This window comes from Enterococcus sp. AAFC-DPL-5182 (assembly GCF_058216605.1).
The window spans coordinates 1,787,814-1,903,156 of the sequence record NZ_CM177101.1 but is presented as its reverse complement, the minus strand read 5'-3'; the positions used below and the strand labels follow the sequence as shown (position 1 = coordinate 1,903,156).

At 35.9% G+C, this 115,343-nt stretch carries 98 protein-coding genes and 2 other annotated features (1 of these 100 only partly in view); of the genes, 20 read left to right on the top strand and 78 right to left on the bottom strand.

Features of this window, described 5'->3' with window-relative positions; translation table 11 throughout:
- Window positions 1-108: 108 nt before the first annotated feature.
- Window positions 109-1,098 carry a DUF4003 family protein gene (locus tag AC4BB7_RS08760; RefSeq protein ID WP_490485101.1) on the bottom strand — a complete coding sequence of 330 codons (990 nt, stop codon included), beginning with the start codon at window positions 1,096-1,098 and terminating at the stop codon, window positions 109-111.
- A 227-nt stretch (window positions 1,099-1,325) separates the two neighbouring features.
- Here AC4BB7_RS08760 and gap point away from each other — a divergent pair, with 227 nt between their 5' ends.
- Window positions 1,326-2,336, top strand: coding sequence for a type I glyceraldehyde-3-phosphate dehydrogenase (gene gap, locus AC4BB7_RS08755; RefSeq protein WP_086313028.1), 1,011 nt, complete (start codon window positions 1,326-1,328; stop codon window positions 2,334-2,336).
- A gap of 93 nt (window positions 2,337-2,429) precedes the next feature.
- Here the strand turns inward: gap and AC4BB7_RS08750 are convergent, their stop codons facing one another.
- From AC4BB7_RS08750 to AC4BB7_RS08695, 12 genes are all read right to left on the bottom strand, one after another.
- A complete protein-coding gene (locus AC4BB7_RS08750; RefSeq protein WP_490485100.1) occupies window positions 2,430-3,458 on the bottom strand; it encodes a 3-deoxy-7-phosphoheptulonate synthase in 1,029 nt (342 codons plus the stop codon).
- 67 nt (window positions 3,459-3,525) lie between these two features.
- Window positions 3,526-3,768, bottom strand: a binding site (T-box leader).
- 122 nt (window positions 3,769-3,890) lie between these two features.
- Window positions 3,891-4,370 carry a ferric iron uptake transcriptional regulator gene (gene fur, locus AC4BB7_RS08745; RefSeq protein WP_490485099.1) on the bottom strand — a complete coding sequence of 160 codons (480 nt, stop codon included), beginning with the start codon at window positions 4,368-4,370 and terminating at the stop codon, window positions 3,891-3,893.
- A 124-nt stretch (window positions 4,371-4,494) separates the two neighbouring features.
- Window positions 4,495-5,364 carry a CvfB family protein gene (locus AC4BB7_RS08740; RefSeq protein ID WP_086313025.1) on the bottom strand — a complete coding sequence of 290 codons (870 nt, stop codon included), beginning with the start codon at window positions 5,362-5,364 and terminating at the stop codon, window positions 4,495-4,497.
- 19 nt (window positions 5,365-5,383) lie between these two features.
- Complete coding sequence (locus tag AC4BB7_RS08735; protein ID WP_086313024.1) at window positions 5,384-5,710, bottom strand: AzlD domain-containing protein; 327 nt, start codon at window positions 5,708-5,710, stop codon at window positions 5,384-5,386.
- Window positions 5,703-6,407, bottom strand: coding sequence for an AzlC family ABC transporter permease (locus AC4BB7_RS08730; RefSeq protein WP_490485098.1), 705 nt, complete (start codon window positions 6,405-6,407; stop codon window positions 5,703-5,705). The genes AC4BB7_RS08735 and AC4BB7_RS08730 overlap by 8 nt, the downstream gene beginning before the upstream one ends.
- Window positions 6,408-6,616: 209 nt before the next feature.
- A complete protein-coding gene (locus tag AC4BB7_RS08725; RefSeq protein ID WP_490485097.1) occupies window positions 6,617-8,578 on the bottom strand; it encodes a cell division site-positioning protein MapZ family protein in 1,962 nt (653 codons plus the stop codon).
- Window positions 8,579-8,736: 158 nt separating this feature from the next.
- Window positions 8,737-9,843, bottom strand: coding sequence for an RNA polymerase sigma factor RpoD (gene rpoD, locus AC4BB7_RS08720; protein WP_025868903.1), 1,107 nt, complete (start codon window positions 9,841-9,843; stop codon window positions 8,737-8,739).
- Between the two features lie 75 nt (window positions 9,844-9,918).
- Window positions 9,919-11,829, bottom strand: a complete 1,911-nt coding sequence (dnaG, locus tag AC4BB7_RS08715) for a DNA primase (protein ID WP_490485096.1) — start codon at window positions 11,827-11,829, stop codon at window positions 9,919-9,921.
- A 262-nt stretch (window positions 11,830-12,091) separates the two neighbouring features.
- Window positions 12,092-13,006: an SPFH domain-containing protein gene (locus tag AC4BB7_RS08710; RefSeq protein ID WP_422392081.1), complete on the bottom strand. Its 915-nt coding sequence runs from the start codon at window positions 13,004-13,006 to the stop codon at window positions 12,092-12,094.
- Between the two features lie 52 nt (window positions 13,007-13,058).
- Complete coding sequence (locus AC4BB7_RS08705; protein WP_084013189.1) at window positions 13,059-13,292, bottom strand: hypothetical protein; 234 nt, start codon at window positions 13,290-13,292, stop codon at window positions 13,059-13,061.
- 38 nt (window positions 13,293-13,330) lie between these two features.
- A complete protein-coding gene (locus AC4BB7_RS08700) occupies window positions 13,331-15,667 on the bottom strand; it encodes a cation-translocating P-type ATPase (RefSeq protein ID WP_490485095.1) in 2,337 nt (778 codons plus the stop codon).
- A 143-nt stretch (window positions 15,668-15,810) separates the two neighbouring features.
- The gene (locus AC4BB7_RS08695; protein WP_490485094.1) at window positions 15,811-16,428 is read right to left on the bottom strand and encodes a lysozyme family protein; all 618 of its coding nucleotides are present in this window, start codon (window positions 16,426-16,428) and stop codon (window positions 15,811-15,813) included.
- A 174-nt stretch (window positions 16,429-16,602) separates the two neighbouring features.
- Between AC4BB7_RS08695 and AC4BB7_RS08690 the strand changes: the two genes are divergently transcribed.
- Window positions 16,603-17,322 (top strand): alpha/beta fold hydrolase, encoded by a 720-nt coding sequence (locus AC4BB7_RS08690; RefSeq protein ID WP_490485093.1) that lies wholly within the window; start codon window positions 16,603-16,605, stop codon window positions 17,320-17,322.
- A 9-nt stretch (window positions 17,323-17,331) separates the two neighbouring features.
- A complete protein-coding gene (gene mprF, locus AC4BB7_RS08685) occupies window positions 17,332-19,920 on the top strand; it encodes a bifunctional lysylphosphatidylglycerol flippase/synthetase MprF (protein WP_490485092.1) in 2,589 nt (862 codons plus the stop codon).
- Between the two features lie 102 nt (window positions 19,921-20,022).
- On the opposite strand, the gene AC4BB7_RS08680 is transcribed toward mprF, so the two are convergent.
- The 11 genes from AC4BB7_RS08680 to AC4BB7_RS08630 all read right to left on the bottom strand — a co-directional run bounded on the left by AC4BB7_RS08680 (window position 20,023) and on the right by AC4BB7_RS08630 (window position 30,747).
- Window positions 20,023-20,892, bottom strand: coding sequence for a PhzF family phenazine biosynthesis isomerase (locus tag AC4BB7_RS08680; protein ID WP_490485091.1), 870 nt, complete (start codon window positions 20,890-20,892; stop codon window positions 20,023-20,025).
- Window positions 20,893-21,147: 255 nt separating this feature from the next.
- Window positions 21,148-22,335: an elongation factor Tu gene (gene tuf, locus AC4BB7_RS08675; RefSeq protein ID WP_490485090.1), complete on the bottom strand. Its 1,188-nt coding sequence runs from the start codon at window positions 22,333-22,335 to the stop codon at window positions 21,148-21,150.
- A 203-nt stretch (window positions 22,336-22,538) separates the two neighbouring features.
- Window positions 22,539-22,700 carry a hypothetical protein gene (locus AC4BB7_RS08670; RefSeq protein WP_490485089.1) on the bottom strand — a complete coding sequence of 54 codons (162 nt, stop codon included), beginning with the start codon at window positions 22,698-22,700 and terminating at the stop codon, window positions 22,539-22,541.
- A 14-nt stretch (window positions 22,701-22,714) separates the two neighbouring features.
- Window positions 22,715-23,071, bottom strand: coding sequence for a hypothetical protein (locus AC4BB7_RS08665; RefSeq protein WP_490485088.1), 357 nt, complete (start codon window positions 23,069-23,071; stop codon window positions 22,715-22,717).
- 331 nt (window positions 23,072-23,402) lie between these two features.
- Window positions 23,403-25,385 (bottom strand): N-acetylglucosamine-specific PTS transporter subunit IIBC, encoded by a 1,983-nt coding sequence (nagE, locus tag AC4BB7_RS08660; protein WP_490485087.1) that lies wholly within the window; start codon window positions 25,383-25,385, stop codon window positions 23,403-23,405.
- A 21-nt stretch (window positions 25,386-25,406) separates the two neighbouring features.
- Window positions 25,407-26,240: a PRD domain-containing protein gene (locus tag AC4BB7_RS08655; RefSeq protein WP_490485086.1), complete on the bottom strand. Its 834-nt coding sequence runs from the start codon at window positions 26,238-26,240 to the stop codon at window positions 25,407-25,409.
- A 307-nt stretch (window positions 26,241-26,547) separates the two neighbouring features.
- Window positions 26,548-27,180, bottom strand: a complete 633-nt coding sequence (gene rpoE, locus AC4BB7_RS08650; protein ID WP_490485085.1) for a DNA-directed RNA polymerase subunit delta — start codon at window positions 27,178-27,180, stop codon at window positions 26,548-26,550.
- 75 nt (window positions 27,181-27,255) lie between these two features.
- Entirely contained in the window at window positions 27,256-27,690 is a 435-nt protein-coding gene (locus tag AC4BB7_RS08645; RefSeq protein WP_086313009.1) for a YwiB family protein, read from the bottom strand.
- Window positions 27,691-27,818: 128 nt separating this feature from the next.
- A complete protein-coding gene (locus AC4BB7_RS08640; protein WP_490485084.1) occupies window positions 27,819-28,760 on the bottom strand; it encodes a sugar-binding transcriptional regulator in 942 nt (313 codons plus the stop codon).
- A gap of 2 nt (window positions 28,761-28,762) precedes the next feature.
- On the bottom strand, window positions 28,763-29,752 hold the full coding sequence (locus tag AC4BB7_RS08635; RefSeq protein WP_490485083.1) for an alpha-ketoacid dehydrogenase subunit beta: 990 nt from the start codon (window positions 29,750-29,752) through the stop codon (window positions 28,763-28,765).
- Complete coding sequence (locus AC4BB7_RS08630; protein ID WP_490485082.1) at window positions 29,749-30,747, bottom strand: thiamine pyrophosphate-dependent dehydrogenase E1 component subunit alpha; 999 nt, start codon at window positions 30,745-30,747, stop codon at window positions 29,749-29,751. Before AC4BB7_RS08630 ends, AC4BB7_RS08635 begins: the two co-directional genes overlap by 4 nt.
- 196 nt (window positions 30,748-30,943) lie before the next feature.
- Here AC4BB7_RS08630 and AC4BB7_RS08625 point away from each other — a divergent pair, with 196 nt between their 5' ends.
- The 4 genes from AC4BB7_RS08625 to yidA all read left to right on the top strand — a co-directional run bounded on the left by AC4BB7_RS08625 (window position 30,944) and on the right by yidA (window position 34,439).
- Complete coding sequence (locus AC4BB7_RS08625) at window positions 30,944-31,303, top strand: hypothetical protein (protein ID WP_490485081.1); 360 nt, start codon at window positions 30,944-30,946, stop codon at window positions 31,301-31,303.
- Entirely contained in the window at window positions 31,296-32,144 is an 849-nt protein-coding gene (locus tag AC4BB7_RS08620) for a lipoate--protein ligase family protein (RefSeq protein ID WP_490485080.1), read from the top strand. Before AC4BB7_RS08625 ends, AC4BB7_RS08620 begins: the two co-directional genes overlap by 8 nt.
- A 94-nt stretch (window positions 32,145-32,238) precedes the next feature.
- On the top strand, window positions 32,239-33,609 hold the full coding sequence (locus AC4BB7_RS08615) for an HD domain-containing protein (protein WP_490485079.1): 1,371 nt from the start codon (window positions 32,239-32,241) through the stop codon (window positions 33,607-33,609).
- A 23-nt stretch (window positions 33,610-33,632) separates the two neighbouring features.
- On the top strand, window positions 33,633-34,439 hold the full coding sequence (gene yidA, locus AC4BB7_RS08610; protein WP_490485078.1) for a sugar-phosphatase: 807 nt from the start codon (window positions 33,633-33,635) through the stop codon (window positions 34,437-34,439).
- Window positions 34,440-34,525: 86 nt separating this feature from the next.
- On the opposite strand, the gene AC4BB7_RS08605 is transcribed toward yidA, so the two are convergent.
- The 8 genes from AC4BB7_RS08605 to AC4BB7_RS08570 form a co-directional block, all read right to left on the bottom strand.
- A complete protein-coding gene (locus AC4BB7_RS08605; RefSeq protein WP_490485077.1) occupies window positions 34,526-36,577 on the bottom strand; it encodes a BglG family transcription antiterminator in 2,052 nt (683 codons plus the stop codon).
- Window positions 36,578-36,635: 58 nt separating this feature from the next.
- Window positions 36,636-37,274, bottom strand: coding sequence for a beta/alpha barrel domain-containing protein (locus tag AC4BB7_RS08600; RefSeq protein WP_490485076.1), 639 nt, complete (start codon window positions 37,272-37,274; stop codon window positions 36,636-36,638).
- The gene (dapA, locus tag AC4BB7_RS08595) at window positions 37,243-38,175 is read right to left on the bottom strand and encodes a 4-hydroxy-tetrahydrodipicolinate synthase (protein WP_490485075.1); all 933 of its coding nucleotides are present in this window, start codon (window positions 38,173-38,175) and stop codon (window positions 37,243-37,245) included. Before dapA ends, AC4BB7_RS08600 begins: the two co-directional genes overlap by 32 nt.
- Before the next feature lie 22 nt (window positions 38,176-38,197).
- Window positions 38,198-38,806, bottom strand: coding sequence for a KpsF/GutQ family sugar-phosphate isomerase (locus AC4BB7_RS08590; RefSeq protein WP_490485074.1), 609 nt, complete (start codon window positions 38,804-38,806; stop codon window positions 38,198-38,200).
- Between the two features lie 36 nt (window positions 38,807-38,842).
- The gene (gene ulaA / locus AC4BB7_RS08585; RefSeq protein WP_086312997.1) at window positions 38,843-40,102 is read right to left on the bottom strand and encodes a PTS ascorbate transporter subunit IIC; all 1,260 of its coding nucleotides are present in this window, start codon (window positions 40,100-40,102) and stop codon (window positions 38,843-38,845) included.
- A 31-nt stretch (window positions 40,103-40,133) separates the two neighbouring features.
- Window positions 40,134-40,412 carry a PTS sugar transporter subunit IIB gene (locus AC4BB7_RS08580; protein ID WP_490485073.1) on the bottom strand — a complete coding sequence of 93 codons (279 nt, stop codon included), beginning with the start codon at window positions 40,410-40,412 and terminating at the stop codon, window positions 40,134-40,136.
- A 12-nt stretch (window positions 40,413-40,424) separates the two neighbouring features.
- A complete protein-coding gene (locus AC4BB7_RS08575; RefSeq protein WP_086312995.1) occupies window positions 40,425-40,871 on the bottom strand; it encodes a PTS sugar transporter subunit IIA in 447 nt (148 codons plus the stop codon).
- A gap of 418 nt (window positions 40,872-41,289) precedes the next feature.
- Window positions 41,290-41,733 (bottom strand): NUDIX hydrolase, encoded by a 444-nt coding sequence (locus AC4BB7_RS08570; RefSeq protein WP_490485072.1) that lies wholly within the window; start codon window positions 41,731-41,733, stop codon window positions 41,290-41,292.
- Window positions 41,734-41,906: 173 nt separating this feature from the next.
- On the opposite strand from AC4BB7_RS08570, the gene gloA reads away from it, so the two are divergent.
- Complete coding sequence (gene gloA / locus AC4BB7_RS08565) at window positions 41,907-42,281, top strand: lactoylglutathione lyase (protein WP_490485071.1); 375 nt, start codon at window positions 41,907-41,909, stop codon at window positions 42,279-42,281.
- A 161-nt stretch (window positions 42,282-42,442) separates the two neighbouring features.
- Window positions 42,443-43,162: a gamma-glutamyl-gamma-aminobutyrate hydrolase family protein gene (locus tag AC4BB7_RS08560; protein ID WP_490485070.1), complete on the top strand. Its 720-nt coding sequence runs from the start codon at window positions 42,443-42,445 to the stop codon at window positions 43,160-43,162.
- Window positions 43,163-43,214: 52 nt separating this feature from the next.
- On the opposite strand, the gene AC4BB7_RS08555 is transcribed toward AC4BB7_RS08560, so the two are convergent.
- The 3 genes from AC4BB7_RS08555 to AC4BB7_RS08545 all read right to left on the bottom strand — a co-directional run bounded on the left by AC4BB7_RS08555 (window position 43,215) and on the right by AC4BB7_RS08545 (window position 46,348).
- Window positions 43,215-44,039 carry an aldo/keto reductase gene (locus tag AC4BB7_RS08555; RefSeq protein WP_490485069.1) on the bottom strand — a complete coding sequence of 275 codons (825 nt, stop codon included), beginning with the start codon at window positions 44,037-44,039 and terminating at the stop codon, window positions 43,215-43,217.
- Window positions 44,040-44,123: 84 nt separating this feature from the next.
- Complete coding sequence (locus AC4BB7_RS08550; RefSeq protein ID WP_490485068.1) at window positions 44,124-45,152, bottom strand: glucosaminidase domain-containing protein; 1,029 nt, start codon at window positions 45,150-45,152, stop codon at window positions 44,124-44,126.
- 179 nt (window positions 45,153-45,331) lie between these two features.
- Window positions 45,332-46,348 (bottom strand): branched-chain amino acid aminotransferase, encoded by a 1,017-nt coding sequence (locus AC4BB7_RS08545; protein ID WP_490485067.1) that lies wholly within the window; start codon window positions 46,346-46,348, stop codon window positions 45,332-45,334.
- Window positions 46,349-46,487: 139 nt separating this feature from the next.
- Here AC4BB7_RS08545 and AC4BB7_RS08540 point away from each other — a divergent pair, with 139 nt between their 5' ends.
- Window positions 46,488-47,420 (top strand): mechanosensitive ion channel family protein, encoded by a 933-nt coding sequence (locus AC4BB7_RS08540; RefSeq protein ID WP_490485066.1) that lies wholly within the window; start codon window positions 46,488-46,490, stop codon window positions 47,418-47,420.
- Between the two features lie 266 nt (window positions 47,421-47,686).
- Here the strand turns inward: AC4BB7_RS08540 and AC4BB7_RS08535 are convergent, their stop codons facing one another.
- From AC4BB7_RS08535 to racE, 9 genes are all read right to left on the bottom strand, one after another.
- Window positions 47,687-48,814 (bottom strand): N-acetyldiaminopimelate deacetylase, encoded by a 1,128-nt coding sequence (locus tag AC4BB7_RS08535; protein ID WP_490485065.1) that lies wholly within the window; start codon window positions 48,812-48,814, stop codon window positions 47,687-47,689.
- Window positions 48,815-49,125: 311 nt separating this feature from the next.
- Window positions 49,126-50,331, bottom strand: coding sequence for an ABC transporter permease (locus tag AC4BB7_RS08530; protein WP_086312987.1), 1,206 nt, complete (start codon window positions 50,329-50,331; stop codon window positions 49,126-49,128).
- On the bottom strand, window positions 50,328-51,008 hold the full coding sequence (locus AC4BB7_RS08525) for an ABC transporter ATP-binding protein (RefSeq protein WP_086312986.1): 681 nt from the start codon (window positions 51,006-51,008) through the stop codon (window positions 50,328-50,330). Before AC4BB7_RS08525 ends, AC4BB7_RS08530 begins: the two co-directional genes overlap by 4 nt.
- A complete protein-coding gene (locus tag AC4BB7_RS08520) occupies window positions 51,001-52,152 on the bottom strand; it encodes an efflux RND transporter periplasmic adaptor subunit (RefSeq protein ID WP_490485064.1) in 1,152 nt (383 codons plus the stop codon). Before AC4BB7_RS08520 ends, AC4BB7_RS08525 begins: the two co-directional genes overlap by 8 nt.
- Before the next feature lie 181 nt (window positions 52,153-52,333).
- The gene (gene dapD / locus AC4BB7_RS08515; protein ID WP_490485063.1) at window positions 52,334-53,035 is read right to left on the bottom strand and encodes a 2,3,4,5-tetrahydropyridine-2,6-dicarboxylate N-acetyltransferase; all 702 of its coding nucleotides are present in this window, start codon (window positions 53,033-53,035) and stop codon (window positions 52,334-52,336) included.
- 112 nt (window positions 53,036-53,147) lie between these two features.
- Entirely contained in the window at window positions 53,148-53,645 is a 498-nt protein-coding gene (cbpB, locus tag AC4BB7_RS08510) for a cyclic-di-AMP-binding protein CbpB (protein WP_086312983.1), read from the bottom strand.
- Window positions 53,646-53,805: 160 nt separating this feature from the next.
- Window positions 53,806-54,321: a metallophosphoesterase gene (locus tag AC4BB7_RS08505; protein ID WP_490485062.1), complete on the bottom strand. Its 516-nt coding sequence runs from the start codon at window positions 54,319-54,321 to the stop codon at window positions 53,806-53,808.
- Window positions 54,322-54,331: 10 nt separating this feature from the next.
- Window positions 54,332-55,678, bottom strand: a complete 1,347-nt coding sequence (gene rph / locus AC4BB7_RS08500) for a ribonuclease PH (protein WP_490485061.1) — start codon at window positions 55,676-55,678, stop codon at window positions 54,332-54,334.
- 59 nt (window positions 55,679-55,737) lie between these two features.
- Complete coding sequence (racE, locus tag AC4BB7_RS08495) at window positions 55,738-56,556, bottom strand: glutamate racemase (RefSeq protein WP_490485133.1); 819 nt, start codon at window positions 56,554-56,556, stop codon at window positions 55,738-55,740.
- 441 nt (window positions 56,557-56,997) lie between these two features.
- Here racE and AC4BB7_RS08490 point away from each other — a divergent pair, with 441 nt between their 5' ends.
- Genes AC4BB7_RS08490 through AC4BB7_RS08475 form a run of 4 tightly spaced genes read left to right on the top strand, consistent with a single transcriptional unit; the run spans window position 56,998 to window position 59,993 of the window.
- On the top strand, window positions 56,998-57,726 hold the full coding sequence (locus AC4BB7_RS08490) for an amino acid ABC transporter ATP-binding protein (RefSeq protein ID WP_490485060.1): 729 nt from the start codon (window positions 56,998-57,000) through the stop codon (window positions 57,724-57,726).
- A 32-nt stretch (window positions 57,727-57,758) separates the two neighbouring features.
- Complete coding sequence (locus AC4BB7_RS08485) at window positions 57,759-58,577, top strand: transporter substrate-binding domain-containing protein (protein WP_086312979.1); 819 nt, start codon at window positions 57,759-57,761, stop codon at window positions 58,575-58,577.
- 47 nt (window positions 58,578-58,624) lie between these two features.
- Entirely contained in the window at window positions 58,625-59,323 is a 699-nt protein-coding gene (locus tag AC4BB7_RS08480) for an amino acid ABC transporter permease (RefSeq protein ID WP_490485059.1), read from the top strand.
- Between the two features lie 13 nt (window positions 59,324-59,336).
- A complete protein-coding gene (locus AC4BB7_RS08475) occupies window positions 59,337-59,993 on the top strand; it encodes an amino acid ABC transporter permease (RefSeq protein ID WP_086312977.1) in 657 nt (218 codons plus the stop codon).
- 55 nt (window positions 59,994-60,048) lie between these two features.
- On the opposite strand, the gene pheT is transcribed toward AC4BB7_RS08475, so the two are convergent.
- From pheT to AC4BB7_RS08425, 10 genes are all read right to left on the bottom strand, one after another.
- Window positions 60,049-62,472 carry a phenylalanine--tRNA ligase subunit beta gene (gene pheT / locus AC4BB7_RS08470; protein WP_490485058.1) on the bottom strand — a complete coding sequence of 808 codons (2,424 nt, stop codon included), beginning with the start codon at window positions 62,470-62,472 and terminating at the stop codon, window positions 60,049-60,051.
- A gap of 6 nt (window positions 62,473-62,478) precedes the next feature.
- Window positions 62,479-63,525, bottom strand: a complete 1,047-nt coding sequence (gene pheS / locus AC4BB7_RS08465) for a phenylalanine--tRNA ligase subunit alpha (RefSeq protein ID WP_490485057.1) — start codon at window positions 63,523-63,525, stop codon at window positions 62,479-62,481.
- 114 nt (window positions 63,526-63,639) lie between these two features.
- Window positions 63,640-63,850 (bottom strand) — a binding site (T-box leader).
- A 41-nt stretch (window positions 63,851-63,891) separates the two neighbouring features.
- The gene (locus tag AC4BB7_RS08460; RefSeq protein ID WP_010761262.1) at window positions 63,892-64,236 is read right to left on the bottom strand and encodes a winged helix-turn-helix transcriptional regulator; all 345 of its coding nucleotides are present in this window, start codon (window positions 64,234-64,236) and stop codon (window positions 63,892-63,894) included.
- Between the two features lie 67 nt (window positions 64,237-64,303).
- Window positions 64,304-68,104: a helicase-exonuclease AddAB subunit AddA gene (gene addA, locus AC4BB7_RS08455; protein ID WP_490485056.1), complete on the bottom strand. Its 3,801-nt coding sequence runs from the start codon at window positions 68,102-68,104 to the stop codon at window positions 64,304-64,306.
- Window positions 68,097-71,675 carry a PD-(D/E)XK nuclease family protein gene (locus tag AC4BB7_RS08450; protein WP_490485055.1) on the bottom strand — a complete coding sequence of 1,193 codons (3,579 nt, stop codon included), beginning with the start codon at window positions 71,673-71,675 and terminating at the stop codon, window positions 68,097-68,099. Before AC4BB7_RS08450 ends, addA begins: the two co-directional genes overlap by 8 nt.
- Window positions 71,676-71,812: 137 nt before the next feature.
- Window positions 71,813-72,358: a signal peptidase I gene (gene lepB / locus AC4BB7_RS08445; RefSeq protein ID WP_086312972.1), complete on the bottom strand. Its 546-nt coding sequence runs from the start codon at window positions 72,356-72,358 to the stop codon at window positions 71,813-71,815.
- Window positions 72,359-72,481: 123 nt separating this feature from the next.
- Window positions 72,482-73,213 carry a LutC/YkgG family protein gene (locus AC4BB7_RS08440; RefSeq protein WP_490485054.1) on the bottom strand — a complete coding sequence of 244 codons (732 nt, stop codon included), beginning with the start codon at window positions 73,211-73,213 and terminating at the stop codon, window positions 72,482-72,484.
- Window positions 73,206-74,678, bottom strand: coding sequence for a LutB/LldF family L-lactate oxidation iron-sulfur protein (locus AC4BB7_RS08435; RefSeq protein ID WP_490485053.1), 1,473 nt, complete (start codon window positions 74,676-74,678; stop codon window positions 73,206-73,208). Before AC4BB7_RS08435 ends, AC4BB7_RS08440 begins: the two co-directional genes overlap by 8 nt.
- Window positions 74,679-74,689: 11 nt before the next feature.
- Window positions 74,690-75,451, bottom strand: a complete 762-nt coding sequence (locus AC4BB7_RS08430; RefSeq protein WP_490485052.1) for a (Fe-S)-binding protein — start codon at window positions 75,449-75,451, stop codon at window positions 74,690-74,692.
- A gap of 239 nt (window positions 75,452-75,690) precedes the next feature.
- Complete coding sequence (locus AC4BB7_RS08425) at window positions 75,691-76,428, bottom strand: cyclase family protein (RefSeq protein WP_490485051.1); 738 nt, start codon at window positions 76,426-76,428, stop codon at window positions 75,691-75,693.
- Window positions 76,429-76,575: 147 nt separating this feature from the next.
- Here AC4BB7_RS08425 and AC4BB7_RS08420 point away from each other — a divergent pair, with 147 nt between their 5' ends.
- On the top strand, window positions 76,576-76,917 hold the full coding sequence (locus AC4BB7_RS08420) for a hypothetical protein (protein WP_086312967.1): 342 nt from the start codon (window positions 76,576-76,578) through the stop codon (window positions 76,915-76,917).
- Between the two features lie 249 nt (window positions 76,918-77,166).
- Window positions 77,167-78,627, top strand: coding sequence for a helix-turn-helix domain-containing protein (locus AC4BB7_RS08415; RefSeq protein ID WP_490485050.1), 1,461 nt, complete (start codon window positions 77,167-77,169; stop codon window positions 78,625-78,627).
- 84 nt (window positions 78,628-78,711) lie between these two features.
- On the opposite strand, the gene AC4BB7_RS08410 is transcribed toward AC4BB7_RS08415, so the two are convergent.
- Window positions 78,712-80,061 carry a glucose-6-phosphate isomerase gene (locus AC4BB7_RS08410; protein ID WP_490485049.1) on the bottom strand — a complete coding sequence of 450 codons (1,350 nt, stop codon included), beginning with the start codon at window positions 80,059-80,061 and terminating at the stop codon, window positions 78,712-78,714.
- Window positions 80,062-80,290: 229 nt separating this feature from the next.
- Window positions 80,291-81,637: an NADP-specific glutamate dehydrogenase gene (gene gdhA / locus AC4BB7_RS08405; RefSeq protein ID WP_086312964.1), complete on the bottom strand. Its 1,347-nt coding sequence runs from the start codon at window positions 81,635-81,637 to the stop codon at window positions 80,291-80,293.
- Window positions 81,638-81,775: 138 nt separating this feature from the next.
- On the opposite strand from gdhA, the gene AC4BB7_RS08400 reads away from it, so the two are divergent.
- Both AC4BB7_RS08400 and AC4BB7_RS08395 read left to right on the top strand, forming a co-directional pair.
- Window positions 81,776-83,065, top strand: a complete 1,290-nt coding sequence (locus AC4BB7_RS08400) for a BaiN/RdsA family NAD(P)/FAD-dependent oxidoreductase (RefSeq protein ID WP_490485048.1) — start codon at window positions 81,776-81,778, stop codon at window positions 83,063-83,065.
- A 183-nt stretch (window positions 83,066-83,248) separates the two neighbouring features.
- Complete coding sequence (locus AC4BB7_RS08395) at window positions 83,249-83,677, top strand: hypothetical protein (protein ID WP_490485047.1); 429 nt, start codon at window positions 83,249-83,251, stop codon at window positions 83,675-83,677.
- 80 nt (window positions 83,678-83,757) lie between these two features.
- On the opposite strand, the gene AC4BB7_RS08390 is transcribed toward AC4BB7_RS08395, so the two are convergent.
- From AC4BB7_RS08390 to AC4BB7_RS08360, 7 genes are all read right to left on the bottom strand, one after another.
- A complete protein-coding gene (locus tag AC4BB7_RS08390) occupies window positions 83,758-84,453 on the bottom strand; it encodes a winged helix-turn-helix domain-containing protein (protein WP_490485046.1) in 696 nt (231 codons plus the stop codon).
- Window positions 84,454-84,508: 55 nt separating this feature from the next.
- A complete protein-coding gene (locus AC4BB7_RS08385; protein ID WP_490485045.1) occupies window positions 84,509-85,621 on the bottom strand; it encodes a WxLIP family cell surface protein in 1,113 nt (370 codons plus the stop codon).
- A 122-nt stretch (window positions 85,622-85,743) separates the two neighbouring features.
- Complete coding sequence (locus AC4BB7_RS08380) at window positions 85,744-86,550, bottom strand: WxL domain-containing protein (RefSeq protein WP_490485044.1); 807 nt, start codon at window positions 86,548-86,550, stop codon at window positions 85,744-85,746.
- Window positions 86,551-86,591: 41 nt separating this feature from the next.
- Complete coding sequence (locus tag AC4BB7_RS08375) at window positions 86,592-87,404, bottom strand: WxL domain-containing protein (protein WP_490485043.1); 813 nt, start codon at window positions 87,402-87,404, stop codon at window positions 86,592-86,594.
- Between the two features lie 19 nt (window positions 87,405-87,423).
- Window positions 87,424-88,158 carry a WxL domain-containing protein gene (locus tag AC4BB7_RS08370; protein ID WP_490485042.1) on the bottom strand — a complete coding sequence of 245 codons (735 nt, stop codon included), beginning with the start codon at window positions 88,156-88,158 and terminating at the stop codon, window positions 87,424-87,426.
- Between the two features lie 15 nt (window positions 88,159-88,173).
- Window positions 88,174-90,540 (bottom strand): Ig-like domain-containing protein, encoded by a 2,367-nt coding sequence (locus AC4BB7_RS08365; RefSeq protein ID WP_490485041.1) that lies wholly within the window; start codon window positions 90,538-90,540, stop codon window positions 88,174-88,176.
- A 139-nt stretch (window positions 90,541-90,679) separates the two neighbouring features.
- Complete coding sequence (locus AC4BB7_RS08360; protein ID WP_490485040.1) at window positions 90,680-91,099, bottom strand: EF2685/EF0750 family sortase-dependent surface protein; 420 nt, start codon at window positions 91,097-91,099, stop codon at window positions 90,680-90,682.
- Window positions 91,100-91,451: 352 nt separating this feature from the next.
- Between AC4BB7_RS08360 and AC4BB7_RS08355 the strand changes: the two genes are divergently transcribed.
- On the top strand, window positions 91,452-92,924 hold the full coding sequence (locus tag AC4BB7_RS08355) for a helix-turn-helix domain-containing protein (RefSeq protein ID WP_339098946.1): 1,473 nt from the start codon (window positions 91,452-91,454) through the stop codon (window positions 92,922-92,924).
- Window positions 92,925-92,973: 49 nt separating this feature from the next.
- Here AC4BB7_RS08355 and AC4BB7_RS08350 read toward each other — a convergent pair whose 3' ends face one another.
- Window positions 92,974-94,368, bottom strand: coding sequence for a 6-phospho-beta-glucosidase (locus AC4BB7_RS08350; protein WP_490485039.1), 1,395 nt, complete (start codon window positions 94,366-94,368; stop codon window positions 92,974-92,976).
- A 158-nt stretch (window positions 94,369-94,526) separates the two neighbouring features.
- Here AC4BB7_RS08350 and AC4BB7_RS08345 point away from each other — a divergent pair, with 158 nt between their 5' ends.
- A complete protein-coding gene (locus tag AC4BB7_RS08345; RefSeq protein WP_086312953.1) occupies window positions 94,527-95,522 on the top strand; it encodes a LacI family DNA-binding transcriptional regulator in 996 nt (331 codons plus the stop codon).
- Between the two features lie 28 nt (window positions 95,523-95,550).
- On the opposite strand, the gene AC4BB7_RS08340 is transcribed toward AC4BB7_RS08345, so the two are convergent.
- The 14 genes from AC4BB7_RS08340 to AC4BB7_RS08275 form a co-directional block, all read right to left on the bottom strand.
- Window positions 95,551-96,819 (bottom strand): ABC transporter permease, encoded by a 1,269-nt coding sequence (locus AC4BB7_RS08340; RefSeq protein ID WP_490485038.1) that lies wholly within the window; start codon window positions 96,817-96,819, stop codon window positions 95,551-95,553.
- Window positions 96,812-97,711, bottom strand: coding sequence for an ABC transporter ATP-binding protein (locus AC4BB7_RS08335; protein WP_086312951.1), 900 nt, complete (start codon window positions 97,709-97,711; stop codon window positions 96,812-96,814). Before AC4BB7_RS08335 ends, AC4BB7_RS08340 begins: the two co-directional genes overlap by 8 nt.
- 443 nt (window positions 97,712-98,154) lie before the next feature.
- Window positions 98,155-99,954, bottom strand: a complete 1,800-nt coding sequence (gene uvrC, locus AC4BB7_RS08330) for an excinuclease ABC subunit UvrC (protein WP_490485037.1) — start codon at window positions 99,952-99,954, stop codon at window positions 98,155-98,157.
- 101 nt (window positions 99,955-100,055) lie between these two features.
- Window positions 100,056-100,370 carry a thioredoxin gene (trxA, locus tag AC4BB7_RS08325; protein ID WP_086312949.1) on the bottom strand — a complete coding sequence of 105 codons (315 nt, stop codon included), beginning with the start codon at window positions 100,368-100,370 and terminating at the stop codon, window positions 100,056-100,058.
- An 89-nt stretch (window positions 100,371-100,459) separates the two neighbouring features.
- Window positions 100,460-102,826: an endonuclease MutS2 gene (locus AC4BB7_RS08320; RefSeq protein WP_490485036.1), complete on the bottom strand. Its 2,367-nt coding sequence runs from the start codon at window positions 102,824-102,826 to the stop codon at window positions 100,460-100,462.
- Window positions 102,827-102,901: 75 nt separating this feature from the next.
- Window positions 102,902-103,450 carry a CvpA family protein gene (locus tag AC4BB7_RS08315; RefSeq protein ID WP_086312947.1) on the bottom strand — a complete coding sequence of 183 codons (549 nt, stop codon included), beginning with the start codon at window positions 103,448-103,450 and terminating at the stop codon, window positions 102,902-102,904.
- Between the two features lie 17 nt (window positions 103,451-103,467).
- A complete protein-coding gene (zapA, locus tag AC4BB7_RS08310) occupies window positions 103,468-103,911 on the bottom strand; it encodes a cell division protein ZapA (protein WP_170922941.1) in 444 nt (147 codons plus the stop codon).
- 231 nt (window positions 103,912-104,142) lie between these two features.
- Window positions 104,143-108,495: a PolC-type DNA polymerase III gene (locus AC4BB7_RS08305; protein WP_490485035.1), complete on the bottom strand. Its 4,353-nt coding sequence runs from the start codon at window positions 108,493-108,495 to the stop codon at window positions 104,143-104,145.
- A gap of 387 nt (window positions 108,496-108,882) precedes the next feature.
- Window positions 108,883-110,595 carry a proline--tRNA ligase gene (locus AC4BB7_RS08300; protein WP_490485034.1) on the bottom strand — a complete coding sequence of 571 codons (1,713 nt, stop codon included), beginning with the start codon at window positions 110,593-110,595 and terminating at the stop codon, window positions 108,883-108,885.
- Between the two features lie 71 nt (window positions 110,596-110,666).
- Window positions 110,667-111,935, bottom strand: a complete 1,269-nt coding sequence (rseP, locus tag AC4BB7_RS08295; RefSeq protein ID WP_086312943.1) for an RIP metalloprotease RseP — start codon at window positions 111,933-111,935, stop codon at window positions 110,667-110,669.
- Window positions 111,932-113,116, bottom strand: a complete 1,185-nt coding sequence (locus AC4BB7_RS08290) for a 1-deoxy-D-xylulose-5-phosphate reductoisomerase (protein WP_490485033.1) — start codon at window positions 113,114-113,116, stop codon at window positions 111,932-111,934. The genes rseP and AC4BB7_RS08290 overlap by 4 nt, the downstream gene beginning before the upstream one ends.
- 34 nt (window positions 113,117-113,150) lie before the next feature.
- Complete coding sequence (locus tag AC4BB7_RS08285; protein WP_086312941.1) at window positions 113,151-113,951, bottom strand: phosphatidate cytidylyltransferase; 801 nt, start codon at window positions 113,949-113,951, stop codon at window positions 113,151-113,153.
- A 2-nt stretch (window positions 113,952-113,953) separates the two neighbouring features.
- The gene (uppS, locus tag AC4BB7_RS08280; protein ID WP_490485032.1) at window positions 113,954-114,751 is read right to left on the bottom strand and encodes an undecaprenyl pyrophosphate synthase; all 798 of its coding nucleotides are present in this window, start codon (window positions 114,749-114,751) and stop codon (window positions 113,954-113,956) included.
- Window positions 114,752-115,094: 343 nt separating this feature from the next.
- On the bottom strand, window positions 115,095-115,343 hold the 3' end of the coding sequence (locus tag AC4BB7_RS08275; protein WP_490485031.1) for a PASTA domain-containing protein. 1,347 nt of this gene lie beyond the right edge of the window; only the last 249 of its 1,596 coding nucleotides appear in the window; its start codon lies beyond the right edge, outside the window; the stop codon is at window positions 115,095-115,097.

Genomic DNA, 115,343 nt, shown 5'->3' with positions numbered 1-115,343 from the left:
AGCAGCTACTTTTGTCTCACCATTTATTCTATGCTTAACGAAAATGTTGTTTAAAAGCCTTTCTTATTGTAAAGGTTAAACGCAGATTTGTCTAGCCAAATTCGTTTTTTAAGAACTTGAATTTGCTGCTGATACTGATGCTGCAATAGCTGCCGTGACTGCAGCTTGTTCTTGAGCCATCATCATGGTGATAGTTAGAGCTGATACAGTTAAGTTATCAGAAGGTAAAAAATGCATCTCTTCATTGATCAACAAGCCTAGAGCCATTGATTGTCGAAAATCTTTATAAAAAAGTAGATTCGTTTTTTCTTCAAGAAGATCTAAATAATCTCCTAATGCTAGAAAGTCTACGCCTTTTAATGAATCTAAAAAGGCTAAAGTAACAATGCTATTATAAAATTCTGGTTTCGATCGAATACCTAGTCTTTTTAATGAATCGATCAAGTAATCTATCCGATCAAGTAGATCATGTGAGAAAGAGCCCGTTAACATTGCTGCTGTAGCAGCCGCAAACTGTAAATGATTCGACTTTCGGAAACCATAGTTATTTAAAGCTTGATAATAAGACTCTACCAAATCACCAACTTGTTTGGCAGACAAATGTTCAAGTTCAGTTTGTTGAGATAAAGAAATAGCAATAGCGCCATCTTCTGCTCCTGTAAGAAAATAGTGATGCTTTTTTAATTCCTCAAAAATTTCCCGTCCTCTTCGTACAACGAATTCTTTTTCAGCCGTTTCTACAAATTGCAGTAAATAAGCTGAGAAATAAGAATACGATGAAAGATAAAAACCAGCATCGCGTAAACGGTGATAATCGGCAATCAGAATATGAATATCCAACTCTTTCGTTTTACCATTTGCTAATAACATGCCTACTAACATCCCTCTCATAGGTTGTCCTAAGACATTAAAAAATGTTAATTCGCTTTGAAGCGTTTCTTCCATAGAGCGATAATCTGTATCTGAGAATCGTCGATCCTTAGATACAAATGAGCGTGCTATCATATAAGCAACACGTTTATCAAACCATTTCCCTTTTCCCTCTTTAATTGCTTGGTAATTTACCTGAAGCAATTCAACAACCTGAGTTCTATTCATTTTTCCCAACCCCTTTTTCATTAAAAGACAAGATTTTTGACAAAATCTTTTAAAGCGTCCATGCTTATAGTATAGCGTATGTGACCGTTTTTTTAAATATGCGATTGGATACGCTATTTGTATAATTGTTGCGGAGCCGTATAGATTTGTATGCTAGTTATTGTCGTTAAATCAACTAGAGACAAATTTATTGACTTGCTTAAAATGATCAAAGGAGGAAATTTAGCATGACAGTAAAAGTAGGTATTAATGGATTTGGACGGATTGGTCGACTTGCATTTCGCCGCATTAAAGAAGTTTCTGATGATATTGAAGTTGTTGCAATCAACGATTTGACGAGCCCGACAATGTTAGCACAATTATTGCAATTTGATTCCACCCATGGCACTTACCCAGGGAACGTGACTGCAACTGAGGATTCAATTGTAGTAGATGGTGAAAAAACAAAAGTTTATGCAGAAGCGGATGCTAGCAAGTTGAAATGGGTAGAAGAAAATGGTGTCGATATCGTTTTGGAATGCACTGGATTTTATACTTCAGAAGAAAAAGCGCAAGCCCATTTAAATGCCGGGGCAAAACGCGTCGTGATCTCTGCTCCAGCTGGCGATATGAAAACAATCGTTTATAATGTTAATGACGACACTTTGACACCGGAAGACAGAATTATCTCTGCTGGTTCTTGTACAACAAACTGTTTAGCTCCTATGGCCTATTTCTTGAATAATGAATTTGGTATTGAAGTGGGTACTATGACAACGGTTCATGCTTATACATCCACTCAAATGCTGTTAGATGGTCCAGTAAAAGGCGGAAACTTACGAGCTGCTCGATCTGCTGCTGACAACACGATTCCTCATTCAACTGGTGCAGCTAAAGCAATTGGCTTGGTTATTCCAGAATTGAATGGAAAACTACAAGGACATGCACAACGTGTACCAGTTGTTGATGGTTCATTGACTGAGTTAGTATCCATTTTAAAGACAACAGTTACTGCTGACCAAGTAAATGAAGCAATGAAAAAACATACAGTCGATAATCCATCTTTTGGTTATGATGATCGTGAAATTGTTTCTAGTGATGTAATTGGGACAACTGAGGGTTCTATTTTTGACCCAACCCAAACTGAAGTAACAACATCTGGTCAGTTTCAACTAGTTAAAACTGTCGCTTGGTATGATAATGAATATGGGTTTACATGCCAAATGATTCGTTTACTAGAAAAATTTGCAAATTTGTAAATCCACTCTCTTTTTAAATCGAATACGTAAAACCTCCTTTGAATGATTCATAGGAGGTTTTACTTTATTCATTTCTAACTTTCATTAATACAATCAAGCATGTTCAGCAATATAGTTTACTAATTGCTCAGTCTCATCCCAGCCTAAGCACGGGTCGGTAATGGATTGGCCGAACACTTTTCCATCTGCTTCTTGACGGCCGCTTTCGAGGAAGCTTTCAATCATGAAACCACGAACCCAGTTTTTCATCTCACTATTCCATGAACGATTGATCAACGTTTCTTTGACGATCCTGATTTGTTCTTTGTATTGTTTTCCTGAATTATCATGATTTGTATCAATCACGATAAAAGGATTTTTGTAATTTCCAGCTTTGTAAAGTTCAACGACTTTCAATAGGTCTTCATAGTGATAATTAGGAATATTTTCTCCATACTCATTCAAACCACCTCTTAATACAACGTGGGCCAACGGGTTAGAGCTAGATTCCACTTCAAGGCCATTAAAAATAAACTCTTGTTTTTGCTGCGCTGCATATAACGAGTTAAATAGGACCTTTAAATTACCGCTAGTTGGATTTTTCATTCCTGTTGGTTGATCGATTCCACTGGCAACAAAACGATGTTGTTGATCTTCTACGGAACGAGCACCGACCGCAATATAGCTAACTAAATCTTGAACAAATTCTAGATTCTCGGGATAAAGCATTTCGTCTGCTGTTGTTAAACCAGTTTCGCTAATAACGCGATTGTGCAAACTACGAACAGCGGCAATACCTTTGATCAAATTACTTTCACCTTCAGGATTTTGCTGATGAAGTAGGCCTTTATAGCCATCACCGTTCGTTCTAGGTTTGTTTGTATAGACTCGCGGAACCATGAAAATTTTGTCTTGAACTTTTTCTTGTAGTTTAGCCAAACGAGTAACATACTCCATCACAGCATCTTCATTATGAGCTGAGCAAGGACCGATTACTAATAGTATCTTGTCACTTTTCCCTTCGATGATTTCTTTTAATTCTTGATCTCGAGCGGCTTTTAACTGCCCTTGTTCAGGTGTTAATTTAGATAATGATTTGACTTGCTCAAAATTGATCGGTTGGCTTAATGTTTTAAAACTCATACGATAACTTCCCTTCATTTTTTATGATCAAACAATAAAATAAAAAAGGCCCGTCCTTTTCATTTCTGAAAAGGACGAGACCGAATGATCCGTGTTACCACCTTTGTTTACAATCAGCTTACACTCATTGACTTGTTAGGTACAAAATTATACCTTGGCACAATAACGGGTGCGCTTGACCGTCACAGCCTACTCGATTCGGTGTGAAGTTCAAAGAGGAATTCAGATATCTTAGGTTTGTGCGCCTCTCAACAACCGGCTACTTTCTGTACACCTGCATTATCTTACTAGTTCTTATCAAAACTTTTATTGTTTATTGAAGTTATTGTAAGAGATTCTTTCAGAATTGTCAATCTTTTTTAAGAATAAAAATAATAGAGAGCATTTCTGCTCTCTAAATTTAAATAAGGCAATTTGAATTTACTCCAACTATTAAGACCGAACCTCTTCTGTAGGTTGATTTTTCTTCTTTTGTTGGCAATCTTGACAAATGCCATGAAATGTTAAGCGATGATCTTTCACTAAAAAATGATAATGCTGCTCGATCACTTGCTCTACTTCACCTAATAAATCATCTTCCACTTCTTCGATATTCCCACATTCTAGACAAAGAAGATGATGATGGAAATGTTTAGCGCCTTCTTTGCGTAAGTCATAACGTGCTAATCCATCATTGAAACTTACCTTATCTACGACTTTCAAGTCAGTTAAAATTTCTAATGTACGATAAACTGTTGCTAAACCAATCTCTGGACTTTTTTGTTTCACTAAAAAGTAAATTTCTTCAGCCGATAAATGATCTTTTTCATTTTCCAGCAATACTAAAACTGTTGCTTCTCGTTGAGGCGTCAGTTTAAAACCAGATTCATGCAATTGTTGTTTCGTTTTCTTTAAAGCAGCAGTAGAATCCATAAATGCAGCCCCTTAATTATAATTATTTCAATCTAGAACGATATATTACTGTAACAAATTATAATAAGTATAAAATAAGTCTGATATATTTGCAAGTGATTCTCAATTAGAACGAAAAAAACAATTATTTTTCTTGTTGTTCTTCTTTCAAAATAGTAAATCCAGCCTCTTGTATAATTTTTCCTTGCTTTAATAGATTCCCAATAGCTCGCTTAAACTGCGCTTTACTGATACCGAAAGTTTGTTTGATTTCTTCTGGGTTCGATTTATCAGTAAATGGGATTTTATGATCCGCCGATCTTTCTAAAAAGGTCAAAATCATTGCTGCATCATCACTGATTACTTCGTAGCCACGGGGTTTTAATGAGATATTTAATGTTCCGTCGGGTCTTACACCAATCACACGACCGTTTACTCTTTCGCCTAAACGGGGCTCTTGGTAGCGTTCTGAAGGATGGATAAATGCAATGTAGAAATCATCGGTCAAAACAAATGAGCCGATCATTTTCAAACGATACACAATTCCGCTTATATTCTCATTTTTTAATTCTTCGGTTCCAGGTTTCGCCATCGCTTTAAAAATTTTCTCATCCGCTAATTCTCCCCAAATACGCTCCTTGTTATCGACCTTCAGGGAAACCATCAGTTGATCGTCTTTTTTCGGCCATAATTCACGCATTACAGGTAGTTCGTCTAATGAAACAACAACATCCTTATCTTTTAACCCGATGTCTACAAAAGCCCCTAAATCGCGTCTTGTGCCGGTTACCGTTCCAAAAGCATATTGTCCTATTCGAGCTGTAGGGATCTTAGTCGTCATCTCTGGTTCTTGCTTTTGGTTCATATACCCAAAGCCTTCTACTGCTTCACCAATTTCATGCTGACCTTCTTCTTTAGCCAATCGCAATGTAATCCCGTTTTTTTGTAAAAAGTAGTAATTCTCATTTTCATCGATAACTAATGCAGTAAATACTTGTGCTAATAGTTCATTCATAATTTTCTCCTTCTGGCGCTTAGCCTAAAAAAATGCGTAATAATGCAATGGTCACAATTCCTACTACAACTGTTTTCATTAAATCTTTTGTACGAATCGCAACAAATAAAGTAGGAATACAACTTAACGCTTCTAGTGTCTTTACTTTAGGAAAGCCCGTTGCCTGAACTTCTAAAATACTCTGAAATAAGAGTGCCGTCAAGATACAAATCGGAATATAGGATAAAAACCGAAGAAACCATTTCGGAAAGTCAACTCGTTTTGAAATCAAAAAGGGGAAAATCCGCGGAATCCAAGTAACTATCGAACATCCTAAAATTGTCAATAATACATAATTGCTACTCACGATGATTCACCAACCCAACTGTACAGCCTAATAGTGTAGAAAATAAAACGGAAATCTCCGGTGAAAAAAAGCCCATAAAGAAATACAGTGACAAACAAACTGTAGCTAAAACAATCAAGGTTTCTTTGGTATTTCTTTTGATAGGTATCTCTACTTGCAAGATAAATAATCCGGCAAACATTGCTACTAAGGCAAAATCCAATCCTAATAAGTATGGATCCGGAATAAAAGTTCCTAGCAAACCGCCTAAAATAGTTGAAAAAATCCATGCTAGATAAGCAGTTATGTTCAATCCGTGAGTCCAAGCAGAACTAACTCGATGCTCATTATTTAAAGCTGTCATAAGCACACCATACGATTCATCTGTTAGAAGAGTTCCGATCCCAATGCTTGTAATCAGAGGTTCTTTTTTAAAATAAGAAGCCACAGACATGCTCATTAAAAAATGTCGTAAATTTACTAAAAATGTGGTAAAGATAATTGCTGAAATTGGTGAATGAATCGCTAACATACCACAAATAATAAATTGAGCTCCGCCAGCGTAGATCAACACAGACATCAGGGCAATTTCAACAATCGTCAACCCGACATTTTTGCCAACAACTCCTGCCGCGATCCCGATGCCCAAGTAACCCAAAATTGTTGGAATACATGCATTTATCCCCTCTCTAAATGTTAGATATTCTTTTTTCTCCATACAGTTCTCCTTGTACTAATATCAATCGTCATTGATAATATTTTGCGTTATTTGAAAAAAAAAACAACCTTGGAACAGAAGTCTTTAACTCCGAGATATAAGAAGTGTTTGCTTCTATCCCTACCTTTTATTCGGATTTTAAAAGGCTGGGATGTAACTCGAAGAGTTATGTCCCTGCCCCAGTTTTTCCTTCATTTTTTTAAAACAAATTATCTTCCGGCATTCCTTGAAGCATTTCCTTTGAACCAGCCAGTTTTTGCATTGATTGTTACTAGATACTGATTATCTGATCCGTATAAATTATAATAACCCTCGCCATTAATGATTCTGGCTGGTTGTAAAGAATAACCACTCGCAGTGATATAGCCACGCTCAATACAGGTTGCGATCACTTTTTCTTGAATCCCAGGTGCCCAACTCCAAGCAGGATTGCTCATATCACTAACATCATTGGCATCTACTGAGTATACAGGATCTGTATAAATTCCGTCAGCATTCGCTGCCGAAAAAGTACTTGCGTCTGGTTGTACACCATTAGTTGCCTGTGCTGTGTTATTTTGATAGTTAGTTGCCGCTTCAGATGTTTGACTTTGCGATTGACTCGCAATTGTTTGTTGTTGCGCAATAGCAGCTTCTGAATCTGTTAATGATTTATCAGCTTTAGCTAATGCTTCTGTTAATGGTTTACGAAGTGGCTCACTTTTTACTTTATCAACTTCAGATTTGGCTGCTGTATAATTATCTCTGGTTAACGCTTCAGTCAATTCATTATTTTGATAAAAAATAGCAACTGCCGCTTTAGCTTTTTGTAATTGATCGTACTGGCCGATTGCTTGATCAGTCGCTTGGTTAAGCAATTTATCAAAGTCATCTTTTTCTTCACGTCTAGCAAGATCAATCTTTTTATCCGCCTTGAGCGCTACATCTTTTAATTTACTTCCATCAACAATTGGCTGAGCAAATAATTCATTTACTTTAGTGATTGCTGCCTGTTTATCTGTTACATTTTTATAAAGAGCGTTTAACTCTTTATACTTAGGGTCATCTTTAAGTGCTTCTAAATTTTCTTTGATAGTCTTTGGACTAACGCTAACCATTTCTGGTTTCAGAAATAGATGTTTAGCATCTGCAAAATAACTGTTTAACTCTTTTTCTGTCTGCGTTGCTAATTTATCTTGCTTTTGTGTAACTTGATCATCGGTTGCTGATTTTTTTTGTGTCTGACTATAGGCAAACCATGATCCGCCTGCAAGTACGATCACTGCAGCTAAAATGATCGACATTTTTTTATAGTTTTTCCCCGTTGAGTTACTCATTGTCTCATTTTTAATTTCTTTTGGACGAGTCTGCTCAATCGACGGTTTTTCAAATTGATTTTTGGCTGTCGTAGACTCTTCCCCATCTTTAAAGAAAATAGGTGCATCATCCATTTCGATCTCTTCAGGCTTTTTACTTTTTGAAGGAATTTCAGAAGCCTTATTAGGCAAGGCTTTAGGACCGATTGGTCTGGCTTGCGTTGACTCGTCTTTTGGTTTAGTGAATTTTGTGATTTCTTCTTTTGGTCCATTTTCTTTTGCTTGTAGTTGTTCTTTATCCGTTGATTCTGGTGACTTATGGTCTGATTCGTTTGTTTTCACTTCATCTAGTCCTTTATCATTAGATTCTGACTGTTCACTAGAAACTTCATGTTGCTGCTCGGTTTCTAGTTTTTTTTCAGTCGTTTCTGGTTTAGCTGTTTCTTCAACGATAGGTTTGTCATTTTTGTGTTCATTGATGTACTGATTCAAAGCAGCAGTATTAACAAGTTCATCTGTCTCTTTACTTAATTCTTTTTCAGATACTATTTCATTATTTTCTGTTGGTTGTGCTTCTGACACCGGCTCTTTTTCTACATCTTCTTCGTGTTCTTTTGCTTTTTCTTCCGGTTGTTGTTCATTAAACATCGTCATAACATGCCCAATGCTCATATCCTTTAATTCAGACCACTCGATATTTTCATTTTGTTCTTTATTTAAAAAATTAGAAGTATCTTCAGTTTCTTCATTATGTTCTTTTTTGGTTTCTATAGTATCCTCTTTTTCTTTATTTTCTTTAAAAGAATAACCACAATTAGGACATATATTTTCTTGTTTGTCTATTTCAGTTCCGCAATTCGGACATTGTTTTGTCATGCACTCCGCCTCACATTCTACACATTCGTAAATCTAATCTACCATAAAATCGTGTTTCTTCCAATATGTACCATCTAACTTTTTTGTTACGATTGTTTAAAAACAGCTCTTTCCGAAAGAAATCGAAAAGAGCTGTTCAAATTTTTAAGAAAAACTTCTTATTCTAGAAAATCTTTTAGTTGTTTTGATCGTGAAGGATGGCGTAGTTTACGTAATGCTTTCGCTTCAATTTGACGAATCCGTTCACGTGTTACACCAAATACTTTCCCTACTTCTTCCAATGTTCGTGTACGTCCATCATCTAACCCAAAGCGTAAACGTAAAACATTTTCTTCGCGGTCAGTTAATGTATCTAAGACATCTTCTAATTGTTCTTTTAACAATTCATACGCTGCATGTTCAGCAGGGCTTGTTGCGTCTTGGTCTTCAATAAAATCGCCAAGATGAGAGTCATCTTCTTCACCAATCGGTGTTTCCAAAGAAACAGGCTCTTGAGCAATCTTCAAGATTTCACGTACTTTTTCAGTTGGCAAGTCCATTTCTGCACCGATTTCTTCTGGCGTTGGTTCTCTGCCTAAATCTTGCAGTAATTGACGTTGAATACGAATCAATTTATTGATCGTTTCAACCATGTGTACAGGAATCCGAATGGTTCTAGCTTGGTCAGCGATCGCACGAGTGATTGCTTGACGAATCCACCACGTTGCATATGTTGAAAACTTAAAACCTTTACGATAGTCAAATTTCTCAACAGCTTTCATCAACCCCATATTACCTTCTTGAATCAAATCAAGGAATTGCATACCACGTCCTACATAACGTTTTGCAATTGACACTACTAAACGTAAATTAGCTTCTGCTAAACGTTGTTTTGCTTCTTGGTCGCCTTCTTCAATTTTAAGGGCTAATTCTACTTCTTCTGCTGCAGTTAATAATTGAACACGTCCAATTTCTTTTAAGTACATGCGAACAGGATCATTGATTTTAACACCAGTCGGGGCAGATAAATCTTCCATTTGGGCTTTTTCAGCAACTTTTGCGTCCTTTTTAAGACTATGTTCACTTGGATCACCATTTTCATCAACGACGCTGATTCCAGCATCTTCGACTTTTTGAATCAATTTTTCCATTTCATCGGCGTTCAACGTAAATGGCGTTGCTAATTTGTTTGTTAAATCATCATAAAGAACATTACCTTTCGGTTTGCTCTCTTTGATAAAGGCTGCCAATGCAGCTGCATATTTTTTTTCTGTTTCTTTTTCCATGAAAGAAGGCCCCCTTCATTTTTCCATTCGGCTAAATATATAAATAATAGTCAAGTACACTGTCTAATCTTTCTATTAAGACGCTGTACGACTTTTTTGCAATTGTTTTACTAAACTAACGAGTTCAATCGCTAATTCATCGACTAACTGTTTGTTACCGAGACGTTCAGCTTCTTTTTTTTGCAGTTGCTTTTCCCTGATTTGTTCATCCAAGCTAGAGTTTTCGATTACTTTAATAACATCCGCAATTTCCCGTTCAGAACTTTCTTCTGAAATGGTCTGTAGAGAAATATCGATTGCTAATTTCTTGATTGTTTCTTCTTTTAGATAATCGATAAAATCAGCAAGTAAAAATTCTGAATGAATACTCATATAGCTATCTAACAATAGGTACAATTCCTGATAGTGATCGTGAGCAAAACTAAAATCTGGTAGCTGCATCAATTGGTTTCTAACACTTTGTTCGTTCATCAAACGATACAATAACGTACGCTCCGCTTTTTCCACTTGAGTCAAAGGAAGTTTGTTTTGAACAGAAGGTACAGGCACGGATTGTTCTTCAAACATCTCGGGAGGTTCCAACATGTCATCGATGTCATAAGTCTGAGGCGCGGGTATTGCTTGTTGCCGCTCTCTTCTTTTGGTAGAACGCTGTTGTGTTTCAAGCTGCTTTAACTGTTCTTCTAGAGAATGAAAAGATAATTGAAACTCTTGTGCCAATTGATTCAAATAGCGATCACGTTCTAACGGTGACTGTACTAAAATCAATTCTTGCAGTAGGTCATTCACATAATCTAATTGCTCTTTCTCGTTGTTCATGTTTCTAGATAAACGATGATACTGCATTTTAAAACTAAAAACCGTTTCACGACCATGAAGTGCTAATTCACGAAATGACTCATTACCATATTTTCTCAAATACTCATCTGGATCTAGTTTTTCCGGAATGCTGACAATACTTAATTGGAACCGACTATGTTCACTTAACAAAGAAATAGCGCGATTTGTTGCTTCTACTCCAGCTGTGTCTCCATCGTAACAAACCACAAGTTCTTTTGCTACTCGTTCAAGTTTACGAATCTGTTCGTTCGTCAAACTTGTGCCCATGGAGGCAACACCACTAGTGATTCCTGCTTGCCAAGCTGCAATAACATCCATAAATCCTTCAAATAGAAATACCGTATTTTCTTTGCGTATCTCTTTACGAGCTTTGTCAAAGTTAAATAATGTTTCTCTTTTGTTAAACAAGACTGTTTCCGGGCTATTCAAATATTTTGGCATATCGTCGCCTGGAAAATCTTCTGTTTTGAGTAATCTTCCTGAAAAAGCAATCACATTTCCTCGATCATCATTGATAGGAAACATTACACGTTGGTAAAAACGGTCTAAAAACTCTCCATTGTCTCTTTGTATAAACAACCCAGATTCTTTAGATAAATGCTCTGAGACCTCTTCGTTTTGGAATACTTGACTTAAAAAATCACGTTTTTGAGGTGCGAATCCGATTTTAAATGTTTCGATAAGCTCTTTTGTCAAACCTCGGTCTAATAAATAGTTCAATGCTGGTTCACCAATTTGGGTATTCATCAAAACATGGTGATATAAGTCCGCTGCTTTTTTATGCAGTTCGATCAGCTTGCGATTTTGCAGGTTTTCAGTTGTATCCGAATCAAAGGTATTGACCCAATCAATATTAACTGGAATCTGCTCTAGTTCAGCAACTCTGCGCACAGATTCGGGAAAATTGATTCCTTCGATTTCTTGCAGAAAATTAAAAACAGTTCCGCCTTTTCCGCAGCCAAAACAATGAAAAATTTGTTTGTCTTCTGCTACTGAAAATGAAGGGGAACGTTCTTCATGAAACGGACATAGACCCATAAAATTCTTGCCGGATTTTTTCAATTGAACATATTGTCCAACAACATCCACAATGTTCGTACGTTGTCTTACTTCCTCGATGACTTCTTGAGGAATTCTTTGTGCCACTGTTCTCACCTCCAAAAAATAGCCAAAAGCTAATTCATGTGATCAGTCAGTAAAAAAGCACTGAAACCTTCAGCGCGATTTTTAAAAGACACAATTACACATGTTTCATTGTATCACACTAAACATAATTTTCAAGTAAATTGCACCTTTATTTTCATGAAATATAGTAATCACTAAATTAGTTTACATAATACATTTATAGTAACCTCTTTCGTGTGATAAAAAAAACAGATAATTATTATCTGTTTTTTTATCAAGCAAATTACTCTGCACCGTATTCATGATTAGTTTGTTTTTTCGTATCTTGTGCTGACCATAACTCTTTTGCTACTGGAATATTTCCGAGTTCAGTCATATTACTTGGCAAGATAACGGTATTTGTTTCACTTCTCACCACTTGTTTAAATGCTTCTATTCCTAGATACGCTAACGCTTGTTCATTTAAGTCACTTTCTTTGATTGCTTGATTCAACGCTAAAATACGTTGTCTCTCTGCTTCCGTTGTTATACGAATCCGTTCTGCTTCGGCATCGGCATCTATTTTTGTGCGTTCTGCTCGGGCTTCAGCATCTATTTTCGTTTGTTTCGCTCTAGCTTCCGCGTCGATTTGCATTTGTGAGGCATTCGCTTCTGAATCTAAAATAATCGATTGTTTTCTACCTTCTGAGATCGTGATGGTTGACTCTTTATCACGACTTGCAGTAATCAGTTTATTCATTGAGTTCACAATTTCGTCTGAAACAGAAATTTCACCAATATTGATTCGGTCAATAGATAAACCATAACCAGCTGTGATGTCTTTTACACTTTCAAATAAACTTACGTTGATTTCCTCTGTACCGTTAAGAACTTCATTCAGATCCATTTTTCCGATAATTCCACGTAAATTTGACTGACAGTCCTGAATCATCGATGTAACTGAGTCTTCATTATCATAAACAAAAGCTCGGACATCAGTTACATGATATTTGATAGCCTCATCAACTTCTACAATTACATTATCTCGAGTGATAACACTTTGAGATTCAATTTCTAAAGGCGTCTGTTTTAAAGAAACACGCCCTCTAACTTTGTACAGTACAGGGATCAAAAAATGAAGGCCTGGATCGATTGTTTTGACATATTTCCCAAAGCTTTCAACGATTTTGACTTCACCTTGTTGAACAATGATGACCATTTTTGAAATAAGTACCAAAATTAATACAAGAACAATAATAAAGATTAGAATATTAAGGATTATCAATATAATTCACATCACTTTCGAATAAATAGTTGTTTACCGTTACAAATAATTCAGTACTTGAAAAATCCACGACCTCCAACATCGCCCCCTTTTCAGGGATACCGTTTATGACACGATACATGTATGGACTGCCATAGATTCGGATGACGCCATTAAAATTATCTGTTTGGGACCGAAAACATTTACCGATAGTCTTGCGCATTTGATATTCTCCACTCATAAATATCCCTCCTTATTTTCACACTTTTTTACCCCACTTTATAGATCTTTGATTGTTTTACCTGCTCGTTTCATTTGGAAAAGACCAATCATGATTCGAACAACAATATTTATAAGCATCATAACTGCAAAAATCGGTAGTGTTTGTTGGTTTAAGAACCCTACTTCTAAAATACTATGGAACAACATTGCAGCAACATAGATTCCCACGACTGTTGTGACAGCTAGGAAAATGCGTAATGGATTAAACGGTAAACACGCACGAACAACTGCCATACAACTAATACCGATTAATAAGTAATACATCAACGTCGTTGTATCCATTTGAGTAAAGCCTTGGTTTTGACCCATTAAGTATACTGCGACAATGTTTAGTACTACCAACACAGCATTCACGGAAGCATTCCTTAAAGCTGTCGGCAGGAATTTACCTTGTACTTTTCGCTTATCACTTTCAAATGATAAGAAGAACGCTGGGTACCCTTCTATTGCCAAATCGATCAACGTGATTTGGATTGGGATAAAAGGAAATGCAATTGTAGTAAACACACAAATCATTGATAAAATAAATGAATAAATCGTTTTTATAAAGAACACACTCGCAACTTTCGTTACATTATTAACAACGCGTCGACCTTCAAACAACACATCTGGTAATGTTGTAAAATCTGAATCCAACAACACTAGATTAGAAATCTGTCTTGTTGCGCCATCGCCTTCCGCCATAGCAATACTACAGTCGGCTTCTCTTAAAGCTAACACATCATTGACACCGTCACCCGTCATCGCAACAACGTGATCGTTATCTTTTAATTCACGAACGATCGTGCGTTTTTGCTGTGGCGACACACGACCAAATACAGTATACTCGTGTACTGCTTTACGGACTTCTTCTTCTGTTTCCATGGTAGAAAGGTCAACATAAGATTCATAGCCAAATAATCCAGCACGACGAGCAATATTAGAAACCGTTACAGGATTATCTCCTGAAATTACTTTAAGATCGATTCCTTCTTCACGCAAATATGCCAATGTTTCATTGGCATTCTGACGAATCGGATCATCGATTTCTAAAATAGCCAAAGGTTCTAAATAAGGCATATTTTCTTCATCTAACGGCGTATTTTCTGCAATACCAAGCATCAATACGCGATAACCATTTTCTTGAGCCTCGATCACTTCTCTAGGTAAACGATTCTCTACGAATAATCGTTCAGGTGCCCCAAGATAAACAGTTCCTAATTCGTTAAATTCGATAGCCCCCCATTTTCTCTCAGAAGAAAATGGTAATGCCTTCACAGCACCATAACGGTTGGAAAGTTCAAAATAATCTCTAATTGCTTGCATCGTGATATTATTATCTGTACTTTCAGCTAAGTAGCTGCCGATAATTTGCGGGAAGTTCTCATGATAATCTGCATGTAAAACTTCTACTTTTTGAACTTTCATTTTTCCTTCAGTGATCGTTCCAGTCTTATCTAAGCAAAGTGTATCCACATGAGCTAATGTTTCAATGGAGTACATATCTTGAACAAGAATCCGCTTTTTAGCTAGTTTTACCACACCTGTTGTTAAAGTGATACTGATTAAAAGAACTAATCCTTTTGGTAACATCCCTAACAAAGCTGCTGCAGATGCAACTACAGATGCTTCTATACCAGAGTTACGGATCATAAAGCCTTCTACAAACAAAATAATCCCCAAAGGTATAATGACTAAACTCGTAAATTTTGATACTTTACGAATAGAGTTTACTAATTCAGACTGAATTGGTTTGTGAACTTTCGCTTCAGCAGTGATTTTGACCGCATAATTATCAGCTCCAACATGAATCACTTTACCATATACTTGACCACTCGCTAGAAAACTACCAGATAATAAAATAGTTCCTTCTGTTTTCTCGATCAAATCTGATTCACCTGTCAGCAATGCTTCATTGGCTTCTGCTTTTCCATCTAAAACTTCCAAATCAGATGGCACTTGTTCACCAGCAGAAATCACAACAATATCATCCATCACCAATTCTTTTGTATCGATCTCAACCTGCTTACCATCGCGAATCACATGAACGCTTTCTTTGGCTACGATGGACAGTTTTTGTACAAGGTTTCGCGCATGAATTTCTTGATAAATGCCCATTCCCATATTCACTAATATAATTGCCAAAAATGCTAAGTTAGAATAAGCTCCAACAAAAAGTAGACAAAGTGCAATTCCAAAGTTTAAAAAGTTAAACAATGTCATTACGTTATCATAAATAATATCCTTTGTAGATTTAGCCACATTTTCTTCGTAATCGTTTTGTACCCCTTGTTTTTTTCGTTCCTCAACCTCTGATTGAGTCAATCCTTGTTTTAGGTCAAACTTATTTGTCATGGACTTGGTTCCCTACTTTCTCCTTGTTAAAAATACATCCTCTTTAGTTTACTTGTTAATAGAAAGAACTTCAAGAAAATCCTTAAGAATTCGAATTTTTTGATAGACGATATTCTTAAGGATCCGTATTGTTGATATTAAAATTATTTTAACCACTTAATAAACTGTTCGTTCATTTTTACGATATCGGCATAGAACATGTTTCCACCATTACTATACAAAAATCCGCCGTTGTAGACTAATGCTTGTGGTCGATAATAACGATAGGTTTTCTGATCATTATTTCCTAATAGTGGTGACAAAATCTCCTTGGAATATTCTTCTGCTAAACGAATCGAATTTTTCCCACCGCGTTCTTTCACGAATTGAATATAATCTAATCCGAAATTATATGCTTGAACAGCGGTCCAAATATCACACCCTGCTTCATTAGCTTGAGTGATTGATTGTGCTAAAAAAGCCACTCCTGTATCGATACTTTCTTTAGTCGTCCCGATCATTTGTCGTTTTCCATAGGCACTTTCACTACTTTGCATCAAATCTTCTGTTTGACCCTTTGATTCAGTATAAATAATTGCTAAAACTAAATTTTTGTATTCTGGAATATTATTTACTTTGACTGCTTGTTCTACTTCATCTTCATAAGTCATCACTTGCTGAACATTTTGGCGAATCTGGTAGCCCAGATAACCTAAACCAATAATCAATAGTAGAAAAAACAAGAACAGTAATTTTTTTACGATTTTCATCAATTTGCCCATCTTATCATCCAAACTTTTTGTGAGTAGATTTCATCATACTTTATTATTCAAAAAAAATCTAAAAAAAGGCTGATTCTTTATTATTCTTTAATAAAAATTTGGAATTCTATTTTCTCATTTCAGTTTGAAATCTAAGTAAAAACCGATATACTAAGAAAGACAGGTGGTATCAATATGGATAAACAAAAAAAAGTACTGAAAACAGCAGATAATAGTTCAATTTATTATGAAGTCTCCGGTAAAGGATTTCCTTTGTTTTTACTTCATGGTAATGGCGGAAGCGGAACCTATTTTGAAAAGCAAGTGCCGGAATTTAGTCGCTATTTTACTGTATTTACAGTTGACAGCCGTGGTCATGCACGCTCGACAAATCATAGCAACTCATTAACATTTGAACAGATGGCAGATGATTTATACTGGATCATGAAGCAAGAACATGTTAGACAAGCAAACATCCTAGGTTTTAGTGATGGCGCGAATCTTGCGATGGTATTCGAAAAAAAATATCCCCAAATGGTTCGTAGATTAGTTTTAAACGCCGGAAATACTGTAGTTCAAGGTGTTAGATTCCCTATAAGAATGCTTACAGCGATAGAGGCTGTTTTGTTGCAACTTTTTGCATTGTTCATTAAGAAAGCAAAGAAACAATTACTCACTGTGCATCTAATGACACACGATATCGGTGTGTCTAAAACAGATTTACAACGTTTCTCTGCTAAAACTCTAGTGATTGTTGGTAAATATGATATCATCAAGCAATCACATTCAATTTATCTAGCAAAAGAAATCCCTCATGCATCATTTATTTTAGTTCCAAAACAAGGGCATTCTTTTGCAAAAAAAGATCCTGAAACGTTCAATCGAGAAATTTTAACATTCTTACAAGAAAAGTAGGTGCTAGTAATGAAGAAAATGCTTCAATGGATCAAAGATCATGTTAGTTATTTTAAAAGTATATTTATTTTTTCAGTTGTAATCATTGTTTTCCGTGAATTACTTTCAATCAGCAAAACCATTTCATTTGAACAACTCGGAAATATTTTCCAAGATCTTGCCCTTTGGAAAATCGTCTTGATGTTTCTGATTGGGCTAGTTGCAGTATTTCCGATGATTGGCTATGATGTCATTCTTAATAAAATTTTGAAACAAAAACCTAAAAAAATGTTTCTTATAGAAAGTAGTTGGATGATCAATACGATCAATAATATTGCGGGATTTGGCGGTTTGGTCAGTATCGGATTACGTTCAGAATTTTATGGAAAAGAAAAAGATGGTAAAAAAGTCGTTCAGGCTCTTTCAAAAATTCTGATTTTCTTAATGTCTGGTCTCTCTATTTATAGCTTGATTGCCTTTTTCCTTGTTATGTTTGGTCATACTAATGATTATCTGCAGCAATATTGGATTTGGCTGATTGGCGGCGGTTTATACTTCCCTGTCATTCTAATTGCAAGTTTGATTAGAAAAGATGAGTATATTGGGGACATCGATAATCAAACACGTGCAGGCCTTATTTTGACTTCATTTTTAGAATGGACAGGCGTTTTAGGTAGTTTTATTTTAATTGGTCTGTTGATGGGCGTTAAACTAAATCCGCTTCAAATCATTCCGCTTTTCATCGCAGCTTCAGTAATTGGAATTGTTTCAATGATTCCTGGTGAATTAGGTAGTTTCGATATCATGATGATTGTTGGTTTATCCGCTTTAGGCATCAACCGAGAAGTTGTGATTGCTTGGATCTTACTGTATCGATTATTTTATTACATTGTCCCTTTTATTATTGGGATCATTTTCTTTATAAAAAATCTGAGTCATAGTTTAAATTCGCGTTATTCAGGGATACCACGAGAATTATCAACCGAATTAGCACACAAATTTGTTGTATTTCTAATGTATTTTTCAGGGATTATGATTGTCCTTTCCGCCACGATTCCAGAAGCATTTAGTCAACTTAATTGGTTAAAAAAACTCAATCCCCTTTCATTTCATATAATTACGCAGCTTCCTGCTATTTTATTAGGTTTCTTGCTACTAATCATGGGACGTGGGATAGCTGCTAGGGTTAAACGTGCTTATTTACCAACAATTGGCCTTATTTTAATTACACTCGTTTATACATTTATCAAAGATTTCAGCTGGGGTGTCATTATTTTTCTTAGTCTTCTACTCGTCATCATTGTTTTTTCAAAGAGAGAACTATTCAGAGAGCAGCTGGTATATTCGTGGGAAATGATCACGGTCGACGGTATTATTTTTCTAGCATTAACCCTTTTATATATCGTGATTGGTGTATACAATTTACCAACGTTTCCCCATCACAAAAACCGTTTTATCTCATTCTTTTTCTTTCCGTCAGAAAAAATTTGGTTTTCAGGGTTTATCGGTATTTTGCTAGTAACGTTATTTAGCTATTTATTTATCCGTTATCTTGAGGGCAAACGGGTTAAAATGGGCTCCCTATTAGATGAAGATCGTGTTCTTTCACTATTAACTAAATTTGGTGGAAATACAGATAGTCAGCTCATTTTTCTTGGAGACAAAGAGATGTACATCTATACCGATCAAAATAATGAAGAAACTGTCCTATTACAATTTAAAACGTTAAACGACAAATGTATTGTAATGGGCGATCCTTCCGGTAAAAAAGAAGATTTCCCAGCAGCTGTTGAACAGTTCATTAACGAAGCAGATAAATGGGGATATCTCCCTGTCTTTTACGAAACTTCAGAAGACGTTGTGATGTTCCTACATGAATTTGGCTATGACTTCATCAAAATGGGCGAAGAGGCTCATGTGGACTTGCCAAACTTCACGCTATCAGGTAAAAAAATGAAAAGCGAACGAGCTGTTATGAATCGTTTTACAAAGGAAAATTACTGTTTTGAGGTACTAACCCCTCCTTTTTCAAAAGAATTGATGCAAGAATTAAAACAAGTTTCTGACGAATGGCTAGGAAGTCGTAAAGAAAAAGGCTTCTCATTAGGATTTTTTTCTGAGAATTGCTTACAGCGGGGAAAGATAGCGGTCGTTAAAAACCAAGAGGATCAAATTGTAGCTTTCGCAAACATCATGCCAACGTATACTAAAGAAGAAGGCACGATCGACTTGATGAGATATAATAAACAAGCGCCATCCGGTGTAATGGATTACCTCTTTATCTCCCTATTCAACTATATGAACGATGAAGGTTTTACTTACTTTAACTTAGGGATGGCACCTTTATCCAACGTAGGAACCTCTAAAAAAAGTTTTATTCAAGAACGAATCGCTTATCTAGTTTACGAATTTGGCTCACGATTTTACTCATTCCAAGGGTTACGCGATTATAAAGAAAAATATGCGGCTGATTGGGTATCTAGATATACGTTATACTCACGAAAGAGTTTCATTGCTTATGTGATGATTGCTTTACTTATCATAGATAACGCTCCAATCGAAAAGCAAAAGAAGATGCATGGCGTTCGTCGAATTCTTCGAAATAGATACCAACGTTAACGTATCAGAGCGACTGGACATAAGCACTTAGTTTCCCCTGATACCATTCAATTCAAAAAGAGACTGATGTATAACGCTTTAGTTATACGTCTGTCTCTTTTTTTATATGCTTACCTCGAATTCTTCGTTAAGGCACGCTGTTCCAGAGATTTTAACTTTGTGTACTCCGCTACTATTTTTTATAACATTGACTAAAACGGAGCCTTCCATCTCAACATGCTTTCCTTGAGAAATATCGATTTCTTTGCTTTTTTCGTCAATATAAATTTGGTTTAATGCATATGCTCCCATTACACCAGATGCTGTTCCAGTCACTGAATCTTCCGTTGTTCCGGAAAACGGTGAAGAAAAATGTCTCGCTGAAAAAGAACCCGTTCGTTCATTAACGATTGCAAAAGGATGAATCGATGATCTCGGTATTTCCTTTAAAATATCTGGAAAAGCTTCCTGTGTTGCTGTCATTTTATCTAAAACCGTTGTATTGATCACGGGTACGAGCAGTGTCCATGATCCCGTATTTCCATATTGAATAGGATAATCTTTATGAAGATCTTCTAGTTCAATTCCTAAGCTTTGGCCAAGAGCTAGTCGATCCCCGTCAAAATCAATGAACTTAGGCTCCGCCTGCTCCATAGTAACCCTTTGATGCTTATCATCATACGCAATTTGTAGTATTCCTGCCCCCGTTTCAATCTGCAGCTGTTGATTTCCTTTTCCATTATACAGTGCATAAATCGCTCCGATCGTGGCATGTCCACAAAGTGGTGTTTCGTGCCCTGGGGTAAAATACCTTAATTTAATTGTAGCTCTATCACTTGAACAAACGAAAACGGTTTCGTTGAAGCCAACTTGCTTTGCAATAGTTTGCATTTCATCTGTAGTATACTGATCTCCACCTAGAACAACGCCTGCTGGATTCCCTTGTCCAACAACTGTAGTAAAGGCATCTACTCTTAAAACGGTACATTTCATTTTTTCTAACTCCCCTTCTTTTTAACAAATAGTATAACATAAACTGAATTTCGATTTTTGAAAATAAAAAATGAGTGAGACATAACTCTTCGAGTCATATCTCACTCACGTGGAATCCATATAAACGGTGGGAGCAGAAGCAATCTTATCTGAAATAAGCTGAAATTGCTGTAAAACACAACGAGGAATGAGTTGATGTTGCGCAGTACCTACTTGGTTCTCGAGATTAAACACTTCTGCTCCAACCTATTTTTGTTATTTTTCTATTTCAGTCACAATGCCTGATCCGACAGTCCGTCCGCCTTCACGAATTGAAAATGTCGTTCCTTGTTCCACCGCAATTGGGTGAATCAATTCAACATCGATCGTAACATTGTCTCCTGGCATAACCATTTCAACGCCATCAGGTAACGCAACAACTCCAGTTACATCAGTCGTCCGGAAATAAAATTGTGGTCGGTAGTTCGTAAAGAATGGTGTATGTCTTCCACCTTCTTCTTTTGTTAAAACATAAACTTCAGCAATAAATTTAGTATGAGGTGTAATTGAACCTGGTTTGGCGATTACTTGCCCACGTTCAATTTCATCACGAGTAATTCCTCTTAGTAATACTCCTACATTATCTCCTGCTTCACCGTAGTCTAGTGTTTTGCGGAACATTTCAATACCTGTCACTACAGCTTTTTGTGTATCAGGTTTGATTCCGACAATTTCGATTTCATCCCCAACACTTACTTTTCCTCGATCGATACGCCCCGACGCTACTGTTCCACGCCCTGTAATTGAAAAGACATCTTCCACTGGTAGTAATAATGGTTTATCTGTATCTCTTTCAGGTGTAGGAATATAGGCATCTACAGTATCCATCAATTCCATAATTGTAGCTTCCGCAGTTGGATCTCCTTGCAATGCTTTTAGTGCTGATCCTTTGATGATAGGTGTATCATCTCCTGGGAAATTGTATTCATTCAGTAACTCACGAACTTCCATTTCAACTAAATCAATCAATTCTTCATCGTCGACTAAGTCAATTTTATTAAGGAAAACAATCAAATATTTTACGCCCACTTGACGAGATAGTAAGATATGTTCCCGTGTTTGCGGCATTGGTCCGTCTGTTGCTGATACGACTAAAATCGCACCATCCATTTGGGCTGCACCTGTAATCATATTTTTAACATAATCTGCGTGTCCTGGCGCATCGATATGAGCATAGTGACGAGCTTCTGTTTCATATTCTACATGTGATGTGTTGATTGTAATACCACGTTCACGTTCTTCTGGTGCTGCATCAATACTAGCATAGTCTTGCGGGTTTGCTAGGCCTTTTTTCCCTAATACTGTTGTGATTGCAGCGGTCAAAGTTGTCTTACCGTGATCGACATGTCCGATCGTGCCGATATTTACATGTGGTTTACTTCTGTCATAATGTTGTTTTGCCATTTTACAAACCTCCTATTTTGTTTAAAGATTCAGTAGAAAATCAACTTCCGATTGACCTTCCCTGACCTTTATAGTGTTATTATATACCTTTAAAATAGATATACAACTTATTTGCTTACTATTTATAAGTAACGAGATTTTACTATAAAAAAAGAAAGACAGAAATAATTCTATCTTTCTTATGCTACCATTCAGTTAATTACTTATTTTTTATAAAACTGATCCATTTTCTGTTCAACAGCTTCGCCGCAGACATTTGCAAATTCTGCAGATAAACGTCGAAGTTCTATTGCATCATCCAATGAAAGATCTTCAGTTTGGAACTTTTTGATCAGTCCCAACAATTGTTCCATCTTTTCGTTCATACCATTTACCACCTTTATTCTCCATCAACCACTTGCTCATATACCTTTTCATCATAAACAGTTAAGATGAACTTTTCTTTATAAGACTTTGTTGTTTCCTTTATTGACTCTATCAAATGAGATTCACAATCAAGATATAAAATGATTGCTTCAAATCGATCTTTTGTGTCTTTTAAAAAGCGTGTTAAATCGTCAAGTGTATTGTGCTTTGTCATTGTTTCATAGGTAGGCATTTGCTTTGCGCGAATAAAATTATGTGGAATCTCTCCAGGATAGCCAACGATTGCAACTTTTTTCCCTGTGTGTTCTTTTTTTACTAATTCCCAAATTTTGTCGATTTTTCTCGGATTATTTCCTTTAATAATAATCATGTGATTCTGCTCCTTCATCTTTATCATATTTACCCAATATGACACAAAGAAACCGTATGATCATCAACTGGCACTTCTTTGTGTCCAGCGTTATTCATGCAAGATAATCTCCTCCTAATTTATAAGCTGAAAGAGCTTGTTGAACCTCGACAGAAAATAAAAAAAGTTAACGTACTTTTTACTTCATTTATTTTTATCTCTTTACTTCTAGGTTAGCTCTTGAAGCTAAATAACATAAAACAATTACACTTTAACCATATCATAGAATAAAAATAAAGCAAGAAAAGAAATAAAAGCTACCTAAGAATAGTCTCAGGTAGCTTTTATCAGCTTATTTTACAGTTACTTTACCAATTGAATCATTAGCGGCAACTGTTTGATTTGCTTTTGTTAAATCGTAACTTTCAACAACATCTTGATTTGTAAATACAACGATCAAATCAGATTTTTTACCAGCAGTTTCTAAAGCTGCTAGATCGATTGTTGCGATTTTATCACCTTGTTTTAGTACTTGACCTTCTTCAACATGTAACGTAAATGGTGCACCTTTTAACTCAACTGTGTCTAAGCCCATGTGTAACAATACTTCAATACCAGAATCTGTTTGAATTCCTAAAGCATGTTTTGTTGGGAAAATACTTGTGATTTTACCTGCAACAGGAGTTGATACTTCACCATCAGTTGGGATAACTGCAAAACCGTCACCCATCATTTTTGCTGAGAAAACATCGTCTTGTACTTCTGAAATTGGGATAACTTTTCCGTTTGCAACAGCATATAATTCAGTTTCCTTTGCTGTTACTTTTGGTGCTTCTGTTTTCACTTCAGGCTTTTTTACAGGTTCACCTGTAACAGGAGCTGCGCCATTGCGAATTTTATTCATTTCATCCGCTACGAATTGCACTTCTGTACCGACGATTACTTGAATATTTGTATCATCAATCACTTTCACACCAGGAACGCCTGTTGCTTTGATTTTTGCTTGATCGACTTTGCCTGTGTCACTAACAGTTAGACGCAAACGAGTTGTACAATTATCGATTGAAGTAACGTTAGCATCCCCACCAAGACCTTGGTAGATTTTGCTAGCTAAAACTGCAAATTTGTTGTCACCAGTTGTATCGATGTCTGGTGTTTCTTCGCCTTCGCCCTCTTCACGACCAGGAGTCATTAAGTTGAATTTTTTGATTGCGAAGTCAAATACAACAAAGTAAAGAACTGCCATAACTAATCCTTGAACAATCAACATATACGGTTGGTTGGCAATTGGATTGCGTAAACTTAAAACAAAATCGACTAAACCAGCACTGAAAGCAAATCCTGCTGTCCAGTGGAAAATTGCAGAAATAAATAATGAAATACCTGTCAAAATAGCATGTAAAACATATAATGGCCATGCAACGAACATAAATGAGAATTCTAGTGGTTCAGTAATACCAGTAAAGAATGAAGCAAACGCTGCTGCGATCATTAATGAAGCTGTTGCTTTTTTCTTTTCAGGACGTGCATTACGGTAAATTGCATAAGCACCTGCTGGTAATCCAAACATCATCATTGGGAAGAATCCAGCTTGATACATCCCAGTGATTCCTTTTTCTCCAGTACCAGATAAGAAGTTACCGATATCATTGATTCCAGCAACGTCAAACCAAAACACTGAGTTTAATGCATGATGTAACCCAGTTGGGATTAGTAAACGGTTAAAGAATCCATATAAACCAGCACCGACAGCACCTAATTTAGAAATAGACTCACCAAATGCAACTAGTCCAGAGAATACTACTGGCCATAAGAAGAATAATACACCTGAAGCTACTAGCATTGCTAATGCAGTCATGATTGGAACTAATCGCTTACCACTAAAGAAAGATAAAGCCATTGGTAATTTCACCTGACTAAATCGATTGTACATTGCTGCGGCAATCAATCCAGATAAAATTCCGATAAACGCATTACTAATTTTAGCAAATGCAGGATCAACTTGTTCTACTGGAATACCTTTCATGGCACCCACTGCTGCAGTTGAAAGTAACGTTGTTACTACTAAGAAAGCGACCAAACCACTAAGGGCTGCTGCACCATCTTTATCTTTAGACATACCTAATGCTAAACCTACCGCAAATAATACAGGTAGATTATCAATAATTGCGCCACCTGCTTTAACTAAAAAAACAGATAGAAAGTTGGGATCTCCTAAACCCGTCATAACGTTTGGATCGATCCAGTATCCAATACCCATTAAAATCGCTGCAGCTGGTAATACCGCTACAGGAAGCATCAACGAGCGTCCCATTCTTTGCATATATGCTTTCATTTTTGTCTCTCCCCTTGTCTTTTATTTGATCATCTTCAGCCGTTCGATATGAATAGCAAGATAACCTAATTCTTCGTTTGGTACTTGATAGTGAAAATTTCTCATTAACAAAACTTGAACTTTTTTTGATATCTCGTAACTTTCTGCGTATTTTTTACGCACGACATCCAAAATTTCATCATCTAACACTGCGTACTGACTTTGTTGAAAGCGGTGAATAAACAAGCGTAAATGATTGACCAATCGTGAATAGCTGAGACTCATCTTTTCATCATGAATATTGATTCCTAATTCTTGCTCGATCAAATGAATAATTTCTGAAACAATTGTGACTTCACGAATACTTTTACTGTTATCCGTTCGCCCACTACGAGCACTATGAATATGGATTGCAATGTAACCTGCCTCATCATAACTAAAAGGGATTCCTAACGTTTGTGTCAAATAATCAACTGCCCATTGCGCAATCGAAAACTCCTCAGTATAAAGAATTTCGATTTCATTCAAAAGTTTATTTCGCACAATGATATTATTTTGAATATTTTCTGCGGCAAACGCAATATGATCACTTAACCCAATATTGATATGTTCATTTAACTTTTCACCAAGCACAGTTTCAGCATGAGCGATGATTTCTTCTGTGACAAAAAAGTATCTCTCATCAATTTGTGATAATAAAACTTGCAGCTTTTTCAAGCCCTCAGGTTCCATCACAAACATCCGTTCCACTTGTTGTGGGAATAACAAATCATTTCTCTTTTTGTTGAATCCCACGCCTTTACCAACGGCCACTTTTTCTTGTCCATCATCCACGACGAGTACTGCATTTTGATTGAGCACCTTTTTGATTTTCATAAACATTCCTCTTCTGCAGAAGTAGATTGTCCGTTCTCTTGTTATAAGACAACAAAAAAAGCATAGAACAATCCCGTCAAAATATGAGTATATCATATTTTAATGAAATTCTTCCATGCCTAGTATTATCTAGTCACATGAAAACGCTATTCTTGTTTTGTTAACAATGATAGTTTACAAAGATATAGACCATTTGTCAATCATTTTGATTCTTTTTTTCTTATCAAATTATAAATTCAATCATTGGTAACTTTATTAAGAAAGAAAAAGAGCATTCCCAAAGTGAGAATCCTCTTCTTTTTACTCTTTATACTTCTTCTTCTGGATCTGCATATTCATCTTCGTCATCGAAGTCATCATCTACATCATCTTCATCAATGATTGTAAGATCTTCTTCGATTCCAGGTAACTCTTCTTCTTCATCGTCAGAATCTGCACCGATTTCTTGAAGATCAGAATTATATGCTTTGATTTCTTCATCTTCTTCATCGTCATCATCATCGTAAAGAATATCATCGTCATCATCATCCGTTAATTCAGCATCTTCCGGATCATCATCGTTGTAGTCGATCACATCTTCATCATTAACATCAATAATGAACGCATTGACTTTCTTACGTTTTCTACGGCGTGGTTTATCTTCTTCGTCCTCATCTAAACCATGTGTTACTTCTTCGTCGATAGAATCGATTGGATACCATGAGCGCAAGCCCCAACGGTTATCTCCTAAAGAGATAAAACTGCCATCAATATTTAAGTCAGTATAAAATTGTGCTAAAGAGTCACGAATTTCGCTGTCAGATTTTCCAAGATAATTTTGAATTTGGTTTACTAAATCAGAGAAGTCCATCACATCTTCACGTTGTTCTAAAATTGCGTGCGCAACTTCGATCATGGATAGTTCATCTTTGTTCAACCCGTCAAATACATTAATTTCCAAACGGTACACGTCCTTTCACAGTCTACTCCTTATCATACAAAAACATGAAGAAAAAATCAATTGATTATTACATAATTACGCAGTAAATTCTAGTTCTAAATGATATTCACCGATTTTTTCGGCTTGAGAGTATAAATCATAGTCAACTAAAATGCTGCCTGCAACAGGCTGATCCTTGAGACTGAAGCGCAAATTACGAGTAAATGTCGTGATTTGAAATAAACCATATGGTGTTTTATAACTAGTCTCTAATCGTTCTTGGTAAGCAAATTTCAATCGCATTCTAAGACCACCTGCACGAATAAGTTGAATTTTACCATCAGGTTCAACTTTGATCGTCACTGGTACAGGCTCGCCTTCTTCTTGTTCTTCTTTATAGCGAATATATAATGTATCACCGATCTTCACGATTTGACCTTCTAAATCAAAATAAAAATTTTTCTTTTCACCAGCTTGATCTACTATTGTTTTTAATTGAATAGATACTGGTGTTCCTTGTGATAAATCCATTAAAAGCACTCTCCTTAAATTAAAAGCTGAATACGTTCATTCAACCTTGATAGAAAAATAGGAAAACAGGACTAAGGCACCCTTTCCTTCTTTCATATTTTATCTTTCCACGAACATACTCGTCAAGTTTACACCAGAGCTTCCGCAACTATTTCATCGACAACTAAAATAGTACAACATCTTCCTAGCAATAATGGTTTGATACTTTCAGCTTTTTCTTCACCGCACCCAATAACCATTACATCTGGTATATTAACTAAATCCTCAACCTTAATGCCTAACATTCGTTTACTTATTTCATTGTTAACTGTTTGACCATTTTTGTCAAATAAGGATGCTACAGCGTCGCCTTTGACCCCAGTTTTTTTGATCATATCTAACTCTTTCGTTTCGATATAGCCAAGGCGTTTCCAAGTAGAACTTTCATTCGGATTACCTACACCAATAATTGCAAAGTCAACATTTCTTGCTTGATCCATCGCTTTTTGGACTAATTGAGACTCATTCAAAACCTCTGCCAGTACATTACTTTCGGCTAAGGCGGGGGCGTAAAAATATTGACAGCGACTGTTGAGTTTTTCAGCTAATCTAAAGACTAAGTGATTTGTATCAAAATAAAGATGCTCGCTAGAAACACCACCGACTAAAGGACAAACTTTGATTGTTGGAAATGAACAATAAGGCATCTCGTCAATCATATCAGCTAAAGTCGTTCCCCAAGATAAGCCAACACTCATCTCTGTTTTTAAATGGTCTAACAGATAAAATGCGGCTGCTTGGCTGACTTCTTTTTTTAACGTCTCAACTTGTTTTTGCTCATTTGTTGGGATTACGATCACATCTTTTAACTGGTATTTTTTTTCTAAACGTAAGCCAAGTTCTACTGCATAAGCAGATTCGTCTTTGATAGAAATCGAAACAGTGCCTGATTCTTTCGCCTGTTGTAAAATTTTAGAAATCACAGGTCGTGATATATTCATTTTTTTTGCAATGGCTGCTTGTGTCAACCCTTGCTCGTAATACATCGTAACAATTTTTAGTATTTTTCTACGGTCTTCACTGATTTTCATAGCTAAACCTCGATTTCTGCCATGACCTGAGTTACTGCGTCAAGAAGTGACTCAACTTGAGGAGTTGCGTGAGCTTCTAACATTTTTTGTGCCGGCATTGGTACAAATGCCCCGCCTAAACGTACAATCGGTGCTTTTAACTTCATAGAAATTTTAGATTCAGCAATAATCGATGTGATTTCTGCGCTAAACCCGCTATTTTTTACAGCTTCTGTTACGACGATGACGCGTTTTGTTTTTTCGATAGACGTTAAAATAGTCTTGGTATCAAGAGGCACTAAAGTCCTCGGATCAACAACTTCGATAGAAATGCCCTTTTCCTGAGCAATTTCTGCAGCTTCCAGAGCTTTGTTGACCATGATCCCTGTCGCAACGATTGTCAGATCTTTCCCTGTTCGTTTAACGTCCGCTAGACCGATTGGTATTGTATAAGGTTTATCTGGAACCTCTCCCAACGTTTTATATAATATTTTATGCTCGTAAAACATGACGGGATTGTCCTCTTTAATAGCTGCATGAAGTAATCCTTTTGCATCGTAAGCATTACTTGGTTGAATTACTTTTAAACCTGGTATATGGGCCATCCAATTTTCTAAACTTTGCGAATGTTGTGCTGCAGCCCCTGTTCCTGAACCTGCTGCTGTTCTCATGACCAAAGGAACTTTTGCTTTCCCGCTGTACATATAATGAATTTTCGCTGCTTGATTCACTAATTGATCCATCGCAACTGTTATAAAATCCGAAAATTGCAACTCCATCACAGGACGCATGCCCGTCATCGCAGCTCCGACGGATACACCTGCAATTGCACTTTCGGATATTGGTGTATCTCTCACTCGCTGTCTTCCATATTTTTCTTGAAGCCCATGCGTTGCGCCGAATCCCCCACCATAAACACCAATATCTTCTCCTAACAAAAAAACACGTTCATCTTGAGCTAAAGCCTCATCCAGTGCTTCATTAATTGCTTGTAAATATGTGATCATTCTCATGCTTCACCCTCCGCATAGACATGTGTCAAAAGATCTTCTATTTCAGGTTCGCTGTCTGATTTCACAGAGGCGACCAGATCAGTAAACTCTTTGCGGATTGCGAACTCCATTTGTCGAATATCCGCTTCTTGTTGAACACCATTTTTGATCAGTTCGCTTTCTAAGCGAATGATTGGATCGTTATTTTCTTGCCATTGACGGCATTCTTCTTCTGAACGATACATTAATTTGTCTGACTTAGAATGACCTTTGTGTCGATAAGTCAATGCTTCTATCAATGTAGGTCCCCCGCCATTTCTTGCTTTTTCTACAGCCTGCGAAACAGTTTTAGAGACTGCAACTAAGTCATTGCCGTCAATTGTTATCCCTTCAATACCATAACTTTTTGCTCTATCGGAAAGTTTGTCTATATTAACCATCTGCTCAATGGAGCTGCTCATACCATATTGATTATTTTCAATAAAATAAACCACTGGCAATTGCCAAATAGAAGCTAAATTCAGCGCTTCATGAAAACTACCCTCATTAGTAGCGCCATCTCCAGCGTAGCACAGCACAACTTGATCAGTTCCTTGCATCTGGGCACTTAGAGCCGCTCCAGCCGCAATTGGGAACCCAGCTCCAACTATTCCATTTGAACCTAAATTCCCCACATTCAAATCAGCAATATGCATACTGCCTCCTTTGCCTTCGTTGGTTCCTGTCTTCTTACCTAGCATTTCGGCAAACATACTTCTGATATCGGTTCCTTTTGCGATACAATGTCCATGATTTCTATGTGTTGAAACAATCCAGTCACTCTTTTTTAAAATGCCTGCACCTCCAACTGCGGTAGCCTCTTGGCCGATACATAAATGCATTGTCCCGTACAATTCTCCTGCATCGAAAAGCTCTTGGATCATTTCCTCAAAAATTCTAATTTCCCACATTTTTCTTAGTGCTTGGCGCTCATCTATCACTTTCGTTTGTTGAGTCTCGCCTATTTTTTTATTCATCTCCACACCTCCATTTTACATTTGTTCTCTAATGGATCATATGTAAATATTCTATATTTTTCTTTAACTGATAGCAAGGTATTCTCTTGATTTTTTGGATTTCCTTAAAAATTATCACTTTTCTTTCTTATTTCTACGTAGATAAGCATGATTTTTCCCTTAAATCGTATATAATAGAAATTGGAGGTGGAAACAAATGTTATTTCACGATGAAAAAGCAATGTTATTTTGCATGCATTGCCAAAAAGAAACACTCCATGATATTCAATATATGAATGAAATCATTTCGAGCATTGAATGCGCAGAGTGTCATAATCAAATGAGTATTGACATTGATGCAATGAATCAATTTTATCATTATTTATATGAACGTCTAGTCTCTAAACCAGGTCGTTTAACTGAAGAAGCCAGACAGGATTTCAGTAAATTTTTAGCCACCATGCCGATGAGAATTATCAGTAAGCCTATGCGCTTTACAAATGAATATAACCAAATGAATAAAGAAGTGAAGGACTATGTTTCCCGCATAAGACAGGATGAAGAACAAGATGACTAATTTAAATCAACTATTCACAACAGATAACGTCTTTTTATATGATCAACAATGTTTGACTGCAAAAGATTATTTTCTTCCTTTTGCATTGACTGATACTTTCACTACATTTTCTGGAATCAACCAACAGCCAATCATCCATTTTTGGCAACTTGATCAAGCCATGATTCTCGGCATGAAAGATACCCGTGTCCCTGATCTAAGCAGTGGTTTAGCTTCTTTGGCGCGAGATGGATACAACGTTGTCCTACGAAATGCTGGTGGATTAGGCGTAATTGCGGATGCCGGCATTTTAAATCTTTCGTTGATTCTTCCAAATACAGAAAATAAAAAAATGAGCATAGATGAAGCTTATACTTATATGTGGAACTGGATCAAGCTTGCTTTTGAAGATTCCATACATTCTATTGAAGCTTTTGAAATCACAACATCTTATTGTCCAGGTACATTTGATTTAAGCATCAATGGTAAAAAATTTGCTGGAATCGCTCAACGTCGGATCAAAAATGGTACTGCTATCATGATTTATTTAAGTGTCAATGGTAATCAACAAAAACGTGGAGAAAGTGTCCGCCGTTTTTATGAGGCAAGTCTGCACGAGGATTTTGGCAAAAATGGTTATCCTGCAGTTGATCCGAAAGTCATGGCAAATTTGGAAGACTTACTTCAAAAAAAAATAACGGTTGATGAAGTGAAAAAACGATTAATTGACGTATTATTAGATAGAGCACCCGTTACGATCGATAGTGAACTATTGCCTGGATTATTAACTTCTGATTGGTTTACTACCGAAATCGACAAACAAATGAAAAAAATGGAGCAACGAAACCAATTGTTAAAATAGCAATACTCCGATGACGGACGTAGATTGTTCGTTAACATTTTCAACATCAGTTCATAAAATATTTCCTGTGAAACACAGTAAAAGGAGTGAAACAATGTCAACCCCTTATAAGTATCAAATTTTACCGATTGAGAAAGTTTTTAGAGATCCTGTACACAACTATATTCATGTCCAACATCAAGTCATTTTAGATTTAATCAATTCAGCTGAGGTACAGCGATTACGGCGTATCAAACAATTAGGTACTTCTTCTTTCACCTTTCATGGTGCAGAGCATAGTCGTTTTGCTCATTCTTTAGGTGTATATGAAATAACTCGCCGCATTTGTGATATTTTTCAACGTAATTATTCAGCTGAGCGTCTAGGCGAAGATGGTTGGGATGATAGTGAACGCTTAGTCGCACTTTGTGCTGCGTTGCTCCATGATGTCGGTCATGGACCATACTCTCATACGTTTGAACATATTTTTAATACAGATCATGAAGCAATCACTGTTGAAATCATCACCTCTCCAGAAACAGAAGTCTTTCAGATATTGAACCGAGTTTCAGCGGATTTTCCTAATAAAGTAGCAAGCGTCATTACTAAACAATATCCTAATCCACAAGTTGTTCAAATGATTTCCAGTCAAATTGATGCTGACCGCATGGATTATTTATTACGTGATGCTTATTTTACGGGAACTGAGTATGGTACTTTTGATTTAACTAGGATATTACGTGTCATCCGTCCTTACAAAGATGGTTTGGCATTTGCCATGAATGGTATGCACGCGGTTGAAGATTATATTGTTAGCCGTTATCAAATGTATGTACAAGTCTATTTCCACCCAGTTTCTCGTGGTATGGAAGTCATTTTGGATCATCTTTTACATCGAGCAAAAGAATTGTATGAACAACAACCCGAAGATTATCAACTACATTCTCAGCTTTTGGTTCCTTTTTTTAAAGGTAACTTTTCGTTGCAGGAATATTTAAAACTGGATGATGGCGTGTTGAACACATACTTCACCCAGTGGACTTCCTTACCTGATCCGATCCTTAATGATCTAGCGAACCGCTTTTTAATACGTAAACCGTTAAAATCAGCAACGTTTTCCGGCAATCGCGATTCAGTTACGATCCGCCATTTGAAAGCCTTGATTGAAAAAGTTGGCTATAATCCCAAATATTACACTGCCATCAATTCAAGTTATGATTTGCCATATGATTTTTATCGTCCAGAAAAAAATAGTCATCGAACCCAAATTGAAATCATGCAAAAAGATGGTACCTTAATTGAACTATCTAAAATCAGTCACTTAGTGGCTGCACTTGCTGGTCAAACTCAAATTGATGAACGTTTTTATTTTCCAAAAGAAATGGTTGACCCAAAAAGACAGCAGCATTATGATTTATTTGATGACACCTATCGTGAATTTACAGCATATATTCACAATGGTGCATTAGTTGAAGGAAAAAATTAAAGAGTACACCTTAGGAGGAACTTATGTCAGTCAAATTAGTTGCAATCGATATTGATGGAACATTATTGGATTCAAACAGAAAAATCACGCCCAAAGTGAAAGAAACACTTCAAAAAGCCAATCAAAGTGGTATGTATATCGTATTATGTACAGGACGTCCTTTGCCAGGGGTAAAAGAACAACTTACTGAATTGGATTTATATGGCGATAACGATTATGTAATCACGTATAATGGTTCTTTAGTACAGGCAACAAAGTCCAACGAGATCATCTCTCAATACACTTTGAGTTATGACGACTTTTTAGAAATAGAATTAATGTCTCGAAAAGTTGGGACACATTTGCATACAATCGATGATAAAACAATTTACACAGCAAATCGGGATATCGGGAAATACACGGTGCATGAAGCTTCTCTTGTTGACATGCCTTTAAAATATCGAACAGTTGATGAGATGACTCCAGATATGTCAATTATCAAAATGATGATGATCGATGAACCAGAAATTTTAGACAGAGCAATCAATCAACTACCAGAAGAATTTGTTCGTAAATACACTACTGTGAAAAGTACGGATTTTTACTATGAAATTTTGAATAAAGAAGCTAGTAAAGGTAATGCCCTTGCGAAGCTTGCAGAGCATTTAGGTATTTCTCAGTCAGAAACAATGGCGATTGGTGATAACGAAAACGATCTGTCTATGATCGAGTATGCTGGGATCGGTGTCGCAATGGGTAATGCAACAGAAAGCGTCAAACTTGCTGCAGACATTCAAACAACAAGCAATGATGAAGACGGCGTTGCTGAAGTTTTATTAAAATATATATAATACTTTCATTGAAAAGCAGTTTGCAAAACTCTTGCAAACTGCTTTTTCCAATAAAAGCGATCCAATCTCACCATCTGATTCCCTTTTTACGATAAATACTGATAAATTTCATTGGGGTCTTTACTGGTATCAAGTAAGTGATAAAAGAGAGAATCATCTAATAACTTTACTAGTTCCGCCATCGCATTTAAGTGACGATTATTTTCGGTAGCGGCAAGGCAAAATATATACTTGACCGGATCGTTCTCTGTGCTTCCGAATACAATCGGCTCTTTTAATACACTAATACTCATCCCTAATTTTTCTACCCCATCGATTGGTCTTGCATGAGGTAGCGCTACATGTTTTGAAATAACCATGTAGGGACCTTGTGTTTTAGCAGTTTCAATAATGGTGTCGATATAATTTCTTGTAATTCTGCCATCATTTAAGAGCGGTGCTGCCGAACGACGGATCGCCTCTTCCCAATTTTTAGCATGCAGGTTTAGCTGTATTAATTCAGGAGCTGTAATTTCCATCAAACTAGGGCCATCCCCGTCATTTTCAATAGGTTCTTCTTGATTAATTAAATATTCATAAAGCTCTTTTTCTAAAGAAGATCCTACACTAACAGTGGTATGTCGTTGAACAATTTCCATAATTTTCCCCACACTTGGTAGTTTGAAATTGAAATTGCCTATTTGCATATACACATCACTGATCAAGCGATACTTTTCTCGAGTATTCATGATTGGGCTCACAATATAAACAGGTTTTCTTGTATAAAATAACCGAATATTCGGGACTGTAGAAAAAATCAAATCGTATGAATCCGATAATCGCTCGATCTCATTCGTTTCAACAGGTCCTATGAATGACAATTCTGGAAAAAGGACTTTTAGCTCTGTATAAACAATAGAAGAACTTCCAATTCCATTAGGACAAACAATCAGTGCAACCTTTTGCGATGTTTTATACTCATCAAAATTGGAGCATAACGAAGCAAAATGCATCGTCAAAAATGCAATTTCATCTTCAGGGATTCGATGCTCAAACAAAGAAGCGATTGGCTTTAATGTCTCTTCGACAATATTAAACAACTCACTATACTCATCCTTTATTTTACTATGGAGTGGATTTACAATTGGCAGTTTGAAATACAAACGATAGTATGTCGGTCTAAGATGAGTATACAATTGCCGAATGACTAATTCTTGATTGTTAAAACGAATCCCTGATATGGCCTCAAAACGAAAAATAATTCGTTTGACTAGTTCTATAATTGTTTCATAATCTTTTGCGGCGTCATTGGGACGACCAACAGATAGACCTAATATCCAGGCACAAAGATACATATAAGCTGACTCATCTTGAATACTAAAATGAGCTAAAATACTTTTGGAAAATTGGTATTCTTTCATTGCGATCAATGCAGGCAGCTGATACATATCATTGGATATGGCTGGCAAATGAAGCAATCTTTTTTTCAAGAAAATAAACGTATATAGAAACTCTGTCAAACGATTTTCTACAAATGAAATCCCATATTGTACTGTATATTTTTCGATCAATTGTCTAGTTGACTCAATAGATTCAGTTTGATGTTTTTCTAAAAACCGATCATAGATAAATGCAGTATTATTTTCAGTTAAATCCCAAATTATCATTTTCATTAAATGATAGCGAATATGCTCTTCGTTGCCTAGTAACTGATACCCACTTTTTCTAGTATAAACAAGCTGAATATTTTCTGAATCTAACTCAATCGTCAAATTTTTCAGATCATTGATAATAGTTGTTTTCCCAACGCCAAGCTCTTCCACAAAATGATTGATCGAAAGAAAGTCATCTGCATAATAAAATAGTAGTAAGTACAAATACTTTGATCGTTCTAAAGCATTCATTAAGTATCCTTTAGCATATGTTTTATCTGAAAGAATCGCTATAAATTGTTCTCGGAGTTGGTTTGTTAAAATGATATGGTTGTTTTCAATCACTAATTTTGATTCATTGTCAATTGCAACATCCCCATTGATTTTTTCTAACGAGTACTCCAGCTGCCTTTTTGTCAAACCCGTTTGAGTAGCTAATTCATTTATTTCATGGATTGAACGTTCAATCAGCCGTTCCATCAATTTTCTAGAACGCTCATCAGTCATTTCATCCCCTCCTCCAAAAACAATCCTTTTTTGAAACGCTAAAGCGTTTAGCACTTTCTTACTTTTTTTTCATCTTATATTTAATCACTGCCTGTTTCAATTGTTTGGCATTTGCTGTAATTTCTTCCTTCGTTCCCTTGGTCAACAGACTACCAACCCCTATACAATCTACTCCACTTTCTAACCACTCGTCAATATTCTCTTTGTTAGCTCCCCCAGATGACATGATCGGAAGATAAGGAGTTGGTGTTTTCAATGTTGTAATCAGTGTCGGTCCATAATACGTTGAAATTGGAAAAGCTTTGACCATTGCAGCTCCTGCTTCGATTGCTGTGATCATTTCTGTAACACTGCTGCAACCAGGCATATAGGGGATTTGATAACGATTACATAATTTACACACTGATTCATTATAATTTGGAGCAATGATAAATTTTGCGCCAGCTAGGATTGCTAACCTAGCTGTTTCACTATCTAACACTGTTCCAGCCCCGATTAATAATTGTTCTTGATAATGTGTATTTAACTGTTCTATGATTTCGCTCGCATTGGGTAAAGTATAACTGATTTCTAAGCAGTCCACACCACCTTCTAAGCATCCACCTGCAATTTCAATTGCACGCTCAATTGTTTCCACTCTAACTATTGCCATAATAGCTGTTTCTTCAATTCGGTTCAGTATAGTTGTTCGGAACATTGTTATCCTCCTCTGTGGAAAAATTTTTTTTATAGTATTCTATTGTTTTAGCTACATCTAAAAGCGATTCACTATCTAACGGCTGAACTGGTAACCTTGGTTGACCAACATCGATCCCTTGATAAGTGATAGCGGCTTTTAATGCTGAAGGAATGGTTCCTAATTTTAAAATACGACGAAATTCTTCAATACTGTCTTGCATCATACGCGCTTTTTCTATTTTCCCTTCTAACCAATATTGGTAAATTGCTACATCTATTTCAGTCAATACATTTGATGTAGCCGCAATTGCTCCAGTAGCACCAGCTTGTAATGCATCAAGTATCAAAGAATCTGATCCTGCTAAAACACAGAAATCTTTATTTTTTGATGCGTCAATATAGCCTTTTATATTTTCTATTTTGCCACTACTATCCTTGATCCCGATGATATTTTGATGCTCAGCTAACTTTTCAACTGTGTTACGACTAATATCAGTTCCTGTATTTTTAGGTATGTTGTATAACAAAATAGGAGCAATTTTTGCGTCGGCAATCGTTTGATAATGCGTAATCAATTCACTTTCAGTAGGAGCAACAAAGAACGGTGTGATAACAGATAGTGCATCCGCACCTAGTGAAGTCATTTCTTTTGATAACTTGATTACTTGGTTTGTACTATTTCCGCCAGTCCCTACATATACTGGTACACGGCCGTTGGTTTCAGTAATGACGATTTCAGCGAATCTTAATTTTTCAACTTCACTTAAAACATGAAATTCCCCATTCGTTCCAAGAATAAACAGTCCATTAACCTTTTTGTCGATTAAATGATTCACTAGTTTTTTTGTAGCCACTATATTGAGTTTATTTGTTTTATCTATTGGTGTGACCATTGCTGTAATGATTCCTACGGGTGTCATTTTGGCTCTTCCTTCCCTACTTCTACTTTGAACTACTTTGCCCTAAAGTTCCTCCAGGATGCCATTTTATATAGTCTTTGTTTGTGATCCCTTTTTCTTCTTGTAGCAATACGCTCAAAGATTGGAGAATCAGTACTTCCGCTAAAATTGAAGCTCGTGGTGGCTTATTTAAAGAATCCCCTTCCTTTGTTACACCTGCAAAAAGGAAACAATCACTATTTTTTGACAGCCACGAACTTTTTTTGCCAGTAACAGAAATAATTTTGGCGCCGTTTTTCTTTAATGTTTGAACCGTTTGTTTTAATTCTGCGGTTTCACCACTATTCGAAATAGAAAGGACAACGTCTTCTGCTCTAACCTGACCAGCTGAACCGTGAATCGCCTCGGTACCATCTAAAAAATAGGCTGGTGTTCCTGTTGAAGATAATAACGAAGCAATATATTCTGCAACATGACCAGGTTTTCCAATTCCAGTCACATGAACTCGTCCGCCTTTTTTTTCCGAAGTTAGAATCAATTCCTTTGCAGCTAATAATGGCTCTATTGATATTTCTTGAATAAACTTATTTAGTTCCTCAGATGTATTTTGAAAAAAATTCAATAATATTTGATCTGTTTGTTGCTTCATCATTCCATTACCTCCAGTTTACTAAATTAGGCACCTTGCTTAACTAAATAAATTTAATAGTTTCTCGAGGAAAATTCCGATTACATTGTAATCTATATTCGGAAACGTTGACCCTTCCAGTCCCATACTTCCGTAAACGGGGTAAAGTATCGTTGGTAAAAACGCTAATAGCAGACCAATAATAAACGATCCAGCTACCGCTCCACGCCATCCTCCAGTTGAATTACCAAAGACTCCTGCTGTTCCACCAGAGAAAAAGCAAATATGCGCAGCTGGAATAATAACGATTGGAAATTTGAAAATCACCATGATTGCCACACCAACTAGCCCTGCTGCGTAGGCCGATAAAAAACCAACAATGACAGCCGTTGGAGCATATGGGAAAACAGTTGGAACATCTAATGCAGGTCGAGAATTTGGAATAAATTTTTCTGAAATAGAAACAAAAGCTGCCGTAATTTCAGCTAAGAACATGCGAACCCCTGTCATTAAAATAGACATCCCTGCAGTAAAAGTAAATGCTTGAATCATTGGGAAAACTAGCCAATGAGTTGTTCCCGCCAACTCTTGTGTGACTGATCGGCCAGCTTTTAAAGCGGATACATAAAAGAGAATCAGCATAATAACCGCAACACCCATTAAAAAATCTCTAAAAAATGACAACCATTTGGGAAAGTTAATGTGCTCAGTACTTTTATCTTCATGTTTACTAAAAAGCTTTCCAATATAGCCTGATAAAGAGTAACCAATCATATTAAAATGCCCGATTGCAACATCGTCGCTTCCAGTAATTTTCCGCATAAAAGGTTGACATAGTTGAGGCAGCGCAGCAGAACAAAAGCCTAAAATCGTTCCTCCCAAAATAATTGCTGCAATATCTGAAATACCATGTGACTTGATGATCAGTGACAATACACATGCGAAGAACAAACTGTGACCTGTTGTAAAGAAGATGTTCTTCATCGGTGTGATACGAGCAAAAACTAAGTTCATTAGAAATCCTAAAATCAACGTACAAGAAGTTACTAAAGCATATTGTTCTTGAGCCATAGCCGTTGCTGCTTCTGGTGAAGCAACAACCCCTACTATATTAAAACCTGTTTGAAATAGCTTATTGAAATTTTGCAATGCGCCAGTCATCAATGCTCCACCAGCACTAAAAACCATGAAACCAATAATCGTTTTAAAGGTGCCTGTTAGTATTTCTGTCCCTGTCTTCTTTTGAGCAACAAGTCCCACGAATGCAACGATACCTAGCAAAACTGCTGGCGTGCTTAAAAAACTAATAATAAAATCCACTTTTTTTCATCTCCTTGTGTTTGCAATTGTATCAGCCATTCAGAAATTGGCTTAGTTTACTTTCAATTTCAATTTTATCGACAATATTGTTGATCCCGATGATTGTTTGCTTTAATCCTTGTGTTTCCAACTCTTTTGCAACATCCGCCAAAGTTATCAATAAGTCACCATCAAATCCTGGTACCGCATCCAAAGAAGAATGTTCAACTTGTATTGGAAAACCATTTTCCTTTATTACTTGCTCCGTTTTAATTTTTAACATTAGACTTGACCCTACTCCAGCTCTACAAGCTACAAGTGCTTTATGCATAGTATTCATCTCCTATTCTGTTTCAATAATATAATTTAAAATGTCCATGGGTTTTTCTGCTGTATCTAAAACTTGATAAAACTTTTGATCACTTAATAAGTTGACGAGTTCAGCCATAGATTCTAAGTGAGTTTCACTATCTTTAGCGCTCATACAAAAAAGATATTTGACTGGATCATTCGCTTTATTTCCTGAGGCGATTGGTGTTTTTAATGTTGTGATACCCATTGCTAAATCCAGCGCACCAAATTGTGTTGGTGCGTGGGGCAGTGCAACATGTTTTGTAACCACAATATAAGGCCCTGAGGTTTGCGCTGTTTCAATAATCTTATCAATATACTCTGCTGTGATTTTTCCACCATTGAGCAGAGGGCTAGCCGATTTTCGGATTGCATCTTCCCAATCGGAAGCGTCAATTCGTAGTTGAATAAATTCTTCTTTTATCATTTCACTTAACAATATGCAACACCCCTTTTGAGTTTAACCAAGCGTACGACTTATTGGTTCTATTTCAATATAATCTGTTTATGAAAGGGTTTCAATCTCTTTTGAAGCCTTATTTTGTACTTAGTTTAAACAAAAAGTGGTCTAACAAAACCTTGCACGTTCAGCAAAAACCGCTATCTGCTATAAAGGATTTAGAAAATGTCATGTATCTTGTTCAATCACTCATGTAAATGGCTTCTCTCTTACAGCAAATGCATCATTCAAAAACAAACACTGAACTAAACATTCTTATTTCAGCGATAAAAATAAAATTTCTCATGATTTTTCCATTTTGTTTTTCATTTTCTTTAAAAAAACTAGGAGAACCATACATAAGGCGATTATCCTCATGCATGGTTCTCCGAATCTTCTTATTGGTACCCATTAGCTCTTATTGATTGTCTTTCCATTTATGTACTGCCCATTTGTGACTACCGCGTTTTAGTAACTGAATTCCTTCCTCAACCGTAACCCAACAAATGGTATTCGTCTTCTCTAAAGGTTCACATACTTGTGTCCAACCGTCTGCAACAAAGAAGTAACCTGGATTATAATAGTCTGTACTTCGGTGTCTTGAATGAAAGTACTCGTCTGATTGTCCTAGATACTCACCAATGATCACTTCAAATCCAAGCTCCTCGATCATTTCTCGATGAATTGCAACTTCTTTAGTCTCTCCTGGTTCAATTTCTCCGCCCGGTAAAAAATATGCTCCATTAGGTGCCTGAACCAAGACTATTTCTGTTGCATTACTTCTTGACACGATAATATAAGCACCTAGCCTTTTTTTATAGACCAGTGTATCCGATTTTTCACCGAATGACGGTGTTTTCATAAAAACAACTCCCTTTTCTTTTAATCTAATTTTACATGAGAATTTTCTCATGAACAAGTAATATCTTATCATTTCGCTCACAATTTTATTCCAGTCTATGCTACTATAAAAATATCAGTAGATTATTTCGATGGTTTACGATAATATCCACTTTTGAAAGGAAGATGACTCATATGAAAATGGCTCACACTTGTGTTCGTGTTAAAGATTTAGAAGCGTCGTTAGAATTTTATCAAAAGGCATTCAATTTTGAGGAAAGCCGCCGTCGTGATTTTCCAGAACATAAATTTACTTTAGTTTATCTAACATTGCCAGGTGATGGTTACGAACTAGAATTAACGTATAATTACGATCATGAAGCTTACGAACTAGGCGATGGTTATGGTCATATAGCTATTAGTACAGACGAAATCGAAAAATTGCATGAGGAACAAAAAAGTGCCGGTTTCACAGTTACAGATATGAAAGGTTTACCTGGAACTCCACCATCTTATTATTTTATTACAGATCCAGATGGCTATAAAATCGAAGTCATTCGTACTCGTTAAGAGTAAAAAAACAGTTAATCTCTTTTTAGGTCATTCCTACTTTGAGCTTAACTGTTTTTTATTGTATTTAGATTCAACTATGTTTTAAAGCCATTTAGCCCCCTATTTTATAAAAAAAGTGATACACTGTTATCCTACATATTAATTGAGGAAGTGATTTAATGACAACGATTATCGGCATAGCTGGAAATCAAATTATTCAATCCGTTGATGTATTTAACGGCAACCATGTAAGTTATACACCACAAGGATTTGTGACCGCTGTTCAAAAAGCTGGCGGATTACCGATCATATTGCCAATTGGAGAGAAACAAGCCGCTGCGGACTATATTTCTAAAATAGACAAATTATTATTAGCTGGCGGACAAGATATTTCTCCAGATTTATTTGGTGAAGATCCTCATCCAAAACTAGAAGAAACAAATCGTAGTCGTGATCTGTTTGAACTAGCTTTGATCAAAGAAGCCATTAAACAAAATAAACCTATTTTTGCGGTCTGTCGCGGCATGCAACTTTTAAATGTTGCTTTGGGTGGAACTTTATACCAAGACCTCTCATTATATTCTGACTGGAAGGTTAAACATGGACAGCAGCCTACTCAGCCGCAATTTGCAACACATGATATCCAAATAGAAAAAAACAGTATTTTATATCCATTACTTGGCGAAAGATATCGGGTTAACTCTTATCATCACCAAGCTCTTAACACTGTAGCTTCTTCTTTAAAAATTACTGCAAGATCATCTGATGGTATTGCAGAAGCAATTGAGTCGGAAAACCCTAAGCAAAGAATATTAGGTGTTCAATGGCATCCTGAACTTCGCTTTGATGTAGAGGCAAAAGAATTTAAGTTATTTGATTATTTTGTAAATCAATTATAAAAAGCGATGGGAATTTGGTTTTAATCAAATTCCTATCGCTTTTTTCATGGCATTAAAAATCAAAATTATCTGGATCAGGACCTAAACGTTCATTTTTATTTAGGTCACCAATACGTTTGATATCTTCTAAAGTCAATTCGAAATCAAATACATCAAAATTTTGTTCGATCCGCTCTTGATGGACTGATTTTGGAATCACAATGATATCGTTTTGTAGATGCCAACGAATAATCACTTGTGCAGCAGTCTTATTATATTTTTTACCGATGTCAACTAATGTAGGATTTTCCAAAATTTTCCCTTGTCCCAACGGCGACCAAGCTTCAACTGCAATTTTATTATCTGCTAAAAATTTACGTAAGGGCACTTGTGTTAATGTAGGATGGATCTCTATTTGATCAACCACGGGTACAACTTTAGCCTCTTTTAACAAATCTTCAATATGGTGTTTATGAAAGTTAGAAACCCCAATTGCTTTGGCACGTCCGCTTTGATAAATCTCTTCCATTGCCCGCCAAGAATCCTTATATTTCCCTTCTACCGGCCAATGAATCAAATATAAATCAATATAATCTAAACCAAGCTTATTCAAGCTCTCATCAAAGGCTCTCAAAGTTGACTCATATCCTTGATCAGCATTCCATAATTTAGTTGTTACAAAAATTTCATCTCGAGGAACACCAGAGGCACGGATTCCTTCACCAACACTAACTTCATTTTTATAGGCTGCAGCGGTATCAATCAAACGATAACCAGTTTCTAAGGCCCATTTCACAGAATCAACTGCTTCATCTCCATCTTTCACTTGCCAGACCCCTAATCCTAAACGTGGGATAATCGAACCATTCATCAATTCTTTTGTTTTTCTAAAAGACATGCTTTTTTCATTCCTTTCTTTAAAAAATGAATACAAATTTAGTATACTCCTTAAAAGACAAGATGAACACTAACAAGATTACAATCAAGAAAAGAGATTGTTCAGTTGTCTTACCCATTCCGAACATTTAATGTAGTGATCCTTTATTAAAATGAAATATTTCGTACTCTCCTCTTTATGTTTTTTTGATTTGATTTCCTGAAGTTTATTGTTCATTAAAGCACGGATATTTTTAATTTTTATAAATTTCACATTAAATTCCACTGTTGCATATGAATTTTCTGGTTCAATTATTTTTTCACTTTGAAAGTCGTCATAATTGATCAATCCATACATTTCAATCAACTGATTCAACTTCTCTGCATAGTGTATGTCAGTTGCATATTTTCCAGTTAGAAATGCTGTTGCTTCCTGGTAATTTTTTGTTTCGCTTTTAAAAGCACCTTTATAAAAGTCAGAATTTCCAATTAGTCCGCCATTTAACAGTCTTGCATAATCTTCTAGAGATTCTTTATACGTAGGATATCGGCGAAATGTTGACTCAATAGAAAATAGATTGCCTTTTCCGTCATCTTCTTGCGTTTTCATCACCACAGACCTTCCTTCATAGGCTCCTTTGATTCCAAACAAATTAAAATAAGGATCACAAGCTAAGCTACTCGTACCAGCACCTGATTCTAAGATTGCTTGGGCAATCATTATTGAGGCATATAAATGATAGTCATGTGCGATTTTTTCAGCATGCTTGCCAATTACTTGAATGAAATCTTTAGTTGCTTGATTCTCAGTAATCACTATATCTGAATTAGTCAGTTGTGTTGGAAGTATTTCTTCCTGCTCCGGTTTTAAGCTATCAATATCATTATTTACAGGTTCAGATGAAATCTGTATGTCCTCTTTTTTTATTTGTATATCCGCGGTCGACTCCCTCACTGTATCATGATGAATACTTGTCTCTGTACTTGATGTTGAGCAATCGACACTTTCGATTGAATCTGTTATTTGTTCAATATCATTTTTGTTTTTTACAAGCGGTACTGCAATTGCAAAAATTGGCGATAGAGTCGAACTAAAAACTGTGATCATTGCTAAAAATAATACTTTCTTTTTCATTTGTATTCCTCATTTCTAATCTTTCTTCCTAAAATAGTAATACGCATTTATTTTAGTTTTTGATCAAAAATGAACGAAACGAATGTTTTTCCTTTAGCAAAAAAAAGAAAACAACGAGAGCTTTTCGTCATTTTCTTTATTAGAAAGTTGCTTGTCCTTTGACAACACCTTTATCTTTTCTATATCTGTATTTTTCTGATCCAACCATCGGGTGCAGCGATATCACCAAACTGAATCCCCGTCAGTTCATCATAAAGCTTTTGAGTGATCGGTCCTACTTGAGTTTCGCTGTAAAACACGTGGAAATCGTCATACGTTTGAATACCACCAATTGGTGAAATTACAGCGGCTGTTCCACAAGCTCCAGCTTCTTTAAATTGATCTAAAGAATCAATGTACACATCTTCTTCTACTGCTTCCATGCCAAGGTTATGTTCGGCCAAATAAAGTAGTGAATACTTAGTTATACTTGGTAAAATTGACGGCGATAATGGTGTGATGAAACGATCATCTTTTGTGATTCCAAAGAAATTAGCTGAGCCAACCTCTTCGATTTTCGTATGTGTTGCAGGATCAAGATAGATACAATCTGAAAAGTGTTTTTTTCGTGCCTCTTCCCCTGGCAGCAAGCTAGCTGCATAGTTCCCACCAACTTTAATTGCACCCGTTCCTTGAGGTGCAGCACGATCATAATCAGAAAATATAAAGTTTGTCGGAGTTAAACCTCCTTTGAAATAGGCACCTACAGGCATACAGAATACCGTAAAAAGATATTCTGGCGCTGGATGAACACCAATCCCTTCACCGACACCGATCAAAAGCGGACGAATATATAACGTTCCGCCGCTGCCATATGGAGGAACAAATGCTTCATTAGCCTTTACAACGTCCTCAACTGCACGGATAAATTTATCTTCTGGAACCTCTGCCATCATTAAACGTTTCGCACTACGATTCATCCGTTTAGAGTTTTCATCTACTCGAAAAAGATTGATTGAACCATCTTTACAACGATATGCCTTTAGTCCCTCAAAACATTGTTGTCCATAGTGAAGTGCGGCTGACCCTTCATGGATATGTAGCGTATTATCTTCTGTTAGTTTTCCTTCATCCCATTGCCCATCCTTCCAAGTCGAAATGTAGCGAAATGGTGTTTTTATATAATCAAAACCTAATGTATCCCAATCTATTGTCATACAATCACTCCTTATTTTCAGAATATTGTAACACATTTCCCATATTTTTGTTAAGCTTTTTCATAAATAATGACATCTTTTTTCAAATTCAAGTATAATGATAAAGTAATCATCGATAAAAAAGAAAGTTGGGATATCCTTGTTTATTCTTGGACAATCAATATCCAGTAAAACCGTTGAACGTACAATGGATTCGACACTTGATATAAAAGCTGTCACTGAAAAAAAAGTAAACGCTCTTCAGCGTTTTTGGAATGGGATCAATTGGGACCAGATTCTCGCTACTTTGATTGAAAAAGCGATTTATCTACTCTTTTTAATTCTTCTTTTTGTGATTTTGAATAGAATAGGTAAGATGCTTATTGATAAAACATACGGTAACTATAGTAAGAAACAAGCATTTAGTGAAAGCCGATTGAAAACATTACACACTTTGATCAACAATGCTTTCCAATATACACTTTTCTTCTTTTTCATTTATTCCTTGCTAACGGTAATCGGGGTACCTGTGGGCTCGCTTCTAGCTGGAGCTGGTATTGCTGGTGTAGCTATCGGTTTAGGTGCTCAAGGGTTTATGAATGATATTATTACCGGTTTTTTTATCATTTTAGAACAGCAAATGGATGTGGGAGATTATATTCGTTTGACTGCACTTGGAATTGAAGGAACAGTTACAGCGGTAGGCCTTAGGACAACGCAAATGAAAGCCTTAGATGGCACTGTTCACTTTATTCCAAACCGCAATATAACAACCATAAGTAATCTTTCCAGATCAAATATGCAAGTTTTGATCGACGTTCGAATTATGCCTGATGAAGGATATGATCAAATCACAACAATCATTGATCAAGTCAATCAAGAGTTAAAAGAAAAGTACGCCGAAAGCATTCAAACTGGACCGACGATTTTTGGTATGGTAGATCTTGGTAATGGGAATTTCGCTGTTCGTACAACGATGTATGTGCTAAATGGAAAACAAGCACCTATTAGGGAAGAATTTTTGGCACAATATGTAAAAAAACTGTCTGAAGCTAATTTCACGATTCCAAACACACCAATCACACTAAAATGAACTATTATGAACGAGTAAATAAAAAGTAGAAGGTAAGATCATCTCTAAATGAGTCTTACCTTCTACTTTTTTACTCTTCCTTAAAACTGCGCATTATCTGTCCCGTTTCTTTTTCTTGCACATCACTAGCTCCATCTATTACAAATCGAAACTCTCAAAGTCTTCCTTGTTCTCACCAATAACAATATAATATGTCGTATTGTTCCTGTTACTCAGAGCAACAATTCTTCTTTTTTTCATGATTTTAACACTCCCATAATTTCCCTTTATTTATCCAAAGATAGCAAGAATTTGCTAATATGTTTTACGGCAAAAGGAATCGCTTCTTCTTTAGGATCAAATTTAGCAGAATGAAGACCATATGGACTATCTACACCTAACCAAAACATCATTCCCGGCACTTTGGATAACAAATAACCAAAATCTTCCCCCGTCATAGCCACTTGTGCCTCTTCAAAGAAAACATCTGGATCGGATTCCATGAACGATATAAAATTTTCAGTAATTTTTTTATTGTTAATAACTGGAACATACCCCTTCTGATCTAGCATTACGTGTACCTCACAGTTAAAAGATTTTGCAATTCCTTCTCCAATCTCTCTGATTCTAGATTGCGTCAATTGATTCATTTCCTCTGTCAATGTCCGAATTGTACCAGAAATCGTTGCTTCACCAGCAATCACATTTGTGGCGGTCCCTGCATTAAATGTCCCAAAGGTTACAACTGCTCCCTCAACTGGATTAACATTTCTACTCACAATCGTTTGAGCCTGCTGAACAAGACTCATCCCTGCTATAATCATATCGTTTGAGTCATGCGGGAATGCAGCGTGTCCACCTTTACCTGTTAGAGTGATTTGGACTTCACAAGTGGCAGCAAAAAGTGTACCGACTTTTGTTGTGATCATCCCCAATGGTAATTCAGGGTTGACATGAAGACCATAAAATTCATCTGGCAACCAAGAGCCAAATGCATCCTCTTCATACATCAACATACCACCAGCTTCATTTTCTTCTGCTGGTTGAAAAAGAAACAAATAATTGTTCTCAGGTTGTTGTAATGTCATTTGTTCTAACAATCCTAAGCCTATAGTCATATGAAAATCATGACCACAGGCATGCATATACCCTTTATGGGTGGACTGAAAATCAGAAATGACCTCTTCAGTGATTGGTAAACCATCGATATCAGCACGCCAACCAATCGTTTTTTTAGGATTTTTCCCATGAATAAATACTAAAATGCCTGTTCGCCAAGTTCTATATTCTACAAATTCTTTCTCTATTGACTGGATAATTTCTAATAAAAGATTTTGTGTTTTTTTCTCTTCTAACCCTATTTCTGGTATTCGGTGCAGCTGTCTACGAATCTCAATTAATTGTTCTTGAATCACTGTTCATCTGCCTCTTTTCTTTTTCACTATATCTTATTGTTGAATAAAAAGGTGTTTATGTCAATCTTTCATTGAGAGAAATTTTATTTCATTTAAGTATGCAAACATAATCAAGTCTTCGTAAACACTCTAAATAATTTTGAGTAAATACGTTAAAATTCACCAAAAATGTCCCTAATGGTTTTGTCCACCTTGCCATTAACAATAATATGAGTAACATCTCCTAATGGAAATAAGTGACTAGGACATAAACTCCTTAAGTCATGTCCCAATCACTTAGAATTGGTGTAAATAATGGAAGCAGATTCCGATTATTTCATAATATCAATCAAATCTTTTTTAGAAGCAGCCGATGCTGGCATATAGCTAAAAACAACACCGATCAAAACTGAAATACCGACCGCTAAGGCGATTGTAAATAAGTCTGGTCGAACTGCAAAAGGTAAAAATAATGATGAAATAAATCCTAACATCATCCCTAATAGATAACCAATCATGCCTCCCAACAAAGTCAAAGTTAATCCTTCTGCTAAAAATTGCTTTCTGATATCTTTTTCAGTTGCACCTAAAGCACGCCGGATGCCTATTTCTTTTGTCCGCTCAGAAACTGAGATATACATCATATTCATGACACCTACTCCAGCAATAAATAGTGAAATACCTGCCACGGCAGAAATAAACAGTGTAAGATTATCCAAGATGCTTCCCATCTGATCAATATCAGATTTTGGATTGTACAGTTCGTACTCCCCGATATTTCTGGTACTACCATTAAAATTTAATTGTTTTAAAACGTCTCTGATCACTTTCTCTTTATCTTGACCAACTTCTGATTCCACATTCAGAATAGATTGGGTCTCTGTTTTATTAAAATAGTGATCATAGCTCTTAATTGGAAAGTAAGCAAGAGGTTCCTGATTTTCCATTGAGAGTGTACCACTTGTGCTAACTTTGACCCCAACAACTGTAAATAATTCATTTGCGACTTCAAATCCCTGTCCAATTGCTTTCTCAGCATCTCCATAAAGTTTTTGAGCTAGAACTTCATCGATTACAACCACTTTATTCAATGTTTCGCTATCTTTTGGTTCGATTTGTCGCCCTGTCAATAAATTTATAGTCGTTTTTTTAACTCGTTCTACTTTTTTTGTTAGTTTTTTGCCTTTAATATACAATTCTACTTGGCGTTCTGTTAATTTTTGTTTTGTCTTATAAAAGTCCACTTTTTTTACGCCTTTTATACTTTTAATTAAATCAAAGTCACTTTTTTTAAAGACTTCACTCTCGCTAAAAGCGTTAGATACATCATAATAATTAAAGGTGATGTTGCTAATGTTTTCGTTTGTGTTGGTCATTGACATTTTATCAATCATATCACGCTTAAATCCATTACCGATAGAGACTATTGTGATTACGGAGGCAATACCAATAATGATCCCAAACATTGTTAAAAAACTGCGTTTTTTATTTTTCAAAATTGATTTCAACGCCGTCTTCCATATAACGAAATTTTTCATTTAATCAGCTCCTCTTCAACGATGGCACCATCTTTCACTCGAATCAAACGTCCGCAATAAGAGATCATCTCAGGGTTGTGAGTTACCAAAATAATTGTTACGCCTTCTTCTTTATTCAAGTCTTGGAACAATTGCATAATATCTTCAGAAGTTTTTGAGTCTAATGCACCTGTTGGCTCATCTGCAATGATAAACCTTGGGGAATTAACAATTGCCCTTGCGATTGCTACACGTTGTTGCTGACCACCTGAGAGTTGCTTTGGATATTTATTCCCTTTATCAGCTAAGCCCACTTTCTCTAATACTTCATAGACTCTCTCTTTAGTATTGGTGTATGCCGAGCCGTTATATAATAAAGGTAATTCAATATTTTCAAACACAGTATTATTTTCAATCAAGCTGAAGTTTTGAAAAACAAAACCAACTGATTTATTTCTGATAGCAGAAAGTTGCTTATCAGAAAAATCGGTAATTTCTGTTCCTTCAAATAAGTATTTCCCTTCAAACTTCTTATCGATAAAACCAATCAGATTGATCAATGTTGATTTTCCTGAACCAGACGGACCCATAACGGCCACAAATTCTTTTTCTTTGATTTCAAAATTAATATCCTTCAAAACATGAAGTTGTTCTTCTTCCAAAGAGTAAAATTTATTGATTTGTTCAAGTTTAATCATTTTCGACCACCTGCACTTCTGCATTATCTTTTAAGGCTTCATTTGGGTTTCCGATGATTTTGTTCCCTTTTGAAACGCCTGACTCCACAATTTTAGAACCATTTATATCAGCTATTTTTACATCAGTTTTAACGGCTCGTCCATTTTTATAAACGAAAACAAACGTTTTATTTTCTTTCGTGACGATAGATTTCTCAGGTAAAACCAATTGCGGTTGTGGTAATGAGACTTGTACAGATGAGCCATATGCCCATGGGAAATCTCCATCTACAATAAACTCATAAGTTGGAATCTCTGAATCACTGCCATTTTTTGATCTAGGTAATTGGTTGATGCTGCTGATTTTCCCTTGTGCAGTCTGGTTGGAGCCGATGGATGTCACACTGACTTCTTGTCCAATCTTTAGTTTGTTTAAATCATACTCTGTAACCGTTCCTTTGGTTTGCTTCTCCTTACTCAACACTTGTATCAAAGGCTGATCCAATGATTTTTTTCCAGCTTCATTGACCATCGCTACACCATCGATTGTTGCGTTTATGGTTGATGTTACTTTCCCTTTTTCTGATTCTAATGCTGCTGATTCATCGTTAACTTCTGTATAAGCAAGATCTAATGCTTGTTGTGCCTGAATCGCATCATTATTAAAACCCGTTACTTCTGTTTGTTGCTGTTCGATTTTTCCTTTTAGTTCTTCTTTTTTATCAGGATCAACTTCTCGGTCAAAATCAGCTTTACTTTGATTCAAACTTGCCTGTGCTTCATTATAACGGGCTTGTGCTCTGCTTAAATTTTGAGCTGCTTGCTGAGCCGATAAGCTGCTTTTATTTACAGTGCGCTGTTGTTGATCTGCTCTAGTCTGAGCCTCACCATTTAAGTAATTAAGAAGAACCTCTCCATTTTTAACTTCTTGTTCATGTTTAACTGGAATATCCGTAATGGTTCCCAAGGTCTGATCATAAAAGATATCTTCGGTTTGGGTTGCTTTAACTTCTCCTTTCAATAGGAGTGGATCTAATTCATTTAAAGTAAAAGCACTATAACTAGGTTCAACTTTTTTTGAGGAGGAAAAAAAGAGAAAATAGCTTCCCACGCTTACTCCAATCAAAATACCACCAATAATTAATTTCATCTTTTTGTTTTTCATATTACTTGTTCCTCCTACTTAATCTTATAAAACTAATTATAATCAGTTTTAAACTTATGGAGAATTGAATAGGCGAACATTTAGCTTACACATTTGAAAGTTTAATATAACAAAAAAATGGCTTAAAACTCAACATGAGCTTTAAGCCATTTTTTATATTTAATTGTGTTGACCTTAACTATTATAGTTTACGTAGTTCTTCCATCATGTTTGTTTTGCTTTTTGTTTTTGCATCAATATCTTTTATCTTTTTAGCTGGTACACCCGCAACTACAGTAAAAGGTGCTACATCATCAACAACGATTGCTCCAGCTGCAACAACAGCACCTTCACCTACTCTAATCCCTTCTAGAACAACAGCATTCGCACCAATCAACACATTATCTTCGATAACAACTGGCTCCGCGCTTGGCGGTTCAATAACACCTGCCAAAACAGTTCCTGCACCGATATGACAATTTTTACCAACAGTAGCTCGTCCGCCTAAAATTGCACCCATATCGATCATTGACCCTTCACCGATCACAGCGCCGATATTGATCACGGCTCCCATCATGATTACAGCATTATCACCGATCTCAACTTGATCTCTGATTATAGATCCTGGTTCAATACGAGCGTTGATTTCTTTTACATCCAGCATCGGAATTGCAGAGTTTCTCGAATCATTTTCAATAACATAATCGATAATGTTCTCTTTATTTTTTTCAAGAAACTCTTTGATGACCTTCCATTCACCGAATAAGGTTCCAGTCTTACAATTAGTAAAAGCTTGAATGTCCTCAGGAAAGATCACTTCTTTGAGTTTACCTTTCAAGGTAACTTTCACTGGTGTTTTTTTTTCAGCATTCCCGATATAATGAATAATTTCATATGCGTCCATCAAAATAACTCCCTTCAAATTAAAAAAAAGATTGATTTGTAAAAAAAACTAGTTGTCTTTGTGTAATTTGTTTATCAAAAATAGAAAAAAGTGATTCCTTCGTTTAAAATGATCAAATCACTTTCATCTCCATCGTTTCTCCATCAGATTTCGGTAAAATAATATTCTTTCGCTCTAATTCATGAGCCATGTGATTAATTGCCTTTAACAATTCTTTGCGCGTGATGATCCCTTTAAAACATTGATTATCATCTACTACTGGTAAAAATGCCGCGTCTACCAATAAATGAAGAACGTCTTCTAATTCCCATTTTTCGCCTATTACAGGAACATTGACTTCCATCACATCTGCTACAGTAAAGTCTTTTAATTTATCAAAATCAACAGATGTAATATCGAACATTTTATCGACAACATCAGATAGACTAATCAACCCGACAAAACGATCGCCTTTATCTAAAACAGGGATTTTTGAATATTTCACTTGTGATAAGACTAGTAGAGCATGACTTAGCGGATTTAAACACATTACATTTGCCACATTTTCCGCTGGTATCAAAAACGTTTCTTGTTTTTCTAATAATAATTCTTTTACAGCAGTTCCAATCATTGGAGTGCCTCCATTTCATTTTCTTTGCCACAACTATCATTGTACAGAAAACGGATGCAAATGTCTTTAAATTCAAACTTTTTTCATAACTCTTAAAAAAAATTAAGATTTGTCCTTATTTTCTTCACTTTTGTTTCTTGAACAAATTTCGTTTGAAAAATTAGTTTTTATTAAAAACAAAGTGCAATTCTTTATATGGTTGGTGTTTTCGCCCATAATATTGAACAATTAGTTGCTCAGGCGTACTTTCAATTATTGCATAAGATTTTAGTTGAATCGGTCCTCTTGGTTGACTGATACTGCCTGGGTTCAGGTAAAGAACATTTGCCCTGACTTCACACCCAATCTCATGTGTATGACCAAATAATACGATATTTGCATTGACTTCAGCAGCTTGTAAAGCAAGAGAAGTCAGGCCTGTTCGTACATTAGATAAATGTCCATGTGTCATAAAAATAATATCTGTTCCACTTTTTTCTACTATAACGTTTGGGAAATCAGGATCATAATCGCAGTTTCCTTTAACGACAATAAAATCATTCCACAAGCTATCAGTCGGTTCTAATTCTGAATCACCACAATGGAACATTTTATCTACTTTGCCTCGATATGTTTCTGTCAAATCGACTAATATATCACGATCACCATGATTATCACTTACCACTAGATACTTCATCTGATTCCTCCTAATTTTTCAACCAATTTTCCCACTGATCTTTTAATTTCGCAACAGCTTTTCCTCTATGACTGATTTCATTTTTCCGACTATCTGAAAGTTCAGCCGCCGTTTTTTGTTCTTCTGGTATGAAAAATAAAGGGTCGTAACCAAATCCGTGATCGCCGCGAGGAATAGTCCCGATTTCACCTGCCCAATCGCCTTCTACCACTAAACTATTTTTATCTGGAGCAGCAAAAACAAGTGTACAATGAAATGTCGCTGATCTTTTTTCTTGTGGTACTCCTGTTAATTCGTGAAGTAGTTTTGCATTGTTAGCAGCATTATTTGTGGGTTCCCCAGCAAATCGCGCTGAGAAAATCCCAGGCATCCCATCTAATGCATCAACGATCAACCCTGAATCATCCGCTAAAACAGGTTGTTTCAAAATACCCGCTATTGTCTCTGCTTTTAAGCGAGCATTTTGTTCAAACGTTTTCCCCGTCTCTTCAACATCTGGTAGTTCAGGATAATCTAACAACGTTTTTACAGAATAGCCTTTTTCAGCAAATATTCTCTTAAACTCTTTGGCTTTTCCTGGATTTCTAGTTGCGATAACGATTGTTTTCGTTTCTGATGGAAACGTCTTTTCTGTTACTTGGTGCATCAAAGCTTCTTTTTGGTAAGCGATCAGGTGCTCAATCCCTGTTTTTCCATAGAACAATAACGAATTTAGTTCATCTCCTGAAAACGTTGCTTCTTCACCAGTACCTTGAAGTTCAACAAAATTACCAGATTCCGTCATCACTAAATTCATATCCACAGCAGCAGCAGAATCTTCCGTATAATCTAAATCAAGAACACACTCGCCATCACTTAAAATGCCAGCACTAACTGCTGCTAGGTATTCTTTAATTGGGTCCTCTTGTAAAACGCCTGCTTTTAGCATTTTTTCAACTGCGATTTTCATTGCTACAAAAGCACCAGTAATGCTTGCAGTACGAGTACCGCCATCGGCTTGGATAACATCACAATCAACGATAATACTTCGTTCACCTAATTTTTTCAAATCGATAACGGCTCTTAAGGAACGCCCAATCAATCGTTGGATTTCCATTGTTCTACCAGTCAATTTTCCTTTGGCACTTTCACGAATATTTCTTGTATTAGTAGCTCTTGGAAGCATGCTATATTCGGCGGTTACCCATCCCGTCCCTTCACCTCTTAAAAACGGTGGTACCTTTTCTTCCACGGTTGCAGAACAAATCACTTTCGTATCACCAAAAGAAATTACAACAGATCCCTCTGGATGTTTGTAAACATTGGTTTCAATAGTAATTTTCCTTAATTCCTTGGCTTGCCTTCCATCATGTCTCATCTATTTCTTCCTCCCTTTAGTTAGCAATTAAGTTTTTCATGCAATTTTACAGGTGAAACTCATCGTTTAAATTGTGATAATCGTACTTGCTGAACCGTCAGTTTTTCTAAATTTAGCCAATCATCTGCAATTGTCTTAAACATATTGGCAGATCCTGTTGTATAAAATTCATTTGGTTCATTTTTAGACTGCGGGCTATTTGCGATATCAAAATAATCCAACAGCATACTTACTTCACTAACTGTTTCAGCTCCTGAATCAATCAACGTCACCTGATTCCCCATTATATTTTGAATCAAAGGCCTTAATAACGGATAATGAGTGCAACCCAAAATCAGTGTATCTAGCTTCTTCAATTGTAGTGGATTTAAGGTTTCTGATACAATTTTTTTCGCTACAGAAGAATGAAATTCATTACTTTCAACAATTGGTACAAATTTGGGACAGGCCAAACTAGAAACAAATGTACTAGGAGCCTTACTTTTTAACGCCTCCTCATAAGCACTACTTTTAATTGTGCCAGCAGTACCAATAACACCAATACGATTATTTTTCGTAGCTTTCAATGCAGCCCTGGTGCCAGGTAAAATCACCCCAACAACTGGTATATTTAATTGTGCTTTAATTTCCTCTAGTGCAACGGCTGTCGCAGTATTGCAAGCAATCACTAACATTTTAATTTTTTTCTCTAAAAGAAAATTTGTCATTTCCCATGTAAATTGAATTACTTGTTCAGCCGGTCTGGGTCCATAAGGACACCGTGCTGTATCTCCAAGATAGATCAAGCGTTCATTAGGTAGTTGCCTTAGCGCTTCTTTAACCACCGTGAGCCCACCGACCCCAGAATCTATAAATCCTATTGCTTCATGTTTATTCAAGTCAATCAAACCTTTACAGTATTTTTTCAACACTCTTATTCTCTACTTTTTAGTACTTTTTTTCAAGTTTTATTATCACTAACTCCTATTATATCATTCTTTATAAAGTAAGTTTTCAATTGTTCTTCTTGGTGGCTTTAAAAAAAACTGGTAATCTCTTTTTTCGTATGTTATAATTTCTAACATTAACGAATGAATAGATTTATGATGATATGATTAAATTGAAAAGAAAATTATTTTTATAAACTCACAACACCCTAAGCTCCTTTCCGCTTAAAAAGCTTATAAAGTAGAAATAAAAGTCCATAGTATATAACTTTCCATTTTCTCAGTTTTGATTTTTTATTCGTTTCTTCATTTCTTATCTATCTATCTTATTCACTAATCAATCAACTATCATTAAATATGATGTGATAATTTTATACATAAAGGAGAATGACCATGATTTCGTTGGAACATGTCAATAAGTATTTTGGAGATCATCATGTATTGAAAGATGTTTCTTTAAGTGTCAACGAAGGAGAGAAGATTGTTATCATAGGGCCATCTGGTTCTGGTAAAAGTACTTTGATTCGTTGCATAAATCGTTTAGAAAAAGTCACTGATGGTCACATATTTGTCGACGGTATCGATATTACGAAACCTAAGGCACCCGTTCAACAGGTACGTCAAAAAGTAGCGATGGTTTTTCAAAGTTTTAACTTATATGCTCACAAAACGATTATACAAAACCTGACTTTAGCACCCATCAAAGTCAAAGGTGTTAGTAAAGAAGAAGCAACAAAAACCGGCATGGAGTACTTAGAACGGGTTGGATTAGCCGACAAAGCGAATGCTTACCCTGCTCAACTTTCTGGCGGTCAGCAACAACGTGTGGCGATTGCGCGAGCGTTGAATATGCATCCAGAAATTATTTTGTTTGACGAGCCGACTTCGGCTCTTGATCCAGAAATGATTCAAGAAGTGTTAGACGTGATGGTTGATTTATCTAAACAAAATATTACGATGATTTGTGTCACACATGAAATGGGATTTGCGCGTCAAGTAGCTGACAAAGTCATTTTTATGGATGACGGTCAAATCATTGAGACAGGTACGCCTGAGCATTTCTTTACTAGCACTCAAAATGAACGCGCAAAAGAGTTTTTAAGTAAAATCATTCATAATTAATAGAATAAAACAATTACAAGGAGGAATTTTAAATGAAAAAAACAAAAAAATTATTAAGTGCATTATCTCTTACTTTATTACTTGGTTTAGTTGTAGGGTGCGGCAGTGGCGGAGATTCTACAGCTGATTCTAACAATAAAGGAACAACGGACATTCAAAAAATTAAAGATGCCGGCGTTATCAAAGTAGGCGTTAAAGAAGATGTCCCAAATTTTGGTTATATGAATCCCGACACAAATAAAAACGAAGGTATGGAACCTGACATTGCCCGCTTGATTGCTAAAGAATTGACTGGTAGCGAGGACAATGTAGAATTTGTTGGCGTAACAGCTAAAACGCGCGGACCGTTATTAGACAATGGGGAGTTAGATATGGTCATCGCTACATTCACTATCACTGATGAACGTAAAGAAACGTATAACTTTACAACACCGTACTATAAAGATGAAGTTGGCTTTTTAGTTAGAAAATCAGATAAATTTACTGATACCGCAAGTTTGGATGGAAAAACAATTGGTGTTGTTCAATCTGCTACAACCAAAGAAGCAATTGAAAAACAAGCAAAAAAACTGGGTGTCTCATTTAAATATCAAGAACTTGGTTCCTATCCAGAACTAAAAACTGCCCTAACGTCAAAAAGAATTGATGCCTTTTCCGTTGATAAATCTATCTTAACTGGCTACGTCGATGATAGTACAGAAATCCTTAAGGATGGTTTCTCGCCACAAGAATATGGGGTTGCTACTAAGAAATCAAATACTGAGTTAAATGACTTCTTAAATAAATCGATTGAAAAGTGGGAAAAAGATGGGACTTTAGAAAAAATTTACAAAAACTGGAATCTGGACTAATACTTTCCGATTCTATACTATTCTGTTAGAGTTTGGGAGGAATTTAGATGTTTGTTATAGCAACTGCTGGACCATTTGCGCTCTTTAGATGGGAAGCATTACTTAAAGACTGGAAACTTTTTGCTGATGCTTTTCTCTATACAATTCTATTAGCTGTAGGTTCACTAATTGTTGCGATGCTACTAGGAATTTTTTTCGGTAGTCTTTCTGCAATGCGAAATAAAGTACTGAATCTAGTCAGTCGAATTTACGTTGAGTTTTTCCAAAATACACCATTATTGATTCAATTTATTGTCGTTTATTATGGTTTTCCGTTGATTAGCCCTCTCTTGACCTTTTCGACAACCACTATTGCTATCATTTGCGTCGGTCTTTATCATGGTGCCTACATTTCAGAGGTCGTCCGTTCTGGAATCGGAGCAGTTCCTAAAGGGCAATTTGAAGCAGCGTATTCACAAGGTTTTTCTTATGGTAAAACGATGCGTTATGTCGTCTTACCACAAGCTTGGCGTATTATGTTACCACCATTAACAAACCAAATCGTCAACCTGATTAAAAATACGTCAACTGTGGCAATCATTTCAGGCGCTGATGTCATGTTTACCGCCAATAGTTGGTCATCGATCAATTTAAATTATATACCCGCTTTTGCTGTAGCAGGATTTCTTTATTTTATCCTTTGCTTCCCATTAGCTAAACTAGCTCGTAAACTAGAAGAAAACAATAAGAAAGCTTATACCAGATAGGAGGTTCGCAAACATGTCTTTTTCAGAACAAATGAGTCAACTTCTGACCGGCAATAATTTGCGCTTTTTATTTGATGGTTTGAAGCTTACTCTGTATATTTCTTTTGTATCAATTATTTTAAGCACTATTTTTGGCACTATTTTAGCTGTTTTACGGAATCGAAAATCTGGTCCCTTGAAGTTTTTGGCTAGTCTATATATTGAAATCGTGCGGAATATCCCTAATCTACTGTGGATTTATGTCATTTTCTTGATTTTTAAAATCAAATCGACACCGGCTGGTATCGTTAGTTTTACAGTTTTCACAACAGCCGCTCTAGCCGAAATTATTCGCGGAGGATTAAACGGTGTTGATAAAGGACAAAAGGAAGCTGCTCGATCACAAGGATTTAGCAAATTCCAAATTCTTTTGTATATCGTCTTACCTCAAGCAATCCGTAATGTGTTGCCAGCAATCGTTTCTCAGTTTGTAACGGTCATTAAAGATACTAGTTTTTTATATTCTGTTATTGCTTTACAGGAGCTGTTCGGAAAATCCTATATTTTAATGGGACGTTACGCACAAACAGGACAAGTTTTTGCTATTTACGGACTTGTAGCTTTGATGTATTTCGTGATTAACTTTTCCATCTCTCAGTTTTCTAGATGGTTATCTAGAAACTGGGCATAAAAATAAGAGTACAGCATAAACTATATAATAGTATGGGCTGTACTCTTATTTCTTTTTAACGAATCGTTACATTAAATTGTTCAACTAAGGCTTTTTCTACTTTTTCCATTGATTGATTGATTTCTTCATCAACCAATGTTGCTTCTGGATTTACAAATGTTAAGCTATATGCCATTGATTTTTTATCCTCAGCAATGTTATCTCCCTGATAAACATCAAACAAATGAACAGACTGCAAGAATTTTCCAGCATGTTTAGAAATTGTTTCAACCAATTCTTGACTCATTACTGTTTCATCAACTAGTAAAGCAATATCTCTCGAAACTGCTGGGAATTTTGAAATTTGTTGATAAACTAACGCATCATTTTCTTCTTCAATAATAGCTTGAAGGTTCAACTCAGCGACATAGGTTTCAGGAATCTCATACTCTTTTGCGATTGTCGGATGAACTTGACCAATAAACCCAATGACCGCGTCATTTAATTTCACTAAAGCAGTTCTCCCTGGATGCAGCTCTTGGTTATCTTTTGTCGCTTCATAAGTTATTTTATCTTTAATTCCTACAGAATCAAATAACACTTCCAGCATCCCTTTGATTGTATAAAAATCGACGGGCACTTCTTTTGTCTGCCAATCTTTTACAACTTTATTCCCTGATAATACGATTCCTAAATGATTTTCTTCATGAGGCAATTCTTTTTTAGGATCGTTATCTTGATAGAATACTCGTCCAATTTCATAAAGAGCAACATTGTTATTTTTACGTGCAACATTATACGCTACATCATCTAGTAACCCTGAAATCAAGTTCATTCTTAAGACAGAACGTTCTTCACTCATTGGCCATTGTAGACGAGTTATTTGACTGTCTCTCATCATAAATTGAAGGGATTTTTCTTCTGTTGTCAAGGCATAACTGATGGCTTCACTTGCACCACAGCCTTCTAATAAGCCTTTTATTTTACGAACTAATTCTTGACCACTTGTTAAACTCCCTGCTACAGTTTCCCCTTTTGGTAAAGTAGATGGTAGGTTATCATAACCGTAAATTCGCGCAACTTCCTCGATCAAATCCGCTTCAATCTTGATATCCCAGCGTCTAGGAGGAACCGTTACATTGAATTTATCCTGATTAAGTTCATAAGTAAATCCTAGTGTATCGAAAATTTCGCTAACAATTTCTTGATTCATCTCAGTTCCTAAATATTCATTGATTCGCGAAACCGTCACACTGACCACGACCTCTTCAATGGTTAGATCAGATCCAATTGCTTTCCCTGAAACAACTGTTCCATTAGCTAACTTAGCGATCATAGCTGCAGCTATATCCCCTGCTTCACCAATCGTTGCATGATTGATGCCTTTTTCAAATCGACTGGAAGATTCACTACGTAGATTAAATTCTTTGGAGGTTCTGCGAACTGAAAGTGAATCGAACAAAGCAGATTCCAAAGCAACCGTTGTTGTTCCATCCGTAATTTCTGAATCGGCTCCCCCCATTACACCAGCTAATGCTACAGGCTTCTCCCCATTAGTAATGACGATGTTTTCAGTCGAAAGTTTTCGCGTTTCACCGTCTAAAGTAACGATTTCTTCTTCTGGTTTCCCACGTCTTACTAAAATATTTTTACTTTGTAATTTGTCATAATCAAATGCATGCAGTGGTTGTCCAAATAATAAAAGAATATAGTTTGTTATATCCACTACGTTATTAATCGGACGAATTCCTTCATTCATCAAACGTGTTTGTAGCCACATTGGGCTTTCTGCAATTTTAACATCTTTGATAATTCTGATTTGATAAGCAGGAACATCTTTTTTATCTTCAACTTCTACGGATATATATTCAGCAGCATTTTCGCTAGTGTCTTCTTCTAAAACTTCATCGTTAAATTTAGGTGTTTGACGGTAAATAGCCCCTACTTCATAGGCAACGCCGCGCATACTTAGCGCATCCGCACGATTTGGTGTAATTGACAATTCGATAATATGATCATCCATATCTAAATAGGAAAAGACATCATCACCATTAACAGCATCTTGCGGCATATAATAAATTCCTTCAGAATAAGCTTTAGGAATAACACTATCGGAATAACCTAATTCTTGTAAAGAACAAATCATACCATTTGAAACTTCGCCACGCATTTTACCTTTTTTAATTTTTTGGTTACCAGTAATGCGAGATCCTGGTAAAGCTACGATCACTTTGATACCAGCTTTAACATTTGGTGCACCACAAACAATTTGCGACAATTCTTCTTCACCGATATCCACTTGGCAAATCGACAGATGATCTGAATTAGGATGAGGAACACATTCTTTGACCTCACCGACAACTATTTTTTTTAATCCTTCTTCTGGTACTTCAATTCCTTCAACTTCGATTCCTGTTAAAGACATTTGATCCGATAACTCTTTAGCAGAAATTTCTGATAGATCCAAATATTCACTTAACCATTTATAAGATACTAACATCGTCGATTACTCCTTTACCTTGAACTGATTTAAGAAACGTAAATCATTTTGATAAAAATTACGAATATCATTCACACCGTAACGTAACATCGCTACTCGGTCTGGCCCTAAACCAAATGCAAAACCACTATACTCATTTGGATCAATTCCTGACATAGATAAGACATCCGGATGAACCATACCCGCTCCTAAAATTTCAATCCAGCCTGTTTGTTTGCAAACATTACAACCTGAACCGCCACATTTGAAACAACTTACGTCAACTTCAACTGAAGGCTCTGTAAACGGGAAATAGCTTGGACGTAAACGAATCTTACGATCTTCACCAAACATTTTCTTCATGACTACTTCCAAGGTTCCTTTAAGATCCCCCATCGTAATATTTTTATCGATGACCAAACCTTCGATTTGGTGGAATTGATGACTGTGAGTAGCATCATCAGTATCTCTACGGAATACTTTCCCTGGTGAAATCATACGTAAAGCGCCTTTTGAAAAGTCATGCTTTTCCATCGTTCTAGCTTGTACAGGCGATGTATGTGTACGTATCAAAATCTCATCTGAAATATAAAATGTGTCTTGCATATCTCGAGCTGGGTGATCTTTAGGTAAGTTCATGCGCTCAAAGTTATAATGATCGGATTCAACTTCATAACCTTCTACAACTTGATAGCCCATACCAACAAAAATATCTTCAATTTCTTCCATTACTTGAGATAATATATGGCGAGTTCCGTGAGCCATTTGCTTACCTGGGAGTGTTACATCAATTGTTTCTTGTTCTAAAGCAGCATTTAAAGCAGCACTTTCTAGAACTTCTTTTCGTTTTTCTATAGCTTCGGTCAAAAGATCTCGAATTTCGTTAGCAAAACCTCCCACCACTGGACGTTCTTCCGCGGATAAATCTTTCATCCCTCTCAGCACTTCTGTAATAGGGCCTTTTTTACCTAAAGTTTCGACTCTGATTTGGTTTAGTGCTTTAAGATCTGCTACATTTTGAATACTAGCCAATGTTTCATCTCTCAATGCTTCTAATTGAGCTTTTAATGTCATTTTTCTATCCCTTTCCTTTGCTTAATGTTTGAACTGAGCCTAAATAGTAGAGCAAAAGTCGAACAAACTCATTCAAGCTTTAATAAAAATAAAAAACGATAGCTCGCTCCTCTATCAAGGAACGAGCTATCGTGTTACCATCCTACTTCATGACAAAAAATCATGCACTCAATTCTTATAACGGCTCTCACCGGTCTGCTCTATATTAGAACAAACAAACTCCGGAAGTGAACTTCATTTTTCGATTACGCAACCTGTTTACAGTCTAAGACAGGTTTTCCCTTTTCGCATCAGCCAAATTACTCGTTTCCATCTACGTTTTTTTTTATTCAATTATTTACAGTTTACAAGAAATTAAGTCTCAGGTCAACTGCATTCTTCAGCGGTGACCCATTTTTCTGCCCAATGCTGGATTTGTTCCATTGCTTGTTGTAAGTCCTTGCCTTTATTTGTGAGGAAATATTCTAGACGGCTACTCTCATCACAGCGGACTGCTTTTGAGATGATTCCTTCTCCTTCTAACTCTTTCAAGCGTTCTACTAACACTCGATCGCTTAGCTCAGGGATCTTTTGTCTTAACTCACCAAATCGTTGAGGACCATTTTCCAACAAGACATCAATAATCAAACCATTCCATTTTTTTCCTAAAATCGCAAAAGCTTTTTCAAATTTAGGACATAGTGAAAATTCGGTTGTTTTTACTTGCTCCATTTTCCTCACCTCGTGAACTGAGTATAGCACACAACTTACAATTTGTAAGTAGATTTGCTTTCATTTTTTAATCCATTTTTTCAATAATTTGTTCTTTGTCCATGTCAATAATGATTCCAGCCGACAATAACACTAGAAACACTTGATTTACTTGCTTGTTTGTTGCTTGGGCTAACGCTTTTCGGTATAAATTCAGCTGACCTCTATAACGTTGGATAATTTTTTTGATTTCTTTTGTATTTTCACTGTCCAGTACAAAGTCTGTTTTATAATCATAAAGAATACAACTTTCTTCTTTTTCGATGTAGCCATCGATCATTCCGTGAATCAATAAATCATCTTTAGTTTCTTTAGGATAATCTTTGATTAGGTCTTCTGCCTTCAATAACATTGAAAATGGCTGCTCACGGATAACTTGATTGGGCATTTCTAAAAGTTGTTGACCTAAGCTCGTTTGATAAAAAGCTAGAACTTGATCGATATTGATTCGTTTTGCCACATTTTCTTGGATAATCTTTGTTTGAACTAATTCATCGATCAAATGAAGGATACTCTCTTTGGTTGGTTCTTTCTTTAAATCTAATAGTTGCAACAAGTAATGTGTTGCTGTTCCGATTTCTACTGGAGACGGCGTTCTAATCGTTTCAATAAATCTCGGCTTACCTAACTCCCCTTCACTCATCCGGTGAATGATCATCGATGTCGGTTGTAATGTATTCTTTTCATTTACTTCGATCTTAGCAATTTCTTTATTATCAGGATCTTCAAAAATACGTTTGATTTCTGATACCGATTGATAATTTGTCGTTTTTGTTGAAAGTTGATAGGGGTAGTCATAATTTAAACGACGTAACCCTTTTTCAATAGCTGTTGCATCACTCTTTGCAGCGTTTTCTACTTTTGTAGAGCTTGTCTCAAAGAATTGAAGCGCTGCAAATCGTTCCTGAATTGTTTTTTCTGTCATAAAACTAAGGGTAAATCCTGCAGGATGTTGTGAGATACCAGCTACACTTTCAGTTATAAATTCAGTCTGAAATTCTGCCATTCTCTGATGACGAATCAAAGTCATTCCTACCCAGTTCATCAAACTACTTTTACCTTGTAAACGATTTTCCCCAGGCAAAACTTTTGTCTGAACATCAGCAACCTTCAACCATTCTTTAAAAGTTGCCTCTTGGTCATTATAAGACCCAACAAGATAGAGTTTTTGTTCTGCTCGCGTTAAGGCGACATACAATTTACGCATTTCTTCTGAAAGTAATTTTTTTAATTTTTCCTGTTTAATCGCTAGGAATGGCAAGGTTTCATAAAGTACTCGGTCTGTCTGATCAAGATAACGAATTCCTACTCCTAAGCGATCATCAAAAATATAACGTTCATTCAGATCACCAAGATTGAATTCTTTGGTCATATCCAAAACAAAAACTACTGGAAACTCTAGTCCTTTACTTGCGTGAATCGTCATCACCCGAACAGCATTTTCTTCACTTAAAATAACTGGTTCTGCCAAATCCTTATCTTTTTCCTGCATTTTCTCTATAAAACGAACAAATTGGAACAACCCGCGGAAACTAGTTTTTTCATAACTTGCTGCTCGATCAACTAATGCAAAAAGATTAGCCTGTCGTTGTTTCCCAGCTGGCATTCCACCGACGTAATCTAAATACGCAGTATCTTGATAGATTTGCCAAATCAATGTGGCTAATTGATTTCGTCTAGCAATTTCACGCCATTTATCCAGTAATTCAGCAAAATTCTTTGTTTTTTCCTTTAATGATTGTTGTTTTTGATTCTCCGTATCTCTTTGATTAAACGTTAAAAAGGCTTCGTAATAAGAACTCTTTTTAGCAGCTAACCGAATCTCAACTAGCTCATTTTCTTTCAAACCAACTATGGGTGAACGTAACACCGCAGCTAAAGGAATATCTTGATACGGATTATCAATGATTTGTAAAAGGGACACCATCGTCTGAACTTCAGTTGCTTGAAAATAATTTTGTGCATCATTGACTTGAATTGGAATTCCAGCTATTTTAAATATTTCAAGAATCGTTAAATTATTTTTCTTGGTTGGTGTTAATAGCACGATATCTTTATACGTCAGCGGACGATTTTCTTTGATCGATTTATCATAGATCAAAAATTTATTATCAATCAATTCTCTGATTTTTAACGCTGTCATATGCAGTTCGCCTTCCGTTTTATCTTCTAGGAGCAATTGAGGCGCATTTGCTAAATCCACTGTTTCTTCCGACTTCTCTGATTTTTTTTCATAAATCAACAGTTCTGTATCATAATTTTCAGCTTCATCAAATTGATCAAATCCGTGAACAAGTTGAGCAGCTTCGTCATATGCAATTTGCCCAACTCTTTCATCCATCAATTGTTCAAAAACTAAATTAGTAAAATCTAAGACATTCTTTCTGGAGCGGAAATTCTCAGCTAAAACAATCCGTTTCCCCTCTTTATTTTTTCCATATTGATTATATTTTTCAATAAACAACGTGGGATCAGCTAGACGAAATGAATAAATCGACTGTTTCACATCCCCTACCATAAACAAATTCCCTTCATCGGCTGATGGTCTTCTCAACCAATAAAGAATCGTTTCCTGCAGTCGGTTGATATCCTGATACTCGTCAACCAAAACTTCATCAAACTTCTCTCGATAGTACTTGGAAGCTTCTGAAGCAAACCATTCGCCTGCCTCTTTTTTTGCTAAAATAGCTAACGTAAAATGCTCTAAATCATTAAAATCAACTAGCCCTTTTCTTAGCTTTTGCTGGCTATAAGTATCAATAAATGCTTTTCCTACCTTAGCCATTTCCTGAACAAGTGGTTTTGACTGCTCTAAAATCTCTTTCATTTGCTCTGGTGACAATGTAAACAAGTTCGTTAAAATATCATTGATAGCTTTCTTGTTTTGTTCACGTAAAGTCTTAGCTTGAGCAGCTATTTCTTTTAATTCTTCTACACGTATAGATGGGTATCGTTCAAATGTAACTGTTTTTGAAATTTCAAAACCTGACTCTAAATCATTATCTGCTAGTTGACTACTGAAGGTTTCCACAAACTCTTTTTCGTTTCTAGCAAGGATAGCTATTTTTTCAAGCTTTTCTTCACCTTCTGTCAACTGAATCATCTCTTCATAACGATCTACACAACGGAACAGCGTTTCCATCATTTGAGGCTTTAAATACTCTTGAAACAGAGCTGATTCGCCTAATTGGCCCTCTAAACGGTAACTGTCTGCCAAGTGAGCTAGCCATTCCTCTGGATCTGGATTAGCTCTAGCAAATTCATATAAAGAAAAAATCAATCGAGTTAGTCCATCGTCACTCCGATCATTGGAAAAGTTACTTGTCAATTGATAGAACGCTTCACTGTCCTCACTGTAGAATCGTTCTCTAAGCTCATCCCAAACATCCTCTTTCAAAAGTAACATCTCTGTCTCATCAGTCAGTAAACGAAAAACCGGGTCCATTTCAATCAAATAGTAAAAACGACGAATCACCGTTAGACAAAAAGCGTGTAATGTGCTGATATGAGCTGTAGGAAGTAAGCTTAATTGTTTAATAAAATGTTGTTTTTTTTCTTGTTCACTTTCATTTGTGATTGCCTTTTGTAAAGCACTCTGGATTCTTTCTTTCATTTCTTTCGCTGCGGCTTCTGTATACGTTACAATCAATAATCGATCGATATCTACACCGCTTTTAAGTTTCTCAATGACCCTGCGAACAAGGACGGTCGTTTTTCCAGAACCAGCAGAAGCAGAAACTAAAATATTTTCATCCCCATCAAAGACAGCTTGCCATTGATTATCCGTAAATTGTTCGTTTTCCGGACGCAAAGGTATTGTTTTACTCATTGATAGTTCCTCCTTCCTGCTCGCTTTCAACCAAGCGATCCATCACTTCTTTTTTAGACAATGTTTCGATTCGATTATAATTATTTTCTTTCAACATCACATCAAAATTGCAAACACTTTTGAATGGACAAAAACGACAGGCAATCCGTTCTTTTCCTTGATATGCTGGATTTAAATCGATTTTCCCGCTAGTAACTTTATTACCTGCTTCAATAAACTTACTACGGTTGTGTGTTAACAATGCTTCTAATTCAGGCTCTGTCACGAACTTATCTTCTTGACGACGCCCTGGTTTGATAATTTCTTTCGCGGATTCTTCGATTGGAAATATCAAAGAAGTCTGTTTGGCTTGTAAACTTTTGTCTAAGTTTTCAAGTAAAATTGGATCATTCAATAACAAGCCATCAAACTGAAATTTCTTTAAAAGCTGTTGTTCTTTTTTCTCTTCTGTTTCATAAGGAAGAATTGGATTATGGACATGGAGATAAAATGAACCCGCAGCTTTGGCCGACTGACCGACCAAGTTTACAGCATCCATCAAAGCCACATCCAGATAGGTCAGCATCTGCATCGCTAAACCATAATAGGCTTCTGTAATATTGAACTTCTTGTGACTCGATTTATAATCAATGACTCCCAAGTATGTAGAATCAGGCGTCACTAATTGATCCAATCGATCGATTTTACCTCTAACACTGATATTACCACCATTTTGCAGCGGTAATTCTAAGCCTTTAATTCCTTTTTGGCTGGCGATTTGACCAAATAATACCTCTGTCTGAACAGTTGTCATCCCGCTTCGTTCACTTTGGCGTTTCAAAGCCCAGCTAACTTTTTTGATGGTTTGCCCTAATTGGTATCGGATATAGTTCATCCGGCTAGATGTATCTAGAATTGAAAATTTGATTTCACCAAATACAGCGTTTAAAATTTGTTCTGTAAATTCGTTTACTTCTCGATCAGTTAACTCAGATAATTGTTTATTCTGCATAATCAGCAATTTAAAGAACTGATCCAATGCTTCATGAAAGAAATCACCCGTTGCAGCTGGCGATAATCCAAAAACATCTCTTTCCTTTAAGCCTAACCCAAAGCGTGAAAAATATTGATATTGACAACGATAAAAGCTTTCCATTCGTGAAACCGATGTATAAATGTGTTTTGTATATAGTTCATCAGCAAGATGTTCTTCTAGATTTTCCGGCAAATTCTGATGGCTGAGACTTTCAAAGACATGCTGTGCCAATGACGCCTCAGGCTGCTTCATTAATTCACGTTCCAACGCAAGCCAAAAAGACAAAATGCCTTCTTGTGTTTCTTTTTTTTGCCGCTTGAGATTTGTCAAATCACTGATCAGTGTTCGGTATGTCCCTATGTGTTCTAAGCTGATTTGCTCATCATCTAAGATCGTAAGAGCATTTCTTTGCTGCATCTGTATCCCTAAGTCTCTTTGAATATTTGTTAGATAAGTAGATGCTTTCACATCTTTCGCAGTATCTTTTACACGAGGGTAGGAAAAATATAAACGTTCAGTGGCTGAGGTAAAAAGGATATAAGCATTGAACGGTTCTCTAGCAATACTTTTTCTTGTATCATTCAATAAAAATTGTCCGTCATCTAAATGACCATTAACAAAGTGCCGTTCCTCATCTGATAGCAAAGTTTTGTTATCAAATTTTTGTGGTAAAACTTGATCCGTCAAACCAATGGCAAAAACGATTTTCGCTTGACCAGGCCGCGCTAAATCAATTGATCGCACTTGTACTTGGTCAATAGCTGTTGGTACTTTATTATAACGTAGTCCCTCTAAACCACTAGAAAAAATTTCTTCAAATAAATCTAGATCGAAGTTTTCTTTTCCATAAATCGTCACATATTCATCTAATAACGTCATCAAAGCTTCCCAAGTTTGCTCATGATTGCGGGCTTCTTCTAACTGTCCGCTCTCAATGGCTTGGTTACGCCACATCATCAATTGCTTTTCTACCCCATTACGCACTAAGAAACGATAAAAACAGTCTGCTGCTTCGATTCCAGTATTCGCTTTTTGGATCTGTTTGAAAAAAGCAGGGATTGTTTGTTGGATCATGTTTCTTACAGCATTTGAGTCTTTTTCGATCATTTCAGTATCGTCTTGTTCCTCCGCTTCAAAGTCATAGCGAATAAAATGCCAGTTCTTAGCCTGCTCCCAGTGGTAGCCTTCGTAGCCGTATGCCAAGACAACATTTTCCGTCACATCGATTTTTCGACGCCATTCATTTCGCTCGATTAGCCATTCTTCAACGGTCACTTGATCTCCCAACGGGAAAAATAATTCTGTTCTTAAAAAACGCAATACATCTCGATAACGATAATGATACGTATGGATTGCGAACAACGATTGAATAAACTCAACTAATGGATGCTGTTCCATTGCCATATCTCGGTCTAAATAAACGGGAATTTCATGCAGCGCAAACAGAGGTTCAATCATCGTCTCATAGCTATCCAATTCTCGTGTTAACAATTGAATATCTTTGTAACGATACTTTTCTTCTGTAACCAATCTCCTAATTTCCTTAGCAATATGATTGATTTCTTCTTTAGGATTTTCTGCACACCAAAATTGAAGATGATCATCACTGAGCCCTTGTCTTTCTATTTTAGGATGATTTTCTTGAACCTCAGCCCAGTATTTTTCAAGTGTTTGAAGACTATTATTGGTAACTAAGACTTTATTTTTTTCAATATAATCGGGCAGTATTGCCACATTTGAGTTTCTAGCTAATTGGTACAACTTGTGATACGTTGTACCTGTTTCATAAAATAAGTTCATTAACTTCGGTAGTTCGTTCGGATATTTTTTGTCCAATACTAATGAAATTTTGACTTCGCCACCACGACGCATCAACGTTTCAATCAATTTCAACTCTCTTGCTGAAAACGTATGATACCCATTGATTACAAATAAAACGTTACGTAGATCTTTTGTCTCTAGATACTCCGTCAAAAAATTAATAATTTCTGCTGATTTTATACCATACTGGCTCATGGTTTCTTCAAATTTTGAAAAAACTAATTTAATATCTTGGATCTTTAATTGTAAATCCTGTTCTTTACTACCCGAATCAGATTGGGATAAATACCCATACAACTCATCTAAATCAATATTTCCTTCTTTCATTTCTTGATATAAATCGAATAGTTGCTGAATAAATCCCGATTTATTGACCTCTCCACGAAAGACTTTTAACGCTTCTTCGTTTTCCGACAAAATCTTTCTGAAAACCATTGCAGCGCCGGCTTCTGAAAGAACTTCTGAACCGTAAAATTGCGTATGTTGTAAAAAGTACCATGCCAATCGGTAAAAACTAAACACTTGAAAGCGCATGGTTGCGATTGAATCACTTTGACTATTTTGGCTATTTTTTATTCGTGTTAAGGCATTGATTTCTTGCTCAAATTTCATGTGGTTTGGCACTAGGTAGAATACTTCATGCGTATTGTCTTCCTCTAACCACTGTATAGAAGCTTGTATTAAGGCTTCTTCTAAATCCATCTCAGCAGTTCCGCGGATAAATTGTAAACTCATTTTGTCACATCCCTCATAAATGTTTCATGTTCTTAGTTTATCATAAATCAACTTATAATACGGCTTTCATTATTTAACAAAAAAAGCCTCTTATTTAAAAGAGAGCTTTCTTGTATTATCATTAATGAAATCTATTGTTAAATTGTTCCAAAACGGTTCAACGGCCATAAAACAAACTTAACATCACCTGAGATTTTATCTTTATTAATAAAACCAATCATTCGTCCATCTTTAGAATTTCTGCGATTATCACCCATCACAAAATATTCACCTTCTGGAACCTTCTTCTCACCTGTCACTTCACTTAAAGTAAAATCAAGGGTCAGTGGCAATCCATCTGTCACTTCGGCTTTGAATTCATCAAGGTAAGGTTCTTTGACCTCTTTGTCGTTGATATATAAAACATCATTTTTATATTCGATCGTATCACCCGGCAAACCAATCACGCGCTTGATATAATTCTTTTTTGGCTCATCAGGTGCTGGAAATGTCACAATATCAAAACGTTTGATTTCTGTATTTTTTAATGCGATCACTCGTTCACCATCAGCCAATGTAGGGTCCATCGAATGCCCCTTAACCACGACTGGTGTAAAAACGAACTGTCTTAATAAAAATAGTAGTGCTGCTAAACCAACAAAAAATAAGATTGTATGTAATAACTCTTTAGACTTCAAATTCATTCCTCCAAAAAACTTGCTTTCTATAGTTTACCACAAACATTCAAATTCCTACAGTATTCTTTTCTTTTTAACTAATTTTTTAAAACAACCTTTAATAACTGGTTTAATTAGACATATTTCACCTTACCTATCTTTTACAATAATGTAGTACACAGCAAGTGGTCCGTGGAGCCCAACTACTAACTGCATTTCAATATCCCCGGAATTCGACGGTCCGGAAATAAAATGGATTGCGGAGCCAATTTTTTCGCCAGTTGCTTGTTTTTCTGCATAATAAGCCGCTGCTTGAGTTGAACGAGGGACGATTTTACTCATAGGAATAATCGAAATATAATGTTTGGGTAAAAAATGTAATGAACGACCTTGGCCAGCATTTGTTTCAACTACTACTGAGCCTGATTCAGCTAACAAAAATTCAGCAAATGCTATAGCGATATTTGCGCTCTGAGCATTAGTGATATTGACTTCCCTTTGTTCTGGACCTTTTTGCCAAAACAGGAACTGCTCATTTCTTTTGTCTGAATGCTTTGCTTGAGTAAATTTTTCCAATCCATACTCTGAAAAACGTTCATCAATTGGTAACAAAATATTCCCTTGTCCCAATTGATCTATTAATTGTTCTATGGTGTTCTCCAACTGTGATTGGGTTGTTTCTATTAGTTTTGTGTTGATCTTTTCTACTCTTTTTTTAGCAATTTCCAGCAACTCTTCAGCTGATTTATCTGATAATGTTGTTTCTGGCAGATCATTGATTGGATGAAATGGATGATCTTTGACATTTTGACGTTCAATTCCTAACTTCTCTCTTAAATTCTCTAAAAAGGATTCTCTATTTTGTATATTGGCATTAGTCATTTTGCTCACCTGCTTTATGCTTTTTATACCAACTTCTAAAATTTTCAGAATTTTTGGGTGGACGGGGGAGATCTCTAACATCTGTCCAACCTTTAACCAATCCAGGACCTTTTGCTACATACCCACCATATTGAAACATGTTGTCTACTGTAATATCTTTTTTCTTACTTAACGGTCCCAAACCTGCATGATCAACTTTCATTGCTAGTTTGAATAAACTTGGTGTAGCTGTTGCCTTACCTACAACTCTCATTTGAAAATCATCAAATCCGTGCTGCATTTTTAATTCATCTGTCATAACTTTTCGATGTTCGATCAACAGTTCATGTAATGGTATTTTTACCGGACAAGTGTCTGTACAAGCACCGCACAGACTAGAAGCATAAGGTAGTTCTCCAAATTGTTTGTACCCACCTAAAACTGGTGATAATACAGCACCAATTGGCCCAGGATAAATCGAACCATATCCATGCCCGCCAATATGTCGATAGACTGGACAAACATTGAGACAAGAACCACAGCGAATACATTGTAATACTGGCTCAAAAGCCGTTCCTAATGCATTAGAACGACCGTTATCCAAAATAACAACATGAAATTCTTCTGGACCATCTGACTCATCTTCATTTTTGATTCCAGCAAACGTCACATAAGTTGTTAGACTTTGACCAACCGCACTTCTTGCTAATAAATTATCTAGCACCTCTGCTTCTTTCATACTAGGAACAATTCGCTCCATTCCCATTAACACAATCTGAGTTTTTGGAATACTAATCGTTAAATCGGCATTACCTTCATTCGTATTTAAATTGATCATGCCGCTATCCGCAATCGCAAAGTTGCAGCCCGTAATACCTATTTCCGCCTCTAGGAAAAATTTGCGCATTACTTCTCTGGCACATCTTGCTAAATTAACTGGATCATTATCTCCTTTGTAGCCTAACTTATTCTCAAAAACTTGTCGAATCTGTTCACGATTTTTATGAATACTTGGGAAAACAATGTGAGAAGGTTCATCCCAGTCATCCATTTGTAAAATAAACTCAGCTAAATCAGTTTCCATAACACTTACACCGTTCAACTCTAATAACATTGGATCGATGTCAACCTCAGTGGTCACCATTGATTTTGATTTTACAACTTTTTTTGCTTTCTTATCTAAGACAACTTGTTTTACATATTCAGTGGCTTCTTCTGCTGTCTTTGCAAAAAAAACTTTTCCACCTTGTTGCGCTACCTGATCGCTAAACTGTTCCAAATAATCAGGTAGATAAGAAATCGTATGTTTTCTGATTTGTTCTCCTAAATCGCGCCATTTTTCCCAATGCCCAAGTTCTTCTCTAGCCCCTTCACGTTTGATCCACTGATCATCTTGAGCCTTCGCTACAGCTTTTTGCATAAAAACATCTTTTCTGCTATCTTCCAATCGTTCTTTAAAAGATTTTGAACTAGTCGTTAATCCCACAATCTCTCCTCCTAGATGAGTGTCATTCGTTTTGGCTGATCCATGCGTTTATTATTCACTTGTTGATTTAGAACTTCTGCAATATGCATAATTTTGATTTGCTTTCCATCTCGATTGAATTTGCCTCCGATATTCATCAAACAACCCATATCTGCGCTGATCAAAATTTCTGCCTTAGTATCGATTACGTCATTCATTTTTTCTGTGACCATTTGTTCAGATATTTCCGGCATTTTTACTGAGAAAGTTCCTCCAAATCCACAACAGTTCTCTATATGATTTAATGGAACCATTTCTAAACCCTCGACATGATCTAATAAGACAAATGGGGCTTCTCGCTCCTTCAAAATTCTCGTCATGTGACAGGAACGATGGTACGTTGCCTTTGCATTCAACGTAGCGCCAACGTCTTTCACGCCCAATACCCGATAAAGAAATTGACTAAATTCAAATGACTTAGCTGCTAGTTTTTCAGCCTTCGGGCCATAGATAGGATCATCTTTTAAGAAATGTTTGTACTCTCTTAACATTCCGACACAAGAACCAGCTGGTCCGACTACGTATTCTGCCTCCTCGAAGCAATCGATTTGATTTTTTAAAGTGGCATAGCTCTCTTTTATATATCCGCTATTATAAGTCGGTTGCCCGCAGCACGTTTGTTTATCTGGTAATGATGTCTCACAACCAAAACGCTCTAATACCTCCACCATCGCCTGCCCTACATTAGGGAATAATAAATCAACAACACATGTAGAAAAAATACTTACCTTCAAAAAAATGCCCTCCTCGTATAGTTGCACGAGAAGGACAAATCAGTCATCAATATAGTCAACAATAACATTGGCATATACATTCGTTTTTACTAGAGTAAAAGCCGATTACTAGTCCTGTCATCATACAACTTAGAATCAAAATCATTTTGTAATAATTACTATACAACAATTATTCTATCAATGATCAGGCTATTTAGCAATCAATTTCTGTATGCTTTTTCGCATACTTACATCGTATTTCAGTTTGGTAATATAGCAAACGAACGTACTGGAAAGCCAGGTGCGTTCAACACATTGGGAAAATTAGTCAAAATAACACTGCCGACCGATGGAACTTGATCCAAATTACGCATCACTTCAACTTGGTATTTGTCTTGTTTTAACCAATAGTACTCGCCAAACAAACCTTTATTTTTTCTGAAATCTACAGCACTATCTGTGTCTAACGTCTCATGCCCGATTGCTGTAACATCTCGCACTTCATTAAGATATTTCAGAGCTTCTAGACTCCAACCTGGCGTGTGAGAATTCCCGTCTTCGTCTCGATTATAATATTTTTCTGGGGAGTCCCAGCGATTCGACCAACCACTTGCAAATGCAATGAAAGCTTCCTTGGGAAGTATACCAAACTCAGTTTCAAAGTCCATAATATCTTGGACCGTCACACAATAATCATGATTTTCTTTGACTAGCTCTTCCTTATGGATAACATATAACGGTAACATCAACTCTTTTAATTCTAATTCGTGCAAATAACGCTTGCCTTGCGCAAAATGAATTGGGGCATCGATATGTGTACTGTACTGAGTAGGAAATGTAAGTTCCTTTGCAAAAAAAACATCTTCTTTGATTTTAAATAATGTTTCCTCCCGAGAAGCATTAAAAGCACCAAAACGCGGAATTTTGTCATGTACCTCGTGACTCAAATCAATCCACTTTTTGCCTTTTAAATAGTCCATTGCGTCCAATGTGTTCATACTTTGTTCCTCCCATTCTTCTAATTAGCCAGTTCAATTTTGATAATAATCAAACTTAATTACTAATATACAAGAAAAATAGATGACTGTACACGCAACATTTGATAAACTGAAGAAGTATCGGATCAACGAAGGAGGATCACCATCATGTTTATTTCATTTGGCATGTTTATTGGTTTAATTATAGTAACGATCATTATGATTATTTTGATTATTTATTTAACTTTTACAGGTGGAAATAAACAATCACGCCATAAAAATGTTCATCAAGCAGAACAAGCCGCTAAAGAACGACTAGCTCAAAATAATCAAGTAATGTCCAATCAGTCCAACGATTTAAATCAGAATGACCTAAGCTATCAAGATAATTTCAAACAAGAATCACACTCAGATAATCAATATTACCAAGAACCAGATTCTAATGAAACCACTGAGGAAGACTACTCATTACACATCCTTCCTTATCCAAAGGACGATGAGTTTAAATAACTGAACAAGAGCAAAATATCTTTCAAATATCTTGTATACTGATTCCATATTAGTGGATCTTCCATGATAAAGGCTTGTTTTACCATGGAAGACCCACTAATATTTTTATACGATAAAGTTCGTTAAAAAAGAAAATTTTGTTATTATAAAAATAAATAATTACTGTTATATGTGAGTCTATCCAAATAAGTTGACTTTAACTTGTTCTGTTTCTATAATTTGGGAAAAGCAGAGAAAAAGGTTGATGAAATGGACATCCTATTAAACGAAAAAAGTCAAAAAAAAATAGAACTGTTTACTGAATTGCTATACAGAGAAAATGAAGAAATCTCATTTTCATATTTGCAATATTTTCTTGATGTTTCTTTAAGTACATTAAAACGTTACTTTGATGAGTTAACAGTGGATATTAAAAATAATGACAACCTTAAGAATATTTTATTGGAGAAAAGAATTGGAGGTTTTCTTATTCAGAATAATTCCGAACATAATACGAATTATCTCTCCATACGATTACGCCTAAACTATTTGGAACACTCCCTACAATTCAAAATACTTTTGGAGCTCTTGTTGAATCATTATAATTCCGTAGAAGACTTAGCAGAAAAATTATATGTTAGTCCTTCCCATCTTTATAAAAATATCACTGCTCTAAATGTTGAATTAAAACGATTTCCTTTAAAAATTATATTTCATCCAACCACAAACTTCCAAGGAAAAGAAAAATATATAAGAATGCTTAACTTCTACTTTTTTTGGAGTACCTATCGAGGAATCACTTGGACATTCGATTTTGATAACATGAATAGATTTTCCGCTTCCGTTGATTTTGCTGAACTAAAGAGGAACTATTCTGAATCGGTTATTAAACGTTTAGAATTTATGGTGGGTCTATTTATGGTGAGACAAGAAAAACATCCTATTCGATTACCCAAAAAAATCAGGGAGTTATCCAGAAACTTCTCGACAACAAATGATATTTCACAACTAATTGAACCATTTCTTGCCTCAGAGGATGAGATTTTATTTTTCAATTTAATTTCCAGATGTTATATTTCCGAAATAGATGACTTGAATGATCAAATCAGGCTTTATAATTCCTTTCCAAGGACATTACCACTCATTAAAGACTGTGATTTATTAGTGGATGAATACGAAAAATATTTTTATCCTAACTCTTCTATGGGGAAAAAGCAAAAAGCAATCGTCTTTTACTATTCTCTTATCGGATTGATTCAGGCGACTTATTTTTCAATCAGTCCCTTTCAGTTTTTCAGAGCTGCTTTTAATCAGGACAAAAAAAATTCACTATCGATTAAGAAAAATCCGAAAGTTTATAAATTTTACGAAAATTTTCGGAAAAATAATCCTGATTTTTCAGTAGCTCCTTCATTTGATTTTGGGATGTGTGTCTTGTTAACGATTTTAACAGAAACTTTTTTATTCCCCTCCGTCTCTGTTTATATTCAATACTCTAGAAACAACCTAGGTATGGTTTATTTGAAAAATAGGCTGCATACCATTTTTAATCCTGAAACATTGCATATTACCAATAACATTGATGATGCTGAACTGATAATCACTGACTGTTTTGAATCTGGAGCAGTTCAAAAAAATCAAAAAGTATTCTATATATCTAATGCGTATGATGAACTAACATGGTTTGAATTATTTTCTTGTATTCAAAACTTCTTATTTAAACCTGAATAACCCCCATCAAAAAATACCGCTAGGTGGAATTATCACTTCCAACCAGCGGTATTTTTATCTTAAAATCAAATGAACGGTCTTATATTACAGACGAGCATTCAATTCTTTTGCTAACTCCTCAAATCCTGGTTTACCAAGTAATGCAAACATATTTTTCTTGTATGCCTCCACACCCTCTTGGTCGAATGGATTCACACCATTCAAGTAACCTGAAATACCAACTGCAATTTCAAAGAAGTACATCACATAACCTAATGAATAAGCATCCATTGCAGGAATTTTAACGATCATATTTGGTACGCCACCATCAGTATGAGCAAGCAAGGTACCTTCAAAGGCTTTAGTGTTTACAAAATCAATTTCTTTCCCTTGTAAATACCCTAATCCATCTAAATCTTCTGCAAGCTCTGGAATTGAAACAACATGACGTGGTGTTTCAACTTTAACAACTGTTTCAAATAAGTTACGCATACCATCTTGAACATATTGCCCCATTGAATGCAAATCAGTAGAGAAATCTGCTGCTGCAGGGAATATCCCTTTTTGATCTTTTCCTTCTGATTCACCAAAAAGTTGTTTCCACCACTCAGAGAAGTAATGCATTCCTGGTTCATAGTTGATCAACATTTCAGTTGTTTTGCCTTTACGATATAAGATATTTCTCAACGCAGCGTATTGATACGCTTGGTTTTTACTTAAATCAGTTGTTGCTGCATATTCTTTACGTGCATCATTTGCACCTGTCATCAGCGCATCAATATCCCCACCGCTAACTGCGATTGGTAATAGACCAACTGGAGTCAATACAGTGAAACGTCCGCCAACATCATCAGGAATTACAAATGTTTCCCAACCTTCCGCATCTGCTTCAACTTTAACAGCACCTTTAGCACGATCAGTTGTTGCATAGATACGCTTGTTTGCTTCTTCTTTGCCATATTTTTTAATCAATAATTCTTTAAATACTCTAAATGCAATAGCCGGCTCAGTCGTTGTGCCCGATTTAGAAATCACATTTACAGAGAAGTCACGGTCACCAATAACATTGATCAAATCAGCTAAGTAAGTCGAGCTGATACTATTTCCAGCGAAGAAAACTTGAGGTGCTTTTCTTTCAGATGCTGGTAATAAATTATTAAATGAGTGGTGTAAAAATTCAATTGCTGCTCTCGCACCTAAGTATGAACCACCAATACCAATCACAACTAAAACTTCCGAATCAGATTGGATTTTTTCAGCCGCTTTTTTAATGCGGGCGAATTCATCTTTATCATAATTTTCTGGCAGATCGATCCAACCAGTAAAATCACTTCCAGCTCCTGTTCCTTCTCTTAACGCTTTGTCTACTGCAGTCACTTGAGTCTGCATGTATTCCAATTCATGATCAGCAACAAATGGTGTCAAATTGGAATAATCAAATTGAATGTGTGACATTCCTTCTCCTCCTTGAAATTAAACTTAATACAGTATCTACTTTACGTTCTTTTGCTCCTTTTTTCAAGCAAATTATGACTGAGTGTACCAATTTTATTTTAATTCATGTAAAAAGGTTATTTTATAACACAAAATTAGAATAGCTTCAACAAAAATAAAGAATGATCGTGCACCATACACCACGATCATTCTAACTAAACTCATCTCACTAAACGGATTGGTCAGGTGATTAAACTAGTCCTTGACTAAGCATCGCTTGAGCTACTTTTTCAAATCCAGCGACATTTGCTCCTAAGACAAAATTGTTTGTAGCATCATATTTATTAGCAGTATCACGGCATGTTTCGTAAATATTTTTCATAATATCATCCAGCATACCATCTACTTTTTCAAATGACCAAGATAAGCGTTCTGAGTTTTGGCTCATTTCTAAGGCAGAGACTGCTACACCACCGGCATTTGCGGCTTTACCTGGGCAATACAACACACCTGCTCTCTCAAGCACCTCAACAGCATCTAACGTACAAGGCATATTGGCACCTTCAGCCACAACTTTTCCGCCGTTTTTCACTAAAATTTCAGCTTGTTTCTCATTGATTTCGTTTTGAGTAGCACATGGCAAAGCGATATCGTAACTGATTTCAAAGTCCCAAACTGATTGACCCTCGTAATAAGTCGCATCTGAATGAGTATCTATATATTTAGAAATACGTTCACGATTTTTTTCTTTTAGTTCTTTTACTAATTCAACATCGATTCCTTTTGGATCGTAAACAAATCCGCTTGAATCAGAACAAGTTAGAACAGTTGCCCCTAATTCTTTGGCTTTTTCCATTGCGTAGATCGATACATTTCCACTTCCAGAAACCACAACTTTTTTTCCTTCAAAAGAATCGTTTAAGTCTTTCAATAGATGCTTAACAAAATAAACACATCCGTAACCAGTAGCTTCTGTTCTTGCTTGGCTTCCCCAATATCCTAGTGGTTTGCCTGTCAGAACGCCTGCATCATAATTTCTCAAACGTTTATACATACCGAATAAGTATCCGATCTCTCTGGCACCAACACCGATATCTCCTGCCGGTACGTCAGTACTTGGTCCAATATGCTTTTGCAGCTCTGTCATGAAGCTTTGACAAAAACGCATGACTTCAGCATCTGATTTTCCTTTAGGGTCAAAATCGCTTCCCCCTTTACCGCCGCCAATTGGCAAACCAGTTAAGCTGTTTTTAAAAATTTGTTCAAAGGCTAAAAATTTCATCACACTTAAATTCACGCTAGGGTGAAAACGTAAGCCACCTTTATAAGGCCCAATCGCAGAATTATACTGGACACGATACCCACGGTTGACTTGCCAATTTCCTTGATCATCTTGCCAAGGAACTCTAAACTGTAAAATTCTCTCAGGTTCAATCAAGACTCCTAAAATATTGGCTTCAATGAATGCTGGATTTTCTTTTAAAAATACTTCAACCGTTGGTAAAAATTCATCGACAGCTTGCAAGTATTCCACTTGCCCTCGATCATTTTCATGAATCTTCTTTTGAATCTCTTCCACGTACTGTTTTGCTTCCATTTAATCACCCTCTCATTGTTATAATCCTATTTTAACCTAAATTCTGAAAATTTCCACAATTTTTTACTATGAATTGCAAAAAAAGTAGAAAAAGTTTTGAAAATTGTGTTAAACTACCATTGAATCGGAGGAGAATTTATGAAATCATTTGATGTTATTGTCGTCGGAGCTGGTACTAGCGGCATGATGGCTGCCATCGCTGCAGCAAAATCTGGCAGCAATACTTTATTAATAGAAAAAAACAAACGCGTAGGTAAAAAACTCTTATTAACTGGCGGTGGACGCTGCAATGTGACCAACAATCGTCCTGCAGATGAAATCATCGCACATATCCCCGGAAATGGAAAATTTTTATACAGTGCTTTTTCACAATTCAACAATTACGATATTATGGAATTTTTCGAATCAAACGGAACCCATTTAAAAGAGGAAGATCACGGACGTATGTTTCCAGTCACAGATCGTTCAAAAACAATTGTTGAAACATTATTTAACCAATTAGAACAACTGGATGTAACGATTTATACAGAAGCAAAAGTCGAGAAAATCTTACGCAAAGAAGATCAAGTAATTGGCGTTTCTTTAGAGCATGAGAAAATTTACGCCCCTTGTGTTATTTTAACAACAGGCGGTCGCACATATCCTTCAACTGGTTCAACAGGTGATGGCTATAAACTAGCCAAAAGATTGGGTCATACTATTAGCCCTTTATACGCAACTGAATCTCCAATAATCTCTGATGACGATCTTATTAAAGAAAAAACACTACAAGGTCTTTCACTTCAGGATGTTTCTCTTTCCGTTTTGAATAGTAAAGGAAAAATAATTGTAGAACATCAGATGGATCTTCTGTTTACACATTTTGGTCTCTCTGGTCCTGCCGCTTTAAGATGTTCAAGTTTTATTAATCAAGAATTAGTTAAAAATCAGCAGAAGCCTGTTACGTTACAACTTGATATTTTCCCGCAAAAATCAGCAGCAGAGCTGAATAATGAAATAAAGAAAAAACTTTTAGAACATTCCGAAAAATCCTTGAAAAATGCTTTGAAAAATCTTGTTCCAGAACGACTACTAGATTTCGTCTTAACCGAAACAAAACTATCTGACTACCAATCAAAACAAGTCTTAGAACAACACATCAATCAACTGACCAATTACTTAAAGACTTTTCGGATAACGGCTACAAAAACACTACCTATCGAAAAGTCTTTTGTCACTGGCGGAGGAATTTCCTTAAAAGAAATCCAACCTAAAACAATGGAAAGTAAGTTGGTCAATGGTTTGTTTTTTGCTGGCGAGTTACTTGATATCAATGGCTATACTGGAGGATATAATGTCACTGCCGCTTTCGTCACTGGCCATGTTGCTGGTACGCATGCTGCTAGCATAGCAGAATATACTTACCTTCCCTCTTTAGAACAAGAATAATTTAATTTAGAACGAATGCAGCTTCTGCATTCGTTCTTTTCAATTCGTTCTTTTCAATTTGTTCAGTCCATTATCCCAAATAAACTACGACTTTAGCAGGATAAAAATTTCAAAATAAATCGGTCTTTTGTTTGATTCTTTATTACTCTGATTATGTGAAAATAGTCTTAGGAGGTGGTTATTATGAAAATTAACTTAAAACGACAAACAACGTGGGGCTGCGTTCGTCATTTCATTGTATATAAAAATGGTGTAAAACAGGGGAAATTATTTAATAATATAACAACTGAAATAGATGCTGAAATTGGAGATACTCTTGAGTTTAGAGAAGGTCTTTTCCGTTTTTCTCAAAAAATCAAAGTAAATTCAGAGACTAAAGAAATCTTGATTTCAAATACCAATCAAATTAAACGTTTATTTTCATTATTTATCATTTTATTTATAGCGATATCTCTACTTAGTCTTTCAATTGCTTCTTTAAAAGTATTTTTATTTACTGAGATTTCTGTCTTTATTCTTTTGAATCATTTATTTCGTTATCGTTCATATAATTTTAATATTGAACCTATGGACTCATTATTACATGATATTTCCGGAATTGAAATCTACTAACCATAAAAAGCCGTACAAATTCGAAATGAATTTATACGACTTTTTTAGTTTAATACACTATCTTGAGTCATTCTTTCGTTCTATACTTCTTTTTCAGAAAAAGAAGTATCTAGAATATAGCCAATTGAACGAATTGTTTTCACTTGCACTGGTGAGTTCTTTAAATCAGCAAATTTCTTTCTTACGTGAGAAACAAGATTACACACTCGATTTTTTTGAACCTCACCTGAATTTTTAGGCCAAACTCCTCTGTATATATCTTCATAAGTTACAGTTTGGTTTTTATTTTTATATAAAATCGTCAAGGCTAAGAATTCTTGTCTAGTTAAATCGACTTCTTGTTTTTTATTGACTAATACACATGACTTCTCAGGTATTATTTCAAATGAAGACTCTTTATCTTTCTTTTTAATCGTTTCTTTTTTGATTCTTTTCAAAATATTTTTTACAATTAAATCTAATTCATCTGCCTCTTCTGTGAAGATGCCATCTGCTCCCAATTTTAAATAAACCATTCGGGAGGTAAAAACCATTTGTTCTTCATCTGCTAATATAAGTATATAAATATCAGAAATTTTCCTTATCTCTAATAACCACTCACAAATATTAGTAAAATTAAGTTCAATACTTTCTTCTATTACAAGCACATCTAATCCGTCTAAATCATCTAAACAAAATTCTTCAATTAGTTTAAGTGAGCATTGTTGATCTGAATCCAAAGTTTTGTAGTAATCATTTTGAGGTGTTCTTAATGAAAAATAACCTATGTTGTACATAATACATTTCCCCTGTATATTAAATTTGTTAATGCTCAATAACTTTTCTTAAAAATCATTTTTTATTTCTATTAGCATTATTACTGTTGCGCTTTTTACCACTTGTTTTTTTTCTTCTTTTAGCTGCCTCAACCTTTAATCTTTTTCTTTTACGTCTTCTTCTCTTACTAATATATTGACTTAATCCAAAAGTTATCAGCATTAACACTATAACTCCAACTACGCCGCCAATAATGTACCATTTTGTATAATCTACCTTTAACTCAACAGCTTTTTCATTCAGTTCTTTGGCTTCTTTTTGACTGATTTCAAAGTCTTTAGACCATTTCCATTTTTCAGATCCACTTGAAACATTCATATGCAAGGTATACTTCCCTGCTTTAAATTCTTGATTTTCCCAACTCATTCCAAAATTAAAATTAGAATTGGGTGCCATACGAACTCCAGGTTTCTTCTGTTCAAATAAGGTTTCTTTACTTCCTTTTTTAGTTACCCGAGCATCGATTTCCATATCTTGAATGATTACAGGCTGCGTATTTTGAATATTCGCTTTCAAAACATTTCTATAATTGACCTGTGAAGGTTGGATTTTACCAAGTTTCAAGTCAGGTTTGACAATATTATCGTTTTGTCTAATCAATACACCTATCGCAAACGCGAAACGATTTTTGATCTGAACTCCTGAGTTTTCTTTATCGTCCTTTTCCTTATCTTCTTTTTCAGTAAAATGAAGTCCACCCAAAATGACACCATCTAATTCTTTGTCTGGCATCGTCACTTTTATTTTCAATATTTTTGAGCTTTTAGCTGGAATTGTTGTTTCTTTTTCTACCTCACTAATAACAGAAAAAGGTGCTTTCAATGTTTCATCTAATTTAGGGTCCGCATTACTATAATCGACAATTCCGTTATCGTTTGTAATTGCTGTGTTAGCATTATTTTCTACAGTAACTTCTTCATCTAAAGGATTATTCATCGAAACTTCTAATTCCTGAACTTGTCCGGGCTTCATTTTTAAATCGAAATACGTTTTTGTTTTATCAATTTGATTATCAGGAATGACCGCAGTTACGGAGAAATTCATTGTTCCGTCTTGTGCTGATGCATTCAATGGCAAAGAGCTTATCATGATGATCAAAAGTAATAGTGATATTATTCGTTTATTCATTAATAATTTCTCCCAACTTACTTATGTTTGATTTTATGTCGTCGTGTTGTTTTTATGTAAAAATCAATCATTGCAACGACAGTAACATTCTGTTGCTGCAATGATTGTTCATATTAAACTTTTTATTTAGTCGATGTTGGAGTTGTTGAAAGTGTCCAAGTTATAGTAGACTTGTATTCTTCTTTAGGGTTTTTCTTAGAATCAGCAGGAACGCTAAGTGTTACATTAGGGTTTCTGTCAGTGTCTGTCAAAGTAGCCGTTGTATCTTTGCTGAATACTGCTGCCCATGATCCCATCCCTTGGTCAGTTTTCGCTACGATAAGTGGTTTAGCATCCGTTGTTAGAGTCACATTTGTATTTAGTGTATCTGGTTTAAAGTCTTTTCCATTAACTGGTTTTACTTGTGTAGAAAATTGTGAGTGACCTAGTGTTAACGTAGCTTTTAAGTCTGCTTCCGTATCTATAACAGTCCCTTTAAATGGAGTAGCAGATACAGTTAAATCCCACCCTTCATTTGTACCTCTATTATCTGTTACTTGAACGTAGTGAGGAACATATTTTGCTTGTAGAGGATCTGTAACTTTACCAGTTTCATCTAATAGACTCACTTTTGGGTATAATGGATGGTAATCTGCCGCATTACCAGACATTGTTACTGTACCAAACTTAAAGTTTGGTGCGAAATCGACTCTCAATGGTCCTTTTGTTCCTGTAGAGCCTTCGCCTGTATCAGGTTTTACACCATTTCCATCTGGATTAGTCGGATCGATGGTATTTCCTCCGTTATCTGCATCTAGTGATTCTGATTCAAATTTTACTGTTGCATCAGTGGTTGGAGCTGCAACTTGATCAGCGAAAGCTGGTGAAGCCGCTCCTAAAATAAATGTGCTAATTAGTAGTGCCGAAGCAATTGTTCTTGTTTTTTTCATAATTAATATCCTCTTTTCTTTTTTATACTCTTCTTTTATGCTTAAGGTACTTCATTCAAATTAACGTTTGATTGATCTGGACCATCAACTAATGTCCAAGTTAATACAGTTTTATACGCTGCATTCTTTAATTTTGCAGTATCCCCAGGAACATATAACGAAATACTTTTCGCTGCTTGCTCATCAGTATCTCCCAATGTATAGTGCCAAGTTCCCATACCTTTACCAGCTGGAGCATTAACCACTGTCACAGCACCTTCACCTGGTGTAAGTGTTTGTTTAATTCCTAATGGAGCGAACTCCGACCCTTTTTGAGAAGACTTCAAGGTTGGATTGTCAAAACTCAACGAAGCACCTACCAGTGTAGAAATACTATTGTCTTTGTCTTTCGCTTCGAATTGTGCGTCTTGTTTAAGTTGCAACTGCCAACCAGCGTTTGATCCACGACTATCGGTAATTTGAACATAGTTAGGAACCTCTTTTGGTTCCGAAATGCCTTTTAAGTTGATTTTTGCTAATTTTGCAAAATAGGTTTCATTATTACCAGAAACCTTAACTAGGCCAAAATTTACTTTTGTAATATAGTCAATCGTTAATGGACCAACCATCCCAGTATCGCCTTCACCCGGTGTTTCCATTTCTTCTCCATCAGGACCAACTGGAGGCGTAGTATCCGTTTCATTTTGCTCAAATGTAATTTCTGCTTCAGATTTTGCTGGATCCTTAATTGTAATTGGCGGTTTTACTTCACTTTCATTTGTCGTTTCAGCAAATGCCGCTGGTGTTCCTAGTAAAAAACTCGCAAACGTTACTATTCCTGTGGTAGTTACTGTTAAACTTTTTTTCAATATCATGTTTTCTTCTCCTTTAATGTTAAATTGGTGTATCAATCAGCTCCCAAGTTAAGGAAGTTGTATAGTTACCTTTTTTCTTTTCGACTGTTCCCGGAACACTTACTTGTATGCTGGTTTTACTTTCCTCTTTATCTTTTCCAAACATAATGATCCAAGTTCCTTTACCGGACGTTTCTGTCGATTTAGATACTTCTGTCGCTTCCCCACCCTCAGGCTCCAACCTTACACTTTCGGTAACAATTGGTTTAGCCCCGTCATTTGGGGAGAACAATCGAATGTTTTTTAGCGTTATTTCAGCACCTTTTAATGAATGTGCGCCATTCCTAAGTTGACCATTTTGTTTGACCGTTAGTCGCCATCCAGATTTTTTCCCTCGATTATCTGTTAGTTGAAGGAAATTAGGTACTTCTTCTTCCGAACCATCTACTAATCTCTTTATTCTTGTTAACTTTGCATAGTAAATATCATTTTTCTGTGATCCGTCATGTTCTCCAAAAACAACATGAGGAGCAAAATCGACACTCAAGGGGCCTGATGTCCCTGGTTGGACAGGAATTGATGAAATGATCTTTATTGATTCACCAGGATGAGACGAATCAAGCAGCGGGGTAACTTCTGTATTTTCAGTATAATAAATCTCCCCTTCGGATTTATTCCCTGTTGTTCCATTTGCAAAAGCTGCACTCGCCCCTAAACAAACTCCGCCTAGCGATAGAGTCAGAAAAATAATAATCATTTTGATATTTTTCTTCATTTCCCTCCCCTTTCATCACGGTCCATTCTCGAGTGTCCACATTATTTGAGCAGTATATTCTTTGTCCGAACGAACACTTCCTGGCAACACATTTAGAATCACTTCTTTTTCTTTATCTTTCGTAAAGTCTACTTGAATAACACCATTGCTTAATTTATTTGGTTCATAAACTGGCGTATCCAGATTATTAAGATTTGTATCTACAATTTCCCCTGAATCGTAAGATCGATAAATCAATCCACTAGCTGAGATAATACCGTCTTTCGTTTTTAGAGGCTGTTCCATTTTTGCCATTAAGCGCCATTTATTCAACTTAAATCGAGTATCGTTTACAGAGATACTTAGCTTATTTTCAGAAGAAATGAACTGTTCTTTTGATCTGATTGTTTGTGTACCAAAAGAGATCTTATCGACTGTCTTATCGAAAGCTAAATTCCCCTCAAGCAGGGTAACGTTAAATACTCTTGTCAATCGATCAATTGTGACTGTGATTGTGTATACTCCTGGTTGTTTTTTTAATAATCCTTGATTGTACGTCAGCTTATCGTTAATCATCTTGCCTGTCACTAAACTCCAAGCTTCAACTTGTCCGTGCTCTAAAACAAATTTTCTTTGTTCTTCAGCAGTTTCGGGCAAATCAATTGCTAAAGCAGAAAAATTATATGCTTTAAGAAGGTAACTACTGTCAACCATTGTTGACTCATCCTTAACAGTTATTGGTACGACTACAACTAAAAAGTTGCCTGCTTTATCTGTTAAGGTAATTTCAGCTGTTTTATATCCCGCTTTAGAAATATCTGGGACCTTCGTCATTTTTATCGTTAAATTATCTGCACCAATACCTGCATTGTCAGAAATGTTTTTAAGCATCTTCTCTGTTGATGGGAGTGAATCTCCCAATGTTAAAGCTTGTTTAACTGCATCTGCTTTAGGCGCTGTTGTATCAGCTACAGTTTGTATATCTGAAGCAATACTAACGTTTCCAGCGGCGTCTGTTGAAGTAGCATAATAAATTTTATATGGTACGATTGGCTTCTTAGCTGCTGGAACAGTAATTGAAAACTGACCATTTATATCTGCTTTTCCAGTCAAAAATATTGCTCCATTTGACTTATCATATATATTTACCGTCGATCCTGCTTCAGCTTTTCCAGAAACTGTGCCGTCTTGGTCATTAATTAAATTTAGCGTTGGTTTTTCTGGAGGTACTACGTCTTTTATGATACGTACTTGAGAAGCTGTTTTCCCTCGAAGCATGCTGAAAACAGTGACTGTTTCATATTCCTTAAAATATTTGTCTTTTGGTAAAGAGTAACTAAAATTCCCTTCACTATCTGCACGAATTTGATATTTTCTTACATCATTAGCAACTTCTGAATTTAAAGTTCCCTCTGGAAAATCCGATACGCCAGAAAATTGAACAAATGAATTCGGATATGTTTTTCCTGTGATCGTATGGCTGCGTTCATTTTTCGGATCATTGACTAAATCATCGGGAATAGTCAATGACATGACTATTTTATCCAGCAACGCTTGAGCTTTTGCCAGTTCTTTTGTTAGTTCAGCATTAATTCCAATATGAACAACAGTATCAATCAATTTCTTTGTTTTATCTATTTCTTCTTGTGTCGTAGACAATTTCAACTCGGTATGAGTGCTATCTGTAAACAAAGCATCAAGACTTGCTCTAGATTCTACAATTCCTTGATTTAAATCAACAATAGATGTATTCCGAAAATACGCCGCAGAATAATAATCTACCAATGGACCTATACTAAAAACAAGAGTCATTTCATTTGTTGTAGCCTGAACAATTTTTGTCACAGTTGTAGGACCAAATCCGCGCTCTATTAATCTACTGTAGTCTGAATAAACAGACACCGGACTATTCACGTCTGAGTTTGATAGCCAATTTAGAGCATATCTCGCACTAGTTCCAGCATAAGCACTTGCAGTCATTTCAGTGGAAAGTTGATAATAATGACCAGGAATTGTACGAATAGTACTTTTTACAAGTCCGTAATTATTCATTTTCCCATTAATATTAAAAGTTACAGTACGGGGAGAAGCTGACGACCTCAGACTTCTGTCACTTATAAGATACTGAGAAGTTGTTCCGTTCCAATTATTATTTTGACTCCAGTTATCGGAGGCATAGCGGGTATATCCTTCCCAACTCACTAATAAGTTATACTTAGAAAGAACTGCTTGGTCTGTTACTAATGGAGGTACTTCTTCAGTTTTAGTTTGGTAATTGATATTTTTCTGGTCCTCTGCTGCTTTTATTACTTTTTTTGCTTCCGACTTTGGATAAAGAACACTTGTAAAGACGACGAGTACAACAAACAGCACTGAGATAAGATACCATTTTTTTTTCTTCATTTTCCTTCCTCCTATTCCATGCAAAATCTTTTAAGTGCATTATAGGATTTAAAATTGAGCAATTTTGCCATTTCTCCTCCCCTTTCATTATGGTCCATTTTCAAGTATTCTCATTTGATAGAACAGATCACTTTTTTCTTCATTTTTTCCTCTTCTTTACGGGTATTCTTATTAAAGCTCCTATAGGCTTTAAAACTGAGTAACAAAAAACAATGATTAACATTAGCGAACCTAATAGTAGGTATAAAACGTTATTCTTCATTCCAGTACTGGGTAAAAATCCTATCTCATCAGGCTTAGCTCTTTTTCCACCCCTTGTTTCTGGCAACTCTTTTTTGCTAGTTGTAGTAGTACTCTCTAAAGTCTCATTTGTGCTACTTTCAGATAAGGCACTTGAACTTGAATCACTTCCAGCCGCTACGTCACTGTTAAAAGTTAAACCGATTTCAGTATTATAGTTTACTGCTTCTACTGTATTAAAAAGTTGAAAGAATGATATCGTTATAAAAATAATACTTAGGAAAATAACATATTTTTTTTTCATAGTACCCCCTTTCATTCTCCGGTTCTCCTTTTTCTCAAAAAATATATTAAATGAACCCTAAAAACATTATTTAAATATAATAAATAAATTCCGGAGATTTTAATTAAAAATTTTTCTCTTTCGTGTTACTTTATTATCATAAAACATAAAAAAATTTTTTGAAAATCCAAAACTGAACACATTTCAGACCTTTTTTAGATAAAATAACAGGACAAACACAACTTAAATTAATTTAAAGCGTTTTTTTCATGCATAAAAATAACATATAAAAAACAAATTATACTCATTTAGATGCACGCTTCATTGACTTTGTTTTTTTTCTACTCTATAATTCCACGGAAAACTACTAATTAAAGGACGTAGATGAATGGAATTTTTTTTAAATGATAAAAATAAGAAAAAATTAGAACTTTTTAAAGAATTAGTTTTTAAAGATGGTGAAAAGGTTTCTTTCTCTTACCTCCAACATTATTTAGATATTTCTTTAAGTACTTTAAAACGATATTTTAATGAGTTAGAATCAGATGTTAAAAGTAATGAAGAGTTAAAAATGATTGTTTTCGAAAAAAATACAGGTAGTTTTCAATTAAATAATTATTCAGATTTTAAAATTGATTATTTAGTTGTTCAGTTAAGACTTCATTATTTGAATGACTCTTTACAGTTTAAAATCATTTCAAGTATTCTTACCAGGAACTACTTAACTGCTGATGAACTAGCAGAAGATTTATTTGTCAGTATCCCTTATCTTTATAAGCAAATAAATGCTTTGAACGAACAACTTAAAAGTTTCCATATAAAAGTAGCTTTTCATTTAAATGGAAATTTATGCGGTGAAGAAAAACACTTGAGGATGTTTTATTTTTACTTCTATTGGAATGCCTATCGTGGTATCATCATCCCTTTTGAATCTGAGCTTAACTGCGTCTTTACTTGCCCGGATCTAATTAAAAAATTAGAAAGACGCTATTCTGCATCAGTCATTAAACGGATAAAATTAATGTTAGGCATTACAATCGTACGACAGTATAAATATCCAATAGATTTACCGCTAGAAATTAAAGATATACTGAAACCATTTGAAGTTGCCACAGAAATTTCGACACTCGTTAAAAGGTACTTCATATCAGAAGAAGAACGATTATTTTTTGATTTGATGCTCAGAAGTTTTATCTCGGATATCGACTCTTCAAAAGAAAAAATCAAACTGTTTGATAGCTTCCCTAGATCCTCCTCTTTAGTTTTCTCTAGTGAATTGCTCGTTAATGAATATGAAAAAAGTTTCTATCCTTCTAATCCAATGACTTCCACAGAAAAAGCCAGCATTTTCTATTATGTGCTTATCGGTCTTGTTTATTCTACCTTTTTTGAAATTAATCCGATGTACTTTTTCAGACAAGTAATGATTAATGAACAAGACAACACAGAATTTCTAAAAAAATATTTAAAAAAACATCCAAAAAATTATCGGTTTTATAAAAATTTCAGAAAAAATCATCCTGAATTTACAATCGATCCTTCATTTAATTTTGGAATATGTATGTTATTAACTATTTTGACTGATATGTTTTTAGTCCCTAGTATCACGATTTATATTCAGTATAGTAGTAATAATTTTGGTTCTATCTTTATTAAAAATAAGCTTTTAACACTTTTTAATTCCGAATCAATCAATTTTACGAACAAATTAATTGAAGCCGACATCGCGATTATTGATAATTTTGAAGTACATGAAGAAAAAGAAAATCAAACCTTCTTCTTCGTAAATAGTTTTCTTGATGAGCGAATGTGGCTTGAACTTGTCATGCTTATTCAAAAAAGTCTAATGAATCATGAATAAAAAGAACAAGACCAAACGAATTTGTTTGGTCTTGTTCTTTGATAAAAATTTAATTGGTTTTCATTAATTCCGTAACATAAGCTACTGTATCAGGTTGTTCTGTCTCAATCTTAGTAATAGCTTCAGAAAAGTTTGGTAGATGATCTTTATGGGCAATCAATAGTTCATCCAATAAGGTTTTAGCCATTACTCCTCCCGGAACTAACGGATTAATTGTGAATGCATGTAATGCCGCACCGTAATCTCCATCAATAGCCGCACGAATAACAGTTTCTTCCATACCTTTCATTACCTGGATAATACCACGTGCTGCGGGTGGGAACGCTCCCCAGTTATATGGTTCATGTCCATGTGCAGTTACAGGGCCTGAAACTTCTACAACACAGTCATAAGGTAAATCAGTGATCGTACCATTGTTTTCAGTTGAAACAACCATATCTGTTCGCTTATCATTATGAATAGATGCAATTAATTCACAAGCGGCATCACTATAATGTGTACCACCACGTTGTTCCAATTCTTTCGGTTTGTAGTCTAAATTAGGATCTTTATAAAGTTCAAACAGGCGAGCCTCAGTCTCTTTCACGACTTGAGCTCTTGTTTCTCCTTTTTCAAACTCTTCGATCGAATGTTTCAGCATTTCGTCTTCGATATAGTAATAACGGTGGTAGCCACATGGCAACATACCTAAATCTTTGATTTGTTCATAATGGAATGGTGCATTATGAATATTTTTCAAATGACTTTCAGAATCTTCTTGAGGGCCATAAATCAAATCAATCAGTTCTTGTGTCCGTTCATTTCCTTGTTTGTCCCAGACACGGTGCCAATGGAAGTGATTGATTCCTGCAAATTTAAAGAATAAGTCATCTTCAGGAATACCTAATTTTTCAGCTGCTTGTTTTCTGTGACCAATCGGTACATTACATAAACCAGCTGTTTTTTTCCAACCGCCGTGCTTAATTGCAGCTTCTGTAACCATACCAGCAGGATTAGTAAAATTAACTAGCCATGCATCTGGACATAGCTCTTTCATATCTTCAATAATTCCAAGAATCACTGGAATCGTACGGAAGGCTTTAAACATACCGCCGGCTCCATTTGTTTCTTGACCTAAAACACCATGTGATAAAGGAATACGTTCATCTTTTATTCGAGCATCTAATAAACCAACTCGAAATTGGGTCGATACAAAGTCAGCATCTTTTAAAGCTGCACGACGATCTAATGTTAAGTGAACTTCCCAATCTAAGCCAGCTGCTTTAACCATTCTTTTAGCCATAGCTCCGACTGTTTCTAACTTTTCTCTACCTTCTTCAATATCTACTAGCCAAATTTCTTTGATTGGCAGTTCATCTTTTCTTTTAATGTAGCCTTCGATCAGTTCTGGTGTATAGCTTGATCCTCCACCAATTGTTGCAATTTTCAATGCTTCTCTTGTCATGTGTTTCCCTCCTGATTTATTGTTCAGAATACGTTCTGACATCGTTTACATTTCAATCATAATTTATGGGAATGTTCCCATGTCAAGCTCTTTTTTTAATTATTATATGTTATACTTAAAAAGGAAAAGAACTACTATTCAACTAACGAGGTGTTATAATGACCACAATTATTGATGTTGCAAAAAAAGCCCAAGTCTCTAAATCTACTGTTTCCAGAGTAATTTCAGGAAATGGTTATGTTAGTCAGGAAAGCCGAAAAAAAGTTTTAGATGCAATGGAAGCGCTGTCGTACTCGCCAAATTTAATTGCCCGAAATCTTCAAAGTGGCGAAACGAAAACAATTGGTTTTCTCGCTCACGGTTTTATTGATCCTTTGGGGATTTTTCTTCAAAGCTTTATCTCTATTGCCAAAAAATATAATTACTATGTGACGCTCTACTTTACTGATGGAGATAAAAAAAAGGAAATCGATGCATTAAATCAAATGAAATATAAACAATTAGATGGTATGTTTATTTTGACTCGAGCAAATAAATGGGAGGTTATTGAACCATATAGTATTTATGGCCCAATCGCGACTTGGCACCGCATTGATTCTGAACGAATCTATTCTTCATATGTCGATCATTATTCTGGCTATTTTCGATCGTTAGAGTATCTTTATCAAAGAGGTTATCGTTCAATCGGTCATGTGTTAGGCAATTTTGAAAATTTGAATACAAAAGCTCGGTTAAAAGCAATTGATGATTTTCATAAAGAAAAAAATATGCCTGTTAAAAATGAATGGATCTTCCATGATAAAGCAAGGCTTGATAATGGACGCACGATTGCTCAATTATGGCATAAAATGTCCACTAAAACGGATGCAATGGCATTTTACACCGATTCAGTTGCAGCGGGCTTTATCTCTGAGTTGCAATCTTTAGGTTATTCTGTTCCTGAAGATGTCGCTGTCATCGGTTTTGACAATAGCGAAATCAGCCGGTTAATGCATATTACAACCGTAGACTACTCTATCAAACTCCAAGCTGAAAACTCATTTATCTATATTCATAATCAGTTAAATAAAGAAATAATTCCAGAACAAGCAATGAGTGTGCAGTTGATTGAACGAAACACTGTCCCTCCCCTAAAACAAATAAAAGAGCAGTGAAGAAAAATCTTCATTGCTCTTTTCAGTCTCATTTAGCCACTTTTTTACGTTCATTTCTTAAAATCGAAATCGATTGTTTTAGAGACTTAAACACACCGCCTTCGCTATAAACTAATACATTAGATTTGTAAAGTTTTGCTGAAAACATTGTTAATAATACGCCAAAAACAACCAAAATCAAAACAGAAATCATCGCGCCTGTGTTTGTCACTGTCTCACTTGCTAGTCGAATTGGCATAATAAAAGATGAAATCAATGGAATATAAGAAGAAACTTTGATCACAATATTTTGTGGATCGGTTGTTCCTAATGAAATCCCAATGAAATACCCAATCATAGCAACATAGATAATAGGCTGAACAGCTTTAGCTGTATCTTCTGGTTTCGATACCAATGAACCACATAGTGCTGCTAATACTGAATAAACTAATACACCTAGCACAAAAAATGCCAAAGTGAAAAACAGAAAGCTACCAAAAATATTTGCAGAGGATAAGCCTTCTAAGAAGCCTTTTACCATATCAAGATCTTTTAATTGTGTATAACCAATTCCAATCGCAGCTGCATAAATCAAAATTTGTGTAAGAGCTACTAAAATAACTCCCGTCAATTTTCCATAAAAATGGGTTTGCGCTTTGGTACTTGATAAAATAACTTCCATGATGCGAGTTCCTTTTTCGGAAGCAATTTCTTGTGCAATAATGGAAGCATAGGTAATAATGATCACCCAAAGAATGATGGTTATCACAAATGACATCGCCGATTGAATCGCTGTATTGTCTTGTCCTGTTGTCATTTTACCGTTATCATCGAAACTAACTTTAGTCTTTTCGAAGTTTGCTGGTTGACTCAAACTTGCTAACTGCTCTGGGGTTAAATTCAGTTTACTCGCGTTCAAGGATGATTGAACACCATTTAGCATTTGTCCCATCATCAACTCAGTCGTTGTCCCTAATGAAGACTCTGCATATAATTTCCCTTTGATTTGTTCTGTTTTAGTATCTAAAACAAGAAAAGCATCTAAGTCTTTGTCTTTTAATTGTTTTTCAGCTTCTTTTTGCGACTGAACAACTTTAAATGTATAATCATCTGTTTTTGATTTTGCTAGCTGTGTCGCTAATTCTTGATTATCTGAAACTAGCCCAACTTTTGTCTCTTCAGAAAATCCACCTGCCAATGAACCTGCGATATAAATAATTCCCATCACAAGAAACGGTACCAATATCATAATCACGAAAGAAACAGACTTCACGTTCTTTTTATAAACATCACTCGCTATAATCCAAAATTTACTCATTTGGTTCACCTGCTTTCATCTTGAATATTTCTTCTAAGGTGGGTGGCTGTTGATTAAACATCGGAATATAACCAAATTGAGTGGCACGAGCAAAGATTTCTTGCCCTGCTTTTGGATCGCTTAACGTTACTTCAACAACGCCATCGCTACGTTTTACTGCTGAAATTACACCATCAATTGCTAATACGTCTTCTGGGGTCAATGGCGATTCTAAAAAGACTTTTGTCCGTCCGAAACTTTCGCGGATTTCGTGAACTTTACCATTTAAAACCATTTTTCCACTTCTCAACATTACAAGATGATCACATATTTTTTCAACGTTATCCATATTATGACTAGAGAAAATAACACAAGAACCTTTCTCTTTCAAAGCGATGATTCCATCTTTTAATAATTCGGCATTAACTGGATCCAAACCACTAAATGGTTCATCTAATATAACTAATTTTGGTTCATGAATTAGCGTTGCAATCAGTTGAACTTTTTGTTGGTTTCCTTTAGACAATGATTTTACTTTATCCGTTTTTTTGCCTTTGACTTTAAATTTCTCCATCCACTCATCAATTTTAGGTTCGATTTCTTTTTTCGTCTTGCCACGTAATTCAGCAAAATAAATCAATTGTTCTTGAATCGAAACTTTTGGATATAATCCTCGCTCTTCTGGCAAGTAACCAATATCGTTATAGTCCTTACCACTTAATTGATGGCCATTCCAAAGGACAACACCGCTGTCTTGTGTTAAAAAATCCAAGATCAAACGGAAAGTTGTTGTCTTACCAGCCCCATTTTGACCGATTAATCCAAGTATTTTCCCATCTGGAATTTCAAATGACATATTATCTACTGCTGTATAGTCCCCAAATGTTTTAACCAAATTCTTTACTTCTAACATTCCCCATCCTCCATTACTCAAATTAAATCGACTCTTTATATAAAAAAGTAAATTACTCATTTTACTAGTCAAAAAGGTCTTTGACTCTTACCAAATTTTACCATGTGTCAGTATTATTTAAAATAAAAAACGACAGCTATTACCTATGATAATCAGCTGTCCTGTAATTAACACCTAAATGAAGTTACTTGATCAATCGTTGCAGTCTTATCCCTAAGATTCCTAAATCACTAAATATTCAGATAATTTGGAAAGTGTATACTTCAAAAAAATAGCAAAAGCTGTTTATGCTTTAGCTTCTAATAATATGTTATCGTGGGATACTAACTATGTCAAACTTTTTTTATGTAACGACGCGTTTTACTTGACAAATCCTCTAAAAAAATAGTTAAAAAACTAAACTTACCTTAATATGCTTAGCTTTTTAACTAACTACTTTATTATTATGATTTTTCTTCTGAATCAGATTCTTCTTTATGCAAATGATCATACACGTTCTTCGCTACATTTTTGGGTAAACCAGATGCGTTTAAGTCTTCAACCGACGCGGCCGTAATATTTTTTAAGGATTTAAATTGCTTTAGTAGCTCTTTTTTCCTTTTTGGACCTAATCCTTCTATGTCATCTAGGCGAGAAGCAAAACTGTTTTTGCTTCTTAACTGCCGATGGAAAGTAATAGCAAATCGATGAACTTCATCTTGAATTCGCTGCAGTAAAAAGAATTCTTGAGAGTTTCTTTCTAAAGGCACAACCGCTAAATCAGGACCAAAAAGCAGTTCACTAGTTTTATGCTTATCATTTTTAGCCAATCCAGCGATCGGAATATCTAAGCCTAATTGGTTGTCCAAAACTTCTTTTGCAGCGTCTATTTGTCCTTTACCTCCATCGATCACAATTAAATCGGGAAATGGTAGATTTTCCTTCAACACTCGTGAATAGCGGCGATAGATCACTTCACGCATTGAAGCGTAATCATCAGGACCTTTAACTGTCTTGATTTTGTATTTACGGTATTCTTTTTTATCTGGTCGCCCATCAATAAACACTACCATCGCAGAAACTGGATCTGTTCCCATAATATTCGAGTTATCAAATGCTTCAATTCTTACAGGTGTTGGAATATTCATTGCATTGCCTAATTTTTCTACGGCGCCAATTGTTCGTTCTTGTTTTCGTACGATCAAATCAAATTTTTCTTGTAGAGCAACCGTTGCATTCTTACCAGCTAATCTGACTAATTTCTTCTTTTCTCCACGTTGAGGTTGTAACACTTTCGTTGAAAGCATTGCTTCAACGCTGGCAATATCAATATTATCCGGAATCAAAACTTCCTTCGGGATAAAATGTTCATTTTCTTGATAGAATTGTCCGATGAACGTTAAAAAATCCTCTTCTTCTTCATTATAAAAAGGAAAAATTGAAACATCTCGTTCGATTAATTTGCCTTGTCGTATAAAAAATACTTGGACACACATCCAACCTTTATCAACTGCATAACCAAAAACATCACGATCTACTAAATCAGCGTTTGTCATTTTTTGACGGGTCATCACAGTTTCGATTGCTTTGATTTGATCACGATATTCTGCAGCTTTTTCAAATTCCATATTTTCTGCAGCTTCGTTCATTTTTCTTTGTATTTCTTCTTGAATAACGGGGTGTCCACCATTTAAAAAACTTTTTATTTCTGCAACCATTTCAGTATAGGTTGATTTAGGAATATCAAAGACACAGGGTGCTAAGCATTGACCCATATGATAATAAAGACAAACTTCTTTAGGTAATACTCGACACTTTCTCAATGGAAATAGCCGATCTAGCAGACGTTTTGTTTCATTTGCGGCCCCCACATCAGGATAAGGACCAAAATACAATGCTTTATCTTTTAAAACTTTTCTGGTAATCAGTAATCTTGGATAATCCTCATTCGTTATCTTGATAAAGGGATAACTTTTATCATCTTTCAACATGATATTATACTTAGGATCATTTTTATGAATCAAATTTATCTCCAAAAGTAGTGCTTCAATGTTGGATTCTGTCACTATATATTCAAAATCTTCTATCTCGCTGACTAGCCGTTCAGTTTTGGTATCGTGGCTGCCGGTGAAATAAGACCGTACACGGTTTTTTAGTACTTTTGCTTTCCCAACGTAAATGATCGTTCCATTTTTATCTTTCATTAAGTAACAACCAGGTTGGTCAGGAAGCAATGCTAATTTATTTTTGATTCTTTCGTTCATAATACTTCCTTTCTACTCCATTGATAGACTATATTATACCATTTTCTTTATGTTTAAACATAAAAAATAGGATGAAGCAATTCTTCATCCTACGTTTCATTTTACAGATATTTGTCGATCATTGCACGTAACTGTTCTTTTGAATGAACACCTACTGCTTTTTCTACAACTTCGCCGTCTTTTTTCAACAGTAATGTCGGAATACTCATGATCCCAAATGAAGCAGGCGTTGCTGGATTTTCATCTACATCCATTTTTGTAATTTTTACTTCACTCTCATCATATTCTTCGCTTAATTGTTCTAAAATTGGTCCTTGCATACGACAAGGGCCACACCATGTTGCCCAAAAATCGATCAAAACAAGACCGTTATCTGTTTCAGTTGAAAAATCTTTATCAGTAATTACTTGTGTCATAAAATAGACCTCCTACTTTTTACATCTGAATCAATTATAGCACTCGTTTCTTTATTCGACTAGTTTTCTGCTTACTAAAGGTAAGCATCCTACTTGAATTTCACGATTGTTGCTCCGTTACCACCTTGATTCCCAGGAGCAAATTCATAACTACTCACGCTACGATGACTTTTTAGATAATCAGTGATCCCTGTACGTAAAGCACCCGTCCCCTTACCATGGACAATTGTTACTTGAGGATAACCAGCTAAGATTGCTGCATCTAAATACTGATCAACTTCCGCCAATGCTTCTTCATACCGTTTACCACGTAAATCTAGCTGATTGGCTACATGACTACTTTCACTTGATCGAACGGCCGTTACTCTTTGCGTAGGTTCTTTTTCTGGTGCTACGGGTGTCATATCACTTTCCGCGACAGACATCTTTAAAATCCCCAATTGCACTTGCCATTCATGATCACTCGATTTACGAATCAAGGTTCCACGTTGACCGAATGTATTGACAATCACTTCATCGCCAGATTTTAGTTTCTTTTGTTGTTTGGCTTTTTTTAGCACTTTGTTTTTCTCTAAATGTGTTTCTTCTTGATGAAGTTTAGAAAGTTTTGACTTGGCCTCAATTAGCTGATGTTCTTTCACACCACCGTGATGTTCACCTGTCAGCTGCATTTTGCGAATATCAGAGATAATCCCGCTGGCTTCTTCTTCTGCTTGTGAAACCAATTCATTTGCTTTCTGCCGCGCTTTCGCCATTTCCTTCTCTCGTTCATTGAAAAAGTATCCGTAGGCTTCTTTCAATTCTCTATGCAATCGTTGTGCCTCGTCCACATAATGCCGAACCTCTAGATATTCGGTTTCTGCCATTTTACGACGATTTTCCAAATCAGCGATCATCTCATTAAGATCTTGGCTCTCACCATCCATAATATGTTTTGCTTCATCGATGATTGTAGTATCTAAGCCTAGACGTTTTGAAATTTCAAACGCATTACTACGTCCTGGAACACCAATCAACAAGCGATAGGTTGGGCTTAACGTATCTACGTCAAACTCCATACTAGCATTGATTGTTCCTGCACGGTTGTATCCATACACTTTTAGCTCAGGATAATGGGTTGTTGCCATCACATAAGCACTTTTGCTGCCTAATGCATCTAAAATCGAAATGGCTAGTGCTGCTCCCTCTTGTGGGTCAGTCCCTGCTCCTAATTCATCAAACAACACTAAACTATGGCTGTCAACTTTTTTTAGGACATCAACAATATTTGTCATATGAGAAGAAAATGTACTTAAGCTTTGCTCGATCGATTGTTCATCCCCAATATCAGCAAAGATTTCGTCAAAAATACCCATACGACTTTCTTCCCCTGCTGGAATCGGCAATCCTGATTGTCCCATTAATTGAAGTAAACCTAACGTTTTTAGTGTAATTGTCTTACCACCAGTATTAGGTCCCGTGATCACAATAGCCTGATAATCTTTTCCGATAGTGATATCATTTGATACAGCCTTTTCTTGATCCAAAAGTGGGTGCCTAGCTTGTTTGAAGTAAATATGATTCTCTTCACTTATTTCTGGCACCACAGCTTTTAATTCTTTACCGAAACGAGCTTTGGCATTAACAAAGTCCAACTTCCCTATAACGTAAGCATTATGCATAATATCATTGCGGTGAGGAACTAATTCAGCAGATAACTCGGATAAAATCCGCTCAATTTCACTGCGTTCCGCAATTTGATGTTGGCGTAATCGGTTGTTTAAATCGACAATTTGTTTTGGTTCAATAAACAACGTTTGGCCTGAAGCACTTTGATCATGTACGACACCACCAAAAACACTCTTGTATTCTTGCTTCACTGGAATAACATAGCGTTCATTCCTCATTGTTACGATCGCATCACTTAAATATTTAGCATTTTTCCCTCTGACAATCCCATCTAATTGTTCACGAATCGTCTGTTCACTTCTGCGGATATTATTTCGAATAATTTTTAGTTCTGGCGAAGCTTCATCCGTCACCCGACCATCTTCGTCTATGGACTCTTTTAGCCTGCGACTTAATTCAGGTAGAACAATCAATTGATCAATCCACGTATACAATCTCAGTAATTCGATTTCGCTATCTTGTAAATCGTTAAAGAAACGAATCACTTCAGAAGTAGTTGATAATACACGACCAATTTGAGCTAGTTCTAGACCATTCAAGTCCGCACCAATTTCAATCCGCTTCATGTGAGGACGAATATTTTCTAATTTAGGGATTGGGATACCACCACGTAAACGTTGAATTTTCAATCCATCTTCGGTTTCTTGTAACCAAGCTTGAATGCTCGTTGCATCATTAACTGGGACTAGGTGTTCGATTTCTTCTGACCCTTGTGCTGTTACAACATATTGAGAAATAAGCTGTTTGACCTTATCAAAACCTAATGTAGTTAAAATTCGTGTATTCATTTTTTCACCTTCTATTCTTTTAAAACTTGTTATGAGTTGTTTAGACCTTTACTCGTAACGAATCTATCATTTCTTTTATTTAAGCATCTGTTCAATCCACAAATGATAGATTTGCTTAGAGAAAATTGGCGTATCTTTAATGATAAAGCTTGCCAATCCGCTATTTTTAAATTGATTTTGGACTGCGTCAACAGGTAACATTGACAACATACTTAATACTAGAAAAACACCGATATACATAACTATGAAACTTATTAAACCGCCAGCTAGCCAGTTTGCTTGCTTTAACACAGGTACAAACACCAATCCATGTGCAAAAATCGCTAAAAAGCGTACAACTAACCACCCCGCTGCTAAAATAAGTAGAAAAGCTACCGCACCGTAAAAAGCTTGATCCAAGTCAAGCGTAAGCTCTTGATTGAAAAAGACCAATTTAGTATCCGCTGTTGGTGAAGGATACGGGATGAACAGTTCCAGATGAGAGGCTAAACTCTTATAATACGATTTAGCTATAAAATAAGAAACAAGATAACCAAACGTATATAAAACTTGTAAAATTAATCCGCGTCTAGCGCCTGTATAAAAGCCAATGGCTAATAGTAGTAAAATGAGTAATGTTAACATCCTGTCATCCTCTCAAATTATTGGTCTTGAGTACTCTTACTTTGAATTTGTTGTTTACGATTTTCATTTAAGATTTGTTGTGCTTCCATGTGATTATGAATTTCGACATCTTCTTGTCCGTTCTTTTTCAACACACCTCTTGCCTCTTCTTCAATTGCTTCAATGCGTTTAATACGGTTTTCAAGTTCAGCTAGTCTAATTGTCCGTTTTTTTAATTCAGCCACTTCTTGTTCTAAATTAAGAACTTTTTCTTGTTTTTTTAGTTGATCAGAAATTGCATTGATCGCTAACAAAACTGATGCTTGTTCATCGTTGGTTTGTGGCGAAATATGTTTGATTTCAGCTAGTTGTTCATTCACTAATTTTGTTACTAAATCCATATGTTGTTTGCTTTCTTGTCCGATGATCGTATACGTATGATCGGCAATCACAGCTTTATATCTTGTTTTTTCTTTAACCATGATAGTGTTCCCTCCTGTAGTGATCCATTACATGCTATTGTACCATGAAAATCATCATTGCGTGTTTTCAAATAACCCTTTCCTATTATATGCTACTATACAAAAAAATTAAAGGTCTAGTGTTATTATTACGTTTTTCATTAAATTATTACGTGGAAATACTTTTTTGAATCTAAATTGAAGAATAAATAAATGGAATACATAGGTTTTACTCTATGCATTCCATTATTTTTATAGCATATCAAATAATGACAATTGGTTTTCATCAGGTAAATCTTTTAACACGCCATTTTCAGTCATATATTCAATCAATGTTTTAGATACTTTTCCTCGACTTGCAAGATCTTCTTTAGACAAGAAAGGTTCATCTCTTGCTTCTACAATCGATTTAGCCACGTTAAGTCCCAAACTAGGAACAGCTCTAAAGGGAGCAATCAACGTATCACCATCAATCACAAAATTCTCTGCGTCTGATTTATATAAATCGATCATACCAAATTTAAATCCTCGCTCAATCATTTCGTTGGCAAGTTCTAAAACTGTTAACAGATTTTTTTCTTTTGTTGATGCTTCCAATCCTTTGTCTTGAATCTCTTTCATCCGAGCTTTTACGGCTTCTTTTCCTTGCGACATTGCAACGAGATCAAAATCATCCGCACGAACAGAGAAATAAGCACAATAGTATAAAATCGGGAAGTATACTTTAAAGTACGCAACACGTAAGGCCATTAAAACGTAGGCTGCTGCATGGGCCTTTGGAAACATATATTTGATTTTTGAACAAGAATCTATATACCAATCTGGAACGTTATTTTCTTTCATTGCAGTCAGATATTCTTCTCTTAACTCATCAGGAATTTTATTCCAGAGCCCTTTACGCACAGTTTCCATGATTTTAAATGCCATCCCGCTATCTAATCCTGAATGGATCAAATAAACCATGATATCATCACGACAACCAATCACTTCGGCAAGTGTTGCTTCTCCTCTTCGGATCAGTTCCTCAGCATTCCCCAACCAAACGTCAGTACCATGAGATAAACCAGATATTTGAAGTAGTTCAGCAAAAGTCGATGGATGTGTCTCTTCCAGCATTCCCCTTACAAAACGAGTACCAAACTCAGGTATTCCTAAAGTTCCCGTCTTAGAATAAATTTGCTCTGGTGTCACGCCAAGAACTTCTGGTCCTGCAAAAATCCGCATCATTTCCGGATCATCTGTTGGTATGGTTTTAGGGTCAATTCCAGATAAGTCTTGTAACATCCGAATAACAGTGGGATCATCGTGTCCTAGAATATCGAGTTTCAAAATATTATCATGGATTGAATGGAAATCAAAGTGAGTCGTTTTCCATTCAGAATTTTGATCATCTGCTGGATATTGTATCGGTGTAAAATCATACACATCCATATAATCAGGAATAACAATAATTCCTCCTGGATGCTGTCCAGTAGTTCTTTTTACACCTGTTGAACCTTTTGCCAAACGATCTACTTCGGCTCCTCTAAAATGAAGATTATGATCACGTTCATACCCCTTAACGAATCCATAAGCTGTCTTATCAGCGACTGTACCGATCGTTCCAGCACGATAAACATATTCTTCACCAAACAACACTTTAGTGTAGTTATGAGCCTCAGCCTGATAATCACCAGAAAAGTTCAAATCGATATCGGGTACTTTGTCCCCGTGGAACCCTAAAAAGGTTTCAAATGGAATATCGTGACCGTCTTTGAACAATCTCTGACCGCAGTTTGGACAGTTTTTCTCTGGCATATCAAAACCAGAACCATATGATCCATCCTCAAAAAATTCAGAATGCTGACAATTGATACAATGATAATGAGGTGCTAAAGGATTGACTTCTGTAATACCAGTCATCGTCGCCACAAAACTTGAACCCACGGATCCACGGGAACCAACTAGATAACCATCTTCCATACTTTTATGCACTAATTTTTGCGAAATCAAATAAATTACCGAAAATCCATTACCAATAATACTATCCAATTCTTTTTTCAATCGTTTCTCAACGATATCAGGTAAAGGATCTCCGTAAAGTTCTTTCGCACGCGTATAACTTAAATTCCTGATTTCATCTTCCGACCCAGGAATTTTTGGAGTATATAGATCATCTTTAACTGGCGTGATCTCCTCACACATATCAGCAATTGCGTTAGGATTTTCTACGACTAATCGGTGGGCTGTCTCTTCGCCTAAAAATTGAAAAGCAGTCAGCATTTCATCCGTTGTTCTAAAATGAACAGCTGGCAAGCTATGACGATTCAATGGATTTGCCCCACCCATAGAACCAACCAGAATTTTACGATAGATACTATCTTCCTCATTTAGATAGTGGACATTCCCAGTGGCTACGACAGGTTTCTCTAATTCATCACCGATTTTCACTAAATTAGTAATAATTTCTTCTAAATCAGCCTCGCTTTTCACCAATTCCTGCTCAAGTAATGGTGCATACACAGCTTTAGGCATGACTTCAATATAATCATAAAACTTTGCGCGATTCTTAGCTTCTTCTACCCCTTTTTGCATCATAGCTTCAAAAATTTCACCGTTTGAACACGCCGAACCAATAATCAAGCCTTCCCGCAATTTACTTAACTGAGAGCGGGGAATTCGAGGAATCCTGAAAAAGTAATTAATGTTAGACATTGAAATCAATTTAAACAGATTCTTCAAACCAGCTTGTGTCGTTGCTAAAATCGTAGCGTGAAATGGTCTAGCACGTTTGTAAGAATCACCTTCACCTATATGCATGTTCAACTCGTCATGGTAATTCATGTTATGGTTTTCTTTAGCATCTTTTAAGAAAATCCAGCATAAATGACCTGTTGATTCCGAATCATAAATAGCCCGATGATGTTGTTCTAAATTAACGCCAAACTTCTTAGACAGCGTGTTTAGACGATGACTTTTAAATGTGGGGTGTAAATAACGTGACAATTCTAATGTATCGATGACCGGATTCTCTGCTTCCGGAATGTTATATTTCCCATAACTTGTATTTAAGAAGCCCATATCAAACGAAGCATTGTGGGCAACTAAGATCGTTCCTTCCGAGAACTCTCTAAATAAACGAAGTACTTCTTCTTCTGATTTTGAGCCTCGTACCATTTCATCTGTGATCCCAGTTAAATTAATCGTGGTTTGAGATAGTGGATGACCTGGATCGATGAATTGTTCAAATGTATCGATAATATTTCCCTTGTGCATTTTTACAGCAGCTAACTCGATGATCGTATCATAAACAGCTGATAATCCAGTTGTCTCCACGTCAAATACCACATAAGTTGCATCACTTAACTCAATGTGCGCTTCGTTATACGCAATCGGTACACCATCATCTACGACGTTAGCTTCTACACCATATAAAATTTTGACTCCAGCTTTCTTCCCAGCACTATGGGCATCTGGAAACCCTTGAGCTCCACCATGATCAGTAATCGCAATGGCTTTGTGTCCCCATTTCCCTGCTTGAGCAACAAAATCAGCAACATTATTAGTGGCATCCATTGTACTCATATTGCTGTGTAAATGAAGTTCAACGCGTTTATCGCCTTCTGGTGCATAGTCTTTACGCGGTGCATGTTTTACTTCCATCAAATCTTGACAGTTCATTACTAAATCACGCATAAAAGTATCTTCTTGAATACTTCCACGAACTCGAACCCAGCTATTCTTTTGAATCGCATCAAATATCTGTTCATCTTTTTCACCATTCGAGAATTTTTTAACGATGAATGATGACGTATAATCGGTAATTTTTAAAATAAGAATTTTTCGTTTAGAACGTAATTCACGTACTTCAACATCGAAAACAAATCCTTCAATCGTCACTCGACGTTCTTCTTCTAAAATATTGCCCATCGGCATGATCGGTTCGTCATTTGGAATATTCCTTCCCAAACGAATCGGTCCTTCGAGTGCTGGTCCTTGTTGCTGCTGTTGTTTTTTCTTTTGCTCATGCTTAATCAGCGATTCTGCTGCTTGCTGTTGAAATGCAGCATCTTGCTCTTGCTTCCGCTCTTCAAATAAAGCTAGTACACGCTTGGCCTGTTGCTCATCCATCTTAGGTTCGATGTGAAACTTCTGAAAACCGTAATTGATATAAAGCTCTTCGATAATTGGTAAATATTGTTGTTTTAAATACGGAATGACCGCTTCATTATCGACAGGCAAAATAATTTTTTTATCTTCAACAATTGGGGTCTGAGTCTTGATTACCCGTTGAACAAGAGGTGTGTCACATTGACCATTCAATAATGCTAACTGCCAGTAATCAATAAGTTGTTCCTCTGTAAATTCATTTTTATCAGCTGAAATTTTTACAGATACACTTGCAATTTGCTGAAATGCAAGCTCTAACTGCTGCATAAATGATTGATACAACATCACAGGTAATATTTCAGCGAATCCTAGATGAAATTCCCACAAACGACTTTGCTGGTGCACAACAACTTTCTCTATTCTTCCTTGTTGGATCAGAGGATGCTGCCTTTCTTGTTCATTTAATTGAATTTGATCTATCAACTTTGCAAATAACTCTTGTGCTTTTTCTGTCACTAAATGAACCTCCTAATTAAAAGCTAAACGAGTTTCTTCTCACAGGCAAATAGGATACCTGAGGTGTATTCCCCCAGACATATGTAGCTTTCTTCCGAAAAAATCACCTATGAAATGGCTATGATACTATTTTCCTCAGAAGAGCAACTCACAAAGCTAGTTCTATTTAAATTTCACCAGACTTATACTGGGTATCTTGATAAGAAAGAGGCCCTTAAACATTTCTGCCAAGTGCCTCGCCATCGTTAAGTATACTATTTTCTCTAATGAAATACAATGTAAACCCAACAAACAACTATCTGATCGGAAAAAAATTTGTTCAGATTACTCTTAAAAGAAAACACTTACGAAATCCAATCAAGAATCGATTTCGTAAATGTTTTAAACTTATTCTTTGTCAGCGTTCAATAAAATAGATAACGTGCTTTCAAGTTCTTCTTTACGAACTTCAACCATTTCACCTGTTTTTTTGATTTTGACTTCGACAACACCATCAACTGCTTTCTTACCAACAGTGATTCGAATCGGACAACCAATCAAATCAGCATCCGCAAATTTTACACCTGCACGTTCATTCCGGTCATCTACTAACACTTCATAACCAGCAACAGACATCATTTCTTCCACTTCTTGAGCTAGTTTTATTTGATATTCATCTTTTATGTTCATTTGAACAACATGTAAATCAAATGGTGAAATACCAGCTGGCCAATTAATGCCATTTTCATCGATATTTTGTTCTACGATTGCTGAAAGGAGGCGGCTTACGCCGATTCCATAGCAACCCATGATTACATGCTTTTCTCTACCATTCTCATCTAAAACGGTCGCACCCATTGATTCACTATAGCGCGTACCAAGTTTGAAGATATGACCGATCTCAATTCCCTTGGTAAATTCTAAAACACCATTGCCATCCGGTGACGGGTCACCCTCTTGTACAAATCTCAAGTCTTCATAACTGATCGGTGTAAAATCACGTCCTGGATTAACATTGCTTAGATGGAAACCAATTTCATTCGCCCCGGTAATTGCATTTGCCAAATCTTGGACATGAAGATCTGCAAATAATTTCACATCTTCTGATAAGTCGACTGGTCCAACTGAACCAAAATCAGCACCTAAATACTTACGTGCATCTTCATCCGTTGCTTCTTCCAAGAAATCAACGCCTAAGAAGTTTTTCAACTTCACGTCGTTTACTTCGTGATCACCACGAACTAGTACTAAAACTGGCTCTTCGTCAGCCATAAACAAAACAGATTTAATGATACGTTGTGGCTCAACATTGAAAAATGCTGCAACTTGTTCGATTGAACCAACATCTGGAGTTGCTACTTTTTCAATATCCAATTGTGTTTCGTGTGATTTTTTAGGTGTGTATAGGCTAGTTGCCATTTCTAAGTTTGCAGCATAATCACCCTCAGTTGAGAAACAAATTGTATCTTCACCAATATCAGAGATTGCCATAAATTCTTTAGAATCTTTCCCACCCATAGCACCACCATCACCAATGATAGCTCTAAAATCTAGACCACAGCGTTCAAAAATAGCTGAATAGGCTTTTTCATAATCACGATACGATTGATCTAAACTTTCTTCATCCGCGTGGAAAGAATACCCATCTTTCATAATAAACTCTCTACCTCTTAGCAAACCAAAACGCGGACGCTTTTCATCACGGTATTTTGTTTGAATTTGGTATAAATTCAATGGTAGACGTTTATAAGAATTTACCTCATCACGAATCAATTCAGTAAAGGTCTCTTCATGAGTTGGTCCAAGAATGTAATCACGATCATTGCGGTCTTTTAAACGATAAAGGTTTGGCCCATATGTTTCATAACGCCCAGACTCTTTCCATAATTCTGCAGGAAGTAACGCTGGCATCAACATTTCAATTGCGTCGATCTTATCGAATTCTTCTCGCATGATTTTCTTTAATTTTTCTAGTACTCGATTTGCTAATGGTAAATAAGAGTAAATCCCTGCTGAGACTTGGCGAATATAACCTGCTCTCAACAACATTTGATGACTTAAAACCTCTGCATCATTTGGTACCTCTCGTAAAGTTGGGATTAACATTTTTGATTGTTTCATTAGAACTCTCCTTTGTTTAAACGAATTATTAAATCTCCTCAAGTGATTCGTTATAAAATACAATTAGTAATTTAAAAGAAAAAACGTTGAATATCATTCCATGTCACTAACACCATCAATAACATAATGAACCCAAAACCGATCAGTGTTAGTAGACCTTCTTTTTCTTGACTTAAAGGCTTACCTCTAAGACCTTCTAAAATATTCAAAACGATCTTACCGCCATCCAAGGCTGGAATTGGCAGCAAATTAATGATCCCAAGATTGACTGATAGCATAGCCATTAACCATATCACAGTATTTAATCCTGCTTTTGACGCTTCTGAAGACATCTGGAACATCATTACTGGACCACCCAATTTATCCAAACTGAATCCGGTAAATAATGATTTAAGAGCTTTGAAAATCTGCATAGAACTGCTTAGTGTCGTTTGAACACCACCAACCAATTTATCTGCTAACCCAGTTTTTTTAGGAGGCAAGATACCGATAACGCCAATTTCCTGTTTACCAGATTTTTGACTTTTAGGTGTTATATCTACCTCTCTAGTTTTCCCACCTGATTCTACCATCAGATTCAATTCTTTTTCTGGACTATCTTGAATAATCTTTGTGAAGTCTTCCCAATCGTTAACTGATTTGCCGTCAATGGATACGATTCTATCATCTGCTTTTAAGCTAGCTTTTTCTGCTGGGCTATCTGGTTGGATACCACCGATTAGATTTGTATTTGTGTAAGTTACTCCACCTTGCATAAAAACATAGAGGGTAAACAAGACAAATGCTAGAATAAAATTATTCATCGGACCCGCAAAATTTGTTAACATCCGTTGCCAAAGCTTCGCTGATTGAAACTGCACATCAATAGGTGCGATTCTAACTTCTGTTCCATCTTGTTCAATAATGGTCGCATCATGATTGACTTTATACGTAACTTCTTCAGACTCATTGCCATTGACATAGCCTTTAATAAATAATTCTTTTTCCAAATCTGCTTCCAACATTTCCATTGGAACACTATTTGTCAATTGTACTTTTTTACTTGTATTGATTTTTACGACTTCTTCCTGTTCATTCAACTCGACAGAAAGAGTCATACCGGGGGCAAGCTCCGTTTCATCTTCTCCCATACCAGCCATACGAACATAACCACCAATTGGTAAAATCCGAATCGTATAAGCAGTTCCGTCTTTTCCTTGATGAGCAAAAATCTTTGGTCCCATGCCAATCGCAAATTCACGTACTAATATACCTGAACGCTTTGCGAAGAAAAAATGGCCAAATTCATGCACTAAGACAAGAATCCCAAAGACAATAATAAATGTAATGATTGTTTTCATAACCGACCTTCTTCCTTTATCCATCTTTCTACAATAATTCTTGTTTGTTTATCGATCGCGATCACTTCTTCCAAAGTGACTTCGGTAGTTTCCTTGTAATTTTCAACTGCTCTTTGAACCAATTGTTCAATTTGTAAATATGAAATTTTTCCATCAATGAATGACGTTGCAGCAATTTCATTTGCTGCATTGTAAACAGTAGGATAGGCGCCACCTTTTTTCCCTACGGTATATGCTAATGCTAACATTGGGAAACGGTCAAAATCCATCGTTTCAAAATTCAGCTGACTAATCTGCGTCAAATCAAATGATTTCTCATCTTTAATTGGTAGACGATCTGGATAAGTCAACGCATATTGAATCGGTTCTCGCATATCACTAGGTCCCAATTGTGCTAAGTATGCACCATCAGTTAAAACGATCATCGAATGAACAATACTTTCTTTATGTAAAACAACTTTTATTTTATCATAATCTGTACCAAATAACCAATGGGCTTCAATAACTTCTAACCCTTTATTCATCATTGTTGCTGAATCTATTGTAATTTTTTTACCCATTGACCAGTTTGGATGTTTCAATGCTTGCTCCAAGGTCACATATTTCAGCTCTTCTCGAGTCAACTCTCTAAAACTGCCTCCTGAAGCTGTGACCACTAACTCTTTTACATTCTCTTTTTTTTGCCCTTCTAGACATTGAAATATTGCGGAATGCTCACTATCGACAGGTAATATACTGACATTATGTTTTTCTGCTGCTTCCATAACCCACTGGCCTGCCATAACCAATGTTTCTTTGTTAGCTAAAGCAATATCTTTCCCTAATACTATGGCCGCCATTGTAGGGGCTAACCCGACACTTCCAGAAACAGCTGTTAATACAACCTCTGCCTCTGCCAAAGTAGCAGCTTTTACTAAGCCTTCTTCGCCTACCCCAAATTCTACTTTAGGGAAACGCTTAGCTAGTTTTATTTTCATTGATTCTGATCCCACACCTACGTATTGTGGCTGTAATTGTTCGATCACTTCTACCCCTTTTTCATAATTCGAATGAAACGTCAATGATACAACTTGAAATAACTCGGGATATGCTGTAACCACAGCCACTGTGCTTGAACCGATAGAACCGGTAGCACCTAACAACGCGATTTTTTTCATAGTAAAAAGAAAAACCCTGATCATTCAGAGTTTTTCACCTTCCCTTCTTGTTTAGAAATTAAAATAGTCCGAATAAATGCATGATTGGAAAAACAAAAAGTAAGCTGTCAAAACGGTCTAATATCCCACCATGTCCTGGTAAGATATTACCAGAATCTTTTACGTCATAGTGACGTTTGATAGACGATTCAACTAAATCACCAAATTGACCAACAATTGAGAAAACGACGGTTATCAGTAGCATAATTGGTAAATTGTAAACAAATAATTCTTTATTAGGCGTCAATGTTAAGAATAAAAATGACACGACTACGGCACTAAGGATTCCTCCTAATGAGCCTTCAATCGTTTTATTAGGTGAAACTTCTGGCCATAATTTTCTTTTGCCAAATCTTTTTCCGATGAAATAAGCACCGATATCTGTTGACCAAACAACAAATAATGCATACAGTAAAACAACAAAACCAGTATGTCTAGCGCTCACAAAATTTTGAAAACCAACCCCAACATATAGACTTGTAATGACTGGAAACCCAGCTTGGGAAATGGTATACATATTTTTTGAAGCAACTAAGCCACCAAGTAATATCATGACCGTTAGATAAAATAAAATAAAATTATCTGCCTTTTCCGGTAAAAAGAAAAACCAACGATCTTTCGGTAAAACTAAAAATACTGCTCCTAAAGCTGAAAGAACTCCTTCAAAACTGGCAATTTCCAAGCCCTTCATTCTAAATAGCTCATAAACTCCAACAACTGCCAAGAGTGCAGCTGCTAATTCGATCACAAATTCTCCATACCAAATGATCGGTATAAAAACAACTAATGCTACGGCTGCTGTAATAACGCGCTGTCTCATTTTTATTCCTCCTCTGATTCTTTTAAACCACCAAATCGGCGATTTCTATTTTGAAATGATGCTAGAGCACTTTCTAATAATTCACTATTAAAATCCGGCCACAATGCATCGGTAAAAAACAATTCGCTATAGGCAATCTGCCAAAGTAAAAAATTGCTGATTCGTTCTTCCCCACTAGTTCGAATCAATAATTCTGGATCTCTTAAATCTTCTGGTAAAAAACCCGTCATCAAGTGATCGGCAATAGTCGTTTCCGTAATATCTTCCGCAGAAAGTTCGCTATTTGCCGCTTTTTCAGCAATTTCTTTTATCGCTGTGACAATTTCAGCTCGTGAACCATAATTTAAAGCAAAATTCAAAACCATACCTGTGTTGTCTTTTGTCTGTTCAATTGCACGTTCCACAGCATCTTGCGTGTGCTCTGGCAAAAACTCTTTGTACCCCATTACGTGTACTTTTACATTTTCTTTAATCAAATCAGGGACAAAAGTATCGAAAAAGTCTACAGGTAACTGCATTAAAAAGCTTACTTCATCTGTTGGTCGTTTCCAATTTTCAGTCGAAAATGCATATAAAGTCAGAACCTTGATGCCTAATTTACTAGCATGCTTCGTAATTTTTTTGACAGTGTTCATTCCTTCTTTATGTCCAGCAACTCTCGGCAACCGCCGATTTTGCGCCCAACGTCCATTGCCATCCATAATGACAGCGACATGCTTTGGAATTGGTCCTTCATTGTTAAAAGTAAATTTGCTCTCTGCTTGTATGTATTTATTTTTTTGCGGAAAAAAACGTAACATATTTTTCCCTCCATTTCAAAAATCTGTCTAGACTATTATAGCAATATCTTTAAGAAAAACCTATGCAAATGAAAAAATTTCGACATTATTTAATCATTTTATAGCTAAATTACGTTAATTCCTCTATATATTAAGCTTAATAGGATTAAAAAATTGCTCTCTTACCCCTTTTTTTACCTTAAAAACAAAAAAAGAGAGACTGAGGCATAACTCATCGAGTTACACACCAGTCTCAAAAAATCCGAATAAATAGTGGAAATAGAAGAAATTCTTTTGGAAATTAACCGTTCTGCCTCAACCTCTTAGTAAAAAGTAGCTCTTTTTACTAACTCTGATCATCAAATCACTCTTCTTTTTCAGATGGTTTGTTTTCTTCAGGCTTTAGATTCCCCTTACTAATTCCGATTTGAACAACCGAGTTACTCGGAACAAATTCATTATATTGACTCATATTAACAACAGTTCCTTTTGTTACCGTTGAATCTACATAATAAACTTGATAAGTAATATTAGCGCCCTTCGATTGATATTCGTCATAGAAAATCTTTTGTAGATCTCCTTCTAAGGTATTGTCGCGTAAATCTTTAATGTA

Bases quoted from the DNA above. Each gene is read 5' to 3' on its own strand.
- AC4BB7_RS08760 (WP_490485101.1), bottom strand. From the start codon at position 1,098: ATGAATAGAACTCAGGTTGTTGAATTGCTTCAGGTAAATTACCAAGCA.
- gap (WP_086313028.1), top strand. From the start codon at position 1,326: ATGACAGTAAAAGTAGGTATTAATGGATTTGGACGGATTGGTCGACTT.
- AC4BB7_RS08750 (WP_490485100.1), bottom strand. From the start codon at position 3,458: ATGAGTTTTAAAACATTAAGCCAACCGATCAATTTTGAGCAAGTCAAA.
- fur (WP_490485099.1), bottom strand. From the start codon at position 4,370: ATGGATTCTACTGCTGCTTTAAAGAAAACGAAACAACAATTGCATGAA.
- AC4BB7_RS08740 (WP_086313025.1), bottom strand. From the start codon at position 5,364: ATGAATGAACTATTAGCACAAGTATTTACTGCATTAGTTATCGATGAA.
- AC4BB7_RS08730 (WP_490485098.1), bottom strand. From the start codon at position 6,407: ATGGAGAAAAAAGAATATCTAACATTTAGAGAGGGGATAAATGCATGT.
- AC4BB7_RS08725 (WP_490485097.1), bottom strand. From the start codon at position 8,578: ATGACAAAACAATGTCCGAATTGCGGAACTGAAATAGACAAACAAGAA.
- rpoD (WP_025868903.1), bottom strand. From the start codon at position 9,843: ATGGAAAAAGAAACAGAAAAAAAATATGCAGCTGCATTGGCAGCCTTT.
- AC4BB7_RS08710 (WP_422392081.1), bottom strand. From the start codon at position 13,006: ATGGTCATCATTGTTCAACAAGGTGAAGTCAAAATCGTTGAAAGCTTT.
- AC4BB7_RS08705 (WP_084013189.1), bottom strand. From the start codon at position 13,292: ATGAGTGGAGAATATCAAATGCGCAAGACTATCGGTAAATGTTTTCGG.
- AC4BB7_RS08700 (WP_490485095.1), bottom strand. From the start codon at position 15,667: ATGACAAATAAGTTTGACCTAAAACAAGGATTGACTCAATCAGAGGTT.
- AC4BB7_RS08695 (WP_490485094.1), bottom strand. From the start codon at position 16,428: ATGGGCAAATTGATGAAAATCGTAAAAAAATTACTGTTCTTGTTTTTT.
- AC4BB7_RS08690 (WP_490485093.1), top strand. From the start codon at position 16,603: ATGGATAAACAAAAAAAAGTACTGAAAACAGCAGATAATAGTTCAATT.
- mprF (WP_490485092.1), top strand. From the start codon at position 17,332: ATGAAGAAAATGCTTCAATGGATCAAAGATCATGTTAGTTATTTTAAA.
- AC4BB7_RS08680 (WP_490485091.1), bottom strand. From the start codon at position 20,892: ATGAAATGTACCGTTTTAAGAGTAGATGCCTTTACTACAGTTGTTGGA.
- tuf (WP_490485090.1), bottom strand. From the start codon at position 22,335: ATGGCAAAACAACATTATGACAGAAGTAAACCACATGTAAATATCGGC.
- AC4BB7_RS08670 (WP_490485089.1), bottom strand. From the start codon at position 22,700: ATGAACGAAAAGATGGAACAATTGTTGGGACTGATCAAAAAGTTCCAA.
- AC4BB7_RS08665 (WP_490485088.1), bottom strand. From the start codon at position 23,071: ATGATTATTATTAAAGGAAATAATCCGAGAAAAATCGACAAAATTTGG.
- nagE (WP_490485087.1), bottom strand. From the start codon at position 25,385: ATGAAAGCATATATGCAAAGAATGGGACGCTCGTTGATGCTTCCTGTA.
- AC4BB7_RS08655 (WP_490485086.1), bottom strand. From the start codon at position 26,240: ATGAAAATCAAAAAGGTGCTCAATCAAAATGCAGTACTCGTCGTGGAT.
- AC4BB7_RS08645 (WP_086313009.1), bottom strand. From the start codon at position 27,690: ATGGATTTATCACAAGGAACACCAGTATCTATTCAATTAAAAACAATA.
- AC4BB7_RS08640 (WP_490485084.1), bottom strand. From the start codon at position 28,760: ATGAAAATCAGTGAAGACCGTAGAAAAATACTAAAAATTGTTACGATG.
- AC4BB7_RS08635 (WP_490485083.1), bottom strand. From the start codon at position 29,752: ATGAGAATGATCACATATTTACAAGCAATTAATGAAGCACTGGATGAG.
- AC4BB7_RS08630 (WP_490485082.1), bottom strand. From the start codon at position 30,747: ATGAATAAAAAAATAGGCGAGACTCAACAAACGAAAGTGATAGATGAG.
- AC4BB7_RS08625 (WP_490485081.1), top strand. From the start codon at position 30,944: ATGTTATTTCACGATGAAAAAGCAATGTTATTTTGCATGCATTGCCAA.
- AC4BB7_RS08620 (WP_490485080.1), top strand. From the start codon at position 31,296: ATGACTAATTTAAATCAACTATTCACAACAGATAACGTCTTTTTATAT.
- AC4BB7_RS08615 (WP_490485079.1), top strand. From the start codon at position 32,239: ATGTCAACCCCTTATAAGTATCAAATTTTACCGATTGAGAAAGTTTTT.
- yidA (WP_490485078.1), top strand. From the start codon at position 33,633: ATGTCAGTCAAATTAGTTGCAATCGATATTGATGGAACATTATTGGAT.
- AC4BB7_RS08605 (WP_490485077.1), bottom strand. From the start codon at position 36,577: ATGACTGATGAGCGTTCTAGAAAATTGATGGAACGGCTGATTGAACGT.
- AC4BB7_RS08600 (WP_490485076.1), bottom strand. From the start codon at position 37,274: ATGTTCCGAACAACTATACTGAACCGAATTGAAGAAACAGCTATTATG.
- dapA (WP_490485075.1), bottom strand. From the start codon at position 38,175: ATGACACCCGTAGGAATCATTACAGCAATGGTCACACCAATAGATAAA.
- AC4BB7_RS08590 (WP_490485074.1), bottom strand. From the start codon at position 38,806: ATGATGAAGCAACAAACAGATCAAATATTATTGAATTTTTTTCAAAAT.
- AC4BB7_RS08580 (WP_490485073.1), bottom strand. From the start codon at position 40,412: ATGCATAAAGCACTTGTAGCTTGTAGAGCTGGAGTAGGGTCAAGTCTA.
- AC4BB7_RS08570 (WP_490485072.1), bottom strand. From the start codon at position 41,733: ATGAAAACACCGTCATTCGGTGAAAAATCGGATACACTGGTCTATAAA.
- gloA (WP_490485071.1), top strand. From the start codon at position 41,907: ATGAAAATGGCTCACACTTGTGTTCGTGTTAAAGATTTAGAAGCGTCG.
- AC4BB7_RS08560 (WP_490485070.1), top strand. From the start codon at position 42,443: ATGACAACGATTATCGGCATAGCTGGAAATCAAATTATTCAATCCGTT.
- AC4BB7_RS08555 (WP_490485069.1), bottom strand. From the start codon at position 44,039: ATGTCTTTTAGAAAAACAAAAGAATTGATGAATGGTTCGATTATCCCA.
- AC4BB7_RS08550 (WP_490485068.1), bottom strand. From the start codon at position 45,152: ATGAAAAAGAAAGTATTATTTTTAGCAATGATCACAGTTTTTAGTTCG.
- AC4BB7_RS08545 (WP_490485067.1), bottom strand. From the start codon at position 46,348: ATGACAATAGATTGGGATACATTAGGTTTTGATTATATAAAAACACCA.
- AC4BB7_RS08530 (WP_086312987.1), bottom strand. From the start codon at position 50,331: ATGAAAAATTTCGTTATATGGAAGACGGCGTTGAAATCAATTTTGAAA.
- AC4BB7_RS08525 (WP_086312986.1), bottom strand. From the start codon at position 51,008: ATGATTAAACTTGAACAAATCAATAAATTTTACTCTTTGGAAGAAGAA.
- AC4BB7_RS08520 (WP_490485064.1), bottom strand. From the start codon at position 52,152: ATGAAAAACAAAAAGATGAAATTAATTATTGGTGGTATTTTGATTGGA.
- dapD (WP_490485063.1), bottom strand. From the start codon at position 53,035: ATGGACGCATATGAAATTATTCATTATATCGGGAATGCTGAAAAAAAA.
- cbpB (WP_086312983.1), bottom strand. From the start codon at position 53,645: ATGATTGGAACTGCTGTAAAAGAATTATTATTAGAAAAACAAGAAACG.
- AC4BB7_RS08505 (WP_490485062.1), bottom strand. From the start codon at position 54,321: ATGAAGTATCTAGTGGTAAGTGATAATCATGGTGATCGTGATATATTA.
- rph (WP_490485061.1), bottom strand. From the start codon at position 55,678: ATGAGACATGATGGAAGGCAAGCCAAGGAATTAAGGAAAATTACTATT.
- AC4BB7_RS08490 (WP_490485060.1), top strand. From the start codon at position 56,998: ATGATTTCGTTGGAACATGTCAATAAGTATTTTGGAGATCATCATGTA.
- AC4BB7_RS08485 (WP_086312979.1), top strand. From the start codon at position 57,759: ATGAAAAAAACAAAAAAATTATTAAGTGCATTATCTCTTACTTTATTA.
- AC4BB7_RS08480 (WP_490485059.1), top strand. From the start codon at position 58,625: ATGTTTGTTATAGCAACTGCTGGACCATTTGCGCTCTTTAGATGGGAA.
- AC4BB7_RS08475 (WP_086312977.1), top strand. From the start codon at position 59,337: ATGTCTTTTTCAGAACAAATGAGTCAACTTCTGACCGGCAATAATTTG.
- pheT (WP_490485058.1), bottom strand. From the start codon at position 62,472: ATGTTAGTATCTTATAAATGGTTAAGTGAATATTTGGATCTATCAGAA.
- pheS (WP_490485057.1), bottom strand. From the start codon at position 63,525: ATGACATTAAAAGCTCAATTAGAAGCATTGAGAGATGAAACATTGGCT.
- AC4BB7_RS08460 (WP_010761262.1), bottom strand. From the start codon at position 64,236: ATGGAGCAAGTAAAAACAACCGAATTTTCACTATGTCCTAAATTTGAA.
- addA (WP_490485056.1), bottom strand. From the start codon at position 68,104: ATGAGTAAAACAATACCTTTGCGTCCGGAAAACGAACAATTTACGGAT.
- AC4BB7_RS08450 (WP_490485055.1), bottom strand. From the start codon at position 71,675: ATGAGTTTACAATTTATCCGCGGAACTGCTGAGATGGATTTAGAAGAA.
- lepB (WP_086312972.1), bottom strand. From the start codon at position 72,358: ATGAATTTGAAGTCTAAAGAGTTATTACATACAATCTTATTTTTTGTT.
- AC4BB7_RS08440 (WP_490485054.1), bottom strand. From the start codon at position 73,213: ATGACTAATGCCAATATACAAAATAGAGAATCCTTTTTAGAGAATTTA.
- AC4BB7_RS08425 (WP_490485051.1), bottom strand. From the start codon at position 76,428: ATGAACACATTGGACGCAATGGACTATTTAAAAGGCAAAAAGTGGATT.
- AC4BB7_RS08420 (WP_086312967.1), top strand. From the start codon at position 76,576: ATGTTTATTTCATTTGGCATGTTTATTGGTTTAATTATAGTAACGATC.
- AC4BB7_RS08415 (WP_490485050.1), top strand. From the start codon at position 77,167: ATGGACATCCTATTAAACGAAAAAAGTCAAAAAAAAATAGAACTGTTT.
- AC4BB7_RS08410 (WP_490485049.1), bottom strand. From the start codon at position 80,061: ATGTCACACATTCAATTTGATTATTCCAATTTGACACCATTTGTTGCT.
- gdhA (WP_086312964.1), bottom strand. From the start codon at position 81,637: ATGGAAGCAAAACAGTACGTGGAAGAGATTCAAAAGAAGATTCATGAA.
- AC4BB7_RS08400 (WP_490485048.1), top strand. From the start codon at position 81,776: ATGAAATCATTTGATGTTATTGTCGTCGGAGCTGGTACTAGCGGCATG.
- AC4BB7_RS08395 (WP_490485047.1), top strand. From the start codon at position 83,249: ATGAAAATTAACTTAAAACGACAAACAACGTGGGGCTGCGTTCGTCAT.
- AC4BB7_RS08390 (WP_490485046.1), bottom strand. From the start codon at position 84,453: ATGTACAACATAGGTTATTTTTCATTAAGAACACCTCAAAATGATTAC.
- AC4BB7_RS08385 (WP_490485045.1), bottom strand. From the start codon at position 85,621: ATGAATAAACGAATAATATCACTATTACTTTTGATCATCATGATAAGC.
- AC4BB7_RS08380 (WP_490485044.1), bottom strand. From the start codon at position 86,550: ATGAAAAAAACAAGAACAATTGCTTCGGCACTACTAATTAGCACATTT.
- AC4BB7_RS08375 (WP_490485043.1), bottom strand. From the start codon at position 87,404: ATGATATTGAAAAAAAGTTTAACAGTAACTACCACAGGAATAGTAACG.
- AC4BB7_RS08370 (WP_490485042.1), bottom strand. From the start codon at position 88,158: ATGAAGAAAAATATCAAAATGATTATTATTTTTCTGACTCTATCGCTA.
- AC4BB7_RS08365 (WP_490485041.1), bottom strand. From the start codon at position 90,540: ATGAAGAAAAAAAAATGGTATCTTATCTCAGTGCTGTTTGTTGTACTC.
- AC4BB7_RS08360 (WP_490485040.1), bottom strand. From the start codon at position 91,099: ATGAAAGGGGGTACTATGAAAAAAAAATATGTTATTTTCCTAAGTATT.
- AC4BB7_RS08355 (WP_339098946.1), top strand. From the start codon at position 91,452: ATGGAATTTTTTTTAAATGATAAAAATAAGAAAAAATTAGAACTTTTT.
- AC4BB7_RS08350 (WP_490485039.1), bottom strand. From the start codon at position 94,368: ATGACAAGAGAAGCATTGAAAATTGCAACAATTGGTGGAGGATCAAGC.
- AC4BB7_RS08345 (WP_086312953.1), top strand. From the start codon at position 94,527: ATGACCACAATTATTGATGTTGCAAAAAAAGCCCAAGTCTCTAAATCT.
- AC4BB7_RS08340 (WP_490485038.1), bottom strand. From the start codon at position 96,819: ATGAGTAAATTTTGGATTATAGCGAGTGATGTTTATAAAAAGAACGTG.
- AC4BB7_RS08335 (WP_086312951.1), bottom strand. From the start codon at position 97,711: ATGTTAGAAGTAAAGAATTTGGTTAAAACATTTGGGGACTATACAGCA.
- uvrC (WP_490485037.1), bottom strand. From the start codon at position 99,954: ATGAACGAAAGAATCAAAAATAAATTAGCATTGCTTCCTGACCAACCT.
- trxA (WP_086312949.1), bottom strand. From the start codon at position 100,370: ATGACACAAGTAATTACTGATAAAGATTTTTCAACTGAAACAGATAAC.
- AC4BB7_RS08320 (WP_490485036.1), bottom strand. From the start codon at position 102,826: ATGAATACACGAATTTTAACTACATTAGGTTTTGATAAGGTCAAACAG.
- AC4BB7_RS08315 (WP_086312947.1), bottom strand. From the start codon at position 103,450: ATGTTAACATTACTCATTTTACTACTATTAGCCATTGGCTTTTATACA.
- zapA (WP_170922941.1), bottom strand. From the start codon at position 103,911: ATGGTTAAAGAAAAAACAAGATATAAAGCTGTGATTGCCGATCATACG.
- AC4BB7_RS08300 (WP_490485034.1), bottom strand. From the start codon at position 110,595: ATGAAACAATCAAAAATGTTAATCCCAACTTTACGAGAGGTACCAAAT.
- rseP (WP_086312943.1), bottom strand. From the start codon at position 111,935: ATGAAAACAATCATTACATTTATTATTGTCTTTGGGATTCTTGTCTTA.
- AC4BB7_RS08290 (WP_490485033.1), bottom strand. From the start codon at position 113,116: ATGATCAGGGTTTTTCTTTTTACTATGAAAAAAATCGCGTTGTTAGGT.
- AC4BB7_RS08285 (WP_086312941.1), bottom strand. From the start codon at position 113,951: ATGAGACAGCGCGTTATTACAGCAGCCGTAGCATTAGTTGTTTTTATA.
- uppS (WP_490485032.1), bottom strand. From the start codon at position 114,751: ATGTTACGTTTTTTTCCGCAAAAAAATAAATACATACAAGCAGAGAGC.